Genomic DNA, 115343 nt, shown 5'->3' with positions numbered 1-115343 from the left:
CTGGACGAATTGGAGGAAGAACTATGAGGGCTAACCCCTACACCGAGGGTGGCGTGCGACTGCAGAAGGTGCTCGCCCAGGCGGGCGTCGCGTCCAGGCGCGCGTCCGAGCAGATGATCGCGGACGGGCGCGTGAGCGTGGACGGCACCGTCGTGCGCAACCAGGGCGTGCGCGTGGACCCCGCGACACAGGTCATCCACGTTGACGGCGAGCGCCTGATCCTGGACGAGACGAAGCACATCGTGCTGGCCGTCAACAAGCCGATCGGCACGGTCTCGACGATGAGCGACCCCGAGGGCCGCCCGACCATCGCGGACCTGATCGCCGACTACCCCGAGCGCCTCTACCACGTGGGTCGCCTCGACATCGACACCTCCGGTCTGCTGCTGCTGACCAACGACGGCGAGTTGGCGAATCGCCTCACCCACCCCAAGTACGAGATCCGCAAGACCTACGTGGCGCGCCTGCACGGCGAGGTCAAGCCCGGCGTCAAGCGCAAGCTGATGAACGGCATCGAGCTGGAGGACGGTCCTATTAAGGTTGACGCCTTCCGTGTTGTCGACACCTACGGCGACATCACGACCGTCGAGATCGTCGTGCACGAGGGCCGTAACCGCCTGGTGCGTCGAATGATGGAAGCCGTGGGCTATCCGGTGCGCGAGCTCGTGCGCACGGGCTTCGGGCCGATCTCCCTGGATCACCTCAAGCAGGGCACGACCCGCCGCGTCAAGGGCAACGCTCTGACGGCGCTGTACGGGGCCGTCGGCCTGTGAGCGCCCAGGGCGGTGGCGTCCCCACGCGCGTCGTGTCCACGGTGGGGCCCGTCCTCATCATCGGGTCGGGCCTGCTGGGCGCGTCCCTCGGCCTGGCGCTGCGCGCCGGGGGAGTGGGAGTCTACCTCGAGGATGCCTCGCCCACCTCCCTGCGCCTTGCCTCCGACGTGGGTGCGGGCGTCCCTTTCAGTGACGTCATCGACGAGGCCGGGGTGGCCTCTGCGGACGCCGGGCAGGACGGCGCCGGTTACGAGGCGCCGCGCATCGTCGTGGTCGCGACCCCTCCCGACGTCGCCGACCGGATTATCGTCGATTCTCTTGTGCGATTCCCCAACGCTATCGTCACGGACGTCGCCTCGGTCAAGGACGCGGTCGTCGCCGACGTGCTTGCCACGCTCGCGCAGCGCGGCCTCCAGGACGAGGCGTGCCGCTACGTGGGCTCACACCCGATGGCTGGACGCGAGCGCTCCGGCGCCGGCGCGGCCGACGCCGACCTGTTCTACGGTCGGCCGTGGGTGATCGTGGCCCATGAGCTGACGTGGCCTCGTGCGGTGTTGGCCGCGCGTGCGCTTGCCACGGACGTGGGCGCGGTGCCCCTGGAGATGAATGCGGGCACGCACGATCACGCGGTGGCCCTGGTGTCCCACGTGCCGCAGCTCGTGTCGTCGATGCTGGCGGCGCGCCTCGTTGATGCTCCCGCGCAGGCACTCGGTTTGGCGGGACAGGGGCTGCGTGACACGGCGCGTATCGCGGCCTCCGATCCTCGCTTGTGGACGGCGATCCTGGCCGGCAACGCTGGGCCTGTCGCCGACATCCTGCGCGAGTTGAGGGGCGACCTGGATGACCTACTGACCCACTTGGATGCGGCCGCCGAGCTGGGCCCGCTTCGGGGCGGCAGCGTCGGCGCAATCAACCGCGTGATGACGGCTGGCAATCAGGGCGTCGCGCGCATCCCCGGCAAGCACGGCGGTGCTCCGTCGCGCTACCGCGAGGTCGAGGTGCTGATCCCCGATGAGCCCGGAGCGCTCGGGCGCCTCTTCAGTGAGCTCGGTGAGGCCTCCATCAACATCGAGGACCTGGTTCTCGAGCACTCGGCGGGCGCGCAGGCTGGCGTCGCTCGCGTCATGATTGACCCGGCGGTCGCTGACCGCTGCGCCGCGGACCTGCAGGAGCGGGGCTGGCGGCTCATTACCCACTAGAACAACCTCGATGAGGAGAATCACCGGATGAACGACTCGATGCGTCAGGATGCGATTGCGCGCGTTGGCATCACCATTGCGATCGATGGTCCTGCGGGTTCTGGTAAGTCCACGGTGTCCAAGGAGCTGGCCTTGCGTTTGGGCATCGGATACCTCGACACGGGCGCGATGTACCGCGCGCTGACGTGGTACGCCCTCGACCGTGGCATTGACCTGGAGGACACGGAGGCGGTCGCAGCCGCGGCCGACGAGATGGTCCTTCGCCTGCAGTCCGATCCGTCCGATCCGCACGTGTGGGTGGGGGATACCGAGGTCACCCAGGCGATTCGCGAACCCCGCATTGCCCTGGAGATCAAGCACGTGTCGACGAACCTGAAGGTGCGCGCGTGGATGGCGACCGAGCAGCGTCGCCGCATGATGGAGGCGCGCGCTCAGGGCTCCGGCATGATCGCCGAGGGCCGCGACATTACGACGGTCGTGTGCCCGGACGCGGACGTGCGCATCCTGTTGCTCGCGGACCAGGAGGCGCGCCTGCGCCGCCGAACGCTGGAGCTCTACGGTGACGCAACCGAGGAGCACATGGAGATTGTGCGCGCTCAGGTCGAGGGGCGCGACAAGGCCGACTCCGCCGTTTCCGAGTTCATGACCGCCGCGCCCGGCGTTGAGACTGTTGATTCGACCGGCCTGGATATCGCCGGCGTGTGCGAGGCCATCCTGGCCTATGTGGACGAGGATCTGGCTGCCCGCGAGGCCTGAGCGCACCGTCTTCGAGGGGCCCGCAGCGACACGCTGCGGGCCCCTCGCCGTTCGTGTCTGCGCAGTCAGTAACCGGTGCCGTCGTGGCGCCCCTGCGCGTGGACGGGTCCCTGGGTGGGGTCGGTGCCATAGACGGGCCCGGAAACCGGGTTGGTCCCGTACACGGGCCCCTGTCCAATTCCGTACACGGGTCCCTGTCCAGTGCCGTACACGGGTCCCTGTCCGGGCTGGGCACCGTACGCGGTGCCCAGCGTGTCGGTGGTGCTGTACGGGGGCTGCACGCCGTAGCCGGGTTGGCCGGTTGGCTGTGGAGCCGTCGCCCACGGCGGGTTATGGCCGCGGTGCCATCGCGGGTCCGCGCCTGGCGCTTGAGGGGCGTTCGGCACCCCGTACTGCGGGCCGTTCATGCCGGTGTAGTTCGGCATCTGGCCAACGGCATCCTTGCGCGCTGTATGCACGAAAAGTGCGTACACGATGCACACCGGAATGAAGAGCAGCACCATGACGATGATCATGACGAGGCCGACAACGCTACCGCTGTCGCTCTCCTCGGAGCTAGCGTGGATCGTCGCGGGGGACGTGGCGAGCGAACGAACGGGGGCCACGCGTGTGGGCGCGTCGGTGGCGAGGGAGTCGTGGACGGTGACCTGCGCGGCGCTTGTGAGTGGCTGGGCGGCCGTCTGACTTCCGGAGGCCATGGCGGGGGCAGTGACGCCCGCGGCGGCGAGCGTCAGTGTCGCTGCGAGGGGCAGGAGTCGGTGTGACTTCATCGTTTCTCCATCAGGTGCGGGCGGGTTGGCTGATGGCGCTCCGGCCTAGCGATAGGTGGGCGGGTACTGGCCATAGCCCTGCCCACCCTGCCCGCCCTGCTGGGGCGGATAGTAGCCCTGCTGGCCGGGAGCGCTTGCGTACCCGTAGTCGGCATGTGGTCCTGTGGTTGAGCCAGCGCCGTTGGGCTGGTAGGGCATTGCCTGCGGTCCGGAAGCGGCCACGGCGTTGTAGGAGGGGGCAGACACCCCATACTGAGGTCCGACGGAGCCCGTGTTGGCAAAGGGATTCTGCCGCAGTTGCTCCCGCGCAATCCGTTCGCGCCGACGGCGGTCGTGCGCGAGGGCGACGCATACGCCGATAAAGATCACCACCGAGATGGCTCCGAAGACCGGACTACTGCTGCCTCCTCCGTGGTAGTGGAAGCGCCGTGAGGGCGCGAGGACATTCTGGGACGAGGCCGGGGCTGCGCTCACAGAAACGGCGTCGGTCTGTGCCTCGGATGATGCGACCGCGACGATAGGGCTAGCGAGGTGGGGCTCGGCCTGAGCGGGCATCGCGGGGACGGCGAGTGCCATCGCGGCGATAGCGCATGCTGCGGTCAGTGAGAAAAGTCGACGGGACGTCATGCAGGTGGTTCCTTCCGGTGGAACGAACGACGGGTGGGATCTACGTGCCAGTGTAGCCCTGTGCCTGCGGTTCATCGCAGCATTGCGATTGACGATGCTGGTGTGCACGAGCCGCAGGCGCTACATGAAGGCACAGCCACCACTGCCTTGTGGCGCGGACCACGTGGCCCAGTTTGCGCCCCCGTCGAAAGGTGCGCTATAGTTCTACAGGTCGCCACGGCGACGAACTGAATACGGGCTGTGGCGCAGCTTGGTAGCGCACTTGACTGGGGGTCAAGGGGTCGTGGGTTCAAATCCCGCCAGCCCGACAATAGAGTCGCGAGGACAGGTTTGTGTCCTCGCGCTTTTTGTATTCCACGGGCCTTCGTTGCCTGGAGTCGTTGGAGGGACCTCCGTCCCCCGCATCAATTGTCGGTCAACCTTTGTAACCGAAATGTGATGCTCGTCTGTGGTGGTCTATTTCCCCCGGTAAACGCTAGTTTTCGACCAATGTTCCGCGGGTTCGTGCAGGTCACAGCGCATGTGATGCGTTGTGAGGCGTGTCAATGGGTGGAGTAAACTGTGGCACAGGTCGAAGTCGTCAACGGGGATGATTTCGACCTACCTCGCCGGTACCGGTCGCCGCCATCCAAGATGGAGCACGAAGTGCACGGACCGACACAAAACGGCCCCGGCCTCGTCAACGGAGACGAGGCCGGGGGAGCCGGAGACGCGAATGAGGAGCGAGAACGGTCAGTCGTCAGACGTCGCCGCGCCCTCGCGCGCATCCTCGGGGATGACATCCTCCAGCGTCGCCGACTGCTCGTGCGGGGCCTGGAACTCGGTCACCGTCGTCACCTCCACGGCCTTCGGATCCGAAATCCGCACAGAGGTGGTCTGCCCCTCCTGATCGACGATGTTCAGCCGATCGGCTGCGTCGAGCTCAACAAGGAAGAGGTCGGCCAGGTCGGTGATACCCGCCTGCTCCAATTCACCGCGAAGCCATTCCTCGCTGTGGCCAGCCAACTCGAGGTTGTCGGTCACGACCTGGCCACTGGACACCAGGACGTAGTTGACGCCGCCCTCGCCCTTGCGCCGTACCGTCAGGGAGCCGTTGGCTTCGCGTTGTACGAGGCTGATGTCGCTCAGTGAAAAGATGCCCATGCCGCGTAGCTCTGCGAGAAACTCGACTGGATCGAGCTTGTGATCCGTGCTGTCGAGCGCGTCCTGAGTAAATCGCCCGCCCTCGATGATCGTGTACGCCTTTCCCATCACGAGCGAGCGGGTCGACATGAACTTCGATGTCAGGTAGTTCAGGCCCGAGATGATTCCAAAGGTGACGAGCAGGAAGCTGATGTACTCCGCGAACGAGATTGCGTGGTTGTAGATGACACCGCCGATAATGCCACCGAGGATAAAGTTCCCGATAAAGTCGATCGGTGTCAGCTGGACCGTCCGCTGCTTGCCCGTGAGGCGCAGGTGGAGGACGATCAGGGTGACACCGATCAGGAGCTTAAAGACCGTCAATTCGAAACCATGAACATCGAACATGAGACCAGTCTATTCGCATGTGGGGACGCGGTTTGGCGTGGTGTGATCAGCTCGTCGGATCCGCGTCGATGGCTCCCTGAATATCGTGGAAGATCAGGTTCGAGATTTCAACCTGGACCATCTCAACCTTGGGGACGTCACGCAGCAGCAACGGATCGTCCGCCGAGGTCTGCAGGGCGAGCGTGCCGCAGCCAAAGAGGCGGTCGTCGAAGTTCTTCTCGAGCTGAACGTCGGAGATGCGCGTGAGCGGCAGGTCGTGGCCGGTGCGCGTGAAGATGCCCTTGCGGGTAATGATGCGCTTCGTGGTCACCGTGTAGGTCGAGCTGATCCACTTGATCCAGGGGATCGCCAGCAAGGGCACCGACAGGATCAGAACCACGATCCAGATGGTCGGCAGCGCCCAGGAGCGCGAGTCTTCCGGGACATAGACGGAGCCAACGATGGCCGCGATGATCAGGATAATCTCGCCGATGATATGCGGCAGGATCACCTTGATGTGCGTGTGCATGTGTCGGACGACAACCTCGTCCTGACTAAGGAGCTTCTTGGAAAGTGCCATGTATCCATCATGCCAGATAACAAGAATCCACGAGGGTGAGGACCATCACCGATGGTCTTCGCGCGCGGGCCGTCGGTGCGTTCCCACGATGTCGGTGTTGACGATTCCAATGGCCGCCATGAGGGCAAGCATCGTGGTGGGGCCGACGAAACGGAAGCCCCGCGCTTTCAGGTCCGCGGCCAGGGCGATGGACTCGGGGGTCTGGGAGGGAACGTCGCTCGCGCAGGTGGGGCGCGGATCAGGGCCGCCCCGATAGGACCACACCAGCTCGCCCAGGTGCGAGGGGCCGGCGGACGAAGGACACGCGCTTTGGGCGACGCGCAGCCCGATGGTGGCCCGGGCGTTGGCGATCGCGGCCTCGATTTTTCGGCGGTTGCGAATAATCGACGGGTTGGACGCCAAACGTTCGACGTCCGCGTCGGTGAAGGCGGCGACCGCGTCTGGTGAAAAGCCGGCGAAGGCCTCGCGGAAGGACTCTCTCTTGGCCAAGACGGTGCGCCACGACAGGCCCGCCTGGAATCCCTCTAAGGCCAGGCGCTCATAGACGCCAGCCTCATCGTGGACGGGCATGCCCCACTCGGTGTCGTAATAGGAACGCAGGAGGGCGTCGTGTGACGCCCACGTGGGTCGCACGAGGCCGTCGTCGCACAGCGTGAGTCCGTCGGGCAGGGCAAGCGGATCGGGGGAGGGAAGCGAGGATTTCATGGCCCCATCGTGCGCCCGGCCCACCCTCGCGGTCAATCGCCCGCTCGCGCCCTGTGGATAACAACGACGCGCGCGCCACCCCTGTGGATTGGGGGACGCGCGCGCCACCCCTGTGGATAGGGGGACGCGCGCGACGGTTATGCACAGGCGGCCTTAGCGGCGGCGCTTCTCGCGCACGCGCACCGAGATCTGGATGGGCGTGCCGGCGAAGCCGAACGTCTCGCGCAGGCGGCGCTCGATGAAGCGGCGGTAGCCCGGATCCAGGAAGCCCGTCGTGAACAGGACGAAGCGCGGGGGCTTGCTCGATGCCTGCGTGCCGAACAGGATGCGGGGCTGCTTGCCGCCGCGCAGCGGGTGCGGGTGGGCGGCGACGAGCTGACCGAGGAAGGCGTTGAGCTGGCCCGTGGGAATACGCGTCTCCCAGCCCTCCAGGGCGGCGTCCAGGGCGCGCACGATACGGTTCGTGTGCCAGCCGGTCTTGGCCGCCAGGTTGATGCGAGGCGCCCACTGGATCTGCACCAGCTCACGCTCGAGCTCGTTCTTGATCTCCTTCTGGCGTTCCTCGTCCACCAGGTCCCACTTGTTGGTGACGACGACGAGCGCGCGGCCTGCGTCGATGACCTGCTGCACGACGCGCACGTCCTGCTCGGTCAGGGGAGTGGAGCCGTCGATGAGAACCAGCGCGACCTCGGCCTTTTCGATGGCGGCCTGGGTGCGGATCGATGCGTAGTAGTCGGCGCCGGTCGTGCGGTGCATCTTGCGGCGGATACCGGCCGTGTCGACGAACCACCAGGAGCGCCCGTCCAGCTCGATGAGCTCATCGACCGGGTCTCGGGTCGTGCCGGCCAGCTCGTTGACGACAACGCGCTCGCCGCCGGCCAGGGAGTTGAGCAGGGAGGACTTGCCGACGTTGGGGCGGCCGACCAGGGCGACGCGGCGCGGGCCGCCGGTGGGCAGCGCCGAGGCCACGGCGGACTCGGTGGGAAGCACGTCCATGATGACGTCGAGCAAATCGCCGGTGCCGCGGCCGTGCAGCGCGGAGATCGGGTGTGGCTCGCCCAGGCCCAGGCTCCACAGGTAGGCCGCGTCGGCCTCCTGCAGAGGGGAGTCAACCTTGTTGGCGGCCAGGATGATCGGCTTCTTCTTCGAGCGCAGCATCTCGACGATGCGCTCGTCCGAGGCCGTAACACCGACGGTCGCATCGAGAACCAGGACGACGGCGTCGGCCAGGTCAACGGCGATCTCGGCCTGCTCGGCGACCGAGCGATCCAGGCCCTTGACGTCAATTTCCCAGCCGCCGGTGTCCACCAGCGTAAAGTCGCGCCCAGCCCACTCTGCGGGGTAGGACACGCGGTCGCGGGTCACGCCGGGCGTGTCCTGCACGACGGCCTCGCGACGTCCGAGGATGCGGTTGACCAGCGTGGACTTACCGACGTTGGGGCGCCCGACGACGGCGAGGACCGGCAGGCCCGCCGCGACGTTGCCGAAATCGTCGACCTCAACCTCGCCCGACAGCAGCGCGAGATCCTCTTCGTCCAGGTCGAACTGGTCGAGGTTGGCGCGCATGACGCGGGCGCGCGCCGCGGCGTCTTGGTCGGTCAGGTCGATCATCTCGGACGAGGCCGTGGCCTGGTCCGCGGTGTAGGCGTCGGTCGCGTCGTCCCCGAAAGCGGGGGTCGCACCGTGCTGCGTGTCGAAGTCATTCACCCGCCCAGTCTACGGCGTGGCGCGCCGCGCGGGCCGGATGGGGACCCCCGTGGCGCGCCAGCTCACAGGATTGTGCATCCCTACTCGTGGGAGCGCACGTCGTAGGCCAGGACCTCGGCGGCGACGGGCACGTCGTTGTACCGGTGGTGGATACCCTGGATTTCCTGGTACCACTCCGCGCCCTTACCCGTGATGATGACGGTATCGCCGGGGTCGGCGGCCAAGATGGCGCGGCGCACCGCGTCGCGTCGGCAGGTCGTGACCTCGGTGACGTCCTCCATGCCGGGGCGCACGGAGGCGATGCCACGCAGCAGGTAGTCGCGGATGGACTGGGGGTCCTCGGTGCGGGGGTTCTCATCCGTGACCCACAGGACGTCTGCCTCGCGCGCAGCGATCTGCGCCAGGTGCTCACGCTTGGTTGCGTCGCGGTCGCCGTCGGTGCCAAACACGATGACGACCTTGCCGGGGGTCAGCTCGCGAGTCGAGCGCAGCGTCCACTCCAGCGCCTCGGGCGTGTGGGCGTAATCGACGATCACGAGGGGCTGGGCGCCGGGGGTCGGGTTGACCTTTTCCATGCGGCCCGGGATCTGGGGCGCGTCCTCGACGGAGGCGATGACCTCGGACAGGTCGATGCCCAGCGTCACCGCAGACACGATCGCGACGGCCGTGTTTTGAACGTTGACCTCGCCCAGGATCGGCATGGCGACGCGGTGGCCGACGCCGTCGGGATCGACGAGCGTGAACACCGTGCGCCCGATCGACTGGTCGGGGGCGATGTCGCGAACCTGCCAGTCGGCGCTCGTGGTCGACAGGGCGGACACGGTCGTGACCGGGACGGTAGCCTCGGCGGCCAAGCGCTGGCCCCACTTGTCGTCGACGCACACGACGCCGGCGCGGGAGTGCTCGGGCGTGAACAGCAGGGCCTTGGCAGCGAAGTAGTGCTCCATGTCGCCGTAGTAGTCCAGGTGGTCGTGCTGCAGGTTCGTGAAGGCTGCGACGTCGAAGACGACGCCGTCCACGCGGTGCAGGGACAGGGCGTGGGCCGACAGCTCAATGACGCCAGCGCCGCACTCGTACTGCTCGGTGGCCGCCAGGAAGCGGGCGATGACGGGCGCCTCGGCGGTCGTGCGCACCGCCTCGAAAGAAATCGGGCCGACGTGCATCTCCACGGTGCCGCACAGGGAGGCCTGGGGGAAACGCGAAGCGATGGCGGCGCGCATCAGGTACGAGGTCGTCGTCTTGCCGTTCGTGCCGGTCACCGCCATGGTCGTCAGGCGCGAGGCCGGAGCCGAGTAGATGTTCGCGCACAGGGTGGGAACGACGCCACGCGGGTCGGCCACCGTGACGATCGGCGTGCCCAGGCCTCGTTCAACGGCCTGTTCGCGCCCCGCTTCATCCGTGAGGATCACGGTCGCGCCGGCCTCGATGGCCGCGTGGGCGAAACGGATTCCGTGCTGCGTCAGGCCCGGGATGGCCACAAAGATCCAGCCGGCTTCGCAGTCGTCGGAGGACACGGTCACGCCCGAGATCGCCAGGTCGGCGCTGTCGAGCGGCGTGGGGGCGCCGTCCGCGCCGTAGAACCCCTGGACCTCGAGGCCTGCCAGGGCACGCACGAGCGGGATCGGATCGATGGACGGGCGGATATCAATCACTGAGGTCATGTCTCTACTCTAGTTCGTCTACGCGCCCCCGTGTAGCACGCGCATGTTCAGTGACACAGTAGGATAGGAGTCATGCAGATCTTGACACGCAACGAAGCAACACACCGCGCTGCCACCCTCGAGGTGTCCGCCATCGACGTCACCGTTGACGTCACGGACGCCACCGATCCCTCCCAGGCGACCTATCCCGTCACCTCCGTCCTGACTCTCGTGGCCCGCGAAGAACGCACGTTCATCGACATCGCCGGGCAGGTCACCTCCGTCCTGCTCAACGGCGCGGAGCATCCTTTCGAGGACGACGAGGACCGCGTGTGGGTCGAGGGCCTGCCGGTGGGTCAGACCATCACCCTCGAGGTGCGCGCGCTCGCCCACTACTCGCGCAGCGGCGAGGGCCTGCACCGCTACACCGACCCCGAGGACGGCGAGGTCTACCTCTACACCCAGTTCGAGCCCAACGACGCCCACCGCGCATGGCCGTGCATCGACCAGCCCGACGTCAAGCCCGCGTGGACCTTCCACGTCGTCGCGCCCGCCCAGTGGGTCGTCTTCTCCAACGGCGTCGAGGTCGGCGCGCAGCCGGTGGACAACGGCGGCGTTCGCCGCGACTTTTCTGCGACGCCCCCGCTGTCCAGCTACATCACCGCGATCGTCGCTGGCCCCTGGTCCGTCGTCGAGGGCGGCACGTGGAGCGGCGGAGCTAGCGACGGCGGGCACGTCGAGCTGGAGCTGCGCCTGGCGTGCAGGCGTACCCTCGCCCGCTACCTGGACTTCGAGGACGTTTTCGAGGTGACGCGCGCGGGCCTGGACTTCTTCCACGAGCGCTACGGCATCACCTTCCCGTGGGGGTCCTACGACCAGATCTACGTGCCCGAATACAACCTGGGCGCCATGGAGAACCCCGGCTGCATCACCTTCAACGAGGCCTACATCTCCCGTTCGACCCCCACCTTCTCGGAGCGCCAGCGCCGCGCGAACACGACCCTGCACGAGATGTGCCACATGTGGTTCGGCGACCTGGCTACCCCCGCCTGGTGGGACGACCTGTGGCTCAAGGAGTCTTTCGCTGAAAATCAGGGCGCCAGCGCGATCGCGAGCGCGACCCAGTACACGGGGGAGTGGGCGAACTTTGCGATGAACCGCAAGATCTGGGCCTACACGCAGGACCAGATGCCCACGACGCACCCGATTGCCGCCGACATCCCGGACGTGGCCGCCGCCAAGACGAACTTCGACGGCATCACCTACGCCAAGGGCGCCGCGGTCCTCAAGCAGCTGGTCGCATGGGTCGGCGAGGACGCCTTCTACGAGGGCGCACGCCGCTACTTCGACAAGCATCGCTTCGGCGCCACCTCCCTGGGTGATCTGCTCGAGGCGCTTGAGGCGGCCTCGAACCAGGAGCTGGGGTCGTGGAAGGACGCGTGGCTCGACACCCCCGGCCCTTCGACCCTGTCCGCCTCGTGGGTGACCGACCCGGTCGGCGCGATCTCGGACTTCACCCTGCACCAGAGCGGACAGGCCTGCGCCGGCGTGCTGCGTCCCCACCGTGTGACCGTCTCGACGTGGCGCGCGGCGGACGGAGCCTTGGAGCGCACCCACGTCTTCGACGTGCGCATCGACGGCGAGAGCGCACCCATCGATCCCGAGGGCGTGCTCGCCGTGCCCGGAGGCGCCGTCGGCGTCGACCTGGTCGTCATCAACGATGACGACCTGACCTACGCGATTTCGCGCCTCGATGAGCGTTCCACCAACGTCGCGCTGGCCTACGTGGGCACGATCGAGGCGCCCATCACCCGCGCGGTCATCTGGGCCTCCCTGTGGAATGCCGTGCGCGATGGCCTGGCGGACCCGCGCCGCTTCATCGTCGCCGTCCTGGGTGCTGTGCCCGCCGAGACCGAGCCCGCGATCCGCGATCGGCTCCTCCTCTTCGTTGGCGAGGCCATCTCGTCCTTTTTGCCCGGCAGCGCGCGCGCTCAGGTCCACGAGGAGGTTCTGGCCACCACCAGTCGCCTGTCCAAGGAGAGCGCCGAGACCGACGCTGACGCGTGGCGCGCCTACACGCGCGCCTTCATCGCCGAGTTCGCGGCCCGAGGCGGGGACGAGTTCGAAGCCGCCGTGCGCGCTTGTGCGGCGTGCGAGAACCCGGATATCGCCTGGCGTGCACGCCGCGCACTGGCCGCCCGCGGGCTCGCCGACGAGCAGACGATCGCCGCGTGGCGCGACGCCGACGGTTCCGGCGAGGCCGCTCGCATGAGCGCCGAAGCCCTGGCCTCCCTACCCGACGAAGCGGCCCGCTCTCGCGCATGGGAGTCGGTCAACTCCGACACGCTGTCCAACGACTACCTGAGCGCGACCCTCGCCGGCCTGCAGGCCTCCTCCTGGGAGGGCGCCAGCGGCATCCCCGAGGCCGTGGAGCGCTTGCGCAGCTACTGGGAGTCGCACACGATCGGCATGTCGCTGCGCTACGCCGCTGGCGTTCTCGACCTTGGCGTGGACGTCGACCGCGAAGGCAGCGTCGAGGCCAGCGTGCACCTGCTGCGCTCCTGGCTCGCCGCCAACGAGGACGCTCCCGCGCAGCTGCGTCGCATCGTCGTCGAACACCTCGACGACTTCGAGCGCCGCGAGCGCGTCCAGCGCCTCTGGGGAAGCGATCAGTGACGCCTCGTGGGCAGGCCCCGCGCGGGGCGGGGGACACGCCCGAGGCCACCCAGGCCTCGTTCGTGGACCCCGCCGCCTCGATGTCGCTCCTGACGTCCCTCCTGGCCAACCCCCTCGACGCGGGCTACGTGCACTACCGCGCCGAACACGGACCCACCCCCAACAGGTTCATCGGCCGCCTCGGGGTCTTCGTCGTGGCCGTCGCGCTGGGTTTTGGCTCCATCGTGGCCACCGCGTCCCTGCGCACACCGGCCGGGGACGTCAAAGCCGATCTCAAGCACCAGGCGGCGCAGCGCTCGGAGCAGGTGGCCAGTCTGGACGAGGAGGTCCAATCCCTGGGCCGTGCGATCGACCTATACTCGCGCTCGGACACCGTGACCGACACTGACCACGCGCTGGCGTTGGCCAGTGCGACCGTCCCTGTGTCCGGGCCAGGGATTACCGTCACCCTGACGGACCGCGCCACCCCTGGCAAGGGCAGCGGCGCCGTGCGCGACCAGGACCTGGCCATGGTTGTCAACGCGCTGTGGGGGGCTGGCGCCGAGGCGATCTCAATTAACGGCCAGCGCATCGGCCCCGCCACCTTCGTGCGCACCGCGGGCACGGTCATCCTGGTCAACATCACGCCCGTGTCCTCGCCCTACGTTGTCAGCGCGATTGGGGACTCGAACGCCCTGTCCGTCGCGCTCGTGCGTGGCAACACGGGCGACTACCTCTCCGCCGCACAGTCGATGACCGGCATGACCGTCTCCACGAAGGTCGCGCCCTCCCTGTCGATGGACGCCCTGGCCCCAACCAGCTCCCAATACGCCACTGCCATCACTGCCACGAACGAAGGAGGCACGTCGTGATTGCCGTTATCGGCCTGATCATCGGAATCGTCCTGGGGGTCCTGCTCGACCCGACCGTTCCCGCGTGGCTGGCCCCCTTCCTACCCGTCGCCGTCGTCGCCGGGCTCGACGCGCTCTTTGGCGCCGGGCGCGCCTGGCTCGAAGGCAAGTTCGCCGACCGTGTCTTCGTGACCTCTTTCTTCTGGAACGTGGTCGTCGCCTGCCTGCTCGTCTTCCTCGGCTCGCAGCTGGGCGTGGGCTCGGCCATGACGACCGCCGTCGTCGTGGTCCTGGGAATCCGCATCTTCTCCAACACAGCATCCATCCGTCGACTGCTGCTGAAGGCCTGACATGAGCGATCAGACACCCCCTACGGGCGCAGCAACAGAGGCTGAGCCGACCAAGCGTGCCGGTCAGGGCGCACCCACACGGGCCGCTCACCGCGAGGCGCACAGCGGGCCTCGGCTCTGGGCGCGCGCCCGGGGAGCTTTCTTCGCGCTTCCCCGTGGCCTGCACGTCGTTATTCTCATCATCTTCATGATCCTGGGATTCGCCCTGGCCACGCAGGTGCGCGCCCAGCGCTCCGATCCTCTCGAAGGGCTCTCCGAACAGGACCTCGTGACCCTGCTCGACGAGCTGGGAACCCAGGAACAGAACCTGAGGGGCCGGCGCGGCGAGCTCTCCGAGGAACTGGCTAACCTGCAAAGCGCCGCCAGCGAGGCCGACGCGCGCGAGCAGGCCTCGGCCAAGGCCGCCCTGCAAGCGCAGATCGCCGCCGGCACGGTCGCGGTTCACGGCCCCGGGGTGAGCGTGACGGTCGTGGATCCGGGCTCGAACCTGAGCCCCACCCAGTTCGTGATGACGCTGGGGGAGCTGCGCAACGCCGGGGCCGAAGCCATCGACTTGAACGGCGTGCGGCTCACGACCCGCTCGGCGTTCACGGGCCAGGCCGGAGCGATCGTGGTTGACGGCATCCCCATCTCGGCGCCCTACACGTGGACCGTCATCGGCGACTCCCAGACCATCTCCACGGCTCTGGAAATTCAGGCCGGCTCGGCCTCACAGATGCGTGCCAAGGGAGCCACCGTCACGATCAGCCAGACGGACGACGTGACTATCAACTCCCTCGCCACCCCGCGTCCCGCACAATACGCGACCTACGAATAAACGACCGGGACTTATAATGAAGTGGGAGGTCGCCGTGCCCGCGCCTGCGGCATGGTGAACGTTTACACTTATATGACAGTCCCGTTATGAGATCTTTTGGAGCGCACTATGTCTGACAACCAGCCTTTCGACCCCACAGCAACGTCCGTTTTCGGCGTGATGCCTTTCACGGATGACGTTGAGGAGGCTCCGGTTGCCCTGTCTGCTCGCGACCGTGAGGCTGTCGAGGCTCTGCCCGCTGGCTCGGCCCTGCTGATCGTTCAGCGCGGCCCCAACACCGGAGCTCGTTTCCTCCTGGATCCCGAGGTGACCAACGCGGGTCGCTCGCCCAGGGCCGACATTTTCCTGGACGACGTCACCGTCTCGCGTAAGCACTGCCAGTTCATCGCCGCAAACGGTGGCCACATCGTGCGCGACTCCGGTTCGCTCAACGGCACGTACGTCAACCGTGAGCGCGTCGACTCCGTCCAGCTGCGCGCGGGCGATGAGGTTCAGATCGGCAAGTACCGCCTGACCTACCAGCCGTCGACCAAGCAGGCCTGACGTGACGGGATCGGCTGCTCGTATCCGCGACGCGCGCCCGCAATCGGGCGCGACGTCGTGGCCTCACGACGCCGATCACTGCCCCGAGCTGTCGATTGGGCGCGTCGTTGAGGAACTGAAGGAAGAGTTCCCGGCGATTTCCCTGTCGAAGATCCGCTACCTGGAGAGCGAGGGGCTCGTGAACCCCGCGCGCACGGGGGCGGGCTACCGCAAGTATTCCGCGGCGGACGTGGCGCGCCTGCGCTACGTCCTGGCGGAGCAGCGTGATTCTTTCACGCCGCTAAGTGTGATTCGCTCGCAGCTGGATGCCCTCGACGCGGGGCACACGCCCTCGCGCCGCCGTGTCGCCCAGATGGTGTCCTCCGAGGGGCAGACCGTGTCTCTGGGTGGTCGCCGGGCGATTCCCGCTTCCGATCTGGCCGACCTGACGGGCGTGGACAACGACGCGCTCGAACGCTACTCCCGCTTGGGCCTCATCACGCCGGACATGGCGGGATACTTCCCGGCGCGCTGCGTGCAGGCGGTGTCTGCCATCGCGCGCTTGGAGTGCGCAGGCGTCGACGTGCGCGTCCTGCGCGCGGTACGTCAGGGCGCAGAACGCAGCGCGGATATCATTGATCAGACGGTGTCCTCCCAGAGGGGACGAGGCCGTGGCGCGGACCGTGAGAGGGCGCGCGCACGCGCGGTCGAGCTGGGCGAACTGTTCGCCGAGCTGCATCGAGACCTGCTGACGGTGGCCATTTCGGCACTGTCCGACGAGGGAGTCTAACCCTCATCTTCAACCTGAGGGTTGGACGCGCCGGGGCGGTCGTTGACCACCTGGCATTAGTGCTCTAACGTAGTCCTGTTTTCATCCCACACAATCGTCAAGGAGCCCCACAGTGAGCGCAGAAGCCAACGCCGCATCTCGGCAAGGCATGCTTTTCGGCGACCCGCTTGAGGGCATCGAAACAGACGAGGTCGGCTATCGCGGACCTATCGCGTGTAGCGCCGCTGGCATTACGTATCGCCAGCTCGATTACTGGGCGCGCACGGGGCTTTTGCAGCCGTCGATCCGCGCCGCGCGCGGATCGGGCTCCCAGCGCCTGTACTCCTTCCGGGACATTCTGGTCCTCAAGGTCGTCAAGAAGCTGCTCGACGCGGGCGTGTCCCTCCAGCAGGTGCGCGTGGCCGTCGGCTCGCTGCAAAACAGGGGAGTGGATGACCTGGCGTCGATCACCCTCATGAGCGACGGGGCCTCCGTCTACGAGTGCACCTCCACCGATGAGGTCATCGATCTTCTACAGGGCGGTCAGGGCGTCTTCGGCATCGCCGTGGGCCGCGTGTGGCGCGAAGTTGAGTGTTCCCTCGCCGAGCTGCCGCTCGAGCGTCCCGATGATCGCTCCTACGTCGACGATCTGGCTGTTCGTCGCCACGTCAAGCGCACCGCCTCCTAAAACCTACGCCACTCATGCCCGAGCCGCACGGCTCGGGCATGATGCTATCAGCGACGGGTCTCATCAGGCTTCTCGCGATGTTTGGCGCCAGCGATTCCGTGAGTGATCAGGACATCGCTCACCCCGAAAGCACCTAAGGCTGTGGGCCAGGCGCTACGCCTGGCCCACAGCCTTATCGTCATCAAGGTGGGGGAGAGGTCCCTTACTTGCGGCCGAGCGGACGGCGGATCCTGTACGCGGTGTCCAGGTCAGTGATCTCGACGGTGACCATGCCGTTCTCGTCAACGATGTAGGACTCCTCGATGAGCGGACCCTCTTCCGTACGCACGACCGGCACAGACGCCAGGTCGACGTCGCTGCGGCGCAGGTTCTGGTCGAAGGGGAAGATGATCTCACCGTAGGGCTGCAGGTCGCCGCGAGGAACCCAGGACTCATCGAAGGACGAGTACTCGACGAAACGGAAGTAGCCGATGTTGTGGGCGGCGCGGTAGCAGCGCTTGATCGTCAGGGTCTCACCCGGAGCCAGCTCGGTGTTGGGCTCGAGCAGCGTGTCGAAGGAGATGAACGAACCGGCATCGCGCTCACGGAAAACGCCGACGCCGCGCGAGAGCTGCTCGCGCACCGTGTACGCGGCCTCCGGGTCAGCTCCGATGGCCAGGCCAATCGCGGTCGAGGCAGCCGTATGGGGCGAGCGGTGCACGCGTCGGCCGAAGCGGGCGCGCAGAATACGGGCGACGAGGGGAAGCTGCGAGCCGCCACCCACGACGTACAGGCCCGCGATATCGCCGCCGAGCTGTCCGACGCCGGAAGCGCCCGGCACGAGCAGGGGCTCCATGGCGTCCATGGTGGCGTTGACGAGAGCCGTTGCGTCCTCGTAGAACTCGGCAACGGTGATCGTCGTGGGCTCGCCGTCGACGGGCACGGTGATGAACTTCGTGGAGGGAGTCAGCGCCTCCTTAGCGCTGCGAGCGTCCTCGATGAGGCGCTCCCAGGCCTCGTCGCCGAGCAGACCAGAGTCGGTGCCAGCCGCCGCCGCGAGGCGGGTCGCAAGGATCACGTCGAAGTCGTCGCCGCCGACCAGGTTCAGGCCGCGCGAACCCAGGACCTCGTGCAGCGTGCCCGTCGCGGAGACGATCGATGCATCGAACGTGCCGCCGCCCAGGTCGTAGACGAGGATCGCCGTGCGCTTGGAGTTCAGGGTGCCCGCGTGGCGGTGCGTGTACTCAAAACCTGCGGCAGAGGGCTCGTTGACCATCGCCAGGACATCCCAGCCCGCGCGGCGGAAGGCCTCCAGGGTCAGGAATCGCTGTGCGGACCACGCGTGCGCGGGAATGCCGACGAGGGCCTCGAGCTTTTCGGAAGCGGGGAGGGAAGCCACGGAGGAGTTCGTGCGCAGCTGGTGGGCGACGTAGGTCAGGAAGCCGGTCAGAGCGTCGAGTACGGAGATGCTGTGGTTTCCCAGGCGCAGCGTGGACGTGTCGGTCACCGAAGGATCCGACAACAGCCGCTTGAAGGAGCGCAGGTGGGGAGCGCCCTCACGTGCCGCGTCCTCGGCGTCAAAGCCGTAGATCAGGCGGTCGCCGTCCAGGGCGAGGACCGACGGAATGAAGTCGACGGTGTCCTCTCGATTGTTGACGAAGGAGACGATTGGATAGTTCCCCCGATCAACAATAGCGATCGCGGTTGTGGTGGTGCCAAAATCTACTCCAAGTCTCATAGCACCAACCCTATCGCGCATTTCCCGCCACTCCTAGGACGTCTCGCCGGTGCTTCGCACGTTTTTCAGTAATGTCCGACGAATAAGTGTGACAGAGAGCCATGCCACCAGGAAATACGTGATTCCAGCAATGGCATCAACCACATAATGGTTACCTGTTGCGACAATTGTCACGATGGTCAGAGTTGGATGGAGGGCTAGTGTGAGACGCGCCCACCATGAGCGCCAGACGTACGTTCCGAGCATGACGGCGACCCACACCGACCATCCCGTATGCATGGAGGGCATGGCTCCGTAGGGGTTGGCGAGGGTTCCAAACAGCTGGGAATAGGCGGAGGTGTGCTGTGCGACGGCGTCGGTGATGCCGAGGCCTGGGACGAGGCGCGGGGGAGCGAGTGGGTACGTCCAGTAGGTAACGAGCGCACCAGCCGTCATGATGACGAGCGTCCAGCGCGCCCGCGCGTAGTACTGGGGCGATTTGATCCACAGCGCGAGCAGGGCGAGGCCGGTAAACAGCAGGAAAGTTGCCGCGTACTGCATGGAGGCCAGTGACGCGAGCGTCGGATGGGTGGCCAGCCACGCATTGACGGACGGCTCGAAGTGGAAGCCGAGGCTGCGCTCGACAGTCACAACGTCATGCGCGTGGCCGATGGCAACCGTTTCGCTGGCGCGCGCCAGGAAGGACAGGATCGAGTAAGACAGGCAGGCGAGGCCCAGGACGACGACCTCGCGAATCGGGTGTCTCGTCTGGCGCTGTGTCGGATGGTCCGTTGTCATGGTCGTAACTGTAGCGCGTGGTCGGGGGCCCGCCAGGGGAGCAAAACGGACATAATGTACATTATCGGATCGAAGTGGTGTCCTGAGAAGGGGCCGAGCATCGCTCCGCTTGACGCGTCCGATAGAATGGATGCGTTTCTTATCTACGTCCAGGAGGCTGTTATGGCAGACCGCGCACTGCGTGGCATGCAGATCGGCGCCAAGTCCCTCGAATCCGAGGACGGCGTCGTTTTTGCCGATCGTTTCAACGTTCGTTACGCGTGCCCCAACGGACACGAGTTTGAGGTCACCCTCTCCAGCGAAGCCACCGCCCCGGCGACCTGGGAATGCAAGTGCGGCCAGACCGCCGAGCTGATTGGCGAGACCGAGGAGGACGAGGACAACAAGCCCGTCAAGCCTCAGCGCACGCACTGGGACATGCTGCTGGAGCGCCGCTCCATTGAGGAGCTCGAGGTCGTCCTGACCGAGCAGCTCACCGCCTACCGCGAGGGCCGTCTGCGCCCCGAGGGTTCCTACCGCAAGGGCTAACCCCTGCGAAACGGCGCGCACGCGGCCTGGGCCAGACGGCTCAGGCCGCCTTTTGTGACCATTGCCAGCTCCTCGACGAAAATCGACGAGTCGAGCTTGGATTCTCCCGCCAGGCGCTCATCGAAAGTAATGGGCACCTCGGCGATGGTTGCGCCCAGGCTGCGCTCCAGCTCGGTCATCTCCACCTGGAAGCCAAAGCCGGTGGTCGCCACCTTGCCGAGCACGCCGCGAGTGGCCAGGAAGGACGCGCGGTGAACCCGCAGCCCCGCCGTTGCGTCGCGCACGGGGGTCCCCAGACAAAAACGGACATAATAATTGCCCGCCTTTGACAGGGCGACGCGCTTGGCGGACCAGCCGTTGACCTGCCCGCCGCGCACCCAGCGCGACCCGATGACGAGATCGGGCTGATCGGGCCCACCCATGCGGGCCAGCAGCTTGGGCAGGTCGACCGGGCGGTGCGAGCCGTCGGCGTCCATCTGCACGATAAACGGGTAGCCGTGGTCGATGCCCCAGCCCATGCCGTCGACGTACGCGGTCGCAAGGCCGGACTTGGCGGCGCGATGCAGGACGAACAGACGTTCCTCGCCCGCGCGGCGCTGGTCGACCCACTCCCCCGTCCCATCCGGCGAGGAATCATCCACGATGAGGATGTGCGCGGCCGGGACGTGTGCCCAGATCTGCTCCAGGATCGTCGGCAGCGTCGCCATCTCGTTGTAGGTGGGGATCACGATCAGGGTGTGGTCGCCCTGAGGCGAGGGAGCAAGACGCTGCGCGGTAGTCATGAGTCACATTCTGCCTCTTTTAACGAGTGGTCGCACGTGCTGCACGCTCCGCGACGCGCCAGCGGATCGCCGTGACCGTGCCCGCCAGGCCGATCACGAGGCTGAGCCCCATACATGCCAGGGGAATCCGCTCCCCCGCCCGAGCGGTCAGCGTCAGCGACGAGCGCAGCGGCACATCGGCCACCAAGGTAGCCACGGACTCGGTATCCGTGGACGCGAGCACGGAGCCGTCGGGACGAATCACGTAGGAGTGTCCGGTCGTGGAGGACTGGACGGCACTGCGCGAATACTCCATCGCACGCATGCGCAGGAGCTGTCCCTGCTGGGCGGACTCGCCCGAGGATCGGAAGTGATAGTTGTTCGACGGCGTCACGATCATCTGCCCGCCGGCGGCCACGCCCTCACCGATCACCGAGGGGTAGGCACCCTCAAAGCAAATGCCCACGGCCACGGGCACGAGGCGCCCGTCGCGGGCGGGGACGCTCATGAGCGGGATTTCGTCACCGGCCTCCATGTCCTTGGCGGCCTGAGCCGCTTGGGTGGCAAAGGAAGAGACGAGCTCGCGGAAGGGAATGAACTCGCCGAAAGGCACGGGCACGTGCTTGGAATAGCGCGCCTGCTCGTCCACGCCGACGCCCGGGCGCCACAGGGCCAGCCAGTTCTTGACCCGATCGCGCTCGTTCAGGTTCGTGTAGCCGATGAGGATGGGCGCATCCAGGGCGACCGAGGCCTCGTCAACGAGAGCACCAATGTCGCCGAACAGGACCGGGTCTCGGTCCACCGAGCCCTCGCCCCACAGGGCCACGTCGATCGGCTTGTCGACGAGCGCGGGATCGGCCGCGAGCGTCCGGGAGGCGCGCAGGTTGTTGCCCGTCACCTCACCCGGATGACTGTACGCCCGCGTCCCGGGCAACGCGATGTCGCCCTGAACGACGCCGACGCGCAGGGTTCCTTCTTCGGCCTTGTTCGACAGGGGGATCGCCAGGGGCGCGATGACCCCCGCCAACACGAGGATCGCCAGGAGGGGCCGAGAGAACCAGTGTTCACGGCGCACAGCAGCGTCGCGATAGGCGAACATGCGCCGCGTGAGCACCGCCAGGAACACGACCGCGGCCGTCACGACGGTCGTGCCGCCGTAGGGAGCCAGGTGCCCGAGCGGAGAATCGACCTGCGGCAGCGCGACGGAACCCCAGGGGAAGCCCGACCACGGCCAGCGTGAACGCGCGGCGTCCACGCCCGCCCACGTGATCGCGTACAGGAGAGCCTGCATGAGAGGGCCGCGCGCCCAGGACCACAGCTGCGTCCAGCGCGTGAAGAGCACCCAGCCGCACAGGAACAGCGTCTGTGCCAGGGCCAGCACGAACCACGCCGGCTTCATGCCCACGGCCATGGGAACCCAGTCGATGAGGGGAAGCCACATGCTCATGCCGAAGCACATCGTCACGGTCAGCGCACGAGGAGCCCGGGCCTCGTCAATGCGTGAGATGAACAAGGCCAGCGCGGGGATCGTCATCCACCACCAGCCCAGTGGCGGAAAGGCGGAGTACAGGGCTAGGCCAGCGGAGGCCCCAATCAACGCGTCTCCGCACACGTGCGCGAGAGACACTCGCTGCAAGACCTCCCGATACCCCATGCGTACCTCCCTGGACAGTTAGATGGTGGACCAGGCCACAATACCCCGACCGATGCGGTCCTTGGCGGCCTCGGCCCGACGAGCGAGATCACTCGTGGGCGCGGCGGAGGCAATCTGACCGAGGCAGTCCATCACCTGACGCATCCAGCGCACAAAGTCACCGGCCTGGATATCCGCCCCGTCGATCGCGGTGGCCAGTGTCGATCCGTGCGCCCACGCCAGGGTCGCAGACATGAGGCCCGCGTCTAGGGAGGGCGTGGGATCACACCCGCACTGCTTCTCCACACGGTGCACCCGCGCGAGGGTGCCCACGCACTCCTCCCACGCCGTGCGCAGGCGAATACCCACGCCGGTGGGCGCCAGCTCGTTGGCGTCGTCGTCGCTGCGCGAATCGTAGACCAGGGCCGAGACCATCGAGGCCAGCTCGGCCTCGTCTAGGTCGTTCCACGCGCCCTCGTTGATCGACATGGCGATCACCAGGTCACGCTCGCCGAAAATGCGACGCAACCTCTCCCCCGACGCTGTCACCCGGTCGCCGTCCAGAAAACCGAGGCGCTCCAGCACCGCGCACACGCGGTCGAAGTGGGCGGCGACCGATCCGGTCTGGGAATCGATGGAGCGGCGCAGGGCCTCGATCTCACGGCTGATCCGGGCCCACTGGGCGCCGGCGCGCGCGTGGTTCTCGCGGTGGGGGCACCGATGCACCGGGTGAGCGCGCATCGCTGCGCGCAGCTCCCCGATCGTGTCCGATTGCTCCTCGGCGCCTTCGGGCAGCGGGAAGCGGCCTTTCGCGCTGCCAGAGCGCAGTTCACCAGCGATGCGCGTGCGTTCCTTCGTGCGGCGCAGCGCCGAGCCGCCGGGAATCGCCATGTGGCCCACGACCGCGATGCCGCCGCGCACATCCTCGGGGGCCAGCGCCCGCCACGTGGCGTCCTCGGAGATGACCGAGACCTCGACTCGTCCCGAGGCCGTGGTGGCCTTCGCCCCGACGACGCACAGGCGCAGCTTGCGTCCGCGTGTCAGTGCCAGGACGTCGCCCGTGCGCACCTGCGACAGGACCCGTCGCGACTCCTCGCGGGTCTCGCGCTTACGGGCGCGCGCACCCGACTTTTCCGCCTGGCCGATACGATCGCGCAGCATGAGGTACTCGCCGACGTCGCCCGACGAACAGGTCAGATCGTCGCCGGCCAGGCGCTGCGCAGCCTCGAGCTCGCTCAGGCGCGTGGCGAGGGTGACCACGGCGGAGTCGGCCTGGAACTGCGCGAAGGAAGACTCGAGGACCTTGCGGGTCTGCGTGCGCGTGGAGCGGGCCAGCAGGTTGACGACCATGTTGTAGGTCGGCGTGAAGGCGGAGATGAGCGGATAGGTGCGCTTGGACGCCAGGGCAGCGACCTCCTCGGGCGCCACTCCCCCGCGGTGGGAGACCACCGCGTGACCCTCCGTGTCGATGCCGCGACGCCCCGCGCGCCCCGACAGCTGCGTGTATTCGCCGGCCGAGAGCGAGACGTGGGCCGAGCCGTTCCACTTGGTCAGCGACTCGATGACGACGGTGCGCGCGGGCATGTTGATGCCCAGCGCCAGCGTCTCGGTCGCGTACACCATCTTCACCAGGCCCTCGGAAAACAGATGCTCAACGGCCTCCTTCATGAGGGGCAGCATGCCCGCGTGGTGGGCGGCGATGCCACGCATCAGCCCGTGCTTCCACGCGTCAACCCCGAGCACGACCGCATCCTCGGGGGCGATCAGCGCGATGACCTCGTCGACGTAGCGCTCGATTGCGGCCGCCTCCGAGCGCGTCGTGAGCGTGATGCGGGTGAGCAGCACCTGGCGCACGGCGTCCTCGCACCCGGCGCGCGAAAAGATAAACGTGATCGCCGGGAGCAGGTGGGCCCGATCCAGCGAGATGAGCGTGGAGGGACGCGACTCGCGGCGCACGCGCACGGGTCGGTTCCACGAGCGCGAGCCGCGCCCACCCCGCATCCCCGAGTCGTTCGTGGCGGCCACCAGCTCGGGGTTCAGCTTGCGCTTGCCGGTGGGCGCGTACAGGTCGAAGATCTCCTCCCCCACGATCATGTGCTGGTAGAGGGGAACCGGACGGCGCTCGGAGACGATGATCTCGCACGAGGAGCGAACCTCGCGGATCCACGCGCCAAACTCCTCGGCGTTGGACACGGTCGCCGACAGAGCGATGATCGACACGTGAGCGGGCAGGTGGATGATCACTTCCTCCCACACGGGCCCGCGCATCTTATCGGCCAGATAGTGCACCTCGTCCAGGACGACGACTCCCAAGTCATCCAGGGACACACCGGCGTAGATCATGTTGCGCGCCACCTCGGTCGTCATGACGACGACGGGGGCCTTGGGGTTAATCGACGTGTCGCCGGTGGCCAGGCCGACGTTGTCCGCCCCGTAGAGCTCGCACAGCTCCAGGTATTTCTGGTTCGACAGCGCCTTAATGGGCGTCGTGTAGAAGGCGCGCATGCCGCGCTCAAGCGCCACGTAGGCACCGAATTGGCCGACGATCGTCTTGCCCGCGCCCGTGGGCGCCGCGACCAGGACGGAGTTGCCGGCCTCGACGGCGTCGAGCGCGTCGATCTGGAAGGGGTCGGGGGTAAAGCTCAGCCCCGCGACCCAGCGTCCGCGCAGGGACGAGGCCGCCCGCGCGTGTTCCCGGAAGGCCGCGTATCGCTGGGCGGCACTACCCTCGCCCACGCTCGTGCGTTCCTGGGAAGCCGAGGGGTCGGTGACGCGCTCGCGGTGTCGGCGTCGTTTCGGGCTCACGGTTGATCCTCCTGGGTCCATACGGCCACGATGGCGCGTGCGCGCTGCCCCGCCTCGGCTCGCCGATCGGGCGAGACGTCGCGCAGGTGGGCGGCGATGTCGGTGAGCAGGCTCAGCCCCCACTCCTCGTTCCACACGGGCAAGGTGATGCGCGCTCCCCCGTCCTCAAGCTCCCCATCGATGTGCCCGCCGTACTCGTCGGCGATCCACCGAGCGGGCCGGTCGACGTCGAGGGTCCACGTGGGCGCGTCGTCGCGTACGCGGCGCGGTTCCTGCACGCGCGCGCCGACCACGCCAAGGTTCGACATCGAGGAGAGCGCGAAGGTACGCGGTCCCTGCGCCGCCGTGCACCACCCGCGCAGCAGCCAGCCGGTCGCGCTCGCGTCCAACGACCACGGATCGACGACGCGGTGCGAGGACTGTCCGCGCGAGGACACGTAGTCGAAAGACACACGCTGCTTGCGTGCCAGGGCGTCGCGCAGCGCCTCCACGGGAAGCGACGAGGCCAGGGCTGGGGAGGCATCGATGCCTCCTTGGGCGTCGGCATCCCCGAGCCCACCCAGGGCGGAGACGACGAGGGCGGCATGGGGCAGGTGAGCGGCCACGTCCGGCGCTAGGAACGGGGCAATCGCCGACAGCCCGATCAGCAAGGCCTGTGCCTCCACCTCCGACAAGCGCAGGGGTGCGCCCGCACCCAGCGTCGCGCGCAGCGACACGCGCGACTCCTCCTCGAAGAGCGCCCAGTCCACCTCGAAGGATTGCCCCGGCAGGGAATCGCCCACCGACGCCAAGTACTCGATGTCGCGGCGCACCTGGCGGCGCGTGCGACCAAAGTGCGAGCAAATCTCATCGACGTGCACGCCCGGATGGTCGGCGATCCACGCGACCATCGAGGAGAGACGGACAAAGGCCAGGGACACGTTCTCAGGCATCGTGTCCTCCCCACGCACCAGCGATGCGCAGACGCTCCAGCATCGCGTCGCGCAGAGTCGGGGGAGCCACGACGACGACGTCGGCGGCCAGCGGCAGCAAACGCGCAATCCACGTTCCCACTTCGCCATCCTCCAACGCCATAGACTCCCAGCCCTGCCGCGCGGCCCACTCATCACCGGGCTGCGCCAAGGCCTCGTACCCGAGCAGGAGAGCGCGCGCCGCGCTGTCGCAGCGGACCTCAACGAGCGGCGACACCAACGAGGACACCCGCGGGACAGCGCTGCTCGGCGCGACCGACGCATCGCCGGCCTCCCCCAGGAACTCCACCTGCGAACGCACGCGCGAGACACGGAACGTGCGCTCGGCCTCACGATCCAAGTCCCAGCCCCACAGGTACAGCGCACGCCCCTGGACGGTCAGCGCCCACGGCTCGACCGCGCGCAACGTCAACTCCCCCGACCCCGGATACTCAAAGCTGACGACGCGGCGCTCGCGGATCGCACGCGCAAACGACGTCGCAGCCTCCAGGCCAGAGAGCCCCAGGCGAATGACCGGCGCAGAGATATCCTCCTCGGACGCAGCCGCCGCCTTGGCGTCGATCGAATCAGCCAGGACATCGTTGCGGTCCCACGCGCGCGCCGCCAGCGAGAGCAGCACGCGATCCACGCTGGTGACCTCGATGTCCGGGGCGAAAGAATCCCTGTCGATGGCGTAGCGTTCGCTGCGCCCCACGCTCAGGTGAACGCCGGCGTCGCGCAGCGCATCCTTGTCGCGCTGAAACTGGGTCTCAAAGGCCTCGTCGGCGAGGCCTCGGTAACCGGGAAGAGAGCGCAACTGCGCCTTGGTGCGTCCCGGCCGCGCGCCCAGGAGCTCGACGAAAAGCTCAAGGACGCGCACGTTGGCGGAAGGGGCGGTACTCACCCGCCTACCCTACGTCCAAACGCGCGCGTCCCTGTCGCGGCTCACCGTCAGGAAGCAGAGGACTGTGCCTCGCCCTGCGTCACGTAGTCATTCGTCGCGATCATTGCGGGATCCACGCTGCCCTCAAGCTCGCCGAGCGTGCCCAGGAAGGTGACCATCTGAGCCCACTTGTTCAGGTCCTGCGCGCCGCTCGCCTGACCACTCTCGCCCACCCACAGCGGCACGGTCGCGGCCAGCACCGCGTTCGCGGCCGCCAGCGAGTCCTCGCTCACCAGCGAGTCATCCCACTTCTTCGTGGCGTCGATGGCGATCTGCGGGTCCGCGGCGATCGCGTTCATGGCATCGGTCGTGGCCTTGACGACGGCGCGCGCCTGCTCCGGATGCTCCTCGGCCCACTTGTGCGTCGTAATAATCGAAGCGCTCACGAGCGGCGTCGAGGGATCCAACGCAATCTCGCGAATCTCCAGGCCAGCCAGGCGCATCTGCACCGCGTCATTGTTGGTGAAACCGACAACCGCGTCGACCTGGCCCGAGGCGATCGCTGCCTGCTGCGTGTAGCCGATCGGCGCAATCGTCACGTCGGCCTCGGCCAGGCCCGCGCTCTGCATGGCCGATCGGGTCGCGTAGTAGTTCGCGCCGTGCTCACCGGGGATGCCAACCGTCTTGCCCTTCAGGTCAGCCAGCGTCGTGATATCCGAACTCTCGGGCACGATAACCGTGCCCGGGTAGGTGGCGTAGTACTGGCCGATCGAGACGATGTCCAGGCCCTGCGAGGCGGCCACCGCGGCCTCGTCACCGGAGGCGATCACGACGTCTTCCTCCCCGGCCAGCAGCGCCGTAAAGAAGCCCTCGTGCGAACCGTGGTGACGGATGGTGGCGCTGATGCCCGCGTCGTTGTATGTGCCCTGCGCATCGGCTACGTACACGGGCGCGAACTGGACATTCGGGATGTAGGTCAGGCCGATCGTGACGTGAGAGCCGTCCTTGGAACCCGACTGGGTGGCTGCCCCGCCGGCGCAGGCCGTCAGGGCCAGCGAGGCGCACGCGCCGAGCGCGAGGACGCGAAGAGACTGGGACACGTTCATGGGATTCTCCTTCACTGCGTGATGTCGTAACGCTTGGACCGTTCAACCCTGTACACGATCGTGTACAACAGCGTCGCCATCGTGCACAAAATGATGATGATGACGAACATGCCGGCGGTGTCGACGTTGTTTCTCATTTGAGTGAGTACCTGCCCGAGCCCGGTTCCGCCCATGACCATCTCCCCCACGACGGCGCCGGTGACGGACAACGCGAAGCCATTGCGCAGGCCGCCCAAAATGGCGGGCGCGGCGAGGGGAAGCTCCATGTGCCAGGCCATCGTCCACCCGGTGGCCCCATCCAGGGAGGCGGCCTCCAGCAGGTCACGATCGATGTGACGCAGGCCGACGACCGTGGAGACGAGGATTGGGAAAAAGACTATGAGGGCGCACAGGACCACGATGGCGACGAAGCCGTAGCCAACCCACAGGACCAGGATGGGAGCGATAGCGATAGCGGGCAACGCCTGCGTCGCACCGAGGAAAGGCTCGACCGCGGCGGCCAGCAGGCGCGATCGGTAGATCGCGTAGGCCGATGGAAGCGCGACGCTTGAGCCAAGCAGGCACCCTGCGACGGCCTCGGCGCCTGTGATCCGCACCCTCTCCCACGTCGTCGGCAGTCCGAGAAGCACCTGTGCTTTGGAGACGACGGACTGGGGGTTTGGCAGACGCCAGGCTTCGATGCCGGTCAGCGTCGTCGAGAGCCACCACCCCGCCAGCAACAGGGCGAGGAAAATGATCGGTGCTGCCACGGCGAGAGTGCCGCGGGGCTTGTTCCGAGATGCCACGACGAACTTTCCGACACCGGGGTACGCGCAGCACAGTAGGCGCACGGGTGCGCCTCATGCACTCCTCCCATCCGGACTGTAACCGTCGGTGCCGGAATTTCACCGGCTCAGCCACCCTCGTTCTGTGAGGGCGGGTCGCGGACTATCACCGCCGGTTCGGACTTTCACCGACCCCGGAGTACTCGCCGCCCATTGTGCCACGTGGGCTCTGTGGGTGCGACACGTGTTCGCGGATTAAGAACGGGACGAGGCCGTGGCCTCGTCCCGCTCGCGTGTAGCGCTGTGCGCTCAGTGCGTGTGCGCGTTGGCAAGCTCGCGCAAGATCTCGACTTCGCGGTGGGCGTCTTCGGCGCGGAAGACGGCCGAGCCCGCCACGAAGTTGTCGGCGCCAGCCATTGCAGCGCGCTCGATGGTCGAGCGAGAAATACCGCCGTCGACCTGAATCGACACCTCGAGTCCCGCGGCGTTGATGGCTGCGCGCGTACGCTCGATCTTGGGGATCATCTGCTCGATAAAGGACTGGCCTCCAAAGCCCGGCTCGACCGTCATAATGAGGATCATGTCGAACTCGTTGAGGATGTCAACGAAGGGAGCGATGTCCGTCGCGGGCTTGAGTGCCAGGCCCGCGCGCGCACCCAGGCGATGCAGCTCGCGCGCCAGGCGCAGCGGCGCGGCCGCGGCCTCGGCGTGGAAGGTCACCGAGTGACAGCCCACCTCCGCGTACTGCGGCGCCCAGCGGTCCGGGTCCTCGATCATGAGGTGGGCGTCCACCGGTAGGATTCCGGACGTGACGACGGCCTCGGCGACGGGCAGGCCCCACGACAGGTTGGGGACGAAATGGTTGTCCATGACATCGACGTGGGCGACGTCGGCGCCGGCAATCTTGGTGAGCTCTCCGCGCAGGTCAGCGATGTCGCAGTTCAGGATCGACGGGCTAATTGTGGCGTTCATAACGGATATGCTAACGCTTGCGCAGGCACGCCACAAACATAAGATCGGTGCCCACGCGGTGGTCCCACAGCTGTAGCGTGCGTCCCTGCGTCCCTGTCAGACGCCCCGCGGTGTCGGGAATCTCCAGTGGGAAGGGCGCGCACTCGTCGGCCAGGGCAACGGTGTCAAGAAGCTCCACCTCGCCTATGTCCAGGAGGCGTCGCACCTGGTCGCGCGTCTCGGCCGCGTGCGGGGAACAGGTGATATAGGTCAGGACACCGCCGGGGCGGGTCAGCGCGACCGCGCGGTCCAGCAGCTGCGCCTGCAACGAGGTGAGCTCCTCGAGGTCGCCGGGCGTACGGTTCCAGCGCGACTCGGGGCGCCTGCGCATCGAGCCCATACCCGAGCAGGGGGCGTCGACGACAACACGGTCGAAGGATGCCAGGGGCCACGCGGTGCCTCCCCCGCCAAAGGTGCGCCCGTCGCCGCTGACGACCTCGATGGAGTCGTATTGGCGGGTCGTGCGCTCGATGAGACGCGCGCGATGCGGGTGCACCTCGTTGGCGGTCACGCGCGCCCCGCACTCGGCGGCCAGGCCGGCGAGCATCGCCGCCTTACCGCCCGGGCCCGCGCACATGTCGAGCCAGCGCGCGTCCTCTCCCCCGTCCAGGGGTGCGTGGGCGGCGATGAGGGCGGCCAGCTGGGAGCCCTCATCCTGGGCGCCCGAGCGCCCGTCGCGGATGGAGGGCAAACGTGCGGGGTCGCCCGACTCCAGCAGGACAGCGCGCGGGGAGACGGCTCCGAGGGCGACGCGGGTGTCGAGAATATCCTCGGCCTCGTCTGCCAGCTCGTCGACGCTCATCAGGCCCGGGCGCGCCACGAGGGTGACCGTGGGGACCTCGTTGTCGGCTGCGAGGACATCCTCGAGCTCCTCGGCGGAGTAGCCGTGCGCCTCCAGGGCCTGGCGGAATGCGCGAACCATCCACGCGGGGTGCGAGTAGCGCACACCCAAGGCCTCGTCCGGGTCCTCAATCTCGTTCATCGCGGCCTCGCGTTCGGCGTCCTCCTCGCGGGTGATGGAGCGCAGGACGGCGTTGACGAAGCGAACTGGGCCGTCGGTCAGGTGCTCGCGTGCCACGTCCACCGTCGCCGAGACGGCTGCGTGGTCGGGGACGCGCATGTCGAGGAGCTGGTGGGCGCCCATGCGAAGGATGACAAGAGCGCGCGGATCGAGATCAGCAAGTGGACGATCGATGTGGCGCGAGATCACCCAGTCAAGACGGCCGATCGCGCGCAGCGTGCCGTGGACCAGCTCGGAGGTGAAGGCGGCGTCTCGGTCGTTGAAGTGGCCCTCCCTGCGGGCCTGACGCAGCGCCTTGGGCAAGATGATGTTCGCGAAGGCGCCCTGGGTGGCCACCTCGTGCAGCACCTCGTAGGCGATGCGGCGGGGTTCGTCGGCCGGGCGCAGCTTGCGGTAGCCGTCAGAGTATCGGCGCTCGCTCATCGTTCTTCCTCCGTCTGTCCGCCGAGGCGCACCTCGGCGTCGGGCCGCGCGCCCCTGGCCCACGCTGCGGCGTCCATCCAGGACTTACCCGCGGGCGCGACCTGGCCGAGAATCAGCGCGCCCGACGCGCAGCCGACGCTCACCTGCTTCTTGGTGACCTCCAGCTGGCCGGGCTCCAGGTCGTCGCGCTGCACGGGGGTCGCGACGCCGAGCTTCATGCGCGCCCCACCGGGCAGCACCGTGTACGCACCAGGATTGGGCGTCACCGAACGAATAACGCGGTCCTCGGTCGCGGCATCGTGCGTGAAGGACACGTAGCCGTCCGCGTGCGCCAGGCGACGGGCATGGGTCACGCCCTCAGCGGCCTGCGGGGTTGCGTGGGCGGAGTCTGCCTCAAGCGCATCGACGACGCCGAGAACCTGCCCTGCCCCGGCCTCGGCCATCGATTCGAGCAGCTCACCGGCGCTCTCGTGGCCGATTGCGACCTCGACGCGCGAGTACACGTCGCCCGTGTCGAGGCCCTCTTCCAGGTTGAACACGCACGAGGCCGTGGTGGGGTCGCCCTCTCGAATCGCCCACTGGACGGGGGCGGCACCGCGCCAGCGCGGCAGGTCGGAAAAGTGCAGGTTGACCCACCCGTGGGTGGGCATGGCCAAAACGGAGGGAGGAACCAGGCCGCCATAGGCGACGACGACGCCCAGATCGGCGCCCACAGCCTCGATGCGCTGCCCGATCGCGGAATCCTTCAGCGAGGTCGTCTCCAGGAGGTCAACGCCCGCCTGCGCAGCCACCTCGGCGACCGGGGACGAGTACATCGTCTTACCGCGCCCGCGTCGAGCCGGCGGTCGGGTGATGACCAGGGCGACCTCGTGGGAGGAAGAGAGCAGGGCACGCAGCGTCGGGACTGCGGCATCGGGGGTTCCAGCGAAAATAATGCGCACGAGCGCCAGTTTACGGCACCGCGAGGCCCCAGACTCAGAAGAGCTCCGGTGGGTTCACGCTCATTTTGACCAGCGGTACCTTGCGTGCCGAGCGCGAGCGGCGGATGTCCGTGAGCGCCTGGAGCATCGCGACCGTGTCCGGCAACGGCGTGCGCACGAGCGTGCGGACCTGGTTCTGCTCACCCTCGCGGGTGGCGGGGATGGCAACGGTTCCAACCAGCTCGGCGCCGCCCTCGCGCACAACCTGGTCGGCCACCTGGCGCACCTGGGCCGCCGTGCCGTCCAGGGCCACCATGGTGCACGCGGGGAAAAACCCAAGTGCTTCGCGTTCGTCAAGGAGGCGCTGGGCGTAGTCGGTGGGAGACCAGCGCACGAGCATCTGGCCCAGGGCCTCGGGGATCGTCCCCACGACGAGGCCGGGGTGGCCCGGGCGCACGAGCGACAGGGCGTCGAGCCAGCGGCGTGCGGCCTCCTCGGGCGCCCACAGCTCCGGCCGGCCGACCAGGGCAGCGGCGTCCAAGATGATGGCGCAGGCGTAGCCACCGTCGACGCTCGGTTCGGCCCCGGCTGTCGCGACGATGACGGTGGGGCGCGCGGGCAGGGTGCGGGTGATGCGGTGGGCGGCGGAAGACTCGAGGACGGAGGCGTCCGGGAGAGTGCGTGCGATTTCCTCGGCGGTACGTGAGGCCCCCACCCGGGCCCCGCGCACGTGCGTTCCCGCGCATTGTGGGCAGCGCCACGAGGTCGGCTCGCGCCCACACCACCCGCAGGTCACAGCGGAGTCGGCACCCATCGACAGCGGACCCGAGCAGTGCGGGCACCGGGCCAGATGGCCGCAGCGCCGACACACGACGGTGGGCCAGTAGCCCGCCGATGCGACCTGGATCAGGACGGGTCCTTCGCGCAAGCCCTGGCGGATCAATCGCAGGGCGGCCTGCGGGATGCGCATGCGTCCGCCCGCGCCCTCGCTGTCCGCCTGAGCCTCACCGTGCAGGTGAACGCGGGGGGTCGCCTCGCGCAGCGCCTGCGGCGTGGGGTCCAGGCTCACCGCCCATCCAGAGCGCACGAGAGCCTGAGCCTTGACCGAACGCGCGTTCGAGAGGACGAGCAGACCAGCTCCCTCGGCAGCGCAGCGCTGCACGGCCACGTCGAGCGCGTCGCACCTGGGGAAACGCCGCTCACGCAGGCGATCATCCCCATCGTTGACGATGACGATCAGACCGGTTGTCGCGCACGGCACCCACACGGCCGAGCGCGTCCCCACCACGATGGGAAGACGTCCGAGGGAAGCAGCGACGTGGACGCGGTAGCGCTCCTCCGGGCTGACCTCCCCACCGCTCACCACCGCGGGCACGCCCAGATCCTCCTCAAGCTCGCGGGCGACGCGAGTGGCGTGCTCCCCCGTCGGGGTCACGACAATAACGGAGCGGCCCGACGACACCGTCGCACCCACGGCCTCAGACAGGCAGGCACGCACGTGCGGCCGCAGCGTCGTCACGATGGCGCGCGGAGACGTTCCGTCGCGCAGCCGCGATAGGAGGGCCGCGCCAGCCGGATAGGGGTCCCACCCCTGCCCCGCCTCCCGGTGCGTCACCGTGGGCCAGGTGGGAGGAGCGGCCGCAAGCTCTTCCTTTTCGGCGCGCGCGTGGCGCGGCGGAACCGCGAGGGAGAGCACCTGCGACGTGGTGGCAAGGAACCGCAAGGCGATACGTTTCGAGGCCTCGTACAGGGCCGGGGTGACGACGGGCGTCGCCGAGACAACGGATTCAAGGCGCCCGACGGAGTCGCTGACCTCGCGTCTGGTGCGCTCGACGATCCAGCCATCAACCCGGCTACCCGACAAACGCACGCGCACGAGCGAGCCGACCACGGCCTCGTCCACGAGGGCGTCGGGAACGACGTAGTCGAGCGGGCGATCCATGTGCGCCACATCGACGTCGACGAGCACGCGGGCAATCTCCGCACTGCGCGTCGCAGGTGGGTCAAACCCGTCAAGCATTCCCTGCGTGGACATCATGAGCCTAGTCAAACACAGCCCGTGCCCATCTGCGTCCGTTGATCAGCCCAGGAGCTTGAGCCCGTACTTGCCCACGACCATCGCGAGCACGCCGAACACGATGAGTCCCCACAGCGCCCAGTCGAGCCCCTGCGCCACGATGCGGCGCAGCGACGCGGGAGCCGCAATCACGCCGTCGCGGATATTGATGCGCGTGATACCGCCGAAAACCAAGGTCGTCGTGACCGTGATGAGCAGGCACCACGGGCACAGCACCTGGATAATGAAGTAGGACTGTCCAAACAGCCAGAACGCGAAAAACAGCGCCACCGTGTACAGCAGATTCGTGCACGCCATGTACCAGCGCGGGAACTTCACGCCCGCAAAAATCGCGACGGAGATCGCCAAGACGACGGCCTCGAAGAAGATGCCGAGGAACGCGTTGGGGAAGCCCAGGATGCGGGCCTGCCACGTCTGTGCGACCGCTGAACACGACAGTACGGCGGAGACGTCGCAGCCAAAACGCGCCGACGAATCGGCTGCCAGCTGCCACGCCTCGATCGAGAGCACGAAGGAGGTGACGAGGCCGATAAAGCCCGAGACGATCATCTCCAGGCTCGTGCGCCTCCTCCACGCCCGGCGCGCCTGAGGGGTATCCCAGGAGGGGACGAACTCGTCGACCTGCTCCGCGCCGACGCTCATGCGAGCACGGCCTGCAGCTCGGCGACGCGGTTGGTGGCCTCCCACGGGAACTGCTCGCGGCCGAAGTGGCCGTAGGCGGCGGTCTCGCGGTAGATCGGGCGCAGCAGGTCAAGGTCCTCGATCATGCCCAAGGGACGCAGGTCGAAGACCTCGCGGATCGCGTCGGCGATGCGTTCCTCGGGGATCGAGGAGGTTCCGAAGGTGTCGACGTACAGGCCGATCGGGTGGGCGCGTCCGATGGCGTAGGCCAGCTGAATCTCGCAGCGCCCGGCAATGCCCGCGGCCACGACGTTCTTGGCGACCCAGCGGGCGGCGTAGGTCGCGGAACGGTCGACCTTCGAGGGGTCCTTGCCGGAGAAGGCGCCGCCGCCGTGGCGAGCCATGCCGCCGTAGGTGTCGACGATGATCTTGCGGCCCGTCAAGCCGGCATCAGCGGCCGGGCCGCCCAGGACGAAGCGTCCCGAAGGGTTGATGAGGGCCGTCATGTCACCCGTGGCCAGCTCGAGGCCGGACTCCTCGATGACCGGGTCGATCACGTGTGCGCGCACGGCGTCCGCGATCGCGCTCTGGGTCAGGTTCTCGTCGTGCTGGGTCGAGACGACGATCGTGTCGATGCCGACGGGGCGACCGTTCTCGTAGGCAAGGGTCACCTGGGTCTTGCCGTCGGGGCGCAGGCCCTCCACGATGCCCTGCTTGCGCACATCGGTCAGGCGCTTGGCCAGGCGGTGCGCCAGCCAGATGGGTGCGGGCATGAGGTCGGGGGTGTCGGAGGCTGCGTAGCCGAACATGATGCCCTGGTCGCCCGCACCCAAGCGGTCGCGCGGGTCACCGCCCTGGGTGCCGCGCACCTCGAGGGCCTCGTCGACGCCGCCGGCGATGTCGGGGCTCTGCCCATCCAGGGAGATGGACACGCCGCAGGACGCGCCGTCGAAGCCGACACGGGAGGAGTCGTATCCGATCGAGAGGATCTCACGACGCACGATCTCGGGGATCTCGACGTACGCCTCGGTGGTCACCTCACCGGCGACGTGGATGAGGCCTGTTGCAGCCATCGTCTCGACAGCGACGCGCGAGCGGGGATCCGCTTCGAGCAGGGCGTCGAGGATCGCATCGGAGATACGGTCACAGACCTTGTCGGGGTGACCTTCGGTGACGGACTCGGAAGAGAAAAGCTGTTGACTCACCGCTCAAGGTTATCAAGGAAATCGGCCATCTGAGCGACCAGACCTGCCGCAACCTCGTCCTTTGAGCCGATGTAACGGCCCACGATCTGCCCGCCGACATCCAGGAGTCGAATGTCGTTGGGAACGTCGCCGAAACCGACGCCCGCACCCACACGGTTCAGGGCGATGTAGTCCGCCCCCTTGCGCGCGGCCTTGTCTGCGCCGTTGGCCAGGATCTCCTCGTCCGTGCCCGTCTCCGCGGCGAAGCCGACGACGAGGGCCGGGCGAATATCGCTGTGGCCTACCTCGGAGAGGATGTCGGGGTTGCGCACGAGTCGCAGGGTCGGCGCGTCAGTCTTCGTGGGGTCCTTCTTCATTTTCGAGGCCTGGGCTGCCTCGGGGCGAAAATCGGCGACCGCGGCGGTCATGACCAGCGCATCGGCACCGATCACCTGTGCCATCGTGGCCTCGCGCATCTCACAGGCGCTGCCCACGCGGGTCACCTCGACGCCCGAGGGCAGAGCTGCCATGACGGACTCGTCGATATTGGCGGCGATGACGCGCACGCTCGCCCCCGCACGCGCCGCGGCGGCGGCGACAGCGAGGCCCTGCCGACCCGAGGACTTGTTGCCAAGGAAACGGACCGGGTCGATGGGTTCGCGCGTGCCTCCGGCCGTGACGACGACGGTCCGGCCGGCCAGAACAGGGGCAGGCTCGAGCTCGCCTGCGCGGTCGAGGACATCCAGGGCGCGCCGCGCAATCTCCTCGGGGGCAGGCAGACGCCCCACGCCGCTATCACCTGAGCCGAGCGCGCCCGACTCAGGGTCGATCACGTGCACGCCGCGCTCGCGCAGCGTCGCCACGTTCGCTTGCGTCGCGGCTGCCAGCCACATGTTCGAGTGCATTGCGGGCGCCACGACGACCGGAGCATCCGATGCCAACACCGTCAGCGACACCATGTCGTCAGCAAAACCCGCCGCGAGGCGCGCGAGGGTATTCGCCGTCGCAGGAACAATGATGATCAGGTCCGCGACACGAGCGAGCTCCACGTGCTCGGCTCGCCCCTCCCCCGCGATATCGACGGCGACGGGGCGGGACGTAATCCCCTCCCAGGTCGACGCTCCCACGAAATCCAACGAGGCACGCGTCGCGGCCACATACACGTCGTGGCCCGCGCGTTGACACTCGCGGACCACGATCGGTGCTTTGAAGGCTGCGACGCCGCCGGTCACACCGACGACAATCGTTGCCACGTCAGGCCTCTGGGTTAGCTTCGAGAGAGAGCAGACCCTCGTTGATCTCACGCAGCGACACAGCCAGGGGCTTCTCGTCGGGCTGCACGTCGACAACGGGACCCACGAACTGGATCATGTTCTGCTGAAGCTGCAGGTTGTAGGAGTTAATCTGACGAGCACGCTTCGCGGCGAAAATAACCAGCGCGTACTTGGAATCAACGTGCTCCAGCAGATCATCAATGGGCGGGGACGTGATACCCACGGGCTGGGCAACAATTCCGGACATGCGTGTCTTCCTCTCAGTGGCAGATTCAGATAGATATTACTCCAGGCCAATGAGCCGGGCCAGCTCACCCACCGCGCGCTCGACATCGTCGTTGATCACAACGTGGTCAAACTCCGAGGCAGCCTCCAGCTCGACGCGGGCCGTTGCCAGGCGACGCTCTCGCTCCTCCGGGCCTTCGGTTCCGCGTCCGAGTAGACGGCGTTCGAGCTCCTCCCAGGAGGGCGGAGCAAGGAAAATGAACTGCGCGTCGGGGCGGTTGACCTTCACCTGGCGAGCCCCTGCGAGGTCAATCTCCAGCAGCACCGGTTTCCCGGCGGCCAGAGCCTGATCCACGGGGCCACGCGGCGTGCCGTACTTGTTTTTTCCATGAACAAGCGCCCACTCCAACATCTCCCCCCGCTCGATCATGGAATCGAATTCTTGCGGGGATACGAAGTAGTAGTGGACGCCGTTCAGTTCACCGGGCCGAGGATCACGAGTTGTCGCCGAAACCGACACCGTCAGCGTCGGGTAGCGCTCCAGAAGAGCAGCGACAACAGTTCCCTTTCCAACGGCTGTCGGGCCAGCAAGGACTGTCAATTGAGCCTGAGTCATGGCTCAATTGTGCCATGCGTACCCGTATCAGCCGAAACGCTCGACCAGAGCCTTGCGCTGTACGGGGCCGAGGCCTCGTACTCGCCTACTCTGGGCGATCTTGTACTCGTCCATCAGCACCGCGGCTGTATTCGTGCCGACGCGCGGCAACGACTCCAGTAGCGAAACGACTTTCATCTTCGCCACAGCCTCGTCTGAATCAGCGAGTTCCAAAACCTCAGACAGGTTCATCGAGCGCGCCTTGAGCGCGTTCTTGACCTCGGCGCGACGACGCCGTGCCTGCGTTGCCTTCTCAAGGGCTTGCGCCCTCTGTTCCGGCGTGAGATCAGGTAGTGCCATTCTGATCATCTCCTCCGTTGGGATCTTCGGTAAATAAACTATCTCAGCTTCCAGAGCACTAGTGCCATCCCAAAACGCCTACTCGTGGTTAATCCGACAGATTATTGCAGCGAATCGACTGTCGCAAGGTAGGCGTCACGCAGCCCTGTCACACTCGGACCCGCGCCCAGAATCGCGCGGGACGACGAGGCCAATACGGCGTCTTCCGCGCCCGCGAAAACCTGCCTGACCTGCGCTGGACCAGCGCCCTGCGCGCCCACTCCTGGGGCCAAAAATGCGCCTTTCAGGGCGGGCAGATCGATGCCGAGGCGCTGTACGGCATCGCCAACGGTCGCCCCAATAACAATGCCCGCAGGCCCAAGGTGCGATTGGTCACAAGAGGCGTTAAAGTCCGCCAGTTGGGACACGACCTGACCTGCGACAGAGTGTCCGTCCTCCCCGCGGGCGTGTTGGACAGATGCCCCCTCGGGGTTGGAGGTCAGCGCCAGGACGAAGACTCCCCTACCGGTGGCCTTGGCCAACTCCAACGCGGGGGTCAGCGAGCCAACACCCAGGTAGGGCGAGAGCGTCACAGCGTCACCGGCGAGTGCGGAGCCATCCGACAGGTAGGCCTCGGCATAGCCGGCCATCGTCGAACCGATGTCGCCTCGCTTGGCGTCCACGATACACAGGGTGCCCACCTCGCGGCAGGCGGCAATCACCTCTTCGAGGACCGCGACGCCACGTGAGCCGTGGCGCTCGAAGAAAGCTGCCTGCGGCTTGAAGGCAGCGGCCCGCCCGCCCAGCGCTTCGACGACGCGCAGCGAAAACTCTCGGACGCCGTTCGCATCGTCGTCGAGACCCCACTGGGCCAGGAGCGAGGCGTGCGGATCGATGCCCACGCACACTGGGCCGTGCGCGCGCATGGCGGCGTAGAGGCGGTCACCGAAACCGAGGGTTTCGGGTGTAGCAGCTCCCAGGGGGTTCATCGTGTTTCCTCCGATCGGATGGCGTCCCACTCCTGCAGGGAGCGCACGGCGTAGGAACCGCGCATACGGACCTCGATGGCCTGAACCATCGCGTTGAAAGCCTGCAGCGTGGTGACTGCGGGGCGATCCTGCGACGCGGCGGCCGCGCGAATCTGGTAGCCGTCGTTACGCGGGGCGGACCGCTGCGGGGTGTTGACGACCATGTCGATGAGGCCCTCGTTGATGAGGTCCACGACCGTGGGTTCGCCGTCCGCGCCGCGCCCCTCCGAGGACTTGCGCACCGATTGTGCCGCGATGCCGTTGCGGCGCAGAACCGACGCAGTACCCGAGGTCGCCATGATCGTAAAGCCCATCTCGGCCATGCGGGCGGCGGGCAACACGATGGCGCGCTTGTCCGTGTCCGCGATGGAGATGAAGACCGCGCCCTTGGTGGGCATGTCCGTGGAGGCGCCCAGCTGGGACTTGGCGAAAGCCGTCGGGAAGTCGTGATCGATACCCATGACCTCGCCGGTCGAGCGCATCTCGGGGCCGAGCATCGTGTCGACGATCTCGCCGGCCGCGGTGCGGAAGCGGCTAAAGGGCAGGACCGCCGCCTTGACGGCGATGGACCCGCCTTCGAGGATCTCGCGCGCGTCCGATCCGGGCAAAATGCCCGCCTCGCGCAGATTCGCGATCGAGGAGCCGACCTGGATGAGGGCGGCGGCCTTGGCCAGCTGCACGCCCGTCGCCTTGGAGGCAAAGGGCACCGTGCGGGAGGCACGCGGGTTGGCCTCGATGACGTAGAGGGTGTCCGAGAGCAGCGCGAACTGGATGTTGATGAGGCCGCGCACGCCCACGCCCTTGGCGATGGCCTCGGTCGAGGCCGTGATGCGTTCGAGCTCGCGCGCGGACAGCGTCATGGGAGGCAGCACGCAGGAGGAGTCACCCGAGTGGATGCCCGCCTCCTCGATGTGTTCCATGATCGCGCCCATGAAGAGTTCCGTGCCGTCAAACAGGGCGTCGACATCGATCTCGATGGCCGCATCGAGGAAGCGGTCGATGAGGAGGGGGCCGCGCGAGAACAGCAGCTCGGAGTCGTGGCTGGCCAGGTAATCGCGCAGCGCACCCTCGTCGTTGATGATGGCCATGCCGCGCCCGCCCAGCACGAAGGACGGACGAACGAGGACCGGGTATCCAACCTTCTCGGCGACAGCAATGACCTGTTCGGGAGTGTGCGCCGTGTCGTGCGCGGGGGCCGGGCACTGCGCCGCCTCGAGAACCTTTCCGAACTCTTCGCGGTCCTCGGCCAGGTCGATCGCGCGCGGGCTCGTGCCCAGGATCGGCACGCCTGCACGTTCCAGGTCGGCGGCCAGCGACAGCGGCGTCTGCCCGCCGAGCTGGACGATCATGCCCTTGACGGGGCCGGCCGCGCACTCGGCACGGTAGATCTCCAGGACGTCCTCGAGCGTGAGTGGCTCGAAGTAGAGGCGGTCGGAGATGTCGTAGTCGGTCGAGACGGTCTCGGGGTTGCAGTTAACCATGATCGTCTCGTAGTGCTCGCGCAGCGCCATGGCCGCGTGCACGCACGAGTAGTCAAACTCGATGCCCTGACCGATGCGGTTGGGACCCGCGCCCAGGATGATGACGGCCTCGCGCTCGCGCGGGCGCACCTCGTTCTCCTGGTCATAGGTCGAATAGTGGTAGGGCGTGCGGGCGGCAAACTCGGCGGCGCAGGTGTCCACCGTCTTGTAGACCGGGTGGATACCGAAGGCTCCGCGCACCTCGCGCACCGTGTCCTCGGACAGACCGCGCATCGCGGCGATCTGTCGGTCCGAGAAGCCGTGGCGCTTCGCCTCGGCGAGCACGTCGCCGGTGAGGGCCTCGGCGTCGCGGATGCGGGTGGCGACCTCGTCGAGGAGGAACATCTGGTCCAGGAACCAGGGGTCGATCTTGGTCGACTCGAAGAGCTCCTCGAGGGTGGCGCCACCGCGGATCGCCTGCTGGACTTGGACGAGGCGTCCCTCGGTAGCAACGGCGGCCGCCTCGACGAGCGCGCGCGTCTCCTCCGGGGTGGGTGCCTCCCCGTCCCAGTGGAACTGCACGCCGCCCTTGTCGATCGAGCGCAGCGCCTTTTGCAGGGCCTCCGTGTAGGACCGGCCAATCGCCATGGCCTCGCCGACCGCCTTCATGGAGGTGGTCAGTGTCGGGTCGGCGGCCGGGAACTTCTCAAACGTGAAGCGCGGGACCTTGACGACCACGTAGTCGAGCGTCGGCTCGAACGAGGCCGGGGTCGAGCCCGTGATGTCGTTGGGGATTTCGTCGAGCGTGTAGCCGGTGGCCAGACGCGCGGCGATCTTCGCGATCGGGAAGCCCGTCGCCTTCGAGGCCAGCGCGGAGGAACGCGAGACGCGCGGGTTCATCTCGATGACGATGATGCGGCCCGTGTCGGGGTGGATCGCGAACTGAATGTTACAGCCGCCGGTGTCCACGCCCACGGCGCGGATAACGGCGATACCGATGTCGCGCAGGCGCTGCATCTCGCGGTCGGTGAGGGTCAGCGCCGGGGCGACCGTGATCGAGTCGCCCGTGTGCACGCCGACCGGGTCGACGTTCTCGATGGAACACACGACGACGACGTTGTCCGCCTTGTCACGCATGAGCTCGAGCTCGTATTCCTTCCAACCAAGGATCGACTCCTCCAGGAGCACCTCGGTCGTGATGGAGGCGGACAGGCCCTGGCCGGCGATGCGCTCCAAATCCTCGGGCGTGTACGCGAAGCCGGAGCCCAGGCCGCCCATCGTGAACGAGGGGCGAACGACGAGCGGGTAGCCGAGCTCGGCGGCGGCCGCGTGGCATTCCTCCATCGTGTGAGCGATGAACGAGCGGGCGACCTCGGCACCCGAACGCTCGACGATCTCCTTGAACTCCTCGCGGTCCTCGCCCGCGCGGATCGCCTCAATCGAGGCACCGATCAGCTCGACGTTGAAGCGCTCGAGCACGCCCATCTCGGACAGGGCGACAGCCGTGTTCAGAGCCGTCTGGCCGCCCAGCGTCGGCAGCAGCGCGTCGGGGCGTTCCTTTTCGATAATCGAGGCCACGACCTCGGGGGTGATCGGCTCGACGTACGTGGCGTCGGCGATACCCGGGTCCGTCATGATGGTCGCGGGGTTGGAGTTGACGAGGATAACGCGCAGGCCCTCCTCCTTCAGGACGCGGCATGCCTGCGTGCCCGAGTAGTCGAACTCGCACGCCTGGCCGATGACGATGGGGCCGGACCCGATGACGAGAACAGAGGACAGATCATTCCTGCGGGGCATCAGTGGGTCTCCTTCGCGGCGGTCATAAGCGACATGAATCGATCGAAAAGCAGCTCACCGTCGTGCGGACCCGCGGCTGCCTCGGGATGGTACTGAACGGAGAAGGCGGGAATGTCGAGCGCGCGCAGACCCTCCACAACACCGTCGTTGAGGCCGACGTGTGACACCTCGACGCGCCCGTATCGGCCCGACTCGAAGGGAGCAACTGAGGGCTCCCCCACGGGGGCGTCCACCGCGAAGCCATGGTTGTGAGCGGTGATCTCGACGCGGCCCGTGGCCACGTCCTTCACCGGCTGGTTGATGCCGCGGTGGCCGTAATCCAGCTTGTAGGTGCCGTACCCGAGGGCGCGACCAAAGAGCTGGTGGCCAAAGCAGATCCCAAAGTACGGAATCCCCGCGTCCAGGACAGCGCGCAGCACGCCGATCTCACGGTCGGCGGTCGACGGATCGCCGGGGCCGTTGGAGAAGAACACGCCATCGGGCTTGAGGGCTTCGATGTCCGCGAAGGACACCGTCGACGGCACGACGTACACGCGTGCTCCGCGCGCCGCGAGGTGGTAGGGGGTACGCGACTTAATTCCCAGGTCCACGGCCACCACAGACGCGAGGGGCTCCTTGCCCTCCCACTCCCCCAGCGGCTCGACCACGTAGGTCTCATCCGTCGACACCTCGGCGGCCAAGGCCTGCCCACTCATCACCGGCGACTCGGCGACGATACGCACCAGGGATGCCACGGCCTCGTCCCCGAGATACTGCGCGCCCACGGGCAGCGCCTCTCCCGAGAAAATGCCGGCGCGCATGGCACCGCGCTCGCGGATGTGACGGGTGATCGCGCGCGTGTCCACGTCGGCGATACCCACGATCTCCTGAGAGACCAGCTCGTCTTCGAGTTCGCGGCGTGCACGCCAGTTCGAGGCGCGCCGTGCCGCGTCACGCACGACGAAACCGGCAACCCAGATGCGCGAGGACTCCGGGTCCTCGTCGTTGACGCCCGTGTTACCGATGTGCGGGGCCGTCATGACGACGATCTGGCGGTGGTACGAGGGATCCGTGAGGGTCTCCTGGTATCCCGTCATGCCGGTCGAAAAGACGATCTCCCCGAGCGTGCGGCCACGCGCTCCCCACGCGCGTCCCTTGAAAACGGTGCCGTCCTCCAGGACGAGCAGAGCGATATCGGTCGAAGTCATCGATCCTCCTTGGCGATCGGGGTGGCGTCGGCGACCGTCGGGACGCCATTGAAGATCGTGAAGCGCACCTGGCCGGGCAGCTCCATCCCGCGGAACGGGCAGTTAGTCGAACGGGTCCACTGCTTGGCAGGGTCAATCGTGATACGCGCGTGCGGATCGACGAGCGTGACGTGGGCGGGGGCCCCGACGACCAGGCCGCGGCCCTGGGACTCGACGCGACCGATGCGCGCGGGCGTGGTGGACAGGACGCGAGCAACGTCCTCCCAATTCATACGGCCGGTGTTCACCATCGTCTCGATAACGATCGGCAGGGCCGTCTCCAGGCCCGTCATGCCAAACGCTCCGGCCTGCCACTCGCAGTCCTTCATCTCGAGGGGGTGCGGCGCGTGGTCGGTGCCGACGACGTCAATGGTGCCGTCGGCCAGGCCCTCGCGCACCGCCTCGACGTCCTCCGCGCGGCGCAGCGGCGGGTTGACCTTGTACAGCGGGTCGTAGGTGGCGGCCAGCTGCTCGGTCAGGAGCAGGTGGTGCGGGGTGACCTCGGCGGTGATGTTCACGCCCTGGGCCTTGCCCCAACGCACGATGTCGACCGATCCTGCGGTGGACAGGTGGCACACGTGCAGGCGCGAGCCCACGTGCTTGGCCAGCAGAATGTCGCGGGCGATGATCGCCTCCTCGGCGACCGCAGGCCAGCCGGCCAGGCCGAGCTCGCCCGACAGCGCTGATTCGTTCATCTGGGCGCCCTCGGTCAGGGCCGGGTCCTGGCTGTGCTGGGCGACGACGCCGTCGAAGCCCTTGACGTACTCGAGGGCGCGGCGCATGAGGACCGGATCGGAGACGCACTTGCCGTCGTCGGAGAAGACACGCACCTTGGAGCGCGAGCGGGCCATCGACCCCAGGGACGCGAGCTGCTTGCCCTCCAGCCCCTTGGTGACGGCTCCGACGGGGCGAACCTCGACCCAGTCGGCCGCCTCACCCAGGTCCAGCACCTGGTCGACGATCGCGGCGGTGTCCTGCGTGGGCGTCGTGTTGGCCATCGCGTGCACTGCCGTGTAGCCTCCCGCAGCGGCCGCGCGTGTGCCGGTAAAGACGGTCTCGGCGTCCTCTCCGCCAGGCTGACGCAGGTGCGTGTGGATGTCGACGAGGCCGGGCAGGGCGACCAGGCCCTCGGCGTCGATAACGCGGGGGTCTCGTACTGCGTCGCCAGCCTGGGTACCGATGGCGACGATGACACCTCCTGACAGCGCAATGTCGGTCGCGTCCCCGCCGACCAAAGACGCCCCCTTGATGAGAATGTCGCGAGTCTGCTTAGTCATTGCTGTGTCCTTCCGATGCGAGGAGCAGGTAGAGGGCGGCCATGCGAATGCACACGCCGTTGGAGACCTGCTCGACGATGACAGATTGAGGTGAGTCTGCTGCCTCGGCGCAGATCTCGAGGCCGCGGTTCATGGGGCCCGGGTGCATGACGACCGCGTCGGAACGCAGCTTCGTGAAGCGCTCGGGGGTGAGGCCATACTCGGCGTGGTAGGCACCCGGCGAGGGGAAGAATCCCCCGCCCGCGCTGGACATGCGTTCCCGTTGCACGCGCAGCATCATGACAGCGTCGGGCTGACTCGCCAGGGCCTCGTCGAAGTTGTACGAGGTCTGGCAGTTCCACGTGTCGACCCCCAGCGGCAGCAGCGTCGGGGGCGCGACGAGGGTGACGCGCGCGCCCAGGAGGGTCAGCAGGTCGACGTTGGAGCGGGCTACGCGCGAGTGCAGGACGTCGCCCACGATGACGACGTGAGCACCGTCGAGGCCGGTGCCTGGCTCAGGGAGGCGGCCGGCAGGGTCGTCGGCGCCGAAGTGGCGGCGCAGCGTCATGGCGTCCAGGAGCGCCTGGGTCGGATGCTGGTGGGTGCCGTCGCCCGCATTGAGGACCGGCAGGTTCATCCACCCGGCGTGGGCCAGGCGGTGGGCCGCGCCCGACGAGGAGTGACGCACGATCACCGCATCGGCACCCATCGCCTGCAGCGTCAGGGCCGTGTCCTTGAGGGATTCGCCCTTGGACACCGACGAGCCGCGCGACTGGAAGTTGATGACGTCGGCACTCAGGCGCTTGGCGGCGGTCTCGAAGGAGATGCGCGTGCGCGTGGAGTCTTCGAAGAACAGGTTGACGACGGTCTTTCCCTGGAGCGTCGGAAGCTTCTTCACGCTCTGGTGCTGCGTGGCGGCCATCTGTTCCGCTGTGTCGAGGATCAGGATCGCCTCCTCGCGGGTGAGATCGCGGATGGAAATAAGATGGCTGAGGCTCATCGCTTACAGGCCCTTCCCTAGCAGGACGCCGTCGCGCCCATCGGTTTCGTCGAGCAGGATGGTCACGGTCTCATCCCGCGAGGTCGGCAGGTTCTTGCCGACGAAGTCCGGTCGGATCGGCAGCTCACGGTGGCCGCGGTCGATCAGGACGGCGAGCTGGACGGCAGCGGGGCGCCCGATGCGAGTCAGCGCGTCGAGCGCCGCTTTGATCGTGCGTCCCGTGTACAAAACATCGTCGACCAGCACGACGGTCCTACCATCGATGCCGGTGACCGGAATCAGCGTTTCCTTGGGGGCGCGCAGCGGCTGGCTGGCCAGGTCGTCGCGGAACATCGTCGTGTCGATGACGGCGAGGTCGGCGTAGGTGCCGGAGACCTCGCGGATCCTGTTGACGAGCCGACGCGCAAGCGTTGCTCCGCGCGTGGGGACGCCGGCGATGACGAGATTCTCGCTACCGCCGTTGCGTTCAATGATTTCGTAGGCAATACGTGTCAGGGATCGGGCAACGTCACCCGCTCCAAGTACTTCTTTGCCGCGCGATGCGCGATCAGCGTGCAGTGATCCCACTGCTCTCTCCTTCCCCGCCTCACGGGACGGTCATTAAAGGATGTGTTCCAGATCAATACTACGCGCCCGGTTTGGCGCTCGCGGTCGACTCACGCGTGTGAAAGGCCACGTGAGCGGCTATACACTGAGAGTATGACGAATAAGGCGAAGCCGTCAGCAACCGCTGCCGACGTTGACGCATCCCCCGAACCACACGAGGGACGCACCGCCCGCCGCGTCACCCTTGACGACATTGCAATCGTCGCCGGAACGTCCATTGCGACGGTGTCCAGAGCACTCCAGGGTTCGCCGCGCGTCGCGCCCTCAACGCGTGAACGGATTGAGAAGGTCGCCGAACAGCTCGGATACCGAGCAAATATCGCTGCCTCACTGCTGGCATCCTCGAGGCCCCAGATCCTCGGCCTCGTCTGTGCTCTCGGGCAGGAGCTACACGTGCGTTACCGGGCAGAGGCACTCAGGGCCACCGAACGGCACGGATTTAGAATCATCGTCGAATCTATCGACGATTCACGCGACGTGGAGAGGGCCTGGGAGTCCGTCCTGCAGTTGCGCGCCCAGTCGGTCATAGCGGTGGACTCCTCGTGCATCTCGCAGAGCTACGCACACGTACCCACCGTCCTCATCGGCCAGCAAGCGGTGCGCGAGGACCTCGATCTGATCACGAGCGACAACGAGCGCGGCATGCGTGAGGCCGTCACGCTGCTGCGCGACCGGGGACGGCGACGCGTCGCCTTCATCGAGGGCCCTCCCGGGCCCTCCGCTCGCGCTCACAAGTCAGCTTTTCTCAGGGCCTGCCGCAGTGTGCGCATCGACCACGTCTGTATTCCAGGAGGCGACAACGTCGATGCCGGCTTCCTGGCCGTCCGCGCCGGGCTGCCCACCGGGGTAGATGCGCTCGTGTGCTACAACGACCAGTGCGCCCAGGGCGCGATCCTCGCGCTTCTGCGCCACGGCCTCGTCCCCGGTCGAGACATCCTTGTTGTCGGCTGCGATAACTCCGCACTCGCCGCTACCCGCGCACTCGCGCTCACCTCGATTGACCGCGCTCCCGCACGCGTCGGCGCCCTCGCCGTCGACTGCGCGATCGCACGAGCACTGGGAGACGACAAAGCGCCCGTGCGCGAGCGCGTCGAGACCGAGTTGGTCGTGCGCGCCAGCACGGGATGATCGCGCGCAACGACCTCACGGCCCCCGTCCCGCGCGATCATCAGCCCTCTTGAACAGAGGTCATGAGCCTCTCCACCAACGAGGCATGGACGCCGGGAGTAGCCAAGAGGAACGAACCCTTGTAGCGCACATCAAGGGACGTACCGTCCAACCGCGTTGCCAACGCCCCGCACTCGGTCGCAATAAGGGTCGCCGCCGCGATATCCCACGGGGATACCCACATGTGCACGAAGGCACCCGCGCGCCCGCGCGCAACCTCGACGCACTCCAGCGCAGCGGAGCCGTAGCGTCGGTGTCCTCTGCTCTCTTGCAGTGCCCGCGCGAGCCTCGACAACGCAAGGATCTCTTTGATGTCCGTGATAACAATCGCCTCGCGATACGAGGAAGCATCCTGCGCGCGAGGCAGTGGAACGCCATCCAACCACGCGCCCCTGCCTCGGATCGCATGACAGACATGGCCGCCGACGACGTCCGCGACGACTCCGAGCACGGGTTCTCCGTCCTCGCACAACGCAAGTGAAACCGCGTAGTCGCGGTGCGTCTCCACGTAGTTCATCGTGCCGTCAATGGGGTCGAGGACCCACACGCGGCCCGCGAAGGAATCAACGGCGTGTCCTTCCTCCCCCAACAGGGGCAGGCCGGTTGCCTCTTCCAGGCGAGCAGCAATCTCCTCCTCGATTGCCCTGTCGACCGCCGTCACCAGGTCGTTACGATTCGACTTCGTGTCAACCGCAAGGTCACACGGCGGATCAAGCGCGATCGCCATCCCGACGCGAACGACGTCGATGGCAATCTCCGCCAGCTGATCGATACTCAGTTCACAACTCATGCTTCCTCCTGTGCCGCACTAAACTCACGGTCTGCACGCAAGTTACGCTCCTCGAAGAACGCGACAAATTCCAGACAGATCAGGCCGACGATCGCCGAGACAACAAGGACGGTGACGGTCGAGCCCCAGAAGATAGAAGCCACCGTCGACGATGACCAGGACGGCGTATGTCTTGAGGGATTCGACAAGCCACCTGCGCCGCTGCTGTGCCAGCGACAGCGACGTCGGTGGCGCCATGCGTGAATCAAAGAGCCCGGATAAATGCATCATTGCCTTCTCTCCAGAATTGCTGGTGTGACGTACTCGGGCGACGACGCCAGGCGGTGACACCACCAGAATACAAACGCTTACATATGCTCCGTGCAAGCGGTTACATAGAATCGGACACCATCATGACGCCGCGTGCCAAACGAGCATAAATCGCACTGTTTCCGGTCCTTGAGCGCCGATATCAACGAATCCAATCCAGATGAGATCACGCAAGACAGCCCTGTATGGCTGCGCGTTCGATGCGAACGGCATCGCTAGGCTGCCATAGCAATACCACATACCCCGTAGGGGTACGCTTACTACCCCTACGGGGTATGCAACCAATGGTCAACCGAACCCATTTTTATTCCTGCGCTGGTTATGAGAGGGGAACAGCCATTAAAATAAAGATGCGTATCAACGCGTAGAAAATGACGTGTACGAAGAGGAAGGCCACCCATGACCATTCAGGAACTACCCATGCCCCAGACGTCGACCGGAGGCTGCGGCTGCGGTGGACACGACTCCACCGACCCACTGATCGACGCGACGGCGATCCCCCACCGGCTGCGTCACGCCGCCGTGCTTGGTGCCGCGCAATCCATGAGCGCCGGTGAGTCATTCATCATCCGCGCTCCCCACCTGCCCCGCCCGCTTCTGGCACAGATCATGCAGCTGCCGGGCGAGTGGACCTTCGAGGTCATCACCGACGGCCCCGAGTATTGGGATGTGCGCACCACACGTGTGTCGCTCTGATCCATGAAGGTGCAACGTGGGTGGCAGGATCACAGCGATCCCGCCACCCACACCCGTTTGTCATACCGAGAGATACGCACTCGTCACCGTCGTCTTCTGCGGTAGCCTGGTCCCATGAATGATTGGAAGCTCACATCCTTCAACGCTGACGTGAGCGCAGTTGCCAGGGCCACAGCCTACGCCGCCGAGCTCACTGCAGAGAACCTACTCGCCCGGACAGACTCCGAGCAGATGGGCCACACAGCTCTCGAAGTGATCTGGGATAAGCACGGCATCGCGTTCGCCGGCGGAGTCGGCGGAGTCGGACAGGGACGCAACAGCCTCGACGCTCTCGGCTACAAGCCCGGCGAGCTTCACATCGGCCACTGCCACGGCGGAACCTCCCGCGCCCTCACCTTTACCGAAGAGGGGCGGACGATCCCAGCGGGCTTCGGCCCCTCCATCGGATGCCGCCTCCTCGCGGACCGAGAGTTTGTGGACAAGATGAGGCAGATGCCCGCCCTCTGGAATGCGATTGCTTCCGGGCAGGTCTCTCTTTTTTGGGACATGGTGTTCGCACCGTCGGGACGCCTTGATGACATTCGCTTCACCTCAACGCCGATCACTCTGCCGCCCTCCGAGATGGCGGCGCTGAACCAGGCGATCACCAGCGCGTAGCCCGCATAGCAGTGGCCGCCCCGGGACAACCGGGGCGGCCACTGTCATGATGCGAGTGCTCAGTATTCCTCAAGCAGCTCGTCGAGATCATCCTCGACGCTGGCGCCGTCGAGCGGCGTCGCGCCTGCGGGAAGCGACCGAGCCGGCGCCTCCTGGACGGGCAGAGAATCGGCAGACGTGGCCGGTGGCTCGGGAGAATTCGAGTCGGCGACGAAGGAATCCTCGTCACTGCCCTGCCTGCGGGACCACGCGGGGGATGCCAGGTCCTTACGGATGGCATCGAGAACCGCGTTCACGAAGGACGGAGACGTGTCGGTCGAGATCGAGCGGACGATCGAGATCGCCTCGTCGATGACGATGATCGGCGACACCTCGTCGTTTTCCAGCATCTCCCACACGGCCACGCGCATGACGGCCAGGTCCACGGCGGCGATGCGATCCAGGCCGGGCACGCGGGCGTGCGCCGAAATCAGGGAGTCGATGCGGCGCAGGTTGTCCGCCACTCCCCCAATGATCTGGATCGAAAACTCCGGGAGCGGAGTCTGGGCCGCGGTGATGACGCGGCGCTCGCGCAACAGGTCGCGCAGCACGTCGGGGTTGGACCCCATCCCGCGCTGGTCGGCCTCGTACACGACGTCGGCCGCGCGCTTGCGGGCCTTCGTGCGCGAGGTGAAGCGGTGCTGCTTCGACATTACTCGGTCACGCGACCCGAGTACGAGCCGTCGCGGGTGTCGACCTTCACGCGGGTGCCTTCCTCCATGAAGAGGGGGACCTGGATCTCGTAGCCGGTCTCGAGGGTCGCGGGCTTGGTGCCGGCGGAGGAGCGGTCGCCCTGCAGGCCGGGCTCGGTGTGGGTGATCGTCAGGACGACGGTGGCGGGCAGCTCGACGAACAGGACGGTGCCGTCGTGCTGGGAGACGATGACGTCCTGGTTCTCCACCATGAAGTTGCGGGCGTCGCCAACGGTCTCGGCGGGAACGTTGATCTGCTCGTAGGTGGACTGGTCCATGAAGACGTAGTCGGTGCCGTCCTGGTACAGGTACGTCATGTCGCGACGGTCAACGGTGGCGGTCTCGATCTTGAGGCCGGCGTTGAAAGTCTTGTCGACGGTCTTGCCGGACAGGACGTTCTTGATCTTGGTGCGCACGAAGGCCGGGCCCTTGCCGGGCTTGACGTGCTGGAACTCGACAACCTGCCAGAGCTGGCCGTCGATCACCATGACGAGGCCGTTCTTCAGATCATTTGTCGTTGCCACAGGTGTACCTCACTCGTAAAGGAATCAGTAATCAGGGGCCAGTTTACACGCGCGAGCAACGAATTCGGCGACTTCTTGCGGGGTGAGGCCGCTCGTATCGACTGTTGTGTCGGCCACGGCTTCGTAGGCGATGCGGGCCTGCGTCATCAGCTGGGCCAGGACGGCGCGCGGGGCACCCAGGCCCACGGAGCGTGGGGCGCTCAGGTTTTCTCGGCGAGATACTGCGGAAAGGTCGGCGGCCAGCTCGACGACTGCCGCGCCGCGCGCTCGTGCCTCATGAATTGCCGAGGCCGTGGCGGGGTCGAGGGGTTGGGAGGCGCCGAGCGTGACAATGCCCTCGTCGCATCCGAGCAGGCGGAGGGCCTCGTCACGCGAGGCCTGGGCCAGGCGCGGGTCGCGAGCCACGACGAGGGTGCGCATGTGGGCACCCAGGCGTTCCTCGACGGCGTCATCAACCTCGAGCAGGGGCAGGCCCGTGGTCTGGGCGAGCAGTCGACCGACAGTGGTTTTGCCCGAGCCGGGCACTCCGATGAGGACGACGAGGCTCATACGCCGATTCCGATGGAGCGGGCGGGGTCGGCGAGCTCGGAGGGGTCGACCGGGTGGGTGCCCGGGTTCGCGATGCCGTCCAGGAGGACGAAGCGCAAGACGCCGCGGCGGACCTTCTTATCCGAGAGCATGATGTGCGTGAGCTCGTCCAGGGACGTGCCCGAGTAGCGGGTGGGCAGGCCGACGCGAGCGAAGAGCTCGTCGTGGCGGGCGACTTCTTCATCCGTGAGGAGCCCGCGCGCGGCCGCCAGGCGTGCGGCAAAGCAGCAGCCGACGGCGACCGCGTCGCCGTGGCGCCACGTATAGTCGTTCGCGCGTTCGATGGCGTGGGCCAGGGTGTGGCCGTAGTTGAGGATCTCGCGCAGGCCGCCCTCGGTCAGGTCGGCGGAGACGACGCGAGCCTTGACGGCCACCGCGCGGGTGGTGATGTCCGCCAGCTCCTCGCTGGTCGGATCCAGGAGGCGCGCCGGGTCGGTCTCCCCCACGATGCGCAAGATCTCGGGGTCGGCGATGAATCCGCACTTGATGACCTCGGCCGCCCCGGCGGCGAGGTCTTCGCGAGGCAGGGTTTCCAGCAGGCTCATGTCGGCGACGACGGCGACGGCCGGGTAGAAGGAGCCGACCAGGTTCTTACCCACCGACGTGTTGATGCCGGTCTTGCCGCCCACAGCGGCATCGACCATGCCCAGCAGCGTGGTCGGCACGTTGATGAGCGTGACGCCGCGCAGCCACGTGGCCGCGACGAAGCCCGCCATGTCGGTGGTCGCTCCCCCGCCCATGGCGACAATCGCGTCCTTGCGGCCCAGCTGGAGGCGCCCGCAGGTGTCCCACAGACCGGCGACGACCTCGATCGATTTACCGGCCTCGGCGTCTGGGTGATCGGCGGTGGCGGCCTCGTACCCGAGGGAACGCAGGTGGGTTGCCAGGGCCTCGGCTCGGGGCGCAAGAGGGCGGGCGTGGATGATGAGGACCTTCGTGGCCGACTCGTCAAGCGCGCCCACGATCGGGGCGAAGCCAAGATCGCGGCCGACGGTGATGGTCGAGGGCTTGTCGCCACTGACCTCGATGGTGGTGCTCATTGGTGCTCCAAGTGGTTGAGAATGTCGGTGACCACGTCATCAACGGGGCCAGGCCCGGTGGGCACGGTCACCGTGGCGACGGCGCGGTAGTGCGGCTCGCGCTCGGCGCGCAGGCGGCGTAGAGCGCCGTCGGGATCGGCGGCCAGCAGCGGGCGGTGCGTCTTGCCGGCGGTTCGGCGAACGAGCTCGTCGTGGGGCGCGTCGATGTAGACGACGGTGTGGCCGTCCAGGAGGTCGCGCACGGCAGGGGTGGCTGCCGCTCCCCCGCCCAGCGAGATGACGGCGTGGCCCGTCAGCGCGTGAGCGACCGCCGCGGTCTCCATGACGCGGAAGGCGGCCTCGCCGTCGGTGGCGAAAATATCAGAGATCGCTCGCCCCTCACGCTCGACGATGAGGGCGTCGGTGTCAATATGGGGCACGCCGAGGCGCTCGGCCAGCAGGTGTCCCACCTTGGATTTGCCCGCGCCAGGCAGGCCAACAAGGACGATGGGAAGGGCGACGATCATGCCCGCTCCCCCACGACCTGACAGTAGGAGTCCAGGTTGCGGCGCATCTCGGCGACCGATCGCCCGCCCGCGTGGTCGAAGAGGGCGTCGGCCAGGACCAGGGCCACCTCGGCCTCGGCGATGACGGCGCCGGGGACGACCTGGCAGGTGTCGGAGCGCTGGTGCAGCCCCACCGCCTCCTCGCCCGTGGCCAGGTCCACGCTGCGCAGGGCGCGCGGGACGGTCGAGATCGGCTTGAATCCGGCGCGAGCCACGATGGGCGCACCGTTGGACGTGCCGCCCTCGATGCCTCCGGCGTGATTCGTGGTACGCGTCAGGTGCCCGTCTTCGCCCCGAACGATCTCGTCGTGGGCGGCCGAGCCCAGCAGGGCCGCCTGCGCGAAGCCGTCGCCGATCTCGACGCCCTTGACGGATTGGATCGACATGAGGGCGCCGGCCAGGCGGGCGTCCAGTCGCTCACGGGCGCTCACGTGCGTCCCCAGGCCCACCGGAACGTCGTAGGCGATGACCTCGACGACGCCGCCGATGGTGTCGCCGCTGTGCTTCGCGTCGTCCACTGCAGCCTCGAAACGGGCGTTGTCGGCGAGGTCGAGGGTGCGCATGGAGGCCTCGCACAGGGCCTCCTCGTCGGCCGGGGTCGGGATCGTCGAGGCCGACGCGCGTTGGGCACCAACCGCAACAACGTGGGAGACGAGGCGAATACCAGCGACCTGGTCGAGCAGTGCCTCGGCCAGCGCCCCGAGAGCAACCCGAGCCGCCGTCTCGCGGGCGGAGGCACGCTCGAGCACCGGGCGGGCCTCGGACAGGTCGTACGAAAGCATGCCGGGCAGGTCCGCATGCCCGGGACGAGGCCGGGTCAGCGGGCGGTTACGCGCAATCTCGCGCTCGTCGCCCGTGCCCGCATCGATGAGGAGAGCGGACGGATCAACCGGGTCGGCGTTCATGACGGTCTCCCACTTGGGCCACTCGGAGTTACCGATCCGAATGGCAACAGGGGCGCCCGTCGTCACGCCGTGACGAACACCCGCCACGATCGACACGTCGTCGGTCTCGAACTTCTGGCGCGCACCGCGCCCGTAGCCCAGACGGCGGCGCGCCAACGCCCGGCGCAGATCATCGGTCGTGATACGCAAGCCCGAGGGAAGCCCCTCGATAGTGGCAAGTAGCGCGGGCCCGTGCGATTCTCCGGCGGTCATCCATCTCAGCATGCCTCCCAGTGTCCCACAAGGCCGAGTGCCGATGCCCGCCCACTCTCAGGGGATGAACGCTCAGGACTGGGGTTTGTCGTCCTCGGTCGCGCTCAGGCCCGGTTCTGTACCGAGAATATCGATGACGAAGCACAGCGTATCGTCGCCGGCCGCCAGGTCCGGCGGGATCGTGATCGCTAGGCGCGATCCGACCTTCTGATCGACGAGAGCGGTCTGCAGACCGCGCATGGCCTTCCCGAGGTTGATGACCTGGGGGACGCCGGTCTCCCACGTGGACACGCGCACGACGCCATCGGTCCACCCCAGGGCGGTGAACTGTGCGACGACACGGTCGGACTCATGGACCTGCACGCCGTCACCCTTGATGAGCATCTGCGTCGTCACGCCATCCGGGACGGTCGAGCCGTGGGTAATGATCGGCCCATTGGGGTTGATCTCGACGCTGAGGGGGCCCACCGACGCATCCACCGCGGTGCCCACCGCGATGGATGGCAGAATGTCGATGACATCGACCTCGACGTTACTCGTGGATCCGGGGGCGCCAGCACCCGGCGCGATCGTACGGAAGGCGATCAGGCGCGAGCCCTCCTGCTGTCCGATCACCATGTTCGTCAGGTCCTCACCGATGACGTCAGTGCCGACGATCCCCAGGCTCAGCTGCGGGCGTCCAAACTCCGACAGGGTCTGCCCGGTCTCGCCGTCAAAGGCCGTGATCGCAACCAGTACAGGCGACCCCTCGGTGATCTCTCGGCCATCGCCCTTCACGAGCGTCGTTGCCTTCGAGCCGTCGACTTCCAGGGGAGCCTTGATTTCGATCGTCGGTGTGGCTCCGACACGGCCGGAGACGACGACGCGTTCGAAGAGTGGCAGGGTCGTCGACTGCGCGCTGACACCCGCACCGTTCTCCTCCTGGGCGGCGGGCGCCGGGCGGAATGCCCACCAGGCGACGGCCGCGCACACCCCGATGACTACCAGCGCGATGAGGAGGCGCACGAGCACGGACACGCGAGACGAACCTCGCGAGCGTTCACCCATCGCGGCGGCGCGCTGCGAGGAACCTTTCGTGCGTCGGCTGCTCGAAGAATCGGGATTGCGTGAAGCTGAGCTCATGCGGGAATCGTAGGAGACTGAGCGTCAATCTGCGCGATGAGCGCATCCACACGCGGATCGGATGTGGCCAAAGGATCTTGGAGGGAGAGCGGAATCGTCGACGAATCGTCCAGGCGCACATGCACCCAGTCGACGCTCAGGTCGGCGCGCGCATCCTCCGCGGCGGCGATGATGCGTCCGCGCAGGTGAGCTCGCGTCGTCGCCGGGGGGACGCTTATCGCGCGCGCCACGCCCTGCTCACTCGTCAGTCGGCGCATGAGCCCTGCGCGCTCCATGCGTTCGCGCAGGCCGTCCGCCGTGATCTCGGAGTAGGACAGCTCCAGGCGTGCCACGCGCGGATCACTCAGGGCGGCACCGGTGCGCGCGCAGTACGAGGTCAGCAGCTTGCGCTTGATCGCGATGTCGAGTTCCGTCTCCACCGCGCTCCAGTCGCCGCTGGCAATCGCGTCGAGGCCTCGGCCCCACAGGTCGACGACGTAGGCGCGCATGGGATCCAGGTCGGCGACGGGAATACGAGCGAGCACCCGCTCGCGAATCTCGCGCTGAAGCGCGACGGCGCTGGTCATGCGCCCGGATGCCAGCTCGATGGAGGCCGAGCCGGACAGGTCCGCGTTGATCTCACGGATCGCACGCATCGGGTCGGCGAGCGACAGATCCTCAATCTGGAGGCCGTCCTCGATCGCGTGGATAAGCAGCTCGGTCATGCCGACCTTGAGCGCGGTCGTCGGCTCGGCGACGTTCGTGTCTCCGACGATGACGTGCATGCGTCGGTATGCGCCCGAGTCAGCCAAGGCCTCGTCACGGGTGTTGATAATCGGGCGCGAGCGGGTGGTCGCCGACGATACGGCATCCCACATCTGGTCGGCACGCTGGGAGAACTGCAGGCGCGGGGCCGCGGCGGCCGTGTTGATCCAGCCGTTGCCCACCAGAATCTGGCGCGTCACGAAGAACGCAACAAGGGCGTCGGCCACCTGGCGGAAGTCGCGGCGGCGGTGCAGCAGGTAGTTCTCGTGGCAGCCATACGAGTTGCCCTGCGAGTCCAGGTTGTTGCGGAACAGGTGCAGGCGCAGATCGGTGCCCAGCTCGGCCAGAGCTTCGTCAGCCTGGAGCGCCAGATCGGCGAGCATGTCCGATCCGGCGCGATCCTGCTCGAGCAGGTCCTCGAGCCGGTCGCACTCGGCGGTGGCGTACTCGGGGTGCGCGCCCACGTCCAGGTAGAGGCGCCCGCCGTTACGCAGGAAAAGGTTCGAGGAGCGGCCCTGGTGCAACAGGGGCTCAAACAGCTGACGAGCGGCGTGCTCGGCGTCCATCGGCGCCGCCCCGGACGGGGACGCGGCCGTCAGCCCGTACTCCGTTTCGATGCCGAAAACTCGACGCCTCACGTCACTGGCCGCCCTTCTGGACGAAGCCCTGCACGAAGGCCTCGGCGTTGGTCTCGAGGACGGAATCGATCTCATCGAGGAGGGAGTCAATCGAGGAGGTACGAGCCTGGACCTGCCCGCCAGCCTCGAGCGCGTCGTCGATGGGGCTTGCTCCGCCAGCAAAAATCTGATTGGACATACTGTGATTATCTTTCGTTGAGAGGTTATCGGGTGGAGGTGTCTCGCGCATCGGCGATCGGGAAGCGCACCAGGTCGCCTTCGCCGGGATCGAAGACCAGCGAGGACCACGAGGCCTTGACCAGGTCTGGACGGTTGGCAACGGCCCAGCCGCGCACGTGGGCGCGCGTGTTGGTGGGGGCAACGTCGGCGGCGCGTTCGACCTCCTCGTCGGACACGAGGCGGCGCACCATGCCGGCCTTCGCGAGGCGATAGACGAGGCCGTGGCTGGGTCGCAGGTCCGCCCACTGCAGGTCGATGGCTGCCAGGCGAGGGTCGTTCCACTCCAGGCCCGCGCGTTCCTTCTGGCGCTTGACGAGCTGGTACTTAGCCACCCACTCGACGTCGCTGGCGACCGAGAAGAGGTCGGCGCGCATGCGGTCCAGGACCGACTGCCACAGGGTGAGTATGTCGCGATCCGCCTCCGTGGGCGTCGTGCCGGTCTCCTCGAAGGCGTCCAGGACCAGGTCGAGGTAGACCTGCTGGAGCTCGGCGGCCGTGTAGGAGCCGCCGGCCGTGCCGATCTTGTAGTCGAGGTCCGGGTGGTGGGAGACGTTCCAGGTTTCCTGCACGGGATCATCCATGACGATTGAATCCCAGCGCAGGTCGGTGCCCTGCTCGATGGCCCACAGGACCAGGGAGGTCGTGCCAAAGCGCAGGAAGGCCGACACGTCGAACATGTTGCCGTCGCCGCCGATGACGTGCAGGCGTCGGAACTGGGCCGGGTTGGCATGGGGTTCGTCGCGCGTGTTGATGATCGGGCGGTTGAAGGTCGTCTCCAGGCCCACTTCGTTTTCGACGAAGTCGGCGCGCTGGGACATCTGGAAGCCTGGGACCTCGCTCTTTTGCCCGCGGCCCACGCGGCCCGCGCCGCAGATGACGGGACGGGTGACCATGAAGGGCGTGAGGCCGCGGATGATCGTGTCCAGGTCGGTGATGCGCGGCATCTGGTAGTTCTCATGGGTGCCGTAGGCCGCGCCCTTGCCGTCCGTGTTGTTCTTGACCAGGACAATGGGCTCCTCGCCCAGAGCCTCCAGGCGTTCCATGACGCGACGGGCAATGACCTCGCCCGCGCGATCCCACAGGAGGGCGTCGCGCGCGCCCAGCGTCTCGGGGGCCGAGTACTCCGGGTGGGCGTGGTCGACGTACAGGCGCGCGCCGTTGGTCAGCACGGCCGTCGTCGCCGCGGGCAGAGCCAGCTCTTCGGCGGTGGGGCGCGCGACCTTTTCGGAACCACCCGAGGGAGCCAGGTGGTAGGGGTCGTCGGTCAGCAGGGACGGGTCGGCGGCCGCGCGCGACATGCGCATGCCGCGCAGGTCGTTGAGCGGGTCCTCCCCCGTGTAGTCCCAGCGTACGGCGCCCGAGCCCGAGGCCGGGGTGCCCTCCCGGGAGATCTCACCGTAGGCGGACACGACGCGGGTGGACAGAGCGATCGGGTTGGCCCAGGCATCGCCGGGACGGTAGACGCCGTACTCTGTCTCGGTCCCGATAATGCGTTCGCTGCTCATTTCACCGCTCCAATCGGCTTGACGCTGACAATCTCGGGGGCAAGCCCGCTCGTGCGTGCCCAGTCCTCGGGTGAAGAGGTTGCGGCCAGCTCCAGTGATTCGTTCATTTCCTCATGAACGCCGCGCAGGAGGTGACCCATCGTGAGCCCCGCGGCCTCGCCGCTCAGGGCGTCCTTGATCGCGTACTTCTTCGCGCGCTCCACGATGCCCGCGATGAGCGCGCCGGAGACCAGGTCCGCCAGATAGATGCGCTTATGCTCGCCGCTGACCAGCGTCGCCAGGAACAGGGCGGTCGTCTCATCGCGCGCGTACAGCGCGTCGACGGCGCGAGCGATCATCCCCGCCACGGCCTCGTTCATCCCACCGAATCGCGCGATCTCAGCCGCGTGGATCGGGACCTGCGGCGTCAAATACTTCGAGAAGATGTCGATCGCTCCGGCGCGGTCTGGGCGGTCCACGCGGATGCGCACGTCGAGGCGCCCGGGGCGCAAGACCGCAGGGTCGATCATGTCCGCGCGGTTGGATGCGCCGATGATCACGACGTTGTCCAAGGACTCGACGCCGTCCATTTCGGCGAGGAGCTGCGGGACGATCATCGTTTCCACATCCGAGGACACGCCCGTGCCGCGCGTGCGGAACAGCGCCTCCATCTCGTCGAAGAAGATGACGACGGGAGTGTCCCCGGCGGCCAGAGTACGAGCGCGGGCGAAGATCGCGCGGATCTGGCGCTCGGTCTCGCCAACGAACTTGTTGAGCAACTCCGGTCCCTTGATGGACAGGAAGAACGTCGAAGCACCGCCGCGCTTGGACAGCGAGTTGGCGACGGCCTTGGCGATGAGAGTCTTGCCCGAGCCGGGAGGACCGTACAGGAGGATGCCTTTGGGCGGGCGCAGGCCGAACTGACGGTACAGCTCGGGATGGTTGAAAGGCATCTCGATGGAGTCGCGCACCTGTGCGATCTGAGCGTCGAGGCCACCGATGTCCGCGTAGGTCACGTCCGGGACCTCCGGGGTCAGCAGCTGCTCGACGTCCTCCCGCACGATGCGTTCCAGGGCGATGCCCGAGCGAACGTCCACGACCAGGGAATCCCCGGGGCGCAGGTTCCCGTGACGCAGCGGACCCGCCAGCTCCAGCAGGGTCTCCGCGCCGCCCTCGGCGGCCACGAGCACGCGGTCAGCGCCCACCATTTCCAGAATGGAGACGACCTGACCGGAGCGCGCGAAATCGTCTGCGGCCACGGCGATCATCGTGTCGTCCAAGCGCACCCACTGCCCATACGACAGGTCGGTCACGTCAAGCTTGGGAGAGACGGCCACGCGCATGCGCTTGCCGCCGGTGACCACCTCAATCTGGCGCGAGGCGGGGAACGCGCGCACGAAGGTCGCCAGCGTCTGCGGCGGGCGCGAAACATCCGCGAGCTCGCCCTGCAGGCGGATCAGCTCGGTGCGCGCGGCAGTCAGCGCGCTTGTGAGGCGGCCGTTCTTCTCCTCGAGCGAGATGACGCGACGCTCAAGCGCCTGACGCTGCTCGATGTCATTCATCGGTCTCTACCTCGCGGCCTTCGCTCGCCCACGTGTCAGCCTGCGCGACGACGTCGCGGCGCACCTTGCGCACCTTCTTCTCAGAGTTCACTCGCTGGCCGACTTTTTCCAGCGTCCAGTCCGCCTCGTCATCCCACGCGCCGCCCTGGCCCTCCGCAGCCTTGGCGGGGCGGGTTGAGCGCTCCTGCGGAGTGACGCCGGGGGCGAGCAGACGAGTCACCACGAGGAAGCCCGTGTGGGCGACCATGCGGTGCTCGGGACGGACGGCCAGGCCATCGAGGTGCCATTCGCGGCGCATGTCCTCCCAGGCGTTCGGGTCCGTGAAGCGCTCGGAGGCACGCAGGTCCTCAACCAGGCGAGACATCTGCGTGACCGTCGCCACGTAGCACACGAGCACGCCGCCCGGAATGAGCGCGTGCGTGATCGCTTCAATGTTCTCCCAGGGAGCCAGCATGTCCAGGACGACGCGGTCCACGCTGGACTCTTCAAGCCCCCACAGCACCTCGTCCACGTCGCCGACGCGCAGATCCCACGCGGGGTGACGGCGCCCGAACCACAGGTCAACATTGGCCGCCGCGATATCCGCGAAGTCCTGGCGACGCTCGACGGAAATCAGTTGCCCCTGCGGTCCGACCGAGTCCAGGAGAGCCATGGACAGAGCGCCCGACCCCGCACCGGCCTCGACGACCGTGGCACCGGGGAAGATATCCCCCATGTGAGTGATGACGCCGGCGTCCTTGGGGTAGACGACGGCCGCACCGCGCGGCATCGACATGACGTAGTCGACCTGGAGGGGACGCAGGATCTGGAACTGGCGCCCCTCCTCCGTGACGATCACCTGGCCGTCGGGACGGCCGATCACGTCGTTGTGGTTGAACCCGCCCCGGTTGGATTGGAAGCGTCCGCCGCGTACCAGGATCACCTGGTGAAAGCGCCCTTTGGGATCGCGGACCTGGACGCGATCACCCTCGGTGAGGGGGCCTCGGCGGGTGGGCTGGCCGAAGTTCGTGGCCATTTCGGAATTATTACGCTGAATAGTCATTACGTAAAGAATAGCGCCTGAGGCTTGCCTGGCCCCTGCCAGGACACAGATGGGGGCGGTGGGGGTTAGCGTGGTATTCATGACAGACCTGATCGCCCCCTCCCCCGGCCCGCGCACATGGGACCCCGCCCTGTCGGCCTCGCGCGCGAAGGAATACGAGCGCTGCCCCCTGCAGTATCGACTTCACGTCCTAGACGGGTACCGCGAACCCGAGACCCGGGCGAAGGCGCTGGGCACGGTGGTCCACGCGGTCCTCGAGGAGCTGTTCGGGCTGGCCCCGGGCGAGCGCACACCCGAAGCTGCACGCTCCCGGGTGGTCCCCGCCTACCAGGCGGTGGTCGACAAGACTCCTGCGATCGGTGAGCTCTTCGCTGACCACGCCGACCTTGAGTCGTGGCTTGACGACGCGCGCGCAGTCATCGACGGATACTTCGCGATCGAGCAGCCCCAGTGGATCGCACCGGCCGCGCGCGAGCAGCGCGTCACGACGACGACCGCGGGTGGCGTGCGCCTGCTCGGTTTCATCGACCGCATCGACGCGGCCCCGGATGGCCGCTTGCGGGTCGTGGACTACAAGACCGGCAAGGCCCCGGGGCCTCGCTACGTGGACGAGGCCCTGTACCAGATGCGCTTTTACGCGCTGCTCCTGGCCCGCACGAAGAGGCTGCCTGCCCGCATGCAGCTGGTGTACCTGCGCGCCGGTCAGGTCATCACCTTCGATCCCGTCGCCGACGACATCCGTGCCTTTGAACGTCACATCGATGACCTGTGGGGGCGTATCGAGGCCGACATTGCGAACGATTCTTTCGCCCCGCGCAAGAATCCGCTGTGCAATTGGTGCGGCGTGCGCTCACTGTGCCCGGTGTTTGGTGGGACCACTCCCCCGATGCCCACGGAGCATGCACAGTGGTTGGCTCGGACTCGGCTAGGCTAGGGGCATGGATTCGAAGCAATGCGGACGTAGTGGCCTCTACCTGTCGTCGATCGGGCTGGGGACCCTGACGTGGGGGCGCGATACCGACGCGCCCGAGGCCTTAGAGATGCTGTCGCATTTCGTCGACGCGGGCGGTTCTCTGCTCGAGTGCTCCCCCTCGCACGGCGATGGAATGGCCGTGGACGTCGTATCCGAGGCGTTGGCGTCGGTCGGCAGGCACCGCGTGGTTCTCGCGTGGCGCGGTGGGATGCGTCGCGCCTCCGAGGGCGCCTGGGTGGGTGCAGCCGGTCGCGGTGATCTGCTGCGCAGCCTCGATGACGCGCTGGCGCGCCTGGATACGGACTACGTGGACGTGTGGCTGGTCGAGCCTCGCCCGGAGGTGCCGCTTGAAGAGACCCTGGAGGCCGCGACGCTGGCCTACCGGAGCGGGCGCGCCCGCTACGTGGGTCTGTCTCGTTCGTCTCACTGGCAGCTGGCCGAGGCCGTTACTCGCGGTGCTGTTGGAGTCAGCGCGCCGATCACGCTGGTCGAATTCCCCTTCTCGCTCGTTGATGCGGCCTGCGCGTCGACGGTTGCTGAGCTGGCCAGCAGGGGCGTTGGCGTGTTGGCCGCGTCTGCTCTGGCCGGCGGCGCTTTGACGGGTAAGTATCGCCATACGACGCCCGCTGATTCGCGCGCTGCTTCCCCGCATCTGCGTCACATGGTTGAGCCCTACCTGTCGGGCTTTGCCCGCAGCGTCATCGAGGCGACGCACCGCGCGGCCTCGGGCTTGGATCGTCCCACGGGGGATGTTGCCCTGGCGTGGGTGCGAGACTACCCGGGTATCTCCTCGGCTCTCGTTGGACCACGAACGGCTCGCCAGCTTGACACGCTTCTGGAGTACACCGCGGCCCTGCCCGCCCCGATTCGCGAGGTACTGTCCGAGGTCTCCCAGTAGCGGCGAGCAGCTTGCAGATACGAACGAGGGGCCGAACCGTGTGGTTCGACCCCTCGCCTCATGCGCGTGCGAGACTGATTGGTTTCAGTCATCGACTTCGATGAAGTCGTCGTCCTCGTCGTCGTAGTCATCCTCATCGTCGTCCTCGTCGATGTCCTCGAGGATGTCGAAGGGGAGCTCCACGCCCAGCTGGGTGAAGAGGATGTCGTCGTAGGTGAAGAAGGCGTCGCGCAGCGCCAGTTCGGCGGCTTCGAGCGCGGCGTCGTCGGCCTCGTCTCCATCGCGTGCGATGTCGAAGTGATTCTCGAAAGCGTTGAGCAGGCGCGTCAGCGCGCGGCGGGCATCTCCAGTCATGGCTCTTAGTCTACCGTGAGACCGCACACTTTTTCAGGGAAGGTTGAGCTGCGAACGGATCACGGACACCATGAGGTCTGTGCCCTTGATTTCCGCGGTCTGGTCGGCACCCAGGATGCGCGCCTGACCGTCGGAATCCAGCAGCTGCGAGGCGCCCATGTTCGGGCCCAGCGGTAGAATGACCCATTCCTTCGTGGGAACGTAGTGGGCGTCGGGCTCCTCGCCCTCGATTTGCGCGGTGATGTTCGCGATGACAACGCGGGCCTGCTGACGAGCGGCGTCGGCACGCTTGGATTCGCGTACGTCGGTCAGGTCGCCCACGGCGTAGATCGTCGAGTGGCCCGCCACCTGCATGGTCGGCTCGACGCGGATCGTGCCGTCGGGGTGCATGACAGACTCGTACTCGCTGCCGATCAGGAAGCCGGTGTTGGCGCGCGCGCCGTAGCACTGGAACCACAGGTCAGCTTCGATGACGTCGCCCTTCTTGGTCTCGACCATGAAGTGGGCGAGGTCGCCGACGTTTTGCGGGGGCAGGTAGGCCAGCTCGGAGCCGGTGACGACGCGAACGCCGAGGACGGCCAGCTGCTCGCTGATCTCATTGCGCAGGGCGTCGGTGTAGCCGGGGGTGCCCAGGATCTGGTCCGAAGCCTCGACGATCGTGATGTCCAGGCCGGGGAACGCGCTGGCGAGCTCGCCGGTCAGCTCGATGCCGACCGTTCCGCCGCCGACGATCATGACGGAGCGTGCGCGCGAGAGGTTTTCGTGGAGCTGCTCCAGGCGAGCCTTGGCCACGGAGGAACGGTAGGAGGAGTACTTGGCCGGGAAGGGGTAGGTCGACCCGGTCGCGAAGACGACATAGTCGGCTTCGATCGGATCGTGGCCGAACACGTGAACGGTCGTGCCGTGGACGGCGGAGACGGTGCCTCGCACGACCTTGCCTCGGCTCAGGAGGTTCGTGTAGGGCATGAAGATGGCGTGCTCCCACACGGTGTCGACGGCGGCGCGCAGGGCGGCCGCGTGATGGACGAACTGGTCCTTCTGCTCGATGAGGATGACGTCCGCGAGGGGATCGAGCCCCTTGGCGACCGTGACGCCTCCGTAACCTCCGCCGATGACTGCGACGCGTGCCATGACATTCCTCCTTTTACTGGACCGCGTCTATTGTGTCACCTCACGCTCACGAATGCGCGTGATAAGGGACCTTAGTCCGCATTGGCCGTGTCCTCGGGCTCCTCCAAGCCCAGGCCACGGGCGATATTCGGCTGGAAAAAGTTGGGGCCTTTGAGCACCTTGCCATCCTCGCGCAGCTTGACGGAGCCGTCGGGCATGAGCTTGGACAGGTTCGAAGCCTGCACCTCGGCCAGCACCGAGTCCAGGTCCATACCAGACTCGATAGCCATGCCGTAGATGACGTACACGAGGTCGGCCAGCGCGTCGGCGGTCTCGATAACGTCGCGGGTCCCTTCGTCGGAGGCGACGGCCTGCGCGGTTGCCTCCTCGATGATCGCGCGGGCACGCGGCCCGTAGACGGCGCCCATCAGCTCGGCAAACTCCTCGGCGATCAGGCTCATGCGCATGCCCAGGCGCTCGTAGTCCAGCGTGGGCGACGTGAAGGGCTGGATGGGCATCGAGTAGGTGCGGTGGAACTGGAGCACCAGTTCCATGGGGCTGGGTGCGCCCTTCGGTGCCGACGAGGCCGTGGTGTCCTTCTCGCTCATGCGCGGTCCTTTCTCGCGTTATCCCAGGCGGTGGCCAGGATGTTGGAAAATGCGGTAACGGTCTGGTGTCCGTCGACGAGGAATTGGCCGTCGAGGACGTAGGTGGGAACGGAGGCGACGCCCATATGCATCGCCATCTGGTAGTCAGAGTAGACGCGCGAGGCCCATTCCTCGTCGCCGACGGCCAGTGCTGCGAGGTCGGGCGGCATGCCGATGTCTTGGGCGCACCCGATGAGCACCTCGGGGTGGGACACGTCCAGGCCCATTTCGAAGTGGGACCGCATGATGGCTTCGGCGACCTTGAGGTGGAGCGAGTCCGGACCCGCGACCGTGTCGTCGTCGATGTCGGCGTCGTGGGCGGCAGCGATCACGCGATGCGCGCGCGAGGTGGGCGCGATGATGAGCGAATCGAAGTCGAAGCGGATGCCTTCTCGGGTACCGAGGGCGCGCATGCGGTCGTCGGCCTCGCGTACTTCTTCAAGTGTCGCGGCCCCGGATTCAACCAAAGCGACGATGCGCGGCTTGTCGACGGCGGCCTCCAGATCAGGGTCGAGGAGGTAGGCATGCAGGTAGACCTCGATCTGGTCGCCGTGGTCGAAGCTGGCCATGGCGGATCGCAGGTGCCGTAGACCCAGGTAGCTCCACGGGTCACATGTGTCGAGCCACATATCAATACGCACGGCGCCTCCTGATCGATCATATGGAAAACCCCGGGGCCTTTCGGCCCCGGGGCATTTCGTGCGCGGAGGGGGACTTGAACCCCCACCCTCGTAAAATGAGGACTAGCACCTCAAGCTAGCGCGTCTGCCTATTCCGCCACCCGCGCAGGTGATCGGTGCGAACCGTTGTGATCCGCAAGCGAGTAGAAGCTTAACACGACTTGATGGGCATGCGCCAATCGAAATCACGATTCCGCTGCGTCGCCCTTCAGGCGAGAGTCCAGAGTCGAGAAAACCTTTGCAATTGCTTCAATATCGGCGTCCGTCATACCGTCCAGGAGGTACTCGGCGACCGTCTGCTGATGCAGTTCTGTGGCAGCAAGCACAGTTTGGATACCCTGTGTCGTGAGGCACGCGTCATAGCCGCGTCGATCGACCTTGGAGGGGATGCGCTCGACCCAGCCATCACGAGACAGATTGGAGACCAGGTAGGTCACGCGCGATGGCGAGTACACGACGTGTTCGGCCAGCTCGCCCATGCGTAGGCGGTGGCTGGGGGCCTCCCACAGCGCCAGGAGGATGTTGTAGTCCGGCATGGAGACGCCATAGGTGCGCTTCAGGCGCGTTTCGAGGATTCCCTGCAGGCGTCCGGACGCCTCGAAGAAGACTCGCCACGCGGCTGCACGTGCACTATTGGCTTGGACGATCGGAGTGAGCCGTGCTCGCGTTTCCACGTGTACCTCTCTCGTAGTCGTTTTGGATGCTTCTCTGGGGATAATAGGGCATAGTGACTAAGAAAGCACCAACAACTCGGGGGATTTAGTGTCTTTACCCATTTCTGCTGTTCTTTTCGACGTCGACGGCACGATCGTCGACTCCGCTCCGGTCGTCATGAGCACCTTCCGCGAAGTCCTGTCAGACTTCGGGCTGCCGATCCCCGACGATCAGCGTCTTCGCAGCTACGTGGGGCCTCCCCTATGGCATTCTTTCGGCGAGCTAGGCTACTCCGGTCAGCTCCTGTCGGACCTGGTGCGGGGCTATCGGGAGCGCTATGTGCGCCACCATCTCGATCCCGAGCCCTTCGAGGGGGTTCCCGAGCTGGTGTGGGATCTGCATCGCGCGGGTGTGCCGGTGGCGACGGCGACATCGAAGCAGGCACCGATGGCGATTGCGCAGATGGAGCACTTGGGGCTGTCGCAGGCGTTCGACGTGATCGCGGGGGCCACGCCGGACCCGAGTTGCTCCAAGGCGACGGTCATTCACGAGGCCGTGGCGCGATTGGGTGCGCTGGGTGCGGACGTGTCGCACCCCGTCATTGTGGGCGATTCGATCTGGGATGTGCGCGGCGGCCATGAGGCGGGCATTCCCGTTATCGGGGTCGGCTGGGGCTACGCGACGCAGGACGGGCTCGATGACGCCGACCTGGTGTGTGAGACGGTTGAGGATCTGCGTGCGTTGTTGATCCCCGCTGGCCGCGCGCACGCGCGCGCTTAGCGGAAGTCGCGTGAGCGCACCTGGATGGGCAGGTGCACGGGGGTGAGGCGGAAGGCGCGCACGTTGATCGCGCCGTCGCCCCACTCGAGGGTGCCGCGTACGAGCAGGGCGTCAGATTCGAGGCCGACGCGCCGGAACTTGGTCCAGGTGCCTACGGAGGCCGAGACGTTGACGAAGCCGGTTTCGTCTTCGAGGGAGAGGAAGGTGACGCCGCCGCCGGTGGAGGGGCGTTGGCGATGGGTGACCAGCCCCGCCACGTCCACGATCCTGCCGTCGAGGTGGGCCCCAAGGTCGGCGGCGCGCGCCACGCCGGGCGGGAGGGTGGCCCGCAGGTAGGAAAAAGGGTGGTCGCCGGGGGTCAGCCCCGTCGCTTCGACGTCGGCGCGCATCTGTTCCGCGTCAGTGAGGGTGGGCAGGTCGGGCACGCGCGTTCCTACTTCTGTGCCGGGCAGGAAGGGCTGCCACTCCCCCTCTCGCAGAGTCGGCGCGGCCAGCGCACCCGCCGACCAGGCGCCCTGACGCCTGCCGACACCCAGGCAGTCGAGCGCGCCCGCCATGGCGAGCTTTTCCATGTCGGAGGCGCTCAGGTGGGCACGAGCGGCCAGGTCCACCTGGCTGGTGAAAAGCCCGGATTCCCTGGCCTGCACGATGCGCCGGGCTGCCCGGCCCAGGCCTCGTACCGAGGATAATCCGATGCGCACCGCCAGGAGCGGATCGACGTCGAGGGGAACGGTCTGTCGCGACGGGAGCGGGTCGGGGCGCCCCTGTTGGTATTCCTGTGCGCCTTGTACGTCGGGCGCGCGCTGCACGCCCGCATCCAGGAAGGAGGCGTTGACCGAGGGCCCCAGGACCGCCACCCCGTGCCTGCGCGCGTCCTGGACGAGGGTCGCGGGCGAGTAGAAGCCCATCGGCTGGGAGGACAGGATTGCCGCGTAGAAGTGCTCGGGCGCGTGGACTTTGAGCCACGCGGAGGCATAGACGATGTGCGCGAAAGAAAACGAGTGCGACTCGGGGAAGCCGAAGTCGGCGAATCCCTTGAGCTGGTCGAAGATGCGTTCGCGCGTGGGCGCGTCGATGCCGCGCTGGGCCATCCCCGCCATCAGGTCACCCTTGAGGGCTTCCATGCGCTCGGGGCTGCGCTTGGAGCCCATGGCGCGGCGCAGCTGGTCGGCGCGCGCACCCGACAGGCCGGCCGCGTCCGTGGCGATGCGCATGAGCTGCTCCTGGAAGAGCGGGACGCCCAGGGTCTGGCGCAGCGCGGGCTCGAGCAGCGGATGCAGGTAGGTGACCGGCTCGCGGCCCGCACGCCGGCGCAGGTAGGGGTTGACCGCGTTTCCTTGGATGGGGCCCGGGCGCACGAGGGCCACCTCCACGACGATGTCGTAGAAGCATCGAGGCTTGAGCCTGGGCAGCGTGTTCATCTGCGCGCGCGACTCCACCTGAAAGACTCCCACCGTGTCGGCGGCGCACAGCAGGTCATAGACGCGCGGGTCCTCCGGGGGCAGCGTGTGCAACCCGATCGGACGATCCCCCACCCCGGGCAGGGCACGAGGCGCCCACCCGCGCAGGGGCGGATGCTCCTTCCTGCGCTCCCCTCCCCTCAGTTCGTCGAACGCCACGCGCAGCGCGGTGAGCATGCCCAGGGAGAGCAGGTCGAACTTGACCAGGCCCGCGTCCGCACAGTCCTCCTTGTCCCACTGCAACACGGTGCGCCCCTCCATGGCTGCCCACCCCACCGGGCAGATACGCGAGACCGGCTGGTCGGTGAGCACCATGCCGCCCGAGTGGATGCCCATGTGGCGCGGCAGACGCGCCAGGGCCCCCGCGGCCTCGCTCACGAGGGCCGGCGCCTGCCCCTTGCCCCGCGCCCACGCCTGAGCGCTGCCCGCCGGGTAGCCCAGCGCCCGGGCCGCGTCGCGCATCGCCGAGCGCGGACGGTAGGTGATGACATTGGCAACCTGCGCCGCGCGCTCGCGCCCATACAGCTCGTAGACGTGCTGGATGACCTCCTCGCGCCGACAGGCTTCAATGTCGACATCGATGTCGGGCGGACCAGAGCGCGCATCCGACAGGAAGCGCTCGAAGAGCAGGTTGTGACGCACCGCGTCCACCGCCGTGATCCCCAGGCAAAAGCACACGGCCGAGTTCGCCGCGCTGCCACGCCCCTGGCACAAAATGCCTCGCGCAGCGCAAAAGTCGACGATCTCCTTGACGATCAGGAAGTAGCCGGCGAAGCCGAGGCGCTCGATGACGCCCAGCTCCCGATCGATCGTCTCCCATGCGCCGGGATGTTCCTCGCGCGTGCCGTAGCGCTCGCGGGCACCCTCACGCGCCAGGTGATCCAGCCACGTCTGGGGCGTGTGGCCGCCTGGGACGCGAGTACGCGGGAGCCTGGGGGCCACGAGGCGCAGGTCGAAGGCGCTATCGCACGCCACCTCGCACGTGTGGGACAGGGCGCTCGGGTGCGCGGCGTGCAGGCGCGCCATCTCGGCCGGGGCGCGCAAGAAGGGCCGGTGCGCACCCAGGTGAGCCAGGGCCTCGTCCATCGAGGAGCGCAGTCGGGTCGCCGCCAAGACGTCGCCGAGCGCGCGCTTGGAGGGCGAGGACATGCGCGCCCCGGTCGTGGCGACCAGCCTGGCCCCAACGCCCCGCGCGAGGTCAGCGAGCGTGTCCCCCACCTGTGGGACGTCCCCGCAAGCGGCCTGCCACTCGACGAGGAGTCGGTCCTGCCCGCCCGCCGCCTCGGCCAACGCGCGCGCCACTCGCCGCGCCCACGTGGGCCCGCCCGCGTGCAGTGCACGCATGAGGGGGCCGCACCTCCCGCCGGTCAGGATGAGCAGGTCTCCCCCGGCCCCGCTCACGTCCTCGAGGGTAATGCGCGGGGCGCGCTCCCCCACCTGCGCGAGCGCCCGATCGCTCATCATGCCGACGAGATTCTCATAGCCGCGCGGGCTGGCGGCCAGGATCGGCACCCTGATCCCCACGTCCTCCGCGCCCGGCGCGAGCCCCCACCCGGGGGACGAGGCCCCGGGAAGGACCGCGCGGAGCGAGGCCGGGTCCAGGGTGACCTCTGCGCCGTAGACGATCGGCAGGCCGCAGCTGCGCGCCGCCATCGTGGTCTGCACGGTCGAGTACATGCCGTCCACGTCAAGGATCGCAAGCGCCTCCAGGCCCAGGCGCGAGGCCTGGGCCACCATATCCGCAGGCTCGTCGGTGCCTTCCAGGAAGGTGAAGGCACTGTGGGCATGCAGCTCCGCGTATCGTGGTTCGTCGATCACCCCGCCATCCTATCGAACGTATGTTCGACATCCTGTGGCGACGTGCGCGCACCGTGCGAACCCCACCCAACACGCCCGGCACACCCTATCCTGGTCGCATGGAATCCATGATCGCAGCGTCGCTGACCTCGCCCGGCTCCCTCACCCTCGACACTCGGCCGATTCCCGCCCTGGGCGAGCGCGAGGTCCTCCTCACCGTCGAGGCCACAACCCTGTGCGGCACCGACCTGCGCATCATGACGGGACAAAAAACGAACGGCGTGTCCCCCGGCGTCATCCTGGGACACGAGATCGCCGCACGCGTATGGCGCGTCGGCCCCGGCCTGCGCGCGGGCATCGACGTGCCCGCCCCGGGAACCCAGGTGGGCCTCGCCCCCGAAATCACCTGCGGCCACTGCGCCCCCTGCACCTCGGGACGCTCCAACGTCTGCGCGAACATGGCCCTCTTCGGCACCGGCGTGGACGGCGGACTCGCCGGCGTCATCCGCATACCCGAGCACGCCCTGCCGTGCATCACGCCCACCGCCCGCGAGATCGCCCCAACCCTCCTGGCCCTGGCCGAGCCCCTGTCGTGCTGCCTGCGCGCTCACACCCGCCTGCCCATCGAGTCCACCTCGCGCGTCCTCGTCCTGGGAACGGGCCCCATCGGCCTCATCCACTGCGCCTTGGCCGCCGCCGCGGGCGCCAGCGTCATGGCCTGCGGAAGGCCATCACGCCTCTCCCCCGCCCTCGCCGTGGGAGCCAGCGTCGCGACAGCCTCACAGGGCGAGAACCTCGTGACCGAGGTCCTCGAATGGACACAGGGACGCGGCGCGGACGTCGTCATCATCGCGGTGGGCGACCCCGGCCTCGTCCCCATCGCTGCCCAGTGCGCGGCCATCGGCGGCCACATCTCCTGCTTTGCGGGCTTTCCTGCCGGTACGAGCGCCCACATCGACCCCAACCTGATCCACTACCGCGAACTCACCGTCTCCGGAAGCGCGAACGCTACCCTGGACGACTACGCGGCAGCCGTCGACACCCTCTCCAGCGGCGCGCTCGACCTCAGCCCGCTCATCACCCACGAGTTCCCCCTGACGCAGGTGGAGCAAGCACTGGAGGCCGTGCGCTCGCGGGCAGGCCTCAAGGTCGCCGTGCGCCCCTGAGGCCGCGCCGAAGGTCCCCTAGTCGAGGAGGCCGCGCAGGTCGGCAACGCTCAGGCTCGCACCCGTGCCGGTCCCGTTCATGACCGACGAGATCAGCCGACGCTTGCGGTCCTGCAGCTCAACGACCTTCGCCTCGATCGTGTCGGTAGCCACCAGACGATACACGTTGACTTTCTTCGTCTGGCCAATGCGATGCGCCCGATCGATGGCCTGCTCCTCGGCGGCAGGATTCCACCACGGATCCATCACGTAGACGTAATCCGCCTCCGTCAACGTCAGACCCGAACCCCCCGCCTTCAAGGAAATCAGGAACACCTGAGCCTCGCCCGAGCGGAAACGCTCCACAACCTCCTCACGGTTACGAGTCGACCCATCCAGCTGCACGACCGACACTCCCCGCCGCTCCAACACGACGCGAATACGCGCCAGGAACGACGTGAACTGGCTAAAGATCAGCGCCCGGTGCCCCAGTGGCACAATCTCATCGAGCCGGTCGGCCACATACTCAACCTTCGCCGACCCCACGTGCGCGTACTCCTCACGCTCAACGAGGGCCGGATCGAGCGCGAGCTGACGCAGCCTCGTGATCGAGGCCAGCACACTCATGCGATTGGCATCCGGCTCCGCCAACAGGTCGAGGATCCGGGCGCGCTCGCGGGCCAGGTACTGGTCGTAGATACGACGATGATCCTCGCCCAGGTCAACGCGCACGACGTCAACGATCTTGTCGGGCAGGTCGGTCGCCACTTCCTCCTTGGTGCGCCGCAGAATGAAGGGCGCGACGTAGGACGTCAGGCGCGCGAGCATATCGGGGTCGCCTCCCTCGATGGGGCGGCGCACCTTCTGCGTGAAGGCATCCCACGGGGGCAGCAGCCCCGGGCACGTCAGGGACAGGAGGGACCACAGGTCACCCAGCGAGTTCTCGATCGGCGTGCCGCTGACCGCCAGGCGCCAGGGGGCGTTCATGTCACGCAGCGCCCGGTAGATGGCCGTGCGGGGATTCTTCACGGCCTGCGCCTCGTCGATAACGACGCCGGACAGGGCCGCCTCACGCCACTGGTCGGCCTCCAGGCGCGCAAGCGTGTAGGAGGTGACCACAATGTCCGAGGCCTCGGCTTCCTCCTGGATCGTCGTTCCTCTGCGCGAGGCCGTCTCGCTCACGCAGCGCACGCGCAGGCCCGGGGTGAACTTCGCGGCCTGCTCGGCCCAGACCCCCACGACCGACGTGGGGGCGACCACCAGGACCGGCCCGGCGTCGGGGGCCGCGGCACGCAGGGAGGCGATCGCTGAGAGGATCTGAACGGTCTTGCCCAGGCCCATGTCGTCGGCCAAGATCCCGCCCAACCCCGCGCCCAGGCGCGAGGTCAGCCAGGCGTGACCGGCGCGCTGGTAGGGACGCAGCACCCGCGCCAGGGAAGGAACCGGCGCACGCCCCGTCTCGGCGGCCTCGCCGCGCAGCGCCGCCACGCGCGTGCGCCACGCCTTGGAGGCAGACACCGAATCGGCGTGTTCTTCCACGAGGGCGACCGCGCCCGCCTGCACGCTCGTCAGGCGCAGACCCTCACCCGTCCAGCCCGTCAGCGCCCGGGCCTCGTCGAGCAGGGCCTCCATTGCACGGATACGAGGCCCGTCCAGGCGCACCCACACGCCGTCGACCTCCACGTATTCCTCCCCGCGCGCAATCGCCATGAGGGCCTCGCGCACGCTCAGCGAGCGGTCGCCGACGAGCAGGCGCACGTTCAGATCGAACCAGTCCGACTCCCCCTCCTCGACGGCCAGGTCGATACCCATCCCGTCCTCTGCGACCGTGATGGCCCGCACGTCCTCTGCAACATCCCACACGAGGCCGTCAATCGTCTGGCGGTCCACGAAGGTCGAGAGAAACTCCGGGACGTGCCACGGGGCGATGCGCCCGGCCCCCGGAATATTCACCCACAGGTCGGAGCGCAGCGCGCCGCACCACGCGTTCACGCGGCCGACGAGGTCGGCCACGGCCTCGTCCCCCATGCTGTGCGCGACGGGCGTGCGCGAACGGGTCTGCCCCTCCTCATACTCCGCCCACCAGCGCACGACGACGCCGTCCTCGTCCCGGCGCACCGTCCCCACGAGCACAACTATGGGCCTCGCCTCTGCGTCGAAGCTGCCATCCGAGGAGCTCACGACGAAACGCCTGCGCAGCGACGGCAGCCACGCGCCGCGAAACTGCGCCACGTCCGCGGCCGGGATGGTCAGCGCGCGACCAAGGGGAAAGCCCTCCAGAGCCTGCACACCCTCAATGCGAGCCGCGCGCGTCCCACCGTCGAGCAGCAGCAACCCCGCCTTGCGATCGATGCGCGGGGTGGGAAGAACCTGCTCCCCGTTGCGCGCCACGACCCGCAGGGATATGCCGTTCTCGTCGGTCGTCACGTCCACGTCCGCGTCCCACGTCGCATGGGACAGCGTGAACGGCTCAAGCCCATCCGCCGACGCAAACAGCTCCACCCCCGCGCGCACCAGGCGCGTCAGCCACGTGTACGCGTGCTCCCCAAGCGCCCCGAGCGTGACCTCCGTGCGCGCATGCCAGGACTGGCCCTCGTGGGCGAGACGATACCCCTCACGCAGGAGCGAGACGTGCGTCGGATCCAGGCCGTCCGTCACCGACGTCCACTGCGTCGCCGTCAGGTCAAGCCAGGATGCCCGCTTCGTACTCCACGCGCTCGAGGACGTCCTGCGCAAAGGAGTTAGCGTCGTCTCCACGCTCGGGTCGTGCGCGTCAATGACAAGCGCGAGCGCCTCCCCACTGCGCTCGCGGGTCGCGCCCAGCACCTGGCGCAGGACGCGGGTCCACTCGGGCTCAGACGGGCGCGTGTCGCGCAGCTCCTCGGCGGCCTTGAGCAGCGTGGCAACGGTGTGCGGGCAGTCCGAGCGCAGCCGACAGGCGCACGCCAACGACGGGCGCACCGCTCCCGCGGTGACGCGCACGCGGTAGGACAGCCCCTTGTCCTTGACGCGCGCCTCCAGGGCGCTCCCGTCATCGTCCCACGCCAGCTCACCCACGGCCCCGGAGGCGGCCAGGCGCATGCCATTCGCCCAGGTCGCAGGACCGACGAGGGCAATGATGTCGTCGTCCGACAGGGATGCGAGAGTGTCGCTCAGGGACAGATTTACCATCCTTTCAGTCTACGGCACCGCAACTAGCGCGGCGCCGTTAGCTGTCAAGCCCCTCCGCCATCCACTCACCTGCGCTCCACACGAGCAAAACGACGCGGCCGTCCTCGAGCGTGGCACGCACGTAGGCGCGGGCGCGCTCTCCCGCCCACCAGCGCCCTCCCACGGGCCAGGGACCCTCGATGGCGCGGATCTGCATGCACTCACCGGGAGCCAGCAGGTCGGCGCGATGCGCGTGGCCGGACGTTCGTTCTCGCTTGCGGGTGGACCCCGCGAGGAGGTAGCCGGGGATCGCGCTCAGCGCCCCGCGCTGGTCGACGCACACGTCGGCGCCCGCCCCAGCCGCGGTCGTGAGGCGCACCGGCACGGGTTCGTCAAAGAGGGTGGCCGGCGGATCAGTGATGGCCCCCTCCCAGGCTCCCGCGCGCGAGCGCAGGGGCTCGCTCTCGCCCCATCTGGCCATGACGATGCGACTACGCGGGTCGTAGCCGCCCTGGACGCGCGGGACCAGGAGGGAGTGCGGGCCAGCCAGGCCCTGGATGCGCACAGCGCTGCGCGTCACGTCCCCCTGGCGGTGCCCGCGCCCCCACAGGGCCGAGGCCCCCTGGCCGGGATGCGGGTCGCAGGCAGTCAGGCGGATCGACCGGATCGCGCCGCTGGGGCCCTGGTCGTTCGACATCCACCCCGTCAGTGTCCAGCGCACGCGCAGCGCGATGTCGGCGGGAACCGACAGGTCGCATCCGCTCCACGTGCGGGCGCGTGCCCCTGCCCCCGTGTCCTCCACATCGATGCGCAGCGTGTGCGACACCAGGCCTGAGCGCGCGAGAAGACCCGCGATCTCCTCAGCCGCCAGGGCCACGGGCATCGTCACGGTCTCGACGCTCTCACCTCCGCTGTCGATGTCACGCTCTACCGAGATATCCGGCTGGGCGCGCCCGGCGGACGGCATCGCGACGTCGCCTCCCGAGGCCAGGGTCCACAGGCGTTCGCCGACGTCGCCGAAGCGCTCGAGGACGGGTCCGCGCCCAAGCGCCAGCAGGTCCGCACAGCTCGTGATGCCCAGGGTCGCCAGGAGTTCGACGGTGGCCTCAGCCCGCTGGCGCATGGACACCGGCACGCACCCCAGGGCGCGGGTCAGCCCGAGTGCCGCGAGGAAGTCGCGGGTGTCCTCGGCGGGTACGATCATGCCAGACCTGGCCGCCTCAACGCAGGCCAGGGGCCCGTCAGCGATCCCAACGAAGCACTCGACGCCCACGGCCGCCTCGACCGCCTCGATGAGTCGGGAGGCAGCCTCCTCCTCGCCACCGGCCCAGCGCGCGGGTCCGCGCGCCCGGCATCTGGCCAGGCCCGGGCGCAGACATTCAACGCCGACCGCGACCGTGTCGAAGGCGTCGATGACGGAGCTAAAAGCGCGGGCCTCCCGGTCCCGGTCGCGCGGCAGACACACCAGGTCCGGGCACAGGTACGTTGCCTCCCGCACGCTCATGCCGGATCGCACCCCGCTGCGCCTGGCGGCGGTGCTGGCAAGCTCGACGCGATCCGCATGGACAACGGCGCCGTGCCCGCCCGGGGGCAGATCGACCACCAGGCAGTTGACGGGCCAGTCGGGCACCCACAGGGCCATGTAGCGCACTTAAACCACCAGCTTCATCTGGCTGGACGCATTCACGCTGCGCGAGAGCCCAGGCCAGGCGCGCAGCGTCACGAGGGTGCGCCCCAGAGATCGCGCTCGGGCCGACAGGGTACGCTGCTCGGCCCGGCTCAGAAGAGGCAGATCCAGACACACGACGTCGCAGGCGTCCAGGAGCAGCGCGCACAGCTGTCCCACGTTCGCCCCCTCGCCCGGGTTGAGGACGAGCACGCGTTCCAGGTCCATGCCCTGTTTCTGCGCCCACTCCCACCCGATATGCCCCACTCCGCACAGGCCAATCCAGCCCTCAAGGGGGCAGGCGTCGATGAGGAGGCGGATCAGCTGCCCCCTTTCCGCGGGCCCCTGGAGCACCGGGGCACAAGCGCCCTGGGAACGCGACTCCTCGATGGCGACGCGCCCACGCAAGCCGACCGAGTTTTCTGCGCGGCTCAGAGTCTGGCGAGCCTGCAGCAGGCGCACACGAGCGTCGGACATCTCTCCTCCTTCCCCAACACTTATAGAACATCTGTTCGATAGAAGGAGTGTAGAACCCCGCTCACACATCTGCGTCCCGAGCGCACGTTCCCCTTCTCATACGCGACAATGGAGGCACAAGAAAAGGAGCATACATGTCCATCGATACTCGCCCCCTGGCCCCCGTCCCCTTTGAGGGCATCGATATGCCTAGCTTCACCCTGACCTCGTCCACCCTCACCGACGGCGCGCCGATGCCGGAGTCGGCGACCGCGCGCGCAGGCTCGCTCTCCCCCGACCTGGCCTGGGAGGGCTTCCCCGAGAACACGGCGAGCTTCTTGCTCACCTGCTTCGATCCGGACGCGCCGATCCCCTCGGGCTGGTGGCACTGGGCGGTCCTGGACATCCCGGCGTCGATGACTCACCTGGAAGCGGGAGCCGGAGCCTCCGACCTCATGCTCGACGGCCCGGCATTCCACCTGCGCGGCGACGCGGGCGAAGCGTCCTACTTTGGCGCCGCTCCGCCGGCCGGGGACCGCCCGCACCGCTACATCTTCACGGTGCACGCCCTGGACACGGACTCCCTGGGTCTGGACGACGACGCGACCCCGGCCATGGCCTCGTTCGTGGCGCTCAACCACACGATCGCTCGCGCGTCCCTGACCGTGACCCACCAGGCCTGAGGACATGCTGCACATCATTTTCTGGGAACCGGAGATCCCCGGGAACACGGGCGCGGCGATTCGCCTGTCGGCCTGCACGGGCTCAATGCTGCACCTGGTGGAGCCCCTGGGCTTCGACATGGACGACGCGAAGCTGCGCAGGGCGGGATTGGACTACCACGACCTCGCACACGTGCGCGTCCACAAGTCTTTGGACGAGGCTCTCGCACAGGTTCCGGGGCGCGTGTGGGCGCTGACGGGCCACGCGAGCACCATGTATTCCGACGTCTCCTACGAGGACGGGGATGGCCTACTCTTTGGGCGCGAGTCGGTGGGACTGTCCGAGGACGCCATGAATCACCCGCGCGTGGCGGATCGCGTGCGCATCCAGATGGTGGAGGGGGTGCGCTCCCTCAACCTGGCAAACTCGGCGTCGATCGTCCTGTACGAGGCCTGGCGTCAGCTGGGCTTCCCCGGCGGCGTGTAGCCCCACCGCGCACAGACGAACGAGGCCCGGGTCGGATCACTCCGCCGGGCCTCGTGTCGCGCGCTCACCTCGGGGACGAGGCCTGGGTCAGTTCGACTTCCACAGCGGGCTTTGACGCTCGACCTGTTCGGCGAGCGAGACGATCCTGCGCGGATTCGAGCGCCACATCCACACGACGCCGATGAGGGAGACGAGCAAAGGCAGGTAGTAGAAGTCGACGCCCATGCCAGTCCAGGCCGAGCGCGCCGAGTTGAGCTCCTCAAGGCCAAGCGAGGCGACCCACAGGACGATCGGGACGGCAATCGACAGACCGATCGTCACCCAGCCGACCTGGCGCATGCGCCTGCCGTTATGCGTCAGGGCGACGGCGGCAACGAGGTAGTCAACCCCGGCCAGGAGCGCAACGATCTGCGGCCCCCAGGGCTTGCCCTGCCCATGGAAGAGATCAACGATAGCCGTCACGAAAATCCAGGCCCCGAAGAGCCAAAACAGCGCAATAATAATGCGCCCTAGCCCAAGGGAGGGCGGGCGCCGATCGCGCGCGCCACCGCCGTCATGAGTCGTGTCTTGTTCATGCACGCTCCGATCCTACCGACAGGTCTGTCGCGCTGCACCGCGTTTCATTTGTCAGTCGAACCACGGCAAGTCGTGTGGCCTGATACACCGTGATGGAACATCGAGCTTGGAGACAGCGTTGCACAAACGTGGGACAATAGGCCTATATGGACCGTGAGGCCCGTCATGCAAACAATCACCTGAGCGTCAAGCTCATCAACGAGGAGTTATCTACCTTGAGCGAATCGACCTACGACATCGTCATTCTGGGTGCGGGTTCCGGCGGCTACGCGACCGCCCTGCGCGCCGCGCAGCTGGGCATGACAGTCGCCCTCATCGACGGCGATAAGGTGGGCGGCACCTGCCTGCACCGCGGCTGCATCCCCACGAAGGCGTACCTGCACGCCGCCGAGACTGCCGAGGCCGTGCGCGAGTCCGCGAAGTTCGGCGTCAACTCCACCTTCAACGGCATCGACATGGCCCAGGTCGGCAAGTACCGCGACTCGGTCATCTCCGGCCTGTACAAGGGCCTGCAGGGGCTGCTCAAGTCCCGCAAGGTCGAGCTCATCTCCGGCTGGGGCCGCCTGGCCGACGCGAACACCGTCGAGGTGAACGGCCAGCGCATCACCGGCCGCAACATCGTCCTGGCGACCGGCTCCTACTCGCGTTCCATCCCCGGCCTGGACATTGGTGGCCGCATCATTTCCTCCGATCAGGCGCTGCAGATGGACTGGGTTCCCTCCTCTGCCGTGATCCTGGGTGGCGGCGTCATCGGTCTGGAGTTCGCGTCCGTGTGGCGCAGCTTCGGCGCCGAGGTCACGATCATCGAGGCGCTGCCCCACCTCGCCAACAACGAGGACGAGGCCATCTCCAAGCAGCTTGAGCGCGCCTACCGTAAGCGCGGCATCAAGTTCCACACGAACACACGCTTCGCCTCCGCGACGCAGTCCGAGCAGGGCGTGCACGTGGCCACCGAAGACGGCAAGACCTTCGATGCGGACGTCCTGCTGGTCGCGGTTGGCCGCGGCCCCGTCACCGAGGGCCTGGGTTACGAGCAGGTCGGCATCACGCTGGATCGCGGCTTCGTCATCACCAATGATCGCCTGCACACGGGCGTGGGCAACATCTACGCGGTCGGCGACATCGTCCCCGGCCTGCAGCTGGCGCACCGCGGCTTCATGCAGGGTATCTTCGTGGCCGAAGAGATTGCTGGCCTGAACCCGACCATGCAGGCTGACATCGACATCCCGCGCGTGACCTTCTGCGAGCCCGAAATTGCCTCGGTCGGCATGACGGAGAAGCAGGCCCGCGAAAAGTACGGCGATCAGGTGCGCACGGTCGAGTACAACCTCGCCGGCAACGGAAAGTCGTCTATCCTGGCAACGTCGGGTCTCATCAAGCTGGTCTCGGTTGAAGGCGGTCCGATCGTGGGCTTCCACGGCATCGGCGCGCGCATCGGTGAGCAGATTGGTGAGGGCGAGCTCATGGTGAACTGGGAGGCGTACCCCTCGGACGTTGCGTCCCTGATTCACGCGCACCCGAGCCAGAACGAGTCGCTCGGCGAGGCAGCTATGGCGCTGGCCGGCAAGCCCCTCCACGTCCACAACTGATACAGCTTTATTAGGAGAACACACATGGCAACGTCAGTGACCATGCCCGCTCTGGGCGAGTCCGTCACCGAGGGCACCGTTACGACGTGGCTCAAGCAGGTCGGCGATACCGTCGAGCTCGACGAGCCCATCGTTGAGGTGTCCACCGACAAGGTCGACTCCGAGGTCCCCTCCCCCGTCGCCGGCGTCCTTCTCGAGATCCTGGTTCCCGAGGATGAGACCGTCGAGGTCGGCACCGAGATCGCGCGCATCGGCGACGCGTCCGAGGCTTCGGCCCCCGCCGCTGCGCCCGCCGCCGCCCCGGTTGAGGCTCCGGCTGCTCCCGCTGCTCCCGCGACACCCGCTCCGGCTCCCGCGCCCGCGCCTGCCCAGGGCACCGAGGTGCGTATGCCGGCGCTTGGCGAGTCCGTCACCGAGGGCACCGTGACCACGTGGCTCAAGGCCGTGGGCGACGCCGTCGACGCCGACGAGCCGCTGCTCGAGGTCTCCACCGACAAGGTGGATTCCGAGGTCCCCGCTCCCGTGGCTGGCTTCCTCACCGAGATCCGCGTGCCCGAGGATGAGACCGTCGAGGTCGGCACCGTCGTCGCGATCATTTCCGCGACCGCTCCTTCCGCCGCCCCCGCAGCCGCTAGCGCCGCGCCCGCACCGGCACCGGTCGCACCTGCCGCCCCGGCTGCGCCTGCTGCCCCGGTTGCTCCCGCGGCTCCCGCGGCGCCTGCTGCCCCAGTTGCCCCCGCGGCTCCGGTTGCCCCCGCGGCTCCGGTTGCCCCCGCTGCTCCGGTTGCCCCCGCGGCCCCTGCAGCTCCGGTTGCCCCCGCGGCCCCTGTCGACCCATTCCCGAACGCCTCGACACTGGCCGCCAAGGCGAGCGCCGCTCCGGTCGTCGCGTCCCCCGCGGCCGCGACCGGCAGCGCGTACGTGACCCCGATCGTTCGCAAGCTCGCGCGCGAGCTCGGCGTTGACCTGGCCACCGTGTCGGGTTCCGGCGTTGGCGGCCGCGTGCGCCGCGAGGACGTCGAGGCTGCTGCCGCCGCCGCGCGCGCCGCTGCTGTTGCTCCGGCTCCGGTCGCCCCCGCCGCTCCCGCTGCCAAGCCCGAGGCCACCCGTGAGCCCTCGCCGCTGCGTGGCACGACTGAGAAGATGTCGCGCCTGCGCCAGACGATCGCTCGCCGCATGGTCGAGTCCCTGCAGACTGCCGCCCAGCTCACCACGGTCATCGAGGTGGACGTCACCAAGGTGGCCGCGCTCCGCGCCCGCTCGAAGGACGCCTTCCTGGCCACGCACGGCACGAAGCTGACCTTCCTGCCCTTCTTCGTGAAGGCCGCGACGGAGGCCCTGGCCTACCACCCGAAGATCAACGCGACCATCAACGACAAGGAGGTCACGTACTTCGATTACGAGCACGTGGGCATCGCCGTTGACACGCCGCGTGGCCTGCTCGTGCCCGTCATGAAGAACGCCGGCGAGAAGGACATCCCCGGTATCGCGGCGTCCATCAACGATCTGGCCGCGCGTACGCGCGACTCGAAGATCGGCCCCGACGAGCTGTCCGGCTCCACCTTCACGGTGACGAACACCGGTTCGGGTGGCGCCCTCTTCGACACGCCGGTCCTGAACATGCCCGAGACCGCGATCATGGGCGTTGGCACGATCGTGAAGCGTCCCGTCGTCATGAAGGGTGCCGACGGCGCCGATGTCATCGCGATCCGCTCGATGGTCTACCTGTCGCTGTCCTACGATCACCGACTGGTCGATGGCGCGGATGCCTCTCGCTTCCTCATGGATGTGAAGAAGCGCCTCGAGGCCGGCGAGTTCGAGGCTGACCTGGCTCTCTGATTCGTCTCCACACGCACTGATGGGGTGGGCCCGCGGGCCCACCCCATCAGTGCGTCTCGTGCATCCGCCGCTACTGGCCCGACTGTGCTGCGGGCGCATCGGCCAGGCGCGCGGAGACGACTTTGCCGGACACCGGATCGACGCGAAGAATCAAGCCACTGGAGTTGGGGGCACCGTGCTGATCACACTCGCCGTCCTTGCACGTCTCCGACTCGGTGACGACAAGCGTCGCACTGACGTCCACGGCCCCCGGTTCGCAGGTCACGACGGTCAAATCCTGGACCGACGAGGACAGCTTCACCACCTGCACTCCCGCTGAGCGCATCGTCTCGATGCGCCCCGTATCCTGTTCCAGCAGCTCACCGCCGAGGACGTCGTTGAGCTTGGTTTCGTCCGCGTCTTTCATCGCTTGATCGCGCGTGGCAATCGCGTGATTGATGAGGTCGGTGGCCACTGCGGGATCGCACAGATCGGGTTCGGTGTCGGCAGACTGCTGCGTCGTGGCCTGCACGCTGGGCGTGGGCGGGGTGCCCAGAGCGGACCACGCCCATATACCTCCTGCGCCGGCTCCGATGCCGACAATGACAAGGCACGCGACGAGCAACCAAGCCCGACGGTGACGACGGGGACGCGACGCGCGATCCGACTGGGTTGAGGCACGCAGCTCTTCTTCAGTCAGGGTATCTTCGCGCAAGGCCGCCGCACGCAGGTCGGCGATCACCTGCTCGGGGTCGACGGGCTCACGCGAAATAACGTGCTCATCGGGGTCTGGGATCAGCGGGGTGCCTCCTGACCCCACGCGCTCGGCAGCGTCGAAACCCAAGTCAGCCAAGGCCTCGTCCATCTGTAGCAGGGAGGCGATCTGGCGCAGGCACTGCCGGTCCCCCTCCATGCCTGAGTGTCCCAGGCTCCATCCGGGGGTCCCCTCCCCCTGCCGGATCTCGTCAATGAGGTCGATGATGACCGCACGCCCCTGCGGTGTCACGATGATGTTTGCAGGCGTCAGGTCCCCATGAACGATGCCCGCCCCGTGCAGCGCACTCAGGCCAGCGGCGATGCCCTCGATGATCTGGCGGCGCGTGGCTTTGGGGCGTAGGTCGGCCGAGCCGATCTCGACGTCGAGCGGGCGGCCGACAACAAAATCCTGGACGATCGCCCAGCGCCCGTCCTCGGATCGCGCCACGTCGCGCAGGGCGACAACGTGGCGCGAGGACACGGACGCCCAGGCCTTCCATCGCTCAAGCGAGGCCTGCCCGTCCGCCGACGACCGCAGCGCGATCAGCGCCTCGCCGGCGCTCGACCGTGTCTTCCATAGAGGCCCGCGCGCTCCGACGTGGAACACCTGGCCGATCTCATAACCCCCGATATCCATGGGTATATTGTCCAAACTCACACAATGTGATGCAACTCATTTCACATAGCGTCAGGTCGGACGCGTGGACTTTCTCGGGGTTTATACACGTAGAATGGTGATGCTATGAGTGAAAAGAATCCCCCCGCTAAGAGGCGCTTCTACCAGAACATCCTCGACGCGTATCGACTGACCGCACGCACGTATCCGGCACTCCCGTGGATGCTCCTGGGAACTGCCGCGCTCGTCATCGTCCTGTTCTTGCTGCTGGCGTTCCTGACGAACACTTCCTGGATTGGCTGGCTTGTCGTCGGCATCATGGGATCCATCACCGCAGCGCTCGCACTCCTGAGTTTCCTTGCGCGCCGCGCGCTCTACGCCCAGGTCGAACAGACCACCGGCGCCGTGAAGGTCGCGCTCTCTCAGATCCAGCGCGGCTGGATCATCCCCGAGCAGCCCGTCGCCTTCACCCGCGAACAGGATCTCGTCTGGCGCATCGTGGGCCGCCCGGGCATTGTCCTCATCTCCGAGGGCCCCGCATCTCGCGTTCGCGCTCTCCTGAACACCGAGTCCAAGCGCGTTACCAAGATCATGCGCAACGTGCCCATCCACCAGATTCAGGTGGGTCACGACGAGGGCCAGGTCGCCCTCAAGGATCTGCAGCGCGAGCTGCGCAGGCTGAAGAACGTCCTGACGGCCGAGGAGGTCCCCCAGGTGTCGGCGCGCATTAATGCGCTGCGCTCGGGCGAACCCCCGATTCCCAAGGGCGTCGACCCTCTGCGGGCACGCACGTCGCGTCGTGCACTGCGCGGAAACTGAACCATACAGTCAAGTGGGCGAGCACATAGTGCTCGCCCACTTGTGCATCCAGGATATGAGACCCCCTGGACATGCATAGTATGCATCTGTTTGCATAATCAGTATCAGCGAGCACCTCCAATACAGATACTGAGGAACATAACCATGCACACGACGAAGATTCTCGCAGCGCTGACCGTAGCCACCTCGGCGGTCGCACTGGCGGCTTGCGCCGACCCGACGACAAACACGACCAGCGCCGGACAGTCCGCTACCGCCGCCTCGTCGAACACCGCCGCATACGACGTGTCCCAGATCCCCACTGACCCGACCATCGCAGCACTGGTCCCCGAGGAGGTCAAAAAGCGGGGCACGCTGCGCAACGGCGCCTCAACCGGTTACGCACCGGCCGAGTACATGGCCACCGACGGGCAGACCCCCATTGGCTACGACATCGACATCAACAAGGCACTGGCCAAGGTGATGGGCCTCGAGGAGGGCACGACGCAGCACTCCGAGTTCCCGACGATTATCCCCGCCCTTGGCACCAAGTTCGACGTCGGCATCTCCTCCTTCACGATCACCTCCGAGCGGGAGCAACAGGTCAACATGGTTTCCTACCTCAACGTCGGCTCAGCGTGGGGCGTGGCGACGGGCAACCCGAAGAGTTTCGACACCTCCAACCCCTGCGGCACGACGATTGCCGTGCAGACGGGTACCGCGCAGGAGACCTACGCGCAAGAGCTGTCCAAGCAGTGCGAGGCTGACGGCAAGGGGAAGATCACGATCATGCCACACGAGCTGCAGACCGACATCGCCACGAAGATCATTTCTGGCCAGTACGACGCAACCCTGGCCGACTCAACCGTGATCGGCTACACCGCCGCCGGTTCGAACGGCAAGATCGAACAGCTCGGCGACGTCTTTGAGTCCGCACCCCAGGGCGTGGCGATCGCCAAGGACGACGCGGAACTGACCGAGGCCGTCCAGCAGGCCATGCAGTACCTCATGGACAACGGCTACCTGGAGGACATCCTGGCCCATTACGGTGCCGATAGCGCGGCGCTTTCAACCGCCGAGCTCAACCCCACGGTCGACTGATACGTGACACGAAACGCATAATATGCATCGCTATGCATATAGGTGCATAATGATAGCAACAGCGGGGCACACGGCCCCTACCCCATCGGAAGGCACATCATGACCATCACGAAGGCACACGCTCTCTTCGCACTCGCAGCAGCGGCCGCACTGCCCCTGGCCGCCTGCGCCGACCCGACCGCGTCCACCAATGGAACGACCGGCGGATCGAACGCGAGCGGAACCAGCTCAGCCACGGCCTCGTACGACGTCTCGCAGATCCCCACTGTCGCCGAGATTGCCAACCTGGTCCCCGATGAGGTCAAGGCCCGAGACGTCCTGCGTAACGGCGCTTCCGCCGACTACGCCCCCGCCGAGTTCCTGGGTGAAGACCTGCAGACCGCGCAGGGCTACGACGTGGACATCAACAGGGCGCTGGCCAAGGTCATGGGCCTCGGCGACGGCACAACCACCCACGCCGAGTTCCCCACGATCATCCCCGCGCTCGGCACGAAGTTCGACGTCGGTATCTCCTCCTTCACGATCACCTCCGAGCGTGAGGCACAGACGAACCTGATCTCCTACGTCGAGGTCGGATCCGCCTACGGCGTCGCTGCGGGCAACCCCAAGAACTTCGACCCCACCAACCCGTGCGGCGCGACCATCGGCGTGCAGACCGGCACCGCTCAGGAAGACTACGCGACCGAGCTGTCCGAGAAATGCGAGGCCGACGGTAAGGACAAGATCACGATCATGCCGCACGAGCAGCAGACCGACATCACCACCAAGGTCACCGGCGGCCAGTACGACGCGACCCTGGCTGATTCCACGGTCATCGGCTACACGGCCACGCTCTCGGGCGGCAAGATCGAGCAGGTCGGCGATGTCGTGGAGTCTGCTCCGCAGGGTGTCGCCGTCAACAAGGATGACGCCCAGCTGACCGAGGCCGTCCAGAAGGCCATGCAGTACCTGATGGACAACGGCTACCTGGAGGACATCCTGGATACCTACGGCGCGAAGGAAGCCGCCCTGAAGACCGCCGAACTCAACCCGGCGACCACCGACTGAGGTTCTTATGGAAAGCACGAAAGACGGCGTTGCTCTGATTAACGCCAAGCCCGTTCCCCGGCCGGGGAGGTGGGTCAGCGCAATCGTCGTTGCGATCCTCGCAGCGATGGCCATCCACGGCCTGGTCACGAATAAGAACTATCAGTGGGACGTCGTGGCCCAGTGGCTGTTCTCCCAATCCCTCATGCAGGGCGTGGCCTTCACGATCATCCTGACGGTCCTCGCAATGGTGATCGGCACTATCCTGGCGATCACGATGGCGATCATGCGTCAGTCGGTCAACCCGGTTCTGCGCTGGGTGGCCATGGCCTACATCTGGTTCTTCCGTGGCACGCCTATCTACACGCAGCTGATCTTCTGGTCGCTGCTGCCCACGCTCTACCCGCAGATGTCCTTCGGCGTACCGTTCCTCGGCTCGGCCTTCGGCTGGGAGGTCAGCTTCGACACGGCCACCTACTTCACGCCATTCTGGATGGCGTTCCTGGGCCTGGGCCTGAACGAGGGCGCCTACCTGGCGGAGATTATGCGTGCGGGTCTACTCAGCGTCTCGAAGGGACAGTGGGAAGCCGCGACCGCCCTGGGCATGCCGCGGGCGACGATCTTCCGCAGGATCATCCTGCCCCAGGCGATGCGCGTCATCGTCCCGCCGATCGGCAACGAGACGATCTCGATGCTCAAGACCACGTCGCTGGTCTCGGCGATCCCCTTCACGCTTGAGCTGACGTTCATCGCGCGTCAGCGCGGCCAGGCGACGTTTGCCCCGGTACCTCTCCTGATCGCCGCGGCGATCTGGTACCTGGTGATCACGAGTCTGCTCATGTGGATCCAGTCGATCATCGAGAAGCACTTCGCGAAGGGCTTCGAGCGGCGCGATAACACGGGCGGGCAGACCGCCTCGGACGGCACGGCTTCGGATGAGGACGAAAAGATGAATGGCAAGCTCAAATTTGTGGATGTAACACCATGACGGGTACGGATCTGGAGACGGCAACCGGCGTGACGCCCATGGTGGCGGTGCGCGGAGTCCATAAGTTTTTCGGTGATCTGCACGTGCTGCGCGGCATCGATCTGGATATTGCTGCCGGTGAGGTGTGCGTCATCCTGGGTCCCTCGGGTTCGGGTAAGTCCACCCTGCTGCGCTGCCTGAATATGCTGGAGGACATCAGTGCGGGCCGCGTGTACGTCGATGGTCACCTGCTGGGCTACCGTGTGGACTCCAAGGGTGTCCTGCACGAGCGCCGTGACAGGGTGATTGCCGCGCAGCGCTCCCACATTGGCATGGTGTTCCAGCGTTTTAATCTCTTCCCGCATATGACGGCGCTGGAGAACGTGATGGAGGCTCCGGTTCAGGTGCTCAAGCGTTCGAAGAGTCAGGCCCGGGCGCAGGCCCTGGAGTTGCTTGACCGGGTCGGTCTGGCGGATCGCGCGGACCACTACCCCGCCGAGCTGTCGGGTGGCCAGCAGCAGCGTGTGGCGATTGCCCGAGCGCTGGCGATGGATCCGGAGATCATGCTCTTCGATGAGCCGACGTCTGCGCTCGACCCGGAGCTGGTGGGCGAGGTTCTCCAGGTCATGCAGGACCTGGCCGCGTCGGGCATGACGATGGCCGTGGTGACCCACGAGATCGGTTTCGCCCGCGAGGTCGCCGATCAGGTGGTCTTCATGGACGGCGGCGTGATCGTCGAGGCGGGCGCTCCCGCCGACGTGATCGATAATCCGCAGGAGGAGCGCACCAAGGAGTTCTTCTCCAAGGTTCTCTGAGCCAATCAACGAGGCCGGGGCTGGTTTGTCCAGTCCCGGCCTTTGTCGTGGGCGCGCTCGGGCGTCGCCCAGTGCGAGCAGGTGATGGGGATCGCGCGCGTTGAGGGGCGCGCGACGGCTCGCGTGGATGACGGGCTCAGGTCAGGGTGACGAGGTCGAGGTAGCTCTCGTCCCACAGGTCCTCGTCGGCGTCGGGTAGAAGGAGGACGCGCTGGGGGTTGAGGGCTGTGACGGCGCCGGGGTCGTGGGTGACGAGGATGACGGCGCCCTCGTAGTCGCGCAGGGCGGCGAGGATTTCTTCACGTGAGGCGGGGTCGAGGTTGTTGGTGGGCTCGTCGAGGAGCAGGACGTTGGCGCCCGAGACGACGAGCGTGGCCAGGGCGAGTCGGGTCTTTTCGCCGCCGGAGAGCACGGAGACGGGTTTTTCGACGTCGTCGCCTTGGAAGAGGAATTGGCCGAGGATGTTGCGCACGTGCGTGTCGTCGAGGGTGGGGGCGGCCTCGGCCATGTTTTCGCGGATGGTGCGCGTTTCTTCCAGGGTTTCGTGTTCCTGGGCGTAGTAGCCGAGTTTGAGCCCGTGGCCGGGCACGACGCGTCCCGAGTCGGGTTCTTCGATGCCGGACAGGAGGCGCAGCAGCGTGGTCTTACCGGCGCCGTTGAGGCCCAGGACGACGACTTTGGAGCCGCGGTCGATGGCCAGGTCGACGCCGGTGAAGACTTCGAGGGACCCGTAGGACTTGGACAGTCCCTCGGCGGTGAGCGGCACGCGCCCGGAGGGGGCGGGGTCGGGGAAGCGCAGGCGCGCGACCTTTTCCTGGACGATCTCGGCGCCGGCTTGGGCGAAGAGTTCTTCGGCGCGGCGCAGCATCTGCTGGGCGGCGACGGCCTTGGTCGCCTTGGCGCGCATCTTTTCGCCCTGGGCCTTGAGATGTTCGGCTTTCTTGAGGGCATTGGCGCGTTCTTTGCGCCGACGCCTCTCATCTTCCTCGCGCTGCTTGAGGTAGGCGGCCCACCCCAGGTGGTAGATGTCGACGTGGGCGCGGTTGGCGTCGAGGTAGAAGACCTGGTTGACGGTGTCGCCCAGGAGCTTGACGTCGTGGGAGATGATCATGACGCCGCCGGGGAAGGTTTTAATCCAGTCGCGCAGCCACACGATCGAGTCGTGGTCGAGGTGGTTGGTGGGCTCGTCGAGCAGGAGCACGTCGGCGTCGGAGAAGAGGACGCGGGCGAGCTCGACGCGGCGACGCTGGCCGCCCGAGAGCGTGTCGAGCGTCTGGTCGAGGACGCGATCTTCGAGGCCTAGGGAGTGGGCGATCTGGGCGGCCTCGGCGTTGGCGGCCCATCCGCCAGAGTTGGTGAACTGCTGGTCGAGCTTGACGTAGCGTTCCATGGCCCGCTGCTGGCGGGCACCTTCGGTCGTGGACATCTCGTGCTCGGCCTTGCGGATGCGCGCAATGATCGAGTCGATGCCGCGCACGGAGATGATGCGGTCGCGGGCCAACATGTGCGGGTCGCCGACGTGGGTGTCCTGCGCGAGGTAGCCGACGGTGCCGTTGGAGCTGATGGTTCCGGTGTGCTCGGCCGCTCCCCCGCGGTCGGCTTCGCCGGCGAGGAGGCGCATGGTCGTGGTCTTGCCGGCGCCGTTGCGTCCGACGAGGCCGATGCACATGCCTTTGTCGATGCGGAAGGTCGCGTGGTTGACGAGTTCGCGGGCGCCGATTCGCAGCGAGAAGTCCTGGACGTTAATCACGCTCCAAGAGTAGAGGGAGGGATCGTTGTGGGCGAATCAACCCGGCCGATGACCCGTCCTGTTGGCCCACCTTGCAGCAATTGCGGGCACAATGGGTGGTGCATATAACCATTCCATCTCGGTATTGTGAGGATTGTACCCATGTCAGATAGCCCGATCCCGTCTGGATCGGCGCGCCCCGCGCGCGCCCTCGACATCATCTCGGTCGCGTTCGTCGCGTTGCTGCTTATTTCCAATATCGCCGCGACGAAGGCGTTCATGGTGGGATCATCCACCCACTATTTGATTTTCGATGGGGGCGCGATTCTCTTCCCTCTGACCTACATCATCGGTGACGTGCTCTCAGAGGTGTACGGTTTTGCCCGCGCGCGGCGGGTCATCATCATGGGCTTCGTGGCCTCGTTCCTGGCCTCGCTCACCTTCTTCATCGTCCAGTACCTGCCGCCGGCCCCCGACTACGAGAACCAGGAGGCCTTTGCGGCGGTTCTGGGCGTCGTGTGGCGCGCGGTTGTCGCCTCGCTCGCGGGTTACCTGGCCGGCCAGCTCCTCAATTCCTACGTGCTCGTGTGGATCCGCAAGAAGTGGGGCTCGAAGCACCTGTGGGCGCGCCTGATCGGCTCGACGATCGTCGGCGAAGCCGCGGACACGGTCCTGTTCTGCACGATCCTGTTCTACGGCGAGATGTCGATGGGCAATTTCATCAACTACCTGGTGACCGGCTACTTCTACAAGGTTCTCCTCGAAGTTGTCCTCCTGCCCCTGACTTACCCCGTGATCGCTGCCATCCGCCGCAGCGAGGGTCTGGCGAAAGACGGGGTGTTTGGTCAATGAACGCTCACTGGCTCGGCGCCCCCGCCCCCGAACAGGTCGCGCCTTTCCCAGCCACGGCCTCGTCGGGAACCCACTGCCCCGACCGCGGGTTCGAGGTCGGCACTCGCCTGGGCGTCGAGCGTGGGCTTGGGCGCACGGGCGTCATTCACACGGCGCACGGCATTATCCGCACTCCCGCCTTCATTCCCGTGGGCACGAAGGCAAACGTCAAGGCCCTCACCCCTGAGATGGTCCGGGCCCTGGGAGCCCAGGCGGTCCTGGCCAACGCCTACCACCTCTACCTCCAGCCCGGCTCCGACATCGTCGACGAGGCGGGTGGCTTCGCCTCCTTCATGAACTGGTCGGGGCCCACCTACACGGATTCGGGCGGCTTCCAGGTGCTCTCCCTGGGCGCGGGCTTCAAGAAGGTCCTCTCCCAGGAGTTTTCCGGCAAGGCGGACCCGAATGACCCGGCCGTGCAGATGCAGGCGATCAAGGCCTCCAACGCGGTGGTCGATAACGATGGCGTCGTGTTCTCCAGCCACATCGACGGCACGAAGCACCGCTTCAACCCCGAGGTGTCGATGGGGATCCAGCATCAGCTGGGCGCCGACATCATGTTCGCCTTCGACGAGCTCACCTCCCTGCTGCACCCGCGCGACTACCAGATCGAGTCTCTCGAGCGCACGCACGCGTGGGCTCGGCGCTGCCTCGCCGAACATCGCAGGCTCACCTCCGAGCGCGCGGGCAAGCCCTACCAGCAGCTGTGGGGCGTCATCCAGGGCGCACAGTGGGAGGATCTGCGCCGCGAGGCTGCCCGCACGATGGCCGACATGGAGGTCGGCGGCCAGCGCTTCGATGGCTTCGGCGTGGGCGGGGCCCTGGAGAAGGAGAACCTGGGCACGATCGTGTCCTGGGTGTGCGAGGAACTGGGCGAGGACCGCCCTCGCCACCTGCTCGGGATCTCCGAGCCCGAGGATCTTTTCGCCGGCGTCGCGGCGGGCGCCGACACCTTCGACTGCGTCAACCCCTCGCGCGTGGCGCGCAACGCGGCGATCTATTCGCCCGACGGGCGCTTCAACATTACGAACGCGCGCTTCAAGCGTGATTTCACGCCGCTCGTGCAGGGCTGCGAGTGCTACACCTGCACCCACTACACGCGCGCCTACATTCATCACCTGTTTAAGGCCAAGGAGATCCTGTCTTCCACGCTGGCTACCATTCACAACGAGTGGTTCACGCTGCGCCTGGTCGACGGTATTCGCGCCTCCATCGAGGACGGACGCTTCGAGGAGTTCCGTTCCGATATGCTCGGTCGATATCAGGCCGGGCGCCGCCCCTGAGTACAAGGAGTATCGATGAGCTTCAACGACAACATTCACCTGGATCCTTCGCGCGTGCGCACCTCTGGCGCAGGCCGCAAGATCGTGGGTGCCGGCGGCGGCTCGTTCCTGGGTATCCTACTAATCCTGGGCTTCTCGTATCTCACCGGCATTGACCTGACGAGCCTGATCTCGTCCTCGGCCCCCTCCACGTCCTCGTCCTCGTCGTCGGTGGACGTCTCGACGTGCCAGACTGGCGCGGACGCGAACGAGCGCGTCGAGTGCCGCATGGTCGCCACCGCACAGTCGCTGGATGAGGTGTGGAAGACCCAGCTCGCCGATCAGGGCACAGGCGTTGCCTACAAGCTTCCCGATTTCCAGATCTTCTCGGACAGTGTGTCAACCGCGTGCGGATCGGCGACCAGCGCCGTTGGCCCCTTCTACTGCCCGGGCGATTCGACCGTCTACCTCGACCTCGGTTTCTTCAACGACATGGTGACGCAGTACGGCGCATCCGATTCGGTGCTCGCCCAGGAATACGTGGTCGCCCACGAGTGGGGCCACCACATCCAGAACCTGCAGGGCGTGTTCCGCACCTACAACACGCGCGAGACCGGCTCTCAGGGCGCTGGCGTGCGTTCGGAGCTTCAGGCCGACTGCTACGCGGGCGTGTGGATGCACTGGGCCTCGACCACCCCCGATCCGACGACGGGCACGCCCTACCTCCAGACCCCGACGGCTGACCAGATCATGGGCGCGCTGCAGACGGCCGAGGCGATTGGCGATGACCGTCTCCAGTCGAAGTACCAGGGGACGACCAACCCCGAATCCTGGACGCACGGCAGCGCGCAGCAGCGCGCGACGTGGCTGCAGAAGGGGCTGGACTCCGGCGACATTGCGACGTGCGACACCTGGAGCACCCCTCACGTATGAGTGGGATTGTGTCCCTCGGTACACTAGTCGAGGCCGATGACAGGAGGTTGCCATGACACGTAGCATCACCGACCAGGCACACGACTTCTACGACGCAGTGCCCTACGAGGTGCCCACGCCGGACACCTCGCTGTACGCACTCCTCGACACCGCCGCCCGCCTCTACCCCGATCGCGTCGCCCTGGACTACTTCGGGGCAACCACCACCTACGCGCAGGTGCGCGATCAGGTGCTGCGCGCCGCGCGCGTCTTGCACGAGGCCGGGGTTGGGCCCGGGGACACGGTGGCCATTTCGCTGCCGAACTGCCCGCAGGCTTTCGTTGCCTTTTACGCGTGCATGCGCATCGGCGCGGTGGCCGCCCAGCACAACCCGCTGGCCCCGGCCGCAGAGGTTGCGGGTCAGCTGGAGCGCCACGGCGGGCGCGTGGCGATCGTGTGGGAAAAGTGCGTGGATGCTTTCCCCCTTGACCGTCTCGACACGGTCTTCACGGTGGACATCTCCCGCACCATGCCAGCCTCCCAGCGTTTCTTGCTCAGCCTGCCCGCCCCGCGCGCACGCGACATGCGCGCCCAGCTGCGCGGCCCCGTGCCCGCGGGCGCCGTCTCCTGGGACCGGGCCACGGCCTCGTCCCGCGCCATCGACGCCGAGCACCCGCTGCCCTCCCCCGACGATCGCGCCGTCATCTTGCACACCTCGGGCACTAACGGCGTTCCCAAGTCAGCGCCGCTGACCCACCGCAACATCGGCGTCAACGTCAACCAGTGCTTGTTCTGGGTGTGGAAGCTGCACGAGGGTGCCGAAACCTTCTTCTCGCTCCTGCCCTACTTCCACGCCTTCGGCCTGACGTTCTTCCTGTGCGCGGCCGTGCGCAAGGCTGCCACCCAGGTGCTGCTGCCCAAGTTCGATGCGCAGATGGCCCTCGACGCGCACGCGCGCCGACCCGTGACCTTCTTCGTGGGTGTCCCGCCCATGTTCGAGCGCATCTTGGCCCGCGCGAAAGAGACGGGCGCGGATCTGTCCTCCATCCGATACTCGGTCGCCGGCGCGATGCCGCTGTCGACGACGCTCGCGCGCGAGTGGGAGGAAGCCACCGGTGGCATGATCGTCGAAGGCTACGGCCTGTCCGAAACCTCGCCCGTCCTGACGGGTGCTCCCCTGTCCGCCAAGCGCCGCCACGGCGTGCTCGGCGTGCCTTTCCCCTCCACGCAGCTGCGACTCGTCTCCCTGGAGGACGACACGCAGGACGTCGAGGACGGCCAGCCCGGCGAGATCATCGTGCGCGGGCCACAGGTCTTCGGCGGGTACCTCAACGCGCCCGAGGAAACCGCGCACGTCTTCACCTCCGAGGGCTGGTTCAAGACCGGCGACATCGGCGTTAACCGCGATGGGTTCATCTCGATGGCCGATCGGAAGAAGGAGCTGATCCTATCGGGCGGCTTCAACGTCTATCCCTCCCAGGTCGAGGAGGCGATCCGCTCCCTGCCCGGCGTCGCGGATGTCGCCGTCGTGGGCGTGCCTGTGGCTGACGCCACCGAAGAGGTCACCGCTGCAATCATCCTGGAAGAGGGGGCCCAGCGCCTCACCCTGGAGCAGGTGCGCAACTGGGCCGAAAAGTCCATCGCCCACTACGCCCTGCCCCGCCAGATCGTGTTCATCGCCGAGCTACCCCGCAACCAGATGGGCAAGATCCTGCGCCGCAAGGTCACCCAGGTCGTGCGCGAGAAGCTCGGGCGCTGAGTGAGCGTCAACGGCCCAAACGCCTCGTCAGTTCATCGACCGCTGCCTTCGTCTGGTTAATCGCCTCACTGAGAGGAATTCGTAACCGCAGGCGTTCACGCTGCGTGGTTGCGTGCCGCTTCCACTGGGCACGCAGTTGATCCTGCCTGCTCTGGCACTCAAGCAAGCGCTCAATCAACTCCACCACATCCGAGCTCCGACACACAACCGGATCCGGATAGAAGCCAACAAGACGAGCAATACGAGCCAAGCGGATTCGCGCCATGATGTCCTCGGTCAGGTGAGTCAGCGAGCGCTGATCAAGAGCATCGAAAGCCAGCGCGGACAGGAACGCCTTCCCGTGCTCCGTGCGCCGCCACAAAGCGATGCTGCTGTCCACTTCCATGCTGTCGACGTTCAACCCCGTCGCGCGCTTTCGGCGCGACGTCAGAGCTGCCGACAGACAGACGTCGCCGCGGGTGTTCTCCTGGATCAGGAGTGATGGATGCGGAAAACAGCCGTGCACAAGAGCGGCAGTCGACTCGAATGCGCGCGTCTTGCCGAGGGAGGCCCGCACGAACAACACCGCATCGATACGACGATCCATCGCAGCTGTCGCGGGGATACGAGTTGTGCTCTCCTGCGCGACTCCCAGGAGAGTCAGCCCCTCGATCTTGCGCAGACCCTCGCGCTGCGTGCGTGTCAGGTCCGCCTCACGCAGCAGCACATGTGTGGGAATCGTGCGCTCGAAGCGACGTACGCAGGGTGGCAGGGCTAGTGTCGATGCCCAGTCGATGGAGCTCACAGGAGCACCACAAAGCTCACTAGGGAGAAGTCCGCCTCTGACAAGGCTCCCTGGGCAATCGCTCCCGGTGTGAACAGCGATTCCAGGGTCGCTTCTTCTCCCTGCCTGATTGCCGCTGCGACAGCCCGAGTCAGCAGCGCCGAGTACTCGCTCATGTCCTCACCATCACGTGTGGCTCGATTGAAGTGCGCACACAGTGAGGCCAGTGGCTCATGGTGTCCCTCGCACAGTTGCCTGAGCAGGTCCAGGGAACGCGTTGGGTGGGACAGTATCGGTGCGTCCGTCGCGTCCCACGGCACGTAAACCAGAGACAGCGGCTCGGTTGCTCGGCTAGTACCATCGGTGCCTTCACGGCGTTCAAGGCAGAAAATCACTCCCGGGCTCATCTGACCGCGCAGGTCATCCGGGATCGACACGACCGCATGCAAACCCGTCGCCGCGCCTTCCAGTGTGCCCGGGTTTGCGTTCATGTAGCGCTCCAACTCGATTCGGAAATCATCCAACGCGAAATCCGTGATCGACATTCCTCGCCGCATGTCTTCGAGGTCGAGGGTCTCACTGCGCAGCGTGCGCAACTGATCCGAGCGATACTCCAGGTCGTTCATGTCCTCCGAGGGGGTGAGCAGATTCTCCTCACCGGACGCACTCGCATCGCCCAGTGCCATGCGTGACTTCACACGCGACTCAAGCTTGATGTAGGACTCCAGGTCGACGTCCGGCCAGAAGGTCACCATCTGAATGTGCTTGTTCGTCGAACCCAGGCGGTCGACGCGGCCGAAGCGCTGCACGATGCGCACCGGGTTCCAGTGCACGTCGTAATTGATCACGCAATCGCAGTCCTGGAGGTTCTGCCCCTCCGAAATGCAATCCGTTGCAAAGACAATATCGATCTCGCCCTCACGGTCCGCGAGAGCATTGGTTTCCTTCGAACGTGGCGAGAAACGGCCGAGGATATCCTCGAAGCCACCTCGCGCCCGCCGCTTCCCAGCGACGCGGTTGCGGGTGCCCGTCACCTGGGCGCACGTCAGGCCATGGGTCCGGAGCAGATCCGCTGCCAACTGGTCGTACAGGTAGGTCGTGGTGTCAGCGAAGGCGCTGAAAATGAGTATTTTTCTGTTACCCGGATTGATCTGTCCAGCTCCGGTCTTCTCCGCGATCAGCGTCCTCAACTCGCCGAGCTTGGCATCCCGATCGGGGGTCACCGCGCGGGCGTAACCGATGAGCTCGTCGAGGATCTCGATGTCGCGTGACAGGTCCGCGGACAAAGCCTCGCGATCAACGTCGCGCAGGTCGACGCGCACCTGCGCCCCGACCTCGAACATCTCAGCATCCCGATCATCGAGGCCGTCCTCGAGCCCCTCGATTCCGTAACCCACCGCTACGGAACCGAGGGACCCACGGGTATTGCGCGCCTCAAGCGCCGCGAGTCGATCCAGGATGTCGGCGCAGGAACTACGCACGCGGCCCAGCGTCGAACGGAAGGCGCTCACGGAGGACTCCATGCGTTTGAGGAGGTTGACACGCATCAGCACGGCAACCGCGTTTGTCCGGTGCAATTCACTGCCGAAGTCGTTGCCGAAGCCCTCGCGGTAGTCGGCCTCGTAAGTCGGCCGAGCGTCCTCGCGCACATAGGACAGAAGCTGATACTGGGCGAACGTCAGGTCGCTGATCATGTCGTAGAGCGCCCCGATAGGAGGCAGCTCGCCGCGTACGTCGATGGGCACCTGGACGTTGCGTGGAGTGAGGCGGGTGGGGAATGTCCCCGTCTGCGTGCCGTAGTATTTCGCTATGTGCTTTCGGCTACGCGCAATTGTCAGCGCATCGAGAAGCCGGAAATAGTCAGCGTTAACGTACTCGGCGAAGCTCTGGGTCGTGTGACGTCCATGCGCCTGCGAACTCCACAGATTGAAGCGTTTTTGTGCCAGCCGCATCACCGAGTCAATGGACGTGATGCCGTCGGTCTTCTCGAGGTAGTCATCGCGCCCCTCCGTGATGAGCTCGATTTGGTTACGCAGGTCGGTGAGGCGATTGTTGATCGGGGTCGCCGACAGCATGAGCACCTTCGTGCGTCCGTTGGCCCGGATCACCTCGTTCATCAGGCGCGTGTAGCGATTCGTGCTCGCCCCGGTCGCGCTCCTGTTGCGGAAGTTGTGGCTCTCGTCGATGACCACCAGATCGAATGTCCCCCACTGCAGGTGTTCCAGGTCGGTGTCCCCGCTCTTCCCACGGCGGCGCGACAGGTCCGTGTGGTTCAACACCTTGTAGGCGAATCGGTCCTTAGCCAGGGGATTACGTTCATCGCTCGCCTGCGTCCATAGCGTCCAGTTCTCACGCAGGCGCTTGGGGCACAGTACCAGAACGTTCTTGTTGAGCTGCTGGTAGTACTTGATGACGGCGAGTGCTTCGAACGTCTTGCCCAGGCCGACGCTGTCGGCGATGATGCAGCCGTTGTACTTTTCCAACTTACGGATCGCCCCAATGACGGCGTCCTTCTGGAAATCATAGAGCTTGCCCCAGATCACCGACTCGAAAAAGCCGGTGTCTTCACGCGGGTTGTGGTCCTGGTTCTCCTGGAGGAAACGCCGGAAGATGTGGTAAAGGGTCAGGAAATAGATGAACTCCGGGGCATTGTCTGTGTGCAGCGCCTCGACCTTCGAAGCGACCTGCTCGGTGACGTCGCAGGTCTTAGCGTCGTCGGCCCACACGGACTCAAATTGCGCCATGAGGAATTCGACCTGCGCCTTGGCCTCATCCCCCGCACGATGGGTGATCATCGTCAGCGTGTCCGGGCGGCGTTCAACTCCCAGTCCCTCCAGGGTGAAGGTGGCGCCCTGTCCCCAAAACAAATGGGGACTCACAGCGGAATCCTCGACGATGTAACTGGGCGTCAACTGAAGCATGTGCTCGCGCTGCACGGAGCGCAGCGTGACCTTCTCCCTCAGCCAGGATGCACACGCCCGCGCGAGAGCGCGCTGGTTGAGCTTGTTGTGCAACGACAGTTCCAGGGCCGAGTCAGCGAGCGCTCGTTCTCTCTCACCCTGCGCACGTTGCGCGATATCAGACTCCGGCGCCCCCGCGACCCGTCCCATGTCTTGAATAAACGTCGGTTCACTGAACAGAAAACGCACGGAGTCGAGGCGTTCAAGCTCCTCGCGCAGCTCTCCAAAAGCAAAGAGGCTGAAGTGCGCGCTGATAATCGACAGTTTCGCCTCGTCGTCAAGATTGGCACGCAGGGAGTCTCCCAGGCGTTTGCCCTCGGTGTTGTCGAGAATCTCCATGGGCCTTACCCCTCTCCTTCATGCCGTGACTCACATTAGGTTACCGGAACATCATGAGGAACGGGACACGCGACACTGGAGCCGCTCGCAGAAGAGAACGGGAGGCGCGGGACCAGTGACCACCGGTTACATACGAGTGTCCCCGGTGCCTACGGGCACCGGGGACAGGAAACAAAGCAAACGCTTAGATGTTGAAGCCGATCGCGCGCAGCTGCTCGCGGCCGTCCGGCGTGATGCGGTCGGGGCCCCACGGCGGCATCCACACCCAGTTGATCTGCACGTCATCGGTGACACCCGAGAGGATCGTCTGGGCCTGGCGCTCGATCACGTCGGTCAGCGGGCACGCAGCCGAGGTCAGCGTCATGTCAAGACGCACCTGGTTCTCAGTACCGATAACGACGCCGTACACAAGGCCCAGGTCGACGATGTTGATGCCCAGTTCGGGATCGATGACGTCCTTGAGGGCCTCCAGCACGTTGTCTGCCGACAGGGTGCCCTGTTCGATGACGTCGGTGCCGTCAATCTGGCGGGTGGCAGCGGCGCCTTCCACGGCCTCGTTCGAAGCGGGGACGGCGAAACGCTGCTCGACGGGCTCAGACTGAGCCATCGGGTTGCTCATAACTGTTCCTTTACTGCTCGGCGGGCTCGCCCGCGGTGGAAATATCGATACCGGACTTGGCCATCGCGTCGCGCAGGGCGTACCAGCCCAACAGCGCGCACTTGACGCGGTTGGCGAATTGCGACGTGGACTCCAGGGCGGCCGCGTCTCCCAGCTCGTCGAGGATCTCATCGTCGACGCCCAGGTTGCGCGAATGCATCATGACTTCCATATCGCGGTACAGGCGGCCGATCTCCTCGGCCGACTTACCCGCGGTCAGGTCGGTCATCATGGACAGCGAGGCGCGCGAAATCGAGCAGCCGTCGCCGTCCCACGCCAGGGTGGCCAGCGTGTCGCCGTCGAGCGTGACGCCCAGGGTGACCTCGTCGCCGCAGGTCGGGTTGACCTGATGCGAGGAAGCCTCCAGGCCCGAGGGGTCTCCCTCCCCGTGCTTTTCGCGCGCGTGATCCAGGATCACCTGCTGATACAACTGGTCAAGACTGCCCATAGCTACCTTTCCGAACGGTTCCGACGACTCCGCACAATTCTAGCGGCCGAAGAAGGTTCGCACCTTCGACAGGCCATCCACCAGACGCTCAATCTCTTCGGGAGTCGTTGTGGGCGCCACCGACGCACGGGCAGAGGAACGAACCTGGAAGAAGGTATGCAACGGGATCGCGCAGTGGTGTCCGACGCGCACAGCGACGTCCACCGAGTCCATGAACTGGCCGACGTCGTGGGGGTGTACCCCGTCGACGGCGAAGGCCACGACGCCGATGCGATCCACGTCCGTGTCGGGGCCGAGGACTGTGATGCCTTCGATCGACGAGATGCCCTCGAGCATCATGCGCGTGAGCGCATGCTCGTGGGCCTCGACGCGGGCCATGTCGAGCCCCGCCATATAGTCCACGGCGCGGGCCCACGCGGCGATCTGCGCGACGGGCTGGGAACCGGCCTCGAAGCGCTCGGGGGGAGCCATGAAGGTCGAGCTCTCCATCGTCACCCACTCAATCATTGAACCGCCCGTCAGGACGGGGGGCATGGCTTCGAGCAGGGCCCTCCTCCCCCACAGCGCGCCCGCGCCCGTGGGGCCGAGCATCTTGTGCGACGAAAAGACCGCGAAGTCCACGTCGAGGGCGGACAGGTCGAGGGGCATGTGGGCGCTGGACTGGCAGGTGTCCAGCAGGATGAGCGCGCCGACGGAGCGCGCCGCCGCGGTGATCGCGGCGACCGGGGAGACGGCACCCGTCACGTTTGAGACGTGCGTGAAGGCCACGAGGCGCGTGTTCGGCGTGATGACCGAGAGGGTCTCCAAGTCGATGCGGCCGTCCGGGGTCAGGTCGAGCCAGGCCAGCTCGGCACCCGTGCGCTCGCACAGCTGCTGCCAGGGCACGATGTTCGCGTGGTGCTCGGCTCGGGTGCACACGATGCGGTCGCCCGGGCCCACGCGCAGAGCGGCCGACTCGGAGCCTCCCATCCCCTGCGATGCGTGTCCCATGGACAGGGCGACCAGGTTGATGGCCTCGGTCGCGTTCTTCGTCCACACGATCTCAGTCGGGGACACGCCCACGAACGAGGCCAGGGTGCCCCTCGCGCTCTCGAAGGCGTCGGTCGCCTCGTCGCCCAGCAGGTGCGTGCCACGGTGGACCGCGCCGTTGGAACGCCGGTAGAAGTCGGCCTCAGCATCGATGACACTGGCCGGCTTTTGGGAGGTCGCTGACGCGTCAAGGTAGGCAATGGGCGCGCCGCCACGCCCGACGCGACTCAAAATCGGGAAGTCCGATCGGATCGCGTCGAGCTCGGCGGCGGTGAAATCCATAGGCACGGGTATCAGAGGCCCAGGTACTTGTCGTAGCCGTTCTCTTCGAGCTCGTCGGCCAGCTCGGGGCCGCCCTGAGCGGCGACGCGGCCATCAACGAACACGTGAACGTGGCTGGGCTTGATGTAGCGCAGGATGCGGGTGTAGTGCGTGATCAGCATGACGCCGCAGCCGGTCTCGCCGTGGACGCGGTTGACGCCCTCGGACACGATGCGCAGCGCGTCGACGTCGAGGCCGGAGTCGGTCTCGTCGAGGACGGCGAAGGAGGGCTTGAGGAGCTCCATCTGGAGGATCTCCAGGCGCTTCTTCTCACCACCGGAGAAACCGACGTTGACGTCGCGCTCAGCGAAGTCGGGATCCATGCGCAGGTTCTCCATGGAGCTCTTCATCTCCTTGACCCACGTGCGCAGGGCGGGGGCCTGGCCGTCAATCGCGGTCTTGGCGGTGCGCAGGAAGTTGGAGACGGACACGCCCGCGACCTCGACGGGGTACTGCATGGCCAGGAAGAGGCCAGCCTTGGCGCGCTCGTCGACGCTCATCTCGGTGATGAGCTGGTCGTCGAGCCACGCCTCGCCCGAGGTGATCTCGTAGTCGGGGTGACCGGCCAGGGCGTAGGCCATGGTGGACTTACCGGAGCCGTTGGGGCCCATGATGGCGTGGATTTCGCCGGAGTTGATGGTGAGGTTCACGCCCTTGAGGATCTCCTTGGGGCCCTCGGCGGTCTCGACGGAGACGTGCAGGTCCTTAATGCGCAGAGTCGACATGTGTATTCCTTAAAGCTCAGTTGTTACGGGACTTGGCCAGCTCGGCCTCGACGGTTGCCATGAGGTGGTCGACCACCTCGGGGACGCCAATCTGGTTGATCAGCTCGGCGAAGAAGCCGCGCACGACGAGGCGACGGGCCTCGGCCTCGGGAACGCCGCGGCTCATCAGGTAGAAGAGCTGCTCGTCGTCGAAGCGGCCGGTCGCGGAGGCGTGGCCCGCGCCCTCGATTTCGCCGTTCTCGATCTCGAGGTTGGGCACGGAGTCGGCCTTGGCGCCCTCGGTCAGCACGAGGTTGCGGTTCAGCTCGTAGGTGTCCGTGCCGTCTGCGGCCTCGCGGATCAGGCAGTCGCCGATCCACACCGAGTGCGCGTCCTTGCCCTGCAGGGCGCCCTTGTAGGTGACGCGCGAGAAGCACTTGGGCTGGGAGTGGTCCACGAAGACGCGGTGCTCGAGGTGCTGGCCGCCGTCCACGAAGTAGATGCCCAGCATGTTCAGCTCGGCGCCCGGGCCACGGAAGTCCGTGTCGGCGCACAGGCGCACGAGGTCGCCGCCGAAGGTGACGACGATGTGGGTGAGCTTGGAGTCGCGGCCCAGGGCCAGTCGCTGGTTGGAGGCGTGCAGGGTGGTGTCATCCCACTCCTGTAGCGACACGACGGTCAGGTTGGAGCTGTCGCCAGCCTCGACCTCGACGGTCTGGTTGAGGGCGGACTGAGCCGAGCCCGTGTGCGACAGGATGACGGTGGCCTTGGAGAAGGCGGCCGCACGGATCACGATGTGCTGGGCGCGGGTGCCCTCAACCTCGGAGACGTTGATGCGCACGGGTGCATCCAGCTCGACCTCGGCGGGGATCTCGACGATCGTGGCCTGCTCGAAGCCGTTCCAGGCGACGACTGCGGTGCGGTCGCCGGGAGCCAGGACGGTGCCCAGGCGCTTGTCGTCGCGGGCAACGGTCTCGACGGTGACCGGGGCGGGTGCCTCGACGGTGACGGGAGCGTCGCCCGCGTCGTAGTTGGCGGGCTCGAACAGGCGCTCGATGCGACGCATCGGGGTGAAGCGCCAGTCCTCTTCGCGACCGCGGGGAACCGCGATGTCGGTCAGGTCGAAGGAGGTCGGACGGTCCGCGCGCGAGGGGTGGGCCTTCTCGGCGTCGGCCCCGTGCGAGTGGGCCTTGTTCATGGTCTCGACAATAGTGTTGGGGGTCGTCATCAGCCGACGGATCCTTCCATCTGCAGTTCAATGAGGCGGTTGAGCTCGAGGGCGTACTCCATCGGCAGCTCCTTGGCGATCGGCTCGACGAAGCCGCGCACGATCGTGGCCATGGCCTCGTTCTCGTCCAGGCCGCGGCTCATGAGGTAGAAGAGCTGGTCGGCGCTCACCTTGGTGACGGTGGCCTCGTGACCCATTTCGACGTCATCGGTGCGCACGTCGACGTAGGGGTAGGTGTCGGTACGCGAGATCTTGTCCACCAGCAGGGCGTCGCACAGTACGTTCGACTTGGAGTGGCGGGCACGCGCGTTGACCTGCACGAGGCCACGGTAGGAGGTGCGGCCGCCGCCGCGCGAGACGGACTTGGACACGATCGAGGACGAGGTGTGGGGCGCCATGTGCACCATCTTGGCTCCCGTGTCCTGCTGCTGGCCGGGGCCGGCGAAGCCGATGGACAGGGTCTCGCCGCGGGCGTGCTCGCCCATGAGGAAGCAGGCGGGGTACTTCATGGTGATCGCGGCACCCATGTTGCCGTCGACCCACTCCATGGTGCCACCCTCTTCGACGATCGCGCGCTGGGTCACGAGGTTGAGCACGTTCGTCGACCAGTTCTGGATCGTCGTGTAGCGAACGCGCGCGTCCTTCTTCACGAAGATCTCAATGACGCCGGAGTGCAGCGAGTTCTCGTCGTAGATGGGGGCGGTGCAGCCCTCGACGTAGTGAACGTAAGAACCCTCGTCGGCAATGATGAGCGTGCGCTCGAACTGTCCCATGGCCGAGGTGTTGATGCGGAAGTACGCCTGCAGCGGGATCGTCACATGAACGCCCTTGGGGACGTAGACGAAGGAACCGCCCGACCACGCGGCCGTGTTCAGCGCCGAGAACTTGTTGTCGCCGGCCGGCACACACTTGCCGAAGTATTCCTCGAAGATTTCGGGGTACTCACGCAGGCCGGTGTCGGTGTCCGTGAAGATGACGCCCTGGCGCTCCAGGTCTTCCTGGATCTGCTGGTAGACGACCTCGGACTCGTACTGGGCGGCGACGCCGGAGACCAGGCGGGCCTTCTCGGCTTCGGGGATACCCAGGCGATCGTAGGTGTCACGGATTTCCTCGGGCAGGTCCTCCCAGTCGTTGACCTGTCGATCCGTGGGGCGCACGTAGTACTTGAACGCGTCAAAGTCCACGTGAGACAGATCCGGGCCCCACGCCGGCATCGGCTTGCGCTCGAACAGCTCGAGGGCCTTGAGGCGACGCTCCCGCATCCACTGCGGTTCGTCCTTCACGTCCGAGATAAAACGGACAATTTCTTCGTTAATGCCGGTGGGGACGTCCTTGGAGTAGTCGTCGGAATCGTGCCAACCGTATTCATAACCGCCGATGGACTCGATGATCTCGTCATCGGTCATACGACGGTCCTCAGCGCCCGAGGCGGGTGCCTGCGTCATAGTTGTGTCAACCTCTCGTTCCTAATCGTGTGCTACTTGCGTCGCACATTCCTCGCACCCGGGCGAATGATCGGCATGCCCACCGGGATGTGGGTGGTGCATACGTGTCCGCCGCCCGCAAGCGTGGAAAGTCTCTGAACGTGCACGTCGAGGAGTTTGCCAAAGGCAATCGTCTCGGCGTCGCACAGTTGGGGGAAATCCCCCGCCACGTTCTGGATCGGGCAGTGCCCTTGGCACAGCTGAACAGCCAGCGTGCCTCCCCCGATGTCGCGGACGGTCGCGGCGTATCCGTCCTGCGTGAGCGCGTCTGCCAGCGCTTGGGCACGAACCCTGGGATCCGATCCCGCGTCGCGCACGATGGGCGCGTAGCGGCGCTCAATCTCGCGCGAGCGCGCGGCTGCGAAGGATTCGACGGCCTCTTCTCCCCCAACTTGCCCCAGGTATCCTAGCGCCTTGGAGGCCAGGTCGGAGTATCCGTCGGCGAGATGAATGTGGGCGCGCTCGGTGGCCACGTAGTGACGCGCGGGGCGTCCGCGTCCCCGCTTGGAGGGTGCGCCGGGCTCGTGCTCGGCGATCTCCTTCGACTCCAGCAGGAGCGTGATGTGGCGGCGTACCGCGGCCGTCGTCAGGCCCAGGACCTTGGCGATAGCCGAGGCCGTGACCGGTCCCTTTTCAACGATGAGATCGAGCACCTGCTGACGGGTTGTGGCGTCTACTTCTTCAGCCACCTGTCCTCCGCTCCGACACGCATCTCGCGCGCTCCAATCCGTGCTTTTCTCTGGAAAGAAGTCTACGCTAATTTGGATAAAGAGGCGTTGCGAAAAGCGTATCGGAGTGTTACACCACCCACATGTCGAGGGACTTACGGCCTATTATCGGGTAATCAGCGAAGCCAGGGAGCACCCGGCTCCCTCAGCCCCTCCCAGCCACGGCCTCGTGCCGCGTGTGCCGAGAGGATGCCGATGACCGTCGACGGGTTGTGCAGGCGCCCAGCGAACACCCAGTCCAGGGCGTCAGAGAGCGAGACCCACGCGTACTCCATCGTGGCTTCCTCATCCTCGCGCTCGAAGCTGGTCTCCGTGGTCTCCAGGTCACGCGCGAGGAAGACGCGCAGCGGCTCGGTCGAGCCGCCCGGAGAGGTAAAGAAGTCGACGAGCACGTCCCAGCGCGCCGCCTTCAGGTCGGCTTCCTCGGCGAGTTCGCGCTCGGCTGCCACGCGTGAATCCTCGCCGGGAATGTCCAGCAGGCCGGCGGGAATCTCCCACAGGGAGGCGTTCACCGGGTGGCGGTACTGACGCAGGAGCAGGATCTCCTCGGCACCCTCCTCGCCGCGCATGGCGACGACGGCCACGGCGCCCGGGTGGCGCGTGTACTGACGGACGACAGGTTCCTCGCCCTCGACGACCACGACGTGATCCTCCACCATGTCCACGATCCGGCCGCTCCACGCAGTCGTGGACTCAGTCACCGTGTGGGGCGTGTGGCGGTCTTCGATCGACGAGATCTGGTCGGCGGAGAGGAAACGCATCGAAAGTCTCATTCCTTGTGGTCGTTACGTGATGGGTCGACGTCGCGCGCTCGGCGGACTTGTCACCTCTGCGAGGCACCGGGCGTATCGTACCCGGGACGGACCTCAGTATAGTGTCACACCCGAGGTCGTGGCTGGCTTGCGGGTATGGGCGAGCCCCGGCGACCTGGGAGATCGCAGGGGCTCGTGCCGGAGGTGTCAGGTTTACTTGACGGTCGGGATGACGGACTGCGCGCCCGTGCCCACGCCGTAGGCGCGAGCGCCGGTGGCCTTGTGGGACAGGGCCAGTGCCGTGTCGACGGCCGCCAGGGTCGTTCCGACCGAGTCGACGGTCGTGACGGCGGTGCCGGAGGTACGGATCTGGGCGATCATCGTGTCGCGGCCCGAGCCGTCACCGACGACCACGCCGGAGGTGGTGCCCACTGCCAGAGCCAGTCCGGTCCACGCGTCGGCACTCGCCGGAGCGGACGAGGCCGTGGCGGTCGTCTGCGCGCGAGGACCGATCGCGACGATCGTGGTCGCCCCGCCGGCGGGGTCCTCGTCGATCATCATGAGCGGGGTGGATTTGTCGGTGAGAATCTGGCGCAGCAGGTCCGTCTCGGGACCCGTTTCGGTCAGCACCTGAATGATCGCGTGGCCCACGACGCCGTCGGCGCTTGCGCCCTTCGCGCCGCTCGAGGACAGGTGAGAGGACAGCGAGGTGGACAGTGTCGAGCGGTACTGGCTCATGGAGGTGGACTGCCAGTTGTCGGTCAGGCTGACACGGCCGACGACGGAGGCACCCGCGTCAGTCAGGGTCGAGCGAATGGCGGACACGTCGTCCTCGGAAGCACCCGGCAGGACGACCAGGGCGATCTTCGAGCCGGACAGCGAACCGGTGAGGGTCGAGGAGGCCAGGGCCTTCAGGCCCGCGGCCTCGGCGTCCGCCTGCGCGCTCAGCGCCGGGTCGGAACTCGCAGCCGAGGAGGAGGGATTCATGCCCGTGTTGATCGTGCGCTGCAGCGGGCCGGCGCCCAGGACGACGCCGACGGCCAGCGCGATGAAGATCCCGATGATCGAGACGACGTGGTAGCGGAAGTTAATCATTGGGCTCCTCCAGCAGCATGCGTGAGCGACGAGAACAAAGACGTGATCGGGTACAGCAGGTCATTACCCCACGGGGTGGACCACAGAGCCACTCCCATGAGAACGAGCGCGACGAGCGCGAGCATCACAAGGGTCCAGCCGCGCGGGCGGGGACGGAACGTGGCGGCAACTGCCGGGGCACCAATCAGACGCGAACCGCACGCCAGGCGAGAGAAGAACGCGGGTGCGACCAGGGACCGTCCAGCGTCAACCAACTCGGCCTCGCCGTAGGACACGCCTGCGGTGACGATGGCGCTTGCGTGCGAGTGTGCGGCGACGACCATGGCCGCGTCGAGCGAGGAGCCCGACATCGTGACGGACGAGTGAACGATGCCCATACGGTCCAGGCGCTGGGCACCGGGAGCCAGGCCATCGCCGCCGACGCGCACGATGAAGCAGCCAGCCTTGCGGATGGCTTTCTCGCTCATCAGTTCGGCGTCGCCGATGACTGCGTCGAGAGGCAGACGCGCCTTCAGGGCGACGTCCGCTCCCCCGTCCACGGCGACGACGTAGGGCGCGGCTTCGGCGCGCCAGCGGGCCAGCGCGCGCAGCTGCTTGGCGGCATCCGAGGCGTCCGTGACCAGCAGGATCGGCCGATCTGCCAGACCCGGCAGCTCCGGGACGCCCTCACCGCGCAGGACGGTCGGGCCGTCCTTGGCCAGGTAGTCCTCAATCGCGCCTTCGAAGCCGGCGAAAAGGGCGGCCGAGTCCGCGACCTCGATCTCCAGATCCTCGTCCTCGACGCGGTTGCCGGTGGCAATCAGGGTACCCTCGAGCAGGACCTTGCTGCCCGTGACCGTGACTTCCTGGCCTTCGCGCAGGGACATGACGTCCTGGCCCAGGTCGTCCACGAGAAGGATGTCGGCGTCGAGGATGAGCCGGGGACCCAGGGCGGCGACGCGTCCCGTCAGCGACGGCTGGGCGTTCAGTACCGCTGCTGGGCCTGCGGCCACCAGCGCTGCGGCACTGTCCCTGTCCAGGTCGGCGACGTTAATGACGGCGATGTCGCCGCTCTCCAGGCGCGTCGCGAGGTGCTTGGGTCGGTCGTCAATACGAACCCGCCCCGTGCGGGCGCTTGCTGTAGTTGAACGTGTGTCACTCATCCCTGCGATTGTGACACGGCGGAGGCCAGGACGCGCGAGGCGTGGCGGCGCGCCGCCTGCGAGTGCGGATCCCCACCCATCATGCGGGTGAGCTCAGCCTCGCGGTCGGTGCCCGTGACCTCGCGGACGTTCGTCGTGCCGTCGTTCTTTTCGATGACGAGGTGTTGGTCGCCAAAGGCCGCAACCTGCGCCAGGTGGGTCACGACGATGACCTGGCGGCTGTCTGCCAGGCGCTTGAGACGTGCGCCCACCTCCGTTGCCGTCTGGCCGCCGATGCCGGCGTCGATCTCATCGAAGATGAACGTCGACGAGGCCTCGGTGCGTCCCAGCATCAGCTCCAGAGCGAGCATGACGCGCGATAGCTCGCCGCCGGAGGCGCCCTGTCCGAGCGGGCGCGCGGGCGCGTGCGGGTGCGGCTGGAGGCGGAACACGACCGTTTCGCAACCGTGGGAGGTCGGCTTGGTGGACTCCAGGTCGATGTGAAGGGTTGCGTCAGGCATCGCCAGGGCGTGGATCTCCTCGTTGACGCCCTTGGCGAGCTCACGGGCCAGGCGTGTGCGCGCCTTCGTCAGGCGCGCACCGACGTCGAGGACGAGGCGCTGGGCCGCCGCGAGCTCGCGCTCAACGACCTCGGGGTCCGAGGCCGGGGCGCAGAGTTCCTCCAGGCGCGCGTGGGCCTGTGTGGCCCACACCAGCAGGGACTCGATGTCGGCCGCCCGGCCGCGCAGCGTGTCCTTGATGGCAGCCCTGCGCGCGTGAATCTGCGCGAGTCGCTCAGGGTCCGCATCCAGGCGAGACAGGTATGCGGACACGTCGTCGGCCAGCGCGTCCAGTTCGAGGGCCTGACTGCGCGCCCGCGCCGCGAACTCAGCCACGGCCTCGTCGAATCGCGCGGCGTCGTCGAGCTGAGCGTAGGCGCTGCGCGCGGCCTCGACCGCGCCCGAAAAGTCGCCGCGGTCGTCTCCCCTGAGGTAGCCCAGCGCCACGCCCATGAGCGCACGCAGGTCCTCCACGTTGGCGAGCCGGGACGCTTCGCGGATCAGGTCCTCTTCCTCGCCGACCTGGGGGTCCAGCGCCTTGATCTGTTCGAGGGCAGCGCGCAGGTCCTCGCGCTCCTCCTCGCGGTCGCTGGCGTCTCCGCGCAGCGAATCGAGGCGATGTTTGATCTCCACGGCGGCTCGAAAAGCCTCGCGATACTCCTGCACGAGCGAGGCATGCGTGGCGCCGCCGAACTGGTCGAGGGCGCGGCGTTGGGCGGCCTCCCCCGTCAGACGAATCTGGTCTGCCTGACCATGGATCGTCACCATCGAGCCGACGATCTCGGAGAGCGCGGAGGCGGGTACCGGGCGTGAACCCAGGTGCGCGCGAGACCGTCCGGCCGCACGCACCGAGCGCCCCACGATCAGCTCGCCGCCCTCGACGATGCCGCCAGCCTCCTCCACGCGGGCCGAAATCTGGTCGCCGACCGTGAAGATACCGTCGACCGAGAGGCGGTCGGCCCCGCTGCGTACAAGCGCCGCGTCCGCGCGCGCACCGAGGAGCAGCTGCAAGCTCGAGAGCACCATCGTCTTACCCGCGCCGGTCTCGCCGGTCACGACGATCAGGCCGGGGCCGAAGTCCACGTGCGCCGACGCAATCACGCCGAGGTTGGCGATATCGAGAGACTCAATCACCGCGGGCCATCCCTCCACCCGCGCACGGGAAGATTGAACTTGCGAACCAGACGCGCCGAGAAGGGAGTGTCATCGACGCGAACCAGCTGGACCGGCGAGGACCCCACGCGCGCGCGAACGATGCCACCCGCAGGCACAGTCATGCGGCGCAGGCCATCGCACCACATTTCGGGCGCCGTCCACATGTCGTCGAGCACGACGATCTCCACGCAGGCCGACGGCCCCACGACGAGCGGGCGCGTAAATAGGCCGTGCGCGGCCAGCGGGGCGACGACAATCGCCTCGGTATCGGGCCACACGACGGGGCCGCCCGCCGAGAACGAGTACGCCGTCGAGCCCGTGGGCGTCGACAGGATCATGCCGTCCGCACCGTAGGTCGACACTTCCTGGCCGTCCACCACGAGCGCGAAGTGCACCGGGTGGGCGACGTCCGTGTGCATAATGACGGCCTCATTGAGCGCCCAGTCCGAGGCCTTGGAACCGTCCGTGCGCTCCATCGTGACATCCAGCGTCATGCGCTGTTCCACCGTGAAGTCGCCCTGCGCGATCTTGCGCGCCAGGTCGCCCGTGCCCGTCGAGCCGAGCTCCGTCAGGAAGCCCATGTGCCCGGCGTTGACGCCGAGCAGGGGCACGCCCAGCGCACGCGCGCTCGAGGCGGCCACCAGAAAGGTGCCGTCGCCGCCGATCGACAACACCATGTCGATGCCGCCCGAGGACGCGTCCTCGACGACCTCAATGCCGTGTTCGGCCAACGCATGCGTCAGCGTCACAGCGCTGGTCACGGCGTTCGTTCGGTTGCGGTGACGCACCATGAGGACACGTGTCATGACTTCCTCCCTGCGGGGCCCTCGGCGACGGCGCGACGGATGTAGTCCGTCAGCTCATCCGCCTTGATCGGATCGGGGTACGCGCGACGCATGAACAGGAAATACTCGACGTTGCCGGAGGGGCCGGGCAGCGGCGACGCCGCGATGGCCGCGATGTCGAGACCCAGACCCATCGCGCATCGAGCAACGTTGTCGACAGTCTCAACGTGGTGCTCTGGGTTGCGCACCACTCCCCCGTGGCCCAGCCGCTCCTTCCCGATCTCAAACTGCGGCTTGACCATGAGCAGGAAGTCCGCGTCGGGGGCGGCCGCTCCCACCAGCGCGGGCAGGACGAGGGTGAGCGAAATGAAGGACATGTCGCCCACGACGAGGCCTGGGGCGGGCGCGACCGATGCAGGGTCCAGGGTGCGCACATTGGTACGATCATGGACCTCCACGCGGGGGTCCGACTGAAGCTTCCACGCAAGCTGGCCGTAGCCGACGTCGACGGCGACGACGGATGCCGCGCCCCGACGCAGCAGCACGTCGGTGAAGCCACCCGTGGATGCGCCGGCGTCCAGGCACCGGCGGCCTTCAATGAGGGGAGCCTTCTCGCCGAGGGCGTCCAGGGCGCCCGCGAGCTTGTGCGCGCCGCGCGAGACGTACTCGGGGTCGTCGGATTCTTCGACGACGATGGCTTGAGCGGGGTCCATCTGACGCGCGGGCTTGAGGACCACCTGGCCGTCGAGCTTGACGCGTCCCTCCTCGACCATCTGCGCGGCGGCCGAGCGCGACTTCGCCAGGCCTCGGCGCACCAACTCCGAATCAATCCGTCGCAGTTTCACGCGGTGTCCCTCTCCTGCTCACGCGCTCCGACGTGCCCGCGGGAACGTGCGCTCCCGCGGGCACGTCGGCTGACAGCGCCCGCCGCAGGTCGGCCTCGATGGCCTCGAGCGTCGAGATTTGCATCGTGGCGCCGAGTTCATCGAAGCCGACCAGGCGGGCGGCCGTCTGTTCACGAAGGGCCATCAGGCCTCGTCGTCCATGTCGGCCGTGGCCTCAAGCAGCGCCTCGAGTTCCTCCTCACCGGGCAGGAAGGCGGGGGTCTGCGCACTGGGCTCGGGCAGCTCATCGGCGGCCGCACCCTCGGAGTACTCCTCCTCGGAAGAGGCTTCCTCGACGACAGGCTCGGGCGCGACCACGATGCCGGCGGGGTCGTCGTTGTCGACGACGGTGATCTCGGGGCAGGTCACCGGGTTACCGGAGCCATCCGCCCACTCCCAGGCCGCCGCGGCGAGCGCGCGGTAGGAGTCGATGGAGATCGTGACATCGTCGGTAAGCTCAACCTCGTCGAGTGTGAGCACGCCGGCGCGCGTCACCTTGGCAACCTGCGACAGACCGCAGGTCCAGGTGCCGTCACGGTGATGCTTGGGAGCAGGGTGGGCCTCGAGCAGGCCGCGCATATCAATCGCCAGGTAGGCGGGACGCTGGCCTCGGGGAGCGCGCAGGACCGCGCGAGCCTGGTGGACGCCGGTCAGGACGTGCATCGCAGGCACGCCAGCTGCGACGGCGCCCATGATGTCGGTCTCGAGGCGGTCGCCCACAGCCATCGGGTTCTTCGCGCCGACGAGCTCGCTCGCGCGGCGGTAGATGCCAGGCTCGGGCTTGCCACCGGCGGTGGGACGCTTGCGGGTAGCGTGCTGGATCGCGCGCACCAGCGAACCGTTGCCCAGGGCCTGCCCGCGCTCGACAGGAAGCGTCGCGTCGAGGTTGGAGGCGTAGAAGGCTGCGCCGCGCTCGATCGCAAAGGCCCCCTCGGACAGGAGGGCCCAGTTGACCTCCTTATCGAGGCCCTGAACGACGGCGGCAGGCTCGTCGTCGGCGGAATCCACGAGCACGAAGCCTTGCTCCTCGAGGGCGAGGCGCAGGCCGGCGCCGCCGAGCACGAACACCTTGGCGCCTTCTTCGAGTTCCTCGGCCATGATCGCGGCGATGTCCATGGCCGACGTCATGACCATGTCGGGGGTCGCCTCGAAGTCCATACCGTTGAGCTTGTCGGCAACCTGCTGAGGGGTGCGCATCGCGTTGTTCGTGACGAACGCGGAGGTCATGCCCATCGTACGTGCCTCGATCACGGAGGCGGCCGCGTGCTCGATGCGCTCGTCGCCGGACCAGGCGGTGCCGTCCAGGTCAAGCAGCGCGCAGTCGAACTCCTCAGCCAGGGCGGTCTCGCAGCCGCGCAGCGGGGAGCGCTTGTTGTCAACGTCGGCGTCCTGGTACAGGGCGACGTCGATGATGTCGGTGTCCTCGACCTCGGCGGGCATCTCGGCGATGACGGCCTCGGCTTCCTCGGTGCGGCCCAGTTCGGTCAGGCGCTCGGCCTTGACCTCCATGAGGCGGCGGCGCAGCTCGTCGTCAGCCGAAGCCGGCAGCACGGCCAGCGCGTCGTCGACGATCACGAGGCCGACGTCGGACTGTCCCAGGTCGGCACGCGCGCCGGAGGAAACGAGCACGAGCTCAACCTGCTCGGCCAGCTCAAGGGACGAGGCATCGGTGGCGTCGATGATGTCGACGGCCTTGTCGGGGTGTCCCAGACCGCGCTCGGCATCGGCCTCGACGGCGCGCAGCGACTCGTCGCCGCGCATACGGCGCACGGCGCGAACCTCGCGCAGCGCCTCCTCATATCGGCCCGAGGCATACGCGGTCAGAGCAGCGGCCTCGCGGACAACGTCGACGCGGCCGGCGCGGCTCACGGCAGCCTGCGCATGCTGGTAGGCGGCCTCGGGGTCGAGGTCGATCAACTGGCCAGCCATCACGAGGTGGCGGGCGACGATGTCGCGGTTGGGACCGGACAACGTCATGAGTGCGCGCGCGGCATCGCCATCAAGCTCGGAGGCGCTCACGCCGGCAGGAATCGTCGGCTCATTCGCGTTGGGGGACACATACTCGTCGGTCGACGAGTAGTTCTGGTAGTTGGTGTCCTTGCGGCGGTCGTTGCCACGAGGGCCACGAGCATCACGCTCAAACCGGCCGCCGTCGCGGCGATCGTCGCGAGGGGCGCCGCGTCGGTCGTCTCGACGCTGGTAACCGCCGCGTCCGCGATCCTCGAAACCACCACGGCGATCATCACGACGCTGGAAACCACCACGATCATTGCGACGATCATCGCGACCACCGAAGTCGCGGCGTTCACCGTCACGACGCTGGAAGTCGCGCTCACCATCACGACGATCATCACGACGGAAACCACCACGGTCATCACGACGCTGGTAACCACCGCGTCCGCGATCCTCGAAACCACCACGACGATCATCACGACGCTGGAAACCACCACGATCATTGCGACGATCATCGCGACCACCGAAGTCGCGGCGATCACCGTCACGACGCTGGAAGTCGCGCTCACCACCACGGTCATCGCGACGCTGATAGCCACCGCGACGATCATCACGGTTCTCGAATCCACCGCGGCCGCGATCCTCGAAACCGCCACGGCGATCGTCACGGTTCTGGTAACCGCCGCGATCGTCACGGCGGTCGTTGCGATCGCGCCACTGAGGCTGACGCTTTGAGTAGTCACCACGGCCGAATCCGCCGCGTCCCTGAGTCTCTTCTGCCATGGTGCTAAACCTCTATTCCTGCGCGCGAGGGCGCTCTTGTCTGTGGTGCGCGTGCAGCGCGTTCAACCACCCAAGTCTAGACGACATTTCCACAGGTAGTGGGTGTATGGGTGTGAAACGAGAGGGACGGCACGCTTGT

At 66.9% G+C, this 115343-nt stretch carries 108 protein-coding genes, 2 tRNA genes and 1 riboswitch (1 of these 111 running past the window's edge); of the genes, 34 read left to right on the top strand and 76 right to left on the bottom strand.

The features are described 5' to 3' along the window. The 4 genes in view from scpB to cmk are tightly spaced (at most 27 nt apart) and all read left to right on the top strand, a layout consistent with a single transcriptional unit that may run on beyond the window. On the top strand, nt 1–27 hold the 3' portion of the coding sequence (scpB, locus tag O3669_RS00550; RefSeq protein WP_295918489.1) for an SMC-Scp complex subunit ScpB. Its footprint begins 534 nt before the window's first position; the window shows 27 of its 561 coding nt (coding positions 535–561); its start codon lies beyond the left edge, outside the window; it ends in the stop codon at nt 25–27. After that, the gene (locus tag O3669_RS00545; protein WP_295918491.1) at nt 24–773 is read left to right on the top strand and encodes a pseudouridine synthase; all 750 of its coding nucleotides are present in this window, start codon (nt 24–26) and stop codon (nt 771–773) included. Before scpB ends, O3669_RS00545 begins: the two co-directional genes overlap by 4 nt. Then, nucleotides 770–1972, top strand: a complete 1203-nt coding sequence (locus tag O3669_RS00540; protein WP_314767985.1) for a prephenate dehydrogenase — start codon at nt 770–772, stop codon at nt 1970–1972. Before O3669_RS00545 ends, O3669_RS00540 begins: the two co-directional genes overlap by 4 nt. Nucleotides 1973–1999: 27 nt before the next feature. Then, nucleotides 2000–2728: a (d)CMP kinase gene (gene cmk / locus O3669_RS00535; protein WP_371523217.1), complete on the top strand. Its 729-nt coding sequence runs from the start codon at nt 2000–2002 to the stop codon at nt 2726–2728. A gap of 65 nt (nt 2729–2793) precedes the next feature. Here the strand turns inward: cmk and O3669_RS00530 are convergent, their stop codons facing one another. Together O3669_RS00530 and O3669_RS00525 are read right to left on the bottom strand one after the other, a co-directional pair. Continuing rightward, a complete protein-coding gene (locus O3669_RS00530) occupies nt 2794–3498 on the bottom strand; it encodes a hypothetical protein (RefSeq protein ID WP_371523216.1) in 705 nt (234 codons plus the stop codon). A gap of 45 nt (nt 3499–3543) precedes the next feature. Beyond that, on the bottom strand, nt 3544–4125 hold the full coding sequence (locus O3669_RS00525) for a hypothetical protein (RefSeq protein WP_314767982.1): 582 nt from the start codon (nt 4123–4125) through the stop codon (nt 3544–3546). 234 nt (nt 4126–4359) lie between these two features. Here O3669_RS00525 and O3669_RS00520 point away from each other — a divergent pair. After that, nucleotides 4360–4433: transfer RNA gene (locus tag O3669_RS00520), tRNA-Pro, on the top strand. Between the two features lie 424 nt (nt 4434–4857). Here O3669_RS00520 and O3669_RS00515 read toward each other — a convergent pair. From O3669_RS00515 to O3669_RS00495, 5 genes are all read right to left on the bottom strand, one after another. Next, nucleotides 4858–5655 (bottom strand): YetF domain-containing protein, encoded by a 798-nt coding sequence (locus O3669_RS00515; protein WP_314767981.1) that lies wholly within the window; start codon nt 5653–5655, stop codon nt 4858–4860. Between the two features lie 46 nt (nt 5656–5701). Next, entirely contained in the window at nt 5702–6214 is a 513-nt protein-coding gene (locus O3669_RS00510; protein WP_314767980.1) for a PH domain-containing protein, read from the bottom strand. Between the two features lie 45 nt (nt 6215–6259). Continuing rightward, nucleotides 6260–6919, bottom strand: coding sequence for a DNA-3-methyladenine glycosylase I (locus O3669_RS00505; protein WP_295917272.1), 660 nt, complete (start codon nt 6917–6919; stop codon nt 6260–6262). 153 nt (nt 6920–7072) lie between these two features. Further along, nucleotides 7073–8626 carry a ribosome biogenesis GTPase Der gene (gene der / locus O3669_RS00500; protein ID WP_295917274.1) on the bottom strand — a complete coding sequence of 518 codons (1554 nt, stop codon included), beginning with the start codon at nt 8624–8626 and terminating at the stop codon, nt 7073–7075. Nucleotides 8627–8706: 80 nt separating this feature from the next. Then, nucleotides 8707–10287, bottom strand: a complete 1581-nt coding sequence (locus O3669_RS00495) for a UDP-N-acetylmuramoyl-L-alanyl-D-glutamate--2,6-diaminopimelate ligase (RefSeq protein WP_371523215.1) — start codon at nt 10285–10287, stop codon at nt 8707–8709. Between the two features lie 72 nt (nt 10288–10359). Between O3669_RS00495 and pepN the strand changes: the two genes are divergently transcribed. The 7 genes from pepN to O3669_RS00460 all read left to right on the top strand — a co-directional run bounded on the left by pepN (nt 10360) and on the right by O3669_RS00460 (nt 16918). After that, complete coding sequence (gene pepN / locus O3669_RS00490; protein ID WP_371523214.1) at nt 10360–12942, top strand: aminopeptidase N; 2583 nt, start codon at nt 10360–10362, stop codon at nt 12940–12942. After that, nucleotides 12939–13793: a DUF881 domain-containing protein gene (locus tag O3669_RS00485; protein ID WP_295917280.1), complete on the top strand. Its 855-nt coding sequence runs from the start codon at nt 12939–12941 to the stop codon at nt 13791–13793. The genes pepN and O3669_RS00485 overlap by 4 nt, the downstream gene beginning before the upstream one ends. Then, nucleotides 13790–14122, top strand: coding sequence for a small basic family protein (locus O3669_RS00480; protein WP_291451627.1), 333 nt, complete (start codon nt 13790–13792; stop codon nt 14120–14122). Before O3669_RS00485 ends, O3669_RS00480 begins: the two co-directional genes overlap by 4 nt. A 1-nt stretch (nt 14123) precedes the next feature. Next, nucleotides 14124–14939, top strand: coding sequence for a DUF881 domain-containing protein (locus O3669_RS00475; RefSeq protein ID WP_371523213.1), 816 nt, complete (start codon nt 14124–14126; stop codon nt 14937–14939). A gap of 108 nt (nt 14940–15047) precedes the next feature. Further along, on the top strand, nt 15048–15482 hold the full coding sequence (locus O3669_RS00470; protein ID WP_295917288.1) for an FHA domain-containing protein: 435 nt from the start codon (nt 15048–15050) through the stop codon (nt 15480–15482). A 1-nt stretch (nt 15483) separates the two neighbouring features. Further along, nucleotides 15484–16251, top strand: coding sequence for a MerR family transcriptional regulator (locus O3669_RS00465; RefSeq protein ID WP_295917292.1), 768 nt, complete (start codon nt 15484–15486; stop codon nt 16249–16251). A 112-nt stretch (nt 16252–16363) separates the two neighbouring features. After that, nucleotides 16364–16918 carry a MerR family transcriptional regulator gene (locus O3669_RS00460; RefSeq protein WP_295917295.1) on the top strand — a complete coding sequence of 185 codons (555 nt, stop codon included), beginning with the start codon at nt 16364–16366 and terminating at the stop codon, nt 16916–16918. Between the two features lie 202 nt (nt 16919–17120). Here the strand turns inward: O3669_RS00460 and O3669_RS00455 are convergent, their stop codons facing one another. Together O3669_RS00455 and O3669_RS00450 are read right to left on the bottom strand one after the other, a co-directional pair. Further along, the gene (locus O3669_RS00455) at nt 17121–18635 is read right to left on the bottom strand and encodes an Hsp70 family protein (protein WP_371523211.1); all 1515 of its coding nucleotides are present in this window, start codon (nt 18633–18635) and stop codon (nt 17121–17123) included. 33 nt (nt 18636–18668) lie between these two features. Then, nucleotides 18669–19412, bottom strand: coding sequence for a phosphatase PAP2 family protein (locus O3669_RS00450; protein WP_371523210.1), 744 nt, complete (start codon nt 19410–19412; stop codon nt 18669–18671). Between the two features lie 162 nt (nt 19413–19574). Here O3669_RS00450 and O3669_RS00445 point away from each other — a divergent pair, with 162 nt between their 5' ends. Continuing rightward, on the top strand, nt 19575–19940 hold the full coding sequence (locus tag O3669_RS00445; protein WP_295917300.1) for an RNA polymerase-binding protein RbpA: 366 nt from the start codon (nt 19575–19577) through the stop codon (nt 19938–19940). Here O3669_RS00445 and O3669_RS00440 read toward each other — a convergent pair. The 23 genes from O3669_RS00440 to pyrR form a co-directional block, all read right to left on the bottom strand. Continuing rightward, complete coding sequence (locus tag O3669_RS00440; RefSeq protein ID WP_295917302.1) at nt 19937–20722, bottom strand: polyprenol monophosphomannose synthase; 786 nt, start codon at nt 20720–20722, stop codon at nt 19937–19939. The two genes, O3669_RS00445 and O3669_RS00440, sit on opposite strands and share 4 nt — an antisense overlap. Before the next feature lie 19 nt (nt 20723–20741). Then, nucleotides 20742–22355, bottom strand: a complete 1614-nt coding sequence (gene lnt / locus O3669_RS00435) for an apolipoprotein N-acyltransferase (RefSeq protein WP_315281733.1) — start codon at nt 22353–22355, stop codon at nt 20742–20744. Between the two features lie 18 nt (nt 22356–22373). Then, nucleotides 22374–25139, bottom strand: a complete 2766-nt coding sequence (locus O3669_RS00430) for a DEAD/DEAH box helicase (protein WP_371523208.1) — start codon at nt 25137–25139, stop codon at nt 22374–22376. Beyond that, entirely contained in the window at nt 25136–26071 is a 936-nt protein-coding gene (locus O3669_RS00425; protein WP_371523206.1) for a helix-turn-helix transcriptional regulator, read from the bottom strand. Before O3669_RS00425 ends, O3669_RS00430 begins: the two co-directional genes overlap by 4 nt. Further along, nucleotides 26064–26993: a YafY family protein gene (locus O3669_RS00420; RefSeq protein ID WP_295966147.1), complete on the bottom strand. Its 930-nt coding sequence runs from the start codon at nt 26991–26993 to the stop codon at nt 26064–26066. Before O3669_RS00420 ends, O3669_RS00425 begins: the two co-directional genes overlap by 8 nt. Before the next feature lie 47 nt (nt 26994–27040). Then, a complete protein-coding gene (locus O3669_RS00415) occupies nt 27041–28078 on the bottom strand; it encodes an ABC transporter substrate-binding protein (protein ID WP_371523204.1) in 1038 nt (345 codons plus the stop codon). 11 nt (nt 28079–28089) lie between these two features. Next, nucleotides 28090–28863, bottom strand: coding sequence for an ABC transporter permease (locus O3669_RS00410; protein ID WP_371523203.1), 774 nt, complete (start codon nt 28861–28863; stop codon nt 28090–28092). Nucleotides 28864–28918: 55 nt separating this feature from the next. After that, nucleotides 28919–29048, bottom strand: a riboswitch (FMN riboswitch). Between the two features lie 103 nt (nt 29049–29151). Next, nucleotides 29152–29814: a ribulose-phosphate 3-epimerase gene (gene rpe / locus O3669_RS00405; RefSeq protein WP_315281742.1), complete on the bottom strand. Its 663-nt coding sequence runs from the start codon at nt 29812–29814 to the stop codon at nt 29152–29154. Between the two features lie 10 nt (nt 29815–29824). Beyond that, nucleotides 29825–31297 (bottom strand): transcription antitermination factor NusB, encoded by a 1473-nt coding sequence (locus O3669_RS00400; protein ID WP_371523202.1) that lies wholly within the window; start codon nt 31295–31297, stop codon nt 29825–29827. Next, nucleotides 31294–32238: a methionyl-tRNA formyltransferase gene (locus O3669_RS00395; protein WP_371523201.1), complete on the bottom strand. Its 945-nt coding sequence runs from the start codon at nt 32236–32238 to the stop codon at nt 31294–31296. Before O3669_RS00395 ends, O3669_RS00400 begins: the two co-directional genes overlap by 4 nt. 34 nt (nt 32239–32272) lie before the next feature. Next, nucleotides 32273–34255, bottom strand: coding sequence for a primosomal protein N (locus O3669_RS00390; protein WP_371523199.1), 1983 nt, complete (start codon nt 34253–34255; stop codon nt 32273–32275). A gap of 42 nt (nt 34256–34297) precedes the next feature. Beyond that, nucleotides 34298–34936 carry a vitamin K epoxide reductase family protein gene (locus O3669_RS00385; protein ID WP_371523197.1) on the bottom strand — a complete coding sequence of 213 codons (639 nt, stop codon included), beginning with the start codon at nt 34934–34936 and terminating at the stop codon, nt 34298–34300. Beyond that, nucleotides 34933–36120 (bottom strand): methionine adenosyltransferase, encoded by a 1188-nt coding sequence (gene metK, locus O3669_RS00380; RefSeq protein ID WP_295966167.1) that lies wholly within the window; start codon nt 36118–36120, stop codon nt 34933–34935. The genes O3669_RS00385 and metK overlap by 4 nt, the downstream gene beginning before the upstream one ends. Beyond that, nucleotides 36117–37352, bottom strand: coding sequence for a bifunctional phosphopantothenoylcysteine decarboxylase/phosphopantothenate--cysteine ligase CoaBC (gene coaBC / locus O3669_RS00375; RefSeq protein WP_371523195.1), 1236 nt, complete (start codon nt 37350–37352; stop codon nt 36117–36119). The genes metK and coaBC overlap by 4 nt, the downstream gene beginning before the upstream one ends. A gap of 1 nt (nt 37353) precedes the next feature. Continuing rightward, a complete protein-coding gene (gene rpoZ, locus O3669_RS00370) occupies nt 37354–37620 on the bottom strand; it encodes a DNA-directed RNA polymerase subunit omega (protein ID WP_003792400.1) in 267 nt (88 codons plus the stop codon). Between the two features lie 36 nt (nt 37621–37656). Next, a complete protein-coding gene (gene gmk, locus O3669_RS00365) occupies nt 37657–38214 on the bottom strand; it encodes a guanylate kinase (RefSeq protein WP_371523193.1) in 558 nt (185 codons plus the stop codon). Nucleotides 38215–38241: 27 nt separating this feature from the next. Then, nucleotides 38242–38553 (bottom strand): integration host factor, actinobacterial type, encoded by a 312-nt coding sequence (mihF, locus tag O3669_RS00360; protein ID WP_007589281.1) that lies wholly within the window; start codon nt 38551–38553, stop codon nt 38242–38244. Nucleotides 38554–38654: 101 nt separating this feature from the next. Further along, entirely contained in the window at nt 38655–39521 is an 867-nt protein-coding gene (gene pyrF, locus O3669_RS00355; RefSeq protein WP_371523192.1) for an orotidine-5'-phosphate decarboxylase, read from the bottom strand. Then, complete coding sequence (carB, locus tag O3669_RS00350; RefSeq protein ID WP_315281764.1) at nt 39518–42817, bottom strand: carbamoyl-phosphate synthase large subunit; 3300 nt, start codon at nt 42815–42817, stop codon at nt 39518–39520. The genes pyrF and carB overlap by 4 nt, the downstream gene beginning before the upstream one ends. After that, nucleotides 42817–44004: a glutamine-hydrolyzing carbamoyl-phosphate synthase small subunit gene (gene carA / locus O3669_RS00345; protein ID WP_295917362.1), complete on the bottom strand. Its 1188-nt coding sequence runs from the start codon at nt 44002–44004 to the stop codon at nt 42817–42819. Before carA ends, carB begins: the two co-directional genes overlap by 1 nt. Continuing rightward, complete coding sequence (locus tag O3669_RS00340) at nt 44001–45320, bottom strand: dihydroorotase (protein WP_315281768.1); 1320 nt, start codon at nt 45318–45320, stop codon at nt 44001–44003. The genes carA and O3669_RS00340 overlap by 4 nt, the downstream gene beginning before the upstream one ends. Then, a complete protein-coding gene (locus tag O3669_RS00335; RefSeq protein WP_295917367.1) occupies nt 45313–46299 on the bottom strand; it encodes an aspartate carbamoyltransferase catalytic subunit in 987 nt (328 codons plus the stop codon). The genes O3669_RS00340 and O3669_RS00335 overlap by 8 nt, the downstream gene beginning before the upstream one ends. 3 nt (nt 46300–46302) lie before the next feature. Continuing rightward, entirely contained in the window at nt 46303–46866 is a 564-nt protein-coding gene (gene pyrR / locus O3669_RS00330) for a bifunctional pyr operon transcriptional regulator/uracil phosphoribosyltransferase PyrR (protein ID WP_295967317.1), read from the bottom strand. A 132-nt stretch (nt 46867–46998) separates the two neighbouring features. Here pyrR and O3669_RS00325 point away from each other — a divergent pair, with 132 nt between their 5' ends. Further along, nucleotides 46999–48033, top strand: coding sequence for a LacI family DNA-binding transcriptional regulator (locus O3669_RS00325; protein WP_371523190.1), 1035 nt, complete (start codon nt 46999–47001; stop codon nt 48031–48033). A 40-nt stretch (nt 48034–48073) separates the two neighbouring features. Here O3669_RS00325 and O3669_RS00320 read toward each other — a convergent pair whose 3' ends face one another. Both O3669_RS00320 and O3669_RS00315 read right to left on the bottom strand, forming a co-directional pair. Next, entirely contained in the window at nt 48074–48862 is a 789-nt protein-coding gene (locus O3669_RS00320; protein WP_371523188.1) for an inositol monophosphatase, read from the bottom strand. Next, entirely contained in the window at nt 48859–49005 is a 147-nt protein-coding gene (locus O3669_RS00315; protein ID WP_314767952.1) for a hypothetical protein, read from the bottom strand. The genes O3669_RS00320 and O3669_RS00315 overlap by 4 nt, the downstream gene beginning before the upstream one ends. 565 nt (nt 49006–49570) lie before the next feature. On the opposite strand from O3669_RS00315, the gene O3669_RS00310 reads away from it, so the two are divergent. Both O3669_RS00310 and O3669_RS00305 read left to right on the top strand, forming a co-directional pair. Next, nucleotides 49571–49867 carry a DUF2249 domain-containing protein gene (locus O3669_RS00310; RefSeq protein ID WP_295969457.1) on the top strand — a complete coding sequence of 99 codons (297 nt, stop codon included), beginning with the start codon at nt 49571–49573 and terminating at the stop codon, nt 49865–49867. A gap of 114 nt (nt 49868–49981) precedes the next feature. Then, on the top strand, nt 49982–50524 hold the full coding sequence (locus O3669_RS00305) for a hypothetical protein (RefSeq protein ID WP_371523186.1): 543 nt from the start codon (nt 49982–49984) through the stop codon (nt 50522–50524). 59 nt (nt 50525–50583) lie between these two features. On the opposite strand, the gene nusB is transcribed toward O3669_RS00305, so the two are convergent. Genes nusB through O3669_RS00245 form a run of 12 tightly spaced genes read right to left on the bottom strand, consistent with a single transcriptional unit; the run spans nt 50584 to nt 61920 of the window. Further along, nucleotides 50584–51216, bottom strand: a complete 633-nt coding sequence (nusB, locus tag O3669_RS00300; RefSeq protein WP_315281777.1) for a transcription antitermination factor NusB — start codon at nt 51214–51216, stop codon at nt 50584–50586. Beyond that, the gene (gene efp / locus O3669_RS00295) at nt 51216–51779 is read right to left on the bottom strand and encodes an elongation factor P (protein WP_009055954.1); all 564 of its coding nucleotides are present in this window, start codon (nt 51777–51779) and stop codon (nt 51216–51218) included. Before efp ends, nusB begins: the two co-directional genes overlap by 1 nt. 24 nt (nt 51780–51803) lie before the next feature. Next, a complete protein-coding gene (locus O3669_RS00290; RefSeq protein ID WP_371523184.1) occupies nt 51804–52328 on the bottom strand; it encodes a shikimate kinase in 525 nt (174 codons plus the stop codon). After that, nucleotides 52325–53407 (bottom strand): 3-dehydroquinate synthase, encoded by a 1083-nt coding sequence (aroB, locus tag O3669_RS00285; protein ID WP_371523182.1) that lies wholly within the window; start codon nt 53405–53407, stop codon nt 52325–52327. Before aroB ends, O3669_RS00290 begins: the two co-directional genes overlap by 4 nt. Beyond that, complete coding sequence (locus tag O3669_RS00280; RefSeq protein ID WP_295917388.1) at nt 53404–53913, bottom strand: shikimate kinase; 510 nt, start codon at nt 53911–53913, stop codon at nt 53404–53406. Before O3669_RS00280 ends, aroB begins: the two co-directional genes overlap by 4 nt. Further along, nucleotides 53910–55121, bottom strand: coding sequence for a chorismate synthase (gene aroC / locus O3669_RS00275; RefSeq protein ID WP_295917390.1), 1212 nt, complete (start codon nt 55119–55121; stop codon nt 53910–53912). Before aroC ends, O3669_RS00280 begins: the two co-directional genes overlap by 4 nt. 60 nt (nt 55122–55181) lie before the next feature. Then, the gene (locus O3669_RS00270) at nt 55182–56231 is read right to left on the bottom strand and encodes an FKBP-type peptidyl-prolyl cis-trans isomerase (RefSeq protein ID WP_371523181.1); all 1050 of its coding nucleotides are present in this window, start codon (nt 56229–56231) and stop codon (nt 55182–55184) included. Beyond that, the gene (gene pafA / locus O3669_RS00265) at nt 56228–57613 is read right to left on the bottom strand and encodes a Pup--protein ligase (RefSeq protein WP_314767944.1); all 1386 of its coding nucleotides are present in this window, start codon (nt 57611–57613) and stop codon (nt 56228–56230) included. Before pafA ends, O3669_RS00270 begins: the two co-directional genes overlap by 4 nt. Before the next feature lies 1 nt (nt 57614). Further along, nucleotides 57615–57791 carry a ubiquitin-like protein Pup gene (locus O3669_RS00260; protein ID WP_070835581.1) on the bottom strand — a complete coding sequence of 59 codons (177 nt, stop codon included), beginning with the start codon at nt 57789–57791 and terminating at the stop codon, nt 57615–57617. 25 nt (nt 57792–57816) lie between these two features. Continuing rightward, the gene (gene dop / locus O3669_RS00255) at nt 57817–59337 is read right to left on the bottom strand and encodes a depupylase/deamidase Dop (protein WP_314767943.1); all 1521 of its coding nucleotides are present in this window, start codon (nt 59335–59337) and stop codon (nt 57817–57819) included. Then, nucleotides 59334–60878: a proteasome ATPase gene (arc, locus tag O3669_RS00250; RefSeq protein WP_371523178.1), complete on the bottom strand. Its 1545-nt coding sequence runs from the start codon at nt 60876–60878 to the stop codon at nt 59334–59336. The genes dop and arc overlap by 4 nt, the downstream gene beginning before the upstream one ends. Continuing rightward, a complete protein-coding gene (locus O3669_RS00245) occupies nt 60871–61920 on the bottom strand; it encodes a tRNA (adenine-N1)-methyltransferase (RefSeq protein ID WP_371523177.1) in 1050 nt (349 codons plus the stop codon). Before O3669_RS00245 ends, arc begins: the two co-directional genes overlap by 8 nt. Nucleotides 61921–61999: 79 nt before the next feature. Between O3669_RS00245 and O3669_RS00240 the strand changes: the two genes are divergently transcribed. Together O3669_RS00240 and O3669_RS00235 are read left to right on the top strand one after the other, a co-directional pair. Beyond that, on the top strand, nt 62000–62854 hold the full coding sequence (locus tag O3669_RS00240; RefSeq protein ID WP_371523176.1) for a RecB family exonuclease: 855 nt from the start codon (nt 62000–62002) through the stop codon (nt 62852–62854). 4 nt (nt 62855–62858) lie between these two features. After that, nucleotides 62859–63791 carry an aldo/keto reductase gene (locus O3669_RS00235; protein ID WP_371523175.1) on the top strand — a complete coding sequence of 311 codons (933 nt, stop codon included), beginning with the start codon at nt 62859–62861 and terminating at the stop codon, nt 63789–63791. 84 nt (nt 63792–63875) lie between these two features. Here the strand turns inward: O3669_RS00235 and O3669_RS00230 are convergent, their stop codons facing one another. From O3669_RS00230 to O3669_RS00205, 6 genes are all read right to left on the bottom strand, one after another. Beyond that, nucleotides 63876–64145, bottom strand: a complete 270-nt coding sequence (locus O3669_RS00230; RefSeq protein WP_295917415.1) for a DNA primase — start codon at nt 64143–64145, stop codon at nt 63876–63878. Between the two features lie 33 nt (nt 64146–64178). Beyond that, the gene (locus O3669_RS00225) at nt 64179–65276 is read right to left on the bottom strand and encodes an NAD(P)/FAD-dependent oxidoreductase (protein ID WP_295965883.1); all 1098 of its coding nucleotides are present in this window, start codon (nt 65274–65276) and stop codon (nt 64179–64181) included. A gap of 71 nt (nt 65277–65347) precedes the next feature. Continuing rightward, entirely contained in the window at nt 65348–65863 is a 516-nt protein-coding gene (locus O3669_RS00220; RefSeq protein WP_371523173.1) for a phosphoribosyl-ATP diphosphatase, read from the bottom strand. Beyond that, nucleotides 65860–66543: a DsbA family protein gene (locus O3669_RS00215; RefSeq protein ID WP_371523172.1), complete on the bottom strand. Its 684-nt coding sequence runs from the start codon at nt 66541–66543 to the stop codon at nt 65860–65862. Before O3669_RS00215 ends, O3669_RS00220 begins: the two co-directional genes overlap by 4 nt. A gap of 59 nt (nt 66544–66602) precedes the next feature. Next, nucleotides 66603–66689 (bottom strand) — tRNA-Leu (locus O3669_RS00210). 78 nt (nt 66690–66767) lie between these two features. Then, nucleotides 66768–67256, bottom strand: a complete 489-nt coding sequence (locus tag O3669_RS00205) for a MarR family winged helix-turn-helix transcriptional regulator (RefSeq protein WP_295917422.1) — start codon at nt 67254–67256, stop codon at nt 66768–66770. An 88-nt stretch (nt 67257–67344) separates the two neighbouring features. On the opposite strand from O3669_RS00205, the gene O3669_RS00200 reads away from it, so the two are divergent. After that, entirely contained in the window at nt 67345–68016 is a 672-nt protein-coding gene (locus tag O3669_RS00200; protein ID WP_371523171.1) for an HAD family hydrolase, read from the top strand. Here O3669_RS00200 and O3669_RS00195 read toward each other — a convergent pair. Continuing rightward, a complete protein-coding gene (locus O3669_RS00195; protein ID WP_371523169.1) occupies nt 68013–71294 on the bottom strand; it encodes an error-prone DNA polymerase in 3282 nt (1093 codons plus the stop codon). The two genes, O3669_RS00200 and O3669_RS00195, sit on opposite strands and share 4 nt — an antisense overlap. A gap of 107 nt (nt 71295–71401) precedes the next feature. Between O3669_RS00195 and O3669_RS00190 the strand changes: the two genes are divergently transcribed. Next, the gene (locus O3669_RS00190; protein ID WP_371523288.1) at nt 71402–72439 is read left to right on the top strand and encodes an alcohol dehydrogenase catalytic domain-containing protein; all 1038 of its coding nucleotides are present in this window, start codon (nt 71402–71404) and stop codon (nt 72437–72439) included. An 18-nt stretch (nt 72440–72457) separates the two neighbouring features. Here O3669_RS00190 and O3669_RS00185 read toward each other — a convergent pair whose 3' ends face one another. The 3 genes from O3669_RS00185 to O3669_RS00175 are packed head-to-tail and all read right to left on the bottom strand — an operon-like array spanning nt 72458 to nt 77711. Beyond that, nucleotides 72458–75589 (bottom strand): SNF2-related protein, encoded by a 3132-nt coding sequence (locus O3669_RS00185; protein ID WP_371523168.1) that lies wholly within the window; start codon nt 75587–75589, stop codon nt 72458–72460. A 37-nt stretch (nt 75590–75626) separates the two neighbouring features. Then, complete coding sequence (locus O3669_RS00180) at nt 75627–77210, bottom strand: DNA polymerase Y family protein (RefSeq protein WP_371523287.1); 1584 nt, start codon at nt 77208–77210, stop codon at nt 75627–75629. A 9-nt stretch (nt 77211–77219) separates the two neighbouring features. Continuing rightward, the gene (locus O3669_RS00175) at nt 77220–77711 is read right to left on the bottom strand and encodes a hypothetical protein (protein WP_371523166.1); all 492 of its coding nucleotides are present in this window, start codon (nt 77709–77711) and stop codon (nt 77220–77222) included. 134 nt (nt 77712–77845) lie between these two features. Here O3669_RS00175 and O3669_RS00170 point away from each other — a divergent pair, with 134 nt between their 5' ends. Together O3669_RS00170 and O3669_RS00165 are read left to right on the top strand one after the other, a co-directional pair. Beyond that, nucleotides 77846–78373 (top strand): YbhB/YbcL family Raf kinase inhibitor-like protein, encoded by a 528-nt coding sequence (locus O3669_RS00170; RefSeq protein ID WP_295917435.1) that lies wholly within the window; start codon nt 77846–77848, stop codon nt 78371–78373. 4 nt (nt 78374–78377) lie between these two features. Then, nucleotides 78378–78839 (top strand): tRNA (cytidine(34)-2'-O)-methyltransferase, encoded by a 462-nt coding sequence (locus tag O3669_RS00165; RefSeq protein WP_371523165.1) that lies wholly within the window; start codon nt 78378–78380, stop codon nt 78837–78839. A gap of 87 nt (nt 78840–78926) precedes the next feature. Here the strand turns inward: O3669_RS00165 and O3669_RS00160 are convergent, their stop codons facing one another. Next, entirely contained in the window at nt 78927–79418 is a 492-nt protein-coding gene (locus tag O3669_RS00160) for a hypothetical protein (protein WP_295965902.1), read from the bottom strand. A 212-nt stretch (nt 79419–79630) separates the two neighbouring features. Here O3669_RS00160 and lpdA point away from each other — a divergent pair, with 212 nt between their 5' ends. Next, complete coding sequence (lpdA, locus tag O3669_RS00155) at nt 79631–81004, top strand: dihydrolipoyl dehydrogenase (RefSeq protein WP_295917441.1); 1374 nt, start codon at nt 79631–79633, stop codon at nt 81002–81004. Nucleotides 81005–81028: 24 nt separating this feature from the next. Next, nucleotides 81029–82843 carry a 2-oxoglutarate dehydrogenase, E2 component, dihydrolipoamide succinyltransferase gene (sucB, locus tag O3669_RS00150; protein WP_371523164.1) on the top strand — a complete coding sequence of 605 codons (1815 nt, stop codon included), beginning with the start codon at nt 81029–81031 and terminating at the stop codon, nt 82841–82843. A gap of 70 nt (nt 82844–82913) precedes the next feature. Here sucB and O3669_RS00145 read toward each other — a convergent pair whose 3' ends face one another. Then, entirely contained in the window at nt 82914–84215 is a 1302-nt protein-coding gene (locus O3669_RS00145) for a lipopolysaccharide kinase InaA family protein (protein ID WP_295965907.1), read from the bottom strand. A gap of 105 nt (nt 84216–84320) precedes the next feature. On the opposite strand from O3669_RS00145, the gene O3669_RS00140 reads away from it, so the two are divergent. The 5 genes from O3669_RS00140 to O3669_RS00120 all read left to right on the top strand — a co-directional run bounded on the left by O3669_RS00140 (nt 84321) and on the right by O3669_RS00120 (nt 88901). After that, nucleotides 84321–85013, top strand: coding sequence for a DUF4191 domain-containing protein (locus O3669_RS00140; protein ID WP_295917451.1), 693 nt, complete (start codon nt 84321–84323; stop codon nt 85011–85013). A gap of 144 nt (nt 85014–85157) precedes the next feature. Next, nucleotides 85158–86093 carry an ABC transporter substrate-binding protein gene (locus tag O3669_RS00135; RefSeq protein WP_295917454.1) on the top strand — a complete coding sequence of 312 codons (936 nt, stop codon included), beginning with the start codon at nt 85158–85160 and terminating at the stop codon, nt 86091–86093. A gap of 99 nt (nt 86094–86192) precedes the next feature. Further along, nucleotides 86193–87140, top strand: a complete 948-nt coding sequence (locus O3669_RS00130; protein ID WP_371523162.1) for an ABC transporter substrate-binding protein — start codon at nt 86193–86195, stop codon at nt 87138–87140. Between the two features lie 7 nt (nt 87141–87147). Then, nucleotides 87148–88107, top strand: coding sequence for an amino acid ABC transporter permease (locus O3669_RS00125; RefSeq protein ID WP_371523161.1), 960 nt, complete (start codon nt 87148–87150; stop codon nt 88105–88107). After that, entirely contained in the window at nt 88104–88901 is a 798-nt protein-coding gene (locus O3669_RS00120) for an amino acid ABC transporter ATP-binding protein (protein WP_295917464.1), read from the top strand. Before O3669_RS00125 ends, O3669_RS00120 begins: the two co-directional genes overlap by 4 nt. Nucleotides 88902–89037: 136 nt before the next feature. Here O3669_RS00120 and O3669_RS00115 read toward each other — a convergent pair whose 3' ends face one another. Next, nucleotides 89038–90651 (bottom strand): ABC-F family ATP-binding cassette domain-containing protein, encoded by a 1614-nt coding sequence (locus O3669_RS00115; RefSeq protein WP_371523159.1) that lies wholly within the window; start codon nt 90649–90651, stop codon nt 89038–89040. 141 nt (nt 90652–90792) lie between these two features. Here O3669_RS00115 and O3669_RS00110 point away from each other — a divergent pair, with 141 nt between their 5' ends. From O3669_RS00110 to O3669_RS00095, 4 genes are read left to right on the top strand one after another with little or no spacing between them, the layout of a single operon-like run. Beyond that, nucleotides 90793–91482 carry a queuosine precursor transporter gene (locus O3669_RS00110; protein WP_371523158.1) on the top strand — a complete coding sequence of 230 codons (690 nt, stop codon included), beginning with the start codon at nt 90793–90795 and terminating at the stop codon, nt 91480–91482. Continuing rightward, entirely contained in the window at nt 91479–92804 is a 1326-nt protein-coding gene (gene tgt, locus O3669_RS00105; protein WP_371523156.1) for a tRNA guanosine(34) transglycosylase Tgt, read from the top strand. Before O3669_RS00110 ends, tgt begins: the two co-directional genes overlap by 4 nt. A 15-nt stretch (nt 92805–92819) precedes the next feature. Continuing rightward, nucleotides 92820–93716: a neutral zinc metallopeptidase gene (locus O3669_RS00100; RefSeq protein WP_295917475.1), complete on the top strand. Its 897-nt coding sequence runs from the start codon at nt 92820–92822 to the stop codon at nt 93714–93716. A gap of 52 nt (nt 93717–93768) precedes the next feature. Beyond that, nucleotides 93769–95454 carry an AMP-binding protein gene (locus O3669_RS00095; protein WP_371523155.1) on the top strand — a complete coding sequence of 562 codons (1686 nt, stop codon included), beginning with the start codon at nt 93769–93771 and terminating at the stop codon, nt 95452–95454. 7 nt (nt 95455–95461) lie between these two features. Here the strand turns inward: O3669_RS00095 and O3669_RS00090 are convergent, their stop codons facing one another. The 17 genes from O3669_RS00090 to O3669_RS00010 all read right to left on the bottom strand — a co-directional run bounded on the left by O3669_RS00090 (nt 95462) and on the right by O3669_RS00010 (nt 114397). Then, a complete protein-coding gene (locus tag O3669_RS00090; protein ID WP_295917481.1) occupies nt 95462–96238 on the bottom strand; it encodes a DUF4391 domain-containing protein in 777 nt (258 codons plus the stop codon). Further along, nucleotides 96235–99516, bottom strand: a complete 3282-nt coding sequence (locus O3669_RS00085) for a helicase-related protein (RefSeq protein WP_371523153.1) — start codon at nt 99514–99516, stop codon at nt 96235–96237. The genes O3669_RS00090 and O3669_RS00085 overlap by 4 nt, the downstream gene beginning before the upstream one ends. A 184-nt stretch (nt 99517–99700) precedes the next feature. Then, nucleotides 99701–100135 (bottom strand): metal-sulfur cluster assembly factor, encoded by a 435-nt coding sequence (locus tag O3669_RS00080; protein ID WP_371523152.1) that lies wholly within the window; start codon nt 100133–100135, stop codon nt 99701–99703. 10 nt (nt 100136–100145) lie between these two features. Further along, nucleotides 100146–100622: a Fe-S cluster assembly sulfur transfer protein SufU gene (gene sufU / locus O3669_RS00075; RefSeq protein ID WP_295917491.1), complete on the bottom strand. Its 477-nt coding sequence runs from the start codon at nt 100620–100622 to the stop codon at nt 100146–100148. Nucleotides 100623–100661: 39 nt separating this feature from the next. Next, nucleotides 100662–101939, bottom strand: a complete 1278-nt coding sequence (locus O3669_RS00070; RefSeq protein ID WP_371523151.1) for an aminotransferase class V-fold PLP-dependent enzyme — start codon at nt 101937–101939, stop codon at nt 100662–100664. Between the two features lie 5 nt (nt 101940–101944). Then, nucleotides 101945–102697: a Fe-S cluster assembly ATPase SufC gene (gene sufC, locus O3669_RS00065; RefSeq protein ID WP_295917497.1), complete on the bottom strand. Its 753-nt coding sequence runs from the start codon at nt 102695–102697 to the stop codon at nt 101945–101947. A gap of 16 nt (nt 102698–102713) precedes the next feature. Continuing rightward, entirely contained in the window at nt 102714–103904 is a 1191-nt protein-coding gene (gene sufD, locus O3669_RS00060; RefSeq protein ID WP_371523149.1) for a Fe-S cluster assembly protein SufD, read from the bottom strand. After that, nucleotides 103904–105349: a Fe-S cluster assembly protein SufB gene (gene sufB / locus O3669_RS00055; protein ID WP_295969605.1), complete on the bottom strand. Its 1446-nt coding sequence runs from the start codon at nt 105347–105349 to the stop codon at nt 103904–103906. Before sufB ends, sufD begins: the two co-directional genes overlap by 1 nt. Nucleotides 105350–105381: 32 nt before the next feature. Then, a complete protein-coding gene (locus O3669_RS00050; RefSeq protein ID WP_009649042.1) occupies nt 105382–106077 on the bottom strand; it encodes a metalloregulator ArsR/SmtB family transcription factor in 696 nt (231 codons plus the stop codon). A gap of 155 nt (nt 106078–106232) precedes the next feature. Further along, nucleotides 106233–106877: an NUDIX domain-containing protein gene (locus O3669_RS00045; RefSeq protein ID WP_371523148.1), complete on the bottom strand. Its 645-nt coding sequence runs from the start codon at nt 106875–106877 to the stop codon at nt 106233–106235. Between the two features lie 204 nt (nt 106878–107081). Further along, on the bottom strand, nt 107082–107963 hold the full coding sequence (locus O3669_RS00040; protein WP_295917508.1) for a copper transporter: 882 nt from the start codon (nt 107961–107963) through the stop codon (nt 107082–107084). Beyond that, a complete protein-coding gene (steA, locus tag O3669_RS00035; protein ID WP_295917511.1) occupies nt 107960–109105 on the bottom strand; it encodes a putative cytokinetic ring protein SteA in 1146 nt (381 codons plus the stop codon). Before steA ends, O3669_RS00040 begins: the two co-directional genes overlap by 4 nt. After that, on the bottom strand, nt 109102–110778 hold the full coding sequence (gene recN, locus O3669_RS00030; protein ID WP_295917513.1) for a DNA repair protein RecN: 1677 nt from the start codon (nt 110776–110778) through the stop codon (nt 109102–109104). The genes steA and recN overlap by 4 nt, the downstream gene beginning before the upstream one ends. Further along, nucleotides 110775–111605: an NAD(+)/NADH kinase gene (locus O3669_RS00025; RefSeq protein WP_295967723.1), complete on the bottom strand. Its 831-nt coding sequence runs from the start codon at nt 111603–111605 to the stop codon at nt 110775–110777. Before O3669_RS00025 ends, recN begins: the two co-directional genes overlap by 4 nt. After that, nucleotides 111602–112429 (bottom strand): TlyA family RNA methyltransferase, encoded by an 828-nt coding sequence (locus O3669_RS00020; protein ID WP_314770058.1) that lies wholly within the window; start codon nt 112427–112429, stop codon nt 111602–111604. The genes O3669_RS00025 and O3669_RS00020 overlap by 4 nt, the downstream gene beginning before the upstream one ends. Then, a complete protein-coding gene (locus O3669_RS00015; protein ID WP_371523146.1) occupies nt 112410–112613 on the bottom strand; it encodes a dUTP diphosphatase in 204 nt (67 codons plus the stop codon). The genes O3669_RS00020 and O3669_RS00015 overlap by 20 nt, the downstream gene beginning before the upstream one ends. Further along, nucleotides 112613–114397: an HAD-IIA family hydrolase gene (locus O3669_RS00010; RefSeq protein WP_371523145.1), complete on the bottom strand. Its 1785-nt coding sequence runs from the start codon at nt 114395–114397 to the stop codon at nt 112613–112615. Before O3669_RS00010 ends, O3669_RS00015 begins: the two co-directional genes overlap by 1 nt. On the opposite strand from O3669_RS00010, the gene O3669_RS00005 reads away from it, so the two are divergent. Next, a complete protein-coding gene (locus O3669_RS00005) occupies nt 114350–115156 on the top strand; it encodes a hypothetical protein (protein ID WP_371523144.1) in 807 nt (268 codons plus the stop codon). The two genes, O3669_RS00010 and O3669_RS00005, sit on opposite strands and share 48 nt — an antisense overlap. Nucleotides 115157–115343: the final 187 nt, after the last annotated feature.

This window comes from Pauljensenia sp. 20925_1_34, assembly GCF_041432775.1.
GTDB lineage: Bacteria > Actinomycetota > Actinomycetes > Actinomycetales > Actinomycetaceae > Pauljensenia.
The sequence above is the reverse complement of the archived record's forward strand: the minus strand, read 5'-3'. Positions and strand labels throughout refer to the sequence as shown.

Excerpts from the sequence above, each read along its gene's own strand:
- O3669_RS00245 (WP_371523177.1), bottom strand. The coding sequence starts at position 61,920 with ATGACTATTCAGCGTAATAATTCCGAAATGGCCACGAACTTCGGCCAG.
- O3669_RS00010 (WP_371523145.1), bottom strand. The coding sequence starts at position 114,397 with ATGGCTGGCCAGTTGATCGACCTCGACCCCGAGGCCGCCTACCAGCAT.
- O3669_RS00400 (WP_371523202.1), bottom strand. The coding sequence starts at position 31,297 with ATGAGCGAGCGCCGATACTCTGACGGCTACCGCAAGCTGCGCCCGGCC.
- tgt (WP_371523156.1), top strand. The coding sequence starts at position 91,479 with ATGAACGCTCACTGGCTCGGCGCCCCCGCCCCCGAACAGGTCGCGCCT.
- O3669_RS00170 (WP_295917435.1), top strand. The coding sequence starts at position 77,846 with ATGTCCATCGATACTCGCCCCCTGGCCCCCGTCCCCTTTGAGGGCATC.
- O3669_RS00495 (WP_371523215.1), bottom strand. The coding sequence starts at position 10,287 with ATGACCTCAGTGATTGATATCCGCCCGTCCATCGATCCGATCCCGCTC.
- O3669_RS00475 (WP_371523213.1), top strand. The coding sequence starts at position 14,124 with ATGAGCGATCAGACACCCCCTACGGGCGCAGCAACAGAGGCTGAGCCG.
- O3669_RS00025 (WP_295967723.1), bottom strand. The coding sequence starts at position 111,605 with ATGACACGTGTCCTCATGGTGCGTCACCGCAACCGAACGAACGCCGTG.
- O3669_RS00290 (WP_371523184.1), bottom strand. The coding sequence starts at position 52,328 with ATGAGCCTCGTCGTCCTCATCGGAGTGCCCGGCTCGGGCAAAACCACT.
- O3669_RS00440 (WP_295917302.1), bottom strand. The coding sequence starts at position 20,722 with ATGACTACCGCGCAGCGTCTTGCTCCCTCGCCTCAGGGCGACCACACC.
- lnt (WP_315281733.1), bottom strand. The coding sequence starts at position 22,355 with ATGGGGTATCGGGAGGTCTTGCAGCGAGTGTCTCTCGCGCACGTGTGC.
- O3669_RS00125 (WP_371523161.1), top strand. The coding sequence starts at position 87,148 with ATGGAAAGCACGAAAGACGGCGTTGCTCTGATTAACGCCAAGCCCGTT.
- O3669_RS00185 (WP_371523168.1), bottom strand. The coding sequence starts at position 75,589 with ATGGTAAATCTGTCCCTGAGCGACACTCTCGCATCCCTGTCGGACGAC.
- O3669_RS00190 (WP_371523288.1), top strand. The coding sequence starts at position 71,402 with ATGATCGCAGCGTCGCTGACCTCGCCCGGCTCCCTCACCCTCGACACT.
- gmk (WP_371523193.1), bottom strand. The coding sequence starts at position 38,214 with ATGACTCAGGCTCAATTGACAGTCCTTGCTGGCCCGACAGCCGTTGGA.
- carA (WP_295917362.1), bottom strand. The coding sequence starts at position 44,004 with ATGACTTCGACCGATATCGCTCTGCTCGTCCTGGAGGACGGCACCGTT.
- O3669_RS00230 (WP_295917415.1), bottom strand. The coding sequence starts at position 64,145 with ATGACTGGAGATGCCCGCCGCGCGCTGACGCGCCTGCTCAACGCTTTC.
- O3669_RS00525 (WP_314767982.1), bottom strand. The coding sequence starts at position 4,125 with ATGACGTCCCGTCGACTTTTCTCACTGACCGCAGCATGCGCTATCGCC.
- O3669_RS00415 (WP_371523204.1), bottom strand. The coding sequence starts at position 28,078 with ATGAACGTGTCCCAGTCTCTTCGCGTCCTCGCGCTCGGCGCGTGCGCC.
- O3669_RS00320 (WP_371523188.1), bottom strand. The coding sequence starts at position 48,862 with ATGAGTTGTGAACTGAGTATCGATCAGCTGGCGGAGATTGCCATCGAC.
- pepN (WP_371523214.1), top strand. The coding sequence starts at position 10,360 with ATGCAGATCTTGACACGCAACGAAGCAACACACCGCGCTGCCACCCTC.
- O3669_RS00110 (WP_371523158.1), top strand. The coding sequence starts at position 90,793 with ATGTCAGATAGCCCGATCCCGTCTGGATCGGCGCGCCCCGCGCGCGCC.
- O3669_RS00305 (WP_371523186.1), top strand. The coding sequence starts at position 49,982 with ATGAATGATTGGAAGCTCACATCCTTCAACGCTGACGTGAGCGCAGTT.
- O3669_RS00080 (WP_371523152.1), bottom strand. The coding sequence starts at position 100,135 with ATGAGCAACCCGATGGCTCAGTCTGAGCCCGTCGAGCAGCGTTTCGCC.
- O3669_RS00260 (WP_070835581.1), bottom strand. The coding sequence starts at position 57,791 with ATGTCCAATCAGATTTTTGCTGGCGGAGCAAGCCCCATCGACGACGCG.
- O3669_RS00015 (WP_371523146.1), bottom strand. The coding sequence starts at position 112,613 with ATGGCCCTTCGTGAACAGACGGCCGCCCGCCTGGTCGGCTTCGATGAA.
- O3669_RS00085 (WP_371523153.1), bottom strand. The coding sequence starts at position 99,516 with ATGGAGATTCTCGACAACACCGAGGGCAAACGCCTGGGAGACTCCCTG.
- O3669_RS00450 (WP_371523210.1), bottom strand. The coding sequence starts at position 19,412 with ATGACAACGGACCATCCGACACAGCGCCAGACGAGACACCCGATTCGC.
- O3669_RS00510 (WP_314767980.1), bottom strand. The coding sequence starts at position 6,214 with ATGGCACTTTCCAAGAAGCTCCTTAGTCAGGACGAGGTTGTCGTCCGA.
- sufD (WP_371523149.1), bottom strand. The coding sequence starts at position 103,904 with ATGACGACCCCCAACACTATTGTCGAGACCATGAACAAGGCCCACTCG.
- O3669_RS00270 (WP_371523181.1), bottom strand. The coding sequence starts at position 56,231 with ATGAGCTCAGCTTCACGCAATCCCGATTCTTCGAGCAGCCGACGCACG.
- O3669_RS00165 (WP_371523165.1), top strand. The coding sequence starts at position 78,378 with ATGCTGCACATCATTTTCTGGGAACCGGAGATCCCCGGGAACACGGGC.
- cmk (WP_371523217.1), top strand. The coding sequence starts at position 2,000 with ATGAACGACTCGATGCGTCAGGATGCGATTGCGCGCGTTGGCATCACC.
- O3669_RS00455 (WP_371523211.1), bottom strand. The coding sequence starts at position 18,635 with ATGAGACTTGGAGTAGATTTTGGCACCACCACAACCGCGATCGCTATT.
- O3669_RS00470 (WP_295917288.1), top strand. The coding sequence starts at position 15,048 with ATGTCTGACAACCAGCCTTTCGACCCCACAGCAACGTCCGTTTTCGGC.
- aroC (WP_295917390.1), bottom strand. The coding sequence starts at position 55,121 with ATGCTGAGATGGATGACCGCCGGAGAATCGCACGGGCCCGCGCTACTT.
- sufU (WP_295917491.1), bottom strand. The coding sequence starts at position 100,622 with ATGGGCAGTCTTGACCAGTTGTATCAGCAGGTGATCCTGGATCACGCG.
- O3669_RS00240 (WP_371523176.1), top strand. The coding sequence starts at position 62,000 with ATGACAGACCTGATCGCCCCCTCCCCCGGCCCGCGCACATGGGACCCC.
- O3669_RS00175 (WP_371523166.1), bottom strand. The coding sequence starts at position 77,711 with ATGTCCGACGCTCGTGTGCGCCTGCTGCAGGCTCGCCAGACTCTGAGC.
- aroB (WP_371523182.1), bottom strand. The coding sequence starts at position 53,407 with ATGAGCACCACCATCGAGGTCAGTGGCGACAAGCCCTCGACCATCACC.
- nusB (WP_315281777.1), bottom strand. The coding sequence starts at position 51,216 with ATGTCGAAGCAGCACCGCTTCACCTCGCGCACGAAGGCCCGCAAGCGC.
- O3669_RS00325 (WP_371523190.1), top strand. The coding sequence starts at position 46,999 with ATGACGAATAAGGCGAAGCCGTCAGCAACCGCTGCCGACGTTGACGCA.
- O3669_RS00040 (WP_295917508.1), bottom strand. The coding sequence starts at position 107,963 with ATGATTAACTTCCGCTACCACGTCGTCTCGATCATCGGGATCTTCATC.
- O3669_RS00005 (WP_371523144.1), top strand. The coding sequence starts at position 114,350 with ATGCTGGTAGGCGGCCTCGGGGTCGAGGTCGATCAACTGGCCAGCCAT.
- O3669_RS00145 (WP_295965907.1), bottom strand. The coding sequence starts at position 84,215 with ATGGATATCGGGGGTTATGAGATCGGCCAGGTGTTCCACGTCGGAGCG.
- O3669_RS00385 (WP_371523197.1), bottom strand. The coding sequence starts at position 34,936 with ATGAGCGTCGGCGCGGAGCAGGTCGACGAGTTCGTCCCCTCCTGGGAT.
- O3669_RS00220 (WP_371523173.1), bottom strand. The coding sequence starts at position 65,863 with ATGAGCGAGAAGGACACCACGGCCTCGTCGGCACCGAAGGGCGCACCC.
- O3669_RS00045 (WP_371523148.1), bottom strand. The coding sequence starts at position 106,877 with ATGCGTTTCCTCTCCGCCGACCAGATCTCGTCGATCGAAGACCGCCAC.
- O3669_RS00280 (WP_295917388.1), bottom strand. The coding sequence starts at position 53,913 with ATGATCGTCGCCCTTCCCATCGTCCTTGTTGGCCTGCCTGGCGCGGGC.
- steA (WP_295917511.1), bottom strand. The coding sequence starts at position 109,105 with ATGAGTGACACACGTTCAACTACAGCAAGCGCCCGCACGGGGCGGGTT.
- O3669_RS00130 (WP_371523162.1), top strand. The coding sequence starts at position 86,193 with ATGACCATCACGAAGGCACACGCTCTCTTCGCACTCGCAGCAGCGGCC.
- sufC (WP_295917497.1), bottom strand. The coding sequence starts at position 102,697 with ATGTCGACTCTGCGCATTAAGGACCTGCACGTCTCCGTCGAGACCGCC.
- O3669_RS00095 (WP_371523155.1), top strand. The coding sequence starts at position 93,769 with ATGACACGTAGCATCACCGACCAGGCACACGACTTCTACGACGCAGTG.
- O3669_RS00135 (WP_295917454.1), top strand. The coding sequence starts at position 85,158 with ATGCACACGACGAAGATTCTCGCAGCGCTGACCGTAGCCACCTCGGCG.
- O3669_RS00515 (WP_314767981.1), bottom strand. The coding sequence starts at position 5,655 with ATGTTCGATGTTCATGGTTTCGAATTGACGGTCTTTAAGCTCCTGATC.
- O3669_RS00545 (WP_295918491.1), top strand. The coding sequence starts at position 24 with ATGAGGGCTAACCCCTACACCGAGGGTGGCGTGCGACTGCAGAAGGTG.
- O3669_RS00335 (WP_295917367.1), bottom strand. The coding sequence starts at position 46,299 with ATGAGCCTCAGCCATCTTATTTCCATCCGCGATCTCACCCGCGAGGAG.
- rpoZ (WP_003792400.1), bottom strand. The coding sequence starts at position 37,620 with ATGTCCGGAATTGTTGCCCAGCCCGTGGGTATCACGTCCCCGCCCATT.
- O3669_RS00120 (WP_295917464.1), top strand. The coding sequence starts at position 88,104 with ATGACGGGTACGGATCTGGAGACGGCAACCGGCGTGACGCCCATGGTG.
- O3669_RS00225 (WP_295965883.1), bottom strand. The coding sequence starts at position 65,276 with ATGGCACGCGTCGCAGTCATCGGCGGAGGTTACGGAGGCGTCACGGTC.
- O3669_RS00425 (WP_371523206.1), bottom strand. The coding sequence starts at position 26,071 with ATGCCTGAGAACGTGTCCCTGGCCTTTGTCCGTCTCTCCTCGATGGTC.
- O3669_RS00100 (WP_295917475.1), top strand. The coding sequence starts at position 92,820 with ATGAGCTTCAACGACAACATTCACCTGGATCCTTCGCGCGTGCGCACC.
- pyrF (WP_371523192.1), bottom strand. The coding sequence starts at position 39,521 with ATGAACCCCCTGGGAGCTGCTACACCCGAAACCCTCGGTTTCGGTGAC.
- O3669_RS00180 (WP_371523287.1), bottom strand. The coding sequence starts at position 77,210 with ATGGCCCTGTGGGTGCCCGACTGGCCCGTCAACTGCCTGGTGGTCGAT.
- O3669_RS00445 (WP_295917300.1), top strand. The coding sequence starts at position 19,575 with ATGGCAGACCGCGCACTGCGTGGCATGCAGATCGGCGCCAAGTCCCTC.
- O3669_RS00235 (WP_371523175.1), top strand. The coding sequence starts at position 62,859 with ATGGATTCGAAGCAATGCGGACGTAGTGGCCTCTACCTGTCGTCGATC.
- O3669_RS00390 (WP_371523199.1), bottom strand. The coding sequence starts at position 34,255 with ATGATGTCCACGCAGGGAATGCTTGACGGGTTTGACCCACCTGCGACG.
- O3669_RS00340 (WP_315281768.1), bottom strand. The coding sequence starts at position 45,320 with ATGACTAAGCAGACTCGCGACATTCTCATCAAGGGGGCGTCTTTGGTC.
- O3669_RS00530 (WP_371523216.1), bottom strand. The coding sequence starts at position 3,498 with ATGAAGTCACACCGACTCCTGCCCCTCGCAGCGACACTGACGCTCGCC.
- carB (WP_315281764.1), bottom strand. The coding sequence starts at position 42,817 with ATGCCCCGCAGGAATGATCTGTCCTCTGTTCTCGTCATCGGGTCCGGC.
- sufB (WP_295969605.1), bottom strand. The coding sequence starts at position 105,349 with ATGACGCAGGCACCCGCCTCGGGCGCTGAGGACCGTCGTATGACCGAT.
- rpe (WP_315281742.1), bottom strand. The coding sequence starts at position 29,814 with ATGAACGCCACAATTAGCCCGTCGATCCTGAACTGCGACATCGCTGAC.
- dop (WP_314767943.1), bottom strand. The coding sequence starts at position 59,337 with ATGAGCAGCGAACGCATTATCGGGACCGAGACAGAGTACGGCGTCTAC.
- O3669_RS00310 (WP_295969457.1), top strand. The coding sequence starts at position 49,571 with ATGACCATTCAGGAACTACCCATGCCCCAGACGTCGACCGGAGGCTGC.
- arc (WP_371523178.1), bottom strand. The coding sequence starts at position 60,878 with ATGAATGACATCGAGCAGCGTCAGGCGCTTGAGCGTCGCGTCATCTCG.
- O3669_RS00140 (WP_295917451.1), top strand. The coding sequence starts at position 84,321 with ATGAGTGAAAAGAATCCCCCCGCTAAGAGGCGCTTCTACCAGAACATC.
- O3669_RS00505 (WP_295917272.1), bottom strand. The coding sequence starts at position 6,919 with ATGAAATCCTCGCTTCCCTCCCCCGATCCGCTTGCCCTGCCCGACGGA.
- sucB (WP_371523164.1), top strand. The coding sequence starts at position 81,029 with ATGGCAACGTCAGTGACCATGCCCGCTCTGGGCGAGTCCGTCACCGAG.
- mihF (WP_007589281.1), bottom strand. The coding sequence starts at position 38,553 with ATGGCACTACCTGATCTCACGCCGGAACAGAGGGCGCAAGCCCTTGAG.